This is a genomic window from Pigmentiphaga daeguensis (assembly GCF_039523035.1).
In the GTDB taxonomy this organism is placed as follows: domain Bacteria; phylum Pseudomonadota; class Gammaproteobacteria; order Burkholderiales; family Burkholderiaceae_B; genus Pigmentiphaga; species Pigmentiphaga daeguensis.
In genome coordinates this window covers 1-111,623 of the sequence record NZ_BAAAEN010000005.1, presented here as the reverse complement: position 1 = coordinate 111,623, position 111,623 = coordinate 1, and the positions used below count along the sequence as shown (strand labels likewise).

General features: G+C 67.0%; 112 protein-coding genes, 4 tRNA genes and 1 pseudogene (1 of these 117 running past the window's edge). 55 read left to right on the top strand and 62 right to left on the bottom strand.

The annotated features are described in order from the left end of the window. Positions 1-1,181, bottom strand: the 5' portion of a protein-coding gene (locus ABD104_RS08845) for a glucan biosynthesis protein G (RefSeq protein WP_343927438.1). 352 nt of this gene lie to the left of the window's left edge; only the first 1,181 of its 1,533 coding nucleotides appear in the window; it begins with the start codon at positions 1,179-1,181; the stop codon falls past the left edge of the window. Positions 1,182-1,519: 338 nt separating this feature from the next. On the opposite strand from ABD104_RS08845, the gene bglX reads away from it, so the two are divergent. Further along, a complete protein-coding gene (bglX, locus tag ABD104_RS08840; RefSeq protein WP_425543321.1) occupies positions 1,520-3,925 on the top strand; it encodes a beta-glucosidase BglX in 2,406 nt (801 codons plus the stop codon). A 33-nt stretch (positions 3,926-3,958) separates the two neighbouring features. On the opposite strand, the gene ABD104_RS08835 is transcribed toward bglX, so the two are convergent. Together ABD104_RS08835 and ABD104_RS08830 are read right to left on the bottom strand one after the other, a co-directional pair. Beyond that, entirely contained in the window at positions 3,959-4,924 is a 966-nt protein-coding gene (locus tag ABD104_RS08835; RefSeq protein WP_343927392.1) for a Bug family tripartite tricarboxylate transporter substrate binding protein, read from the bottom strand. 56 nt (positions 4,925-4,980) lie between these two features. Next, complete coding sequence (locus ABD104_RS08830) at positions 4,981-5,769, bottom strand: RraA family protein (protein ID WP_087838314.1); 789 nt, start codon at positions 5,767-5,769, stop codon at positions 4,981-4,983. 143 nt (positions 5,770-5,912) lie between these two features. Here ABD104_RS08830 and ABD104_RS08825 point away from each other — a divergent pair, with 143 nt between their 5' ends. Then, positions 5,913-6,782, top strand: a complete 870-nt coding sequence (locus ABD104_RS08825) for an IclR family transcriptional regulator (protein ID WP_343927391.1) — start codon at positions 5,913-5,915, stop codon at positions 6,780-6,782. A 108-nt stretch (positions 6,783-6,890) separates the two neighbouring features. Here ABD104_RS08825 and rpsQ read toward each other — a convergent pair whose 3' ends face one another. From rpsQ to rpsL, 15 genes are all read right to left on the bottom strand, one after another. After that, the gene (gene rpsQ / locus ABD104_RS08820) at positions 6,891-7,154 is read right to left on the bottom strand and encodes a 30S ribosomal protein S17 (protein WP_087838316.1); all 264 of its coding nucleotides are present in this window, start codon (positions 7,152-7,154) and stop codon (positions 6,891-6,893) included. A gap of 2 nt (positions 7,155-7,156) precedes the next feature. Further along, positions 7,157-7,348, bottom strand: a complete 192-nt coding sequence (rpmC, locus tag ABD104_RS08815) for a 50S ribosomal protein L29 (protein WP_087838317.1) — start codon at positions 7,346-7,348, stop codon at positions 7,157-7,159. 10 nt (positions 7,349-7,358) lie between these two features. Beyond that, a complete protein-coding gene (rplP, locus tag ABD104_RS08810) occupies positions 7,359-7,775 on the bottom strand; it encodes a 50S ribosomal protein L16 (protein WP_087780002.1) in 417 nt (138 codons plus the stop codon). A gap of 2 nt (positions 7,776-7,777) precedes the next feature. Continuing rightward, positions 7,778-8,632: a 30S ribosomal protein S3 gene (gene rpsC, locus ABD104_RS08805; RefSeq protein WP_087838318.1), complete on the bottom strand. Its 855-nt coding sequence runs from the start codon at positions 8,630-8,632 to the stop codon at positions 7,778-7,780. 9 nt (positions 8,633-8,641) lie between these two features. Next, entirely contained in the window at positions 8,642-8,971 is a 330-nt protein-coding gene (gene rplV / locus ABD104_RS08800) for a 50S ribosomal protein L22 (RefSeq protein WP_087838319.1), read from the bottom strand. 5 nt (positions 8,972-8,976) lie between these two features. Further along, positions 8,977-9,252 carry a 30S ribosomal protein S19 gene (gene rpsS / locus ABD104_RS08795; protein ID WP_087838320.1) on the bottom strand — a complete coding sequence of 92 codons (276 nt, stop codon included), beginning with the start codon at positions 9,250-9,252 and terminating at the stop codon, positions 8,977-8,979. Positions 9,253-9,264: 12 nt separating this feature from the next. After that, the gene (gene rplB, locus ABD104_RS08790; RefSeq protein ID WP_087838321.1) at positions 9,265-10,092 is read right to left on the bottom strand and encodes a 50S ribosomal protein L2; all 828 of its coding nucleotides are present in this window, start codon (positions 10,090-10,092) and stop codon (positions 9,265-9,267) included. Beyond that, a complete protein-coding gene (gene rplW / locus ABD104_RS08785; RefSeq protein WP_087779997.1) occupies positions 10,093-10,392 on the bottom strand; it encodes a 50S ribosomal protein L23 in 300 nt (99 codons plus the stop codon). After that, a complete protein-coding gene (gene rplD, locus ABD104_RS08780) occupies positions 10,389-11,012 on the bottom strand; it encodes a 50S ribosomal protein L4 (protein WP_087838322.1) in 624 nt (207 codons plus the stop codon). Before rplD ends, rplW begins: the two co-directional genes overlap by 4 nt. A gap of 2 nt (positions 11,013-11,014) precedes the next feature. Beyond that, complete coding sequence (rplC, locus tag ABD104_RS08775; protein WP_087838323.1) at positions 11,015-11,707, bottom strand: 50S ribosomal protein L3; 693 nt, start codon at positions 11,705-11,707, stop codon at positions 11,015-11,017. Between the two features lie 258 nt (positions 11,708-11,965). Next, positions 11,966-12,277, bottom strand: coding sequence for a 30S ribosomal protein S10 (gene rpsJ, locus ABD104_RS08770; protein ID WP_087779994.1), 312 nt, complete (start codon positions 12,275-12,277; stop codon positions 11,966-11,968). Between the two features lie 139 nt (positions 12,278-12,416). Further along, positions 12,417-13,607 carry an elongation factor Tu gene (gene tuf / locus ABD104_RS08765; protein WP_087838324.1) on the bottom strand — a complete coding sequence of 397 codons (1,191 nt, stop codon included), beginning with the start codon at positions 13,605-13,607 and terminating at the stop codon, positions 12,417-12,419. 55 nt (positions 13,608-13,662) lie between these two features. Beyond that, positions 13,663-15,765, bottom strand: a complete 2,103-nt coding sequence (gene fusA / locus ABD104_RS08760; RefSeq protein ID WP_087838325.1) for an elongation factor G — start codon at positions 15,763-15,765, stop codon at positions 13,663-13,665. Between the two features lie 77 nt (positions 15,766-15,842). Continuing rightward, the gene (gene rpsG, locus ABD104_RS08755) at positions 15,843-16,313 is read right to left on the bottom strand and encodes a 30S ribosomal protein S7 (protein ID WP_087838326.1); all 471 of its coding nucleotides are present in this window, start codon (positions 16,311-16,313) and stop codon (positions 15,843-15,845) included. 152 nt (positions 16,314-16,465) lie between these two features. Continuing rightward, positions 16,466-16,843 (bottom strand): 30S ribosomal protein S12, encoded by a 378-nt coding sequence (gene rpsL, locus ABD104_RS08750; RefSeq protein WP_087838327.1) that lies wholly within the window; start codon positions 16,841-16,843, stop codon positions 16,466-16,468. A 430-nt stretch (positions 16,844-17,273) separates the two neighbouring features. Here rpsL and ABD104_RS08745 point away from each other — a divergent pair, with 430 nt between their 5' ends. The 4 genes from ABD104_RS08745 (at position 17,274) to ABD104_RS08730 (ending at position 21,008) form a co-directional block, all read left to right on the top strand. Next, on the top strand, positions 17,274-17,960 hold the full coding sequence (locus ABD104_RS08745; RefSeq protein WP_132980722.1) for a TetR/AcrR family transcriptional regulator: 687 nt from the start codon (positions 17,274-17,276) through the stop codon (positions 17,958-17,960). Positions 17,961-18,077: 117 nt separating this feature from the next. Continuing rightward, entirely contained in the window at positions 18,078-19,121 is a 1,044-nt protein-coding gene (locus ABD104_RS08740) for an aromatic ring-hydroxylating oxygenase subunit alpha (protein WP_165963374.1), read from the top strand. 41 nt (positions 19,122-19,162) lie between these two features. Beyond that, positions 19,163-20,170, top strand: coding sequence for an ABC transporter substrate-binding protein (locus ABD104_RS08735; protein ID WP_343927390.1), 1,008 nt, complete (start codon positions 19,163-19,165; stop codon positions 20,168-20,170). 22 nt (positions 20,171-20,192) lie between these two features. Next, complete coding sequence (locus tag ABD104_RS08730; RefSeq protein ID WP_132980724.1) at positions 20,193-21,008, top strand: TauD/TfdA dioxygenase family protein; 816 nt, start codon at positions 20,193-20,195, stop codon at positions 21,006-21,008. A gap of 26 nt (positions 21,009-21,034) precedes the next feature. Here ABD104_RS08730 and ABD104_RS08725 read toward each other — a convergent pair whose 3' ends face one another. The 6 genes from ABD104_RS08725 to ABD104_RS08700 are packed head-to-tail and all read right to left on the bottom strand — an operon-like array spanning position 21,035 to position 26,932. Continuing rightward, positions 21,035-22,267: an NAD(P)/FAD-dependent oxidoreductase gene (locus ABD104_RS08725; RefSeq protein ID WP_087838331.1), complete on the bottom strand. Its 1,233-nt coding sequence runs from the start codon at positions 22,265-22,267 to the stop codon at positions 21,035-21,037. A gap of 40 nt (positions 22,268-22,307) precedes the next feature. Further along, the gene (locus ABD104_RS08720) at positions 22,308-23,018 is read right to left on the bottom strand and encodes an ABC transporter ATP-binding protein (RefSeq protein ID WP_343927436.1); all 711 of its coding nucleotides are present in this window, start codon (positions 23,016-23,018) and stop codon (positions 22,308-22,310) included. Positions 23,019-23,040: 22 nt separating this feature from the next. Further along, entirely contained in the window at positions 23,041-23,790 is a 750-nt protein-coding gene (locus ABD104_RS08715; RefSeq protein WP_087838333.1) for an ABC transporter ATP-binding protein, read from the bottom strand. Further along, positions 23,783-24,823, bottom strand: a complete 1,041-nt coding sequence (locus ABD104_RS08710; RefSeq protein ID WP_343927389.1) for a branched-chain amino acid ABC transporter permease — start codon at positions 24,821-24,823, stop codon at positions 23,783-23,785. The genes ABD104_RS08715 and ABD104_RS08710 overlap by 8 nt, the downstream gene beginning before the upstream one ends. Further along, the gene (locus tag ABD104_RS08705; RefSeq protein ID WP_087838335.1) at positions 24,820-25,740 is read right to left on the bottom strand and encodes a branched-chain amino acid ABC transporter permease; all 921 of its coding nucleotides are present in this window, start codon (positions 25,738-25,740) and stop codon (positions 24,820-24,822) included. The genes ABD104_RS08710 and ABD104_RS08705 overlap by 4 nt, the downstream gene beginning before the upstream one ends. 10 nt (positions 25,741-25,750) lie before the next feature. After that, positions 25,751-26,932 (bottom strand): ABC transporter substrate-binding protein, encoded by a 1,182-nt coding sequence (locus ABD104_RS08700; RefSeq protein WP_425543325.1) that lies wholly within the window; start codon positions 26,930-26,932, stop codon positions 25,751-25,753. Positions 26,933-27,120: 188 nt separating this feature from the next. Between ABD104_RS08700 and ABD104_RS08695 the strand changes: the two genes are divergently transcribed. The 18 genes from ABD104_RS08695 to ABD104_RS08610 all read left to right on the top strand — a co-directional run bounded on the left by ABD104_RS08695 (position 27,121) and on the right by ABD104_RS08610 (position 44,420). Then, positions 27,121-27,591 carry an RrF2 family transcriptional regulator gene (locus ABD104_RS08695; RefSeq protein WP_087838337.1) on the top strand — a complete coding sequence of 157 codons (471 nt, stop codon included), beginning with the start codon at positions 27,121-27,123 and terminating at the stop codon, positions 27,589-27,591. Positions 27,592-27,729: 138 nt separating this feature from the next. Next, positions 27,730-29,187 (top strand): catalase, encoded by a 1,458-nt coding sequence (locus ABD104_RS08690; RefSeq protein ID WP_343927387.1) that lies wholly within the window; start codon positions 27,730-27,732, stop codon positions 29,185-29,187. A 301-nt stretch (positions 29,188-29,488) separates the two neighbouring features. Continuing rightward, the gene (locus ABD104_RS08685) at positions 29,489-30,472 is read left to right on the top strand and encodes a tripartite tricarboxylate transporter substrate binding protein (RefSeq protein WP_087838339.1); all 984 of its coding nucleotides are present in this window, start codon (positions 29,489-29,491) and stop codon (positions 30,470-30,472) included. A gap of 30 nt (positions 30,473-30,502) precedes the next feature. Next, positions 30,503-31,495, top strand: a complete 993-nt coding sequence (locus tag ABD104_RS08680; RefSeq protein WP_087838340.1) for an ABC transporter substrate-binding protein — start codon at positions 30,503-30,505, stop codon at positions 31,493-31,495. Between the two features lie 7 nt (positions 31,496-31,502). Continuing rightward, positions 31,503-32,366 carry an FAD binding domain-containing protein gene (locus ABD104_RS08675; RefSeq protein ID WP_087838341.1) on the top strand — a complete coding sequence of 288 codons (864 nt, stop codon included), beginning with the start codon at positions 31,503-31,505 and terminating at the stop codon, positions 32,364-32,366. Between the two features lie 8 nt (positions 32,367-32,374). After that, a complete protein-coding gene (locus ABD104_RS08670; protein ID WP_087838342.1) occupies positions 32,375-32,881 on the top strand; it encodes a (2Fe-2S)-binding protein in 507 nt (168 codons plus the stop codon). Next, complete coding sequence (locus tag ABD104_RS08665) at positions 32,871-35,246, top strand: xanthine dehydrogenase family protein molybdopterin-binding subunit (RefSeq protein ID WP_132980725.1); 2,376 nt, start codon at positions 32,871-32,873, stop codon at positions 35,244-35,246. The genes ABD104_RS08670 and ABD104_RS08665 overlap by 11 nt, the downstream gene beginning before the upstream one ends. Positions 35,247-35,263: 17 nt before the next feature. After that, a complete protein-coding gene (locus tag ABD104_RS08660) occupies positions 35,264-36,052 on the top strand; it encodes an SRPBCC family protein (protein WP_343927386.1) in 789 nt (262 codons plus the stop codon). A gap of 61 nt (positions 36,053-36,113) precedes the next feature. Beyond that, positions 36,114-36,422: a non-heme iron oxygenase ferredoxin subunit gene (locus ABD104_RS08655; RefSeq protein WP_087838490.1), complete on the top strand. Its 309-nt coding sequence runs from the start codon at positions 36,114-36,116 to the stop codon at positions 36,420-36,422. Beyond that, positions 36,406-37,683, top strand: a complete 1,278-nt coding sequence (locus tag ABD104_RS08650; RefSeq protein WP_343927385.1) for an NAD(P)/FAD-dependent oxidoreductase — start codon at positions 36,406-36,408, stop codon at positions 37,681-37,683. Before ABD104_RS08655 ends, ABD104_RS08650 begins: the two co-directional genes overlap by 17 nt. Before the next feature lie 21 nt (positions 37,684-37,704). Next, a complete protein-coding gene (locus ABD104_RS08645; RefSeq protein WP_087838346.1) occupies positions 37,705-39,000 on the top strand; it encodes an aromatic ring-hydroxylating dioxygenase subunit alpha in 1,296 nt (431 codons plus the stop codon). A gap of 5 nt (positions 39,001-39,005) precedes the next feature. Next, positions 39,006-39,518: an aromatic-ring-hydroxylating dioxygenase subunit beta gene (locus tag ABD104_RS08640; protein WP_425543324.1), complete on the top strand. Its 513-nt coding sequence runs from the start codon at positions 39,006-39,008 to the stop codon at positions 39,516-39,518. Positions 39,519-39,529: 11 nt separating this feature from the next. After that, positions 39,530-40,492: an amidohydrolase family protein gene (locus ABD104_RS08635; protein ID WP_343927384.1), complete on the top strand. Its 963-nt coding sequence runs from the start codon at positions 39,530-39,532 to the stop codon at positions 40,490-40,492. A gap of 22 nt (positions 40,493-40,514) precedes the next feature. After that, entirely contained in the window at positions 40,515-41,270 is a 756-nt protein-coding gene (locus tag ABD104_RS08630; RefSeq protein ID WP_279814523.1) for a maleate cis-trans isomerase family protein, read from the top strand. Between the two features lie 29 nt (positions 41,271-41,299). Then, positions 41,300-42,127 (top strand): alpha/beta fold hydrolase, encoded by an 828-nt coding sequence (locus ABD104_RS08625; RefSeq protein WP_132980729.1) that lies wholly within the window; start codon positions 41,300-41,302, stop codon positions 42,125-42,127. A gap of 34 nt (positions 42,128-42,161) precedes the next feature. After that, entirely contained in the window at positions 42,162-43,199 is a 1,038-nt protein-coding gene (locus tag ABD104_RS08620) for a 2,5-dihydroxypyridine 5,6-dioxygenase NicX family protein (RefSeq protein ID WP_132980730.1), read from the top strand. 13 nt (positions 43,200-43,212) lie between these two features. Continuing rightward, the gene (locus ABD104_RS08615) at positions 43,213-43,845 is read left to right on the top strand and encodes an isochorismatase family protein (protein WP_087838351.1); all 633 of its coding nucleotides are present in this window, start codon (positions 43,213-43,215) and stop codon (positions 43,843-43,845) included. A gap of 89 nt (positions 43,846-43,934) precedes the next feature. Next, positions 43,935-44,420 carry a MarR family winged helix-turn-helix transcriptional regulator gene (locus ABD104_RS08610; protein WP_087838352.1) on the top strand — a complete coding sequence of 162 codons (486 nt, stop codon included), beginning with the start codon at positions 43,935-43,937 and terminating at the stop codon, positions 44,418-44,420. Here the strand turns inward: ABD104_RS08610 and ABD104_RS08605 are convergent. Genes ABD104_RS08605 through ABD104_RS08595 form a run of 3 tightly spaced genes read right to left on the bottom strand, consistent with a single transcriptional unit; the run spans position 44,393 to position 46,850 of the window. Continuing rightward, the gene (locus ABD104_RS08605) at positions 44,393-45,640 is read right to left on the bottom strand and encodes a LysR substrate-binding domain-containing protein (RefSeq protein ID WP_132980731.1); all 1,248 of its coding nucleotides are present in this window, start codon (positions 45,638-45,640) and stop codon (positions 44,393-44,395) included. The genes ABD104_RS08610 and ABD104_RS08605 overlap by 28 nt on opposite strands. Further along, entirely contained in the window at positions 45,640-46,305 is a 666-nt protein-coding gene (locus ABD104_RS08600) for a cysteine hydrolase family protein (protein ID WP_087838354.1), read from the bottom strand. The genes ABD104_RS08605 and ABD104_RS08600 overlap by 1 nt, the downstream gene beginning before the upstream one ends. Before the next feature lie 11 nt (positions 46,306-46,316). Then, positions 46,317-46,850, bottom strand: a complete 534-nt coding sequence (locus ABD104_RS08595; RefSeq protein ID WP_176400694.1) for a 3-hydroxyanthranilate 3,4-dioxygenase — start codon at positions 46,848-46,850, stop codon at positions 46,317-46,319. A 230-nt stretch (positions 46,851-47,080) separates the two neighbouring features. Between ABD104_RS08595 and ABD104_RS08590 the strand changes: the two genes are divergently transcribed. Continuing rightward, positions 47,081-47,923 carry a Bug family tripartite tricarboxylate transporter substrate binding protein gene (locus ABD104_RS08590; protein WP_279814514.1) on the top strand — a complete coding sequence of 281 codons (843 nt, stop codon included), beginning with the start codon at positions 47,081-47,083 and terminating at the stop codon, positions 47,921-47,923. A gap of 9 nt (positions 47,924-47,932) precedes the next feature. Here ABD104_RS08590 and ABD104_RS08585 read toward each other — a convergent pair whose 3' ends face one another. The 7 genes and pseudogenes from ABD104_RS08585 to ABD104_RS08555 all read right to left on the bottom strand — a co-directional run bounded on the left by ABD104_RS08585 (position 47,933) and on the right by ABD104_RS08555 (position 52,752). Continuing rightward, on the bottom strand, positions 47,933-48,643 hold the full coding sequence (locus ABD104_RS08585) for an isochorismatase family protein (protein ID WP_176400695.1): 711 nt from the start codon (positions 48,641-48,643) through the stop codon (positions 47,933-47,935). A 13-nt stretch (positions 48,644-48,656) separates the two neighbouring features. Then, positions 48,657-49,382 (bottom strand): class II aldolase/adducin family protein, encoded by a 726-nt coding sequence (locus tag ABD104_RS08580; protein WP_343927383.1) that lies wholly within the window; start codon positions 49,380-49,382, stop codon positions 48,657-48,659. A 10-nt stretch (positions 49,383-49,392) separates the two neighbouring features. Then, the gene (locus tag ABD104_RS08575; protein WP_087838359.1) at positions 49,393-50,193 is read right to left on the bottom strand and encodes an ABC transporter permease; all 801 of its coding nucleotides are present in this window, start codon (positions 50,191-50,193) and stop codon (positions 49,393-49,395) included. Beyond that, on the bottom strand, positions 50,186-50,989 hold the full coding sequence (locus ABD104_RS08570; RefSeq protein WP_087838360.1) for an ABC transporter permease: 804 nt from the start codon (positions 50,987-50,989) through the stop codon (positions 50,186-50,188). Before ABD104_RS08570 ends, ABD104_RS08575 begins: the two co-directional genes overlap by 8 nt. After that, positions 50,986-51,708: an ABC transporter ATP-binding protein gene (locus tag ABD104_RS08565; RefSeq protein ID WP_087838361.1), complete on the bottom strand. Its 723-nt coding sequence runs from the start codon at positions 51,706-51,708 to the stop codon at positions 50,986-50,988. The genes ABD104_RS08570 and ABD104_RS08565 overlap by 4 nt, the downstream gene beginning before the upstream one ends. 69 nt (positions 51,709-51,777) lie before the next feature. Further along, positions 51,778-52,407: pseudogene (locus ABD104_RS08560) on the bottom strand (ABC transporter substrate-binding protein); the annotation flags it as partial. A 15-nt stretch (positions 52,408-52,422) separates the two neighbouring features. After that, a complete protein-coding gene (locus ABD104_RS08555; protein ID WP_343927382.1) occupies positions 52,423-52,752 on the bottom strand; it encodes a substrate-binding domain-containing protein in 330 nt (109 codons plus the stop codon). Between the two features lie 143 nt (positions 52,753-52,895). Between ABD104_RS08555 and ABD104_RS08550 the strand changes: the two genes are divergently transcribed. Then, positions 52,896-54,104, top strand: coding sequence for a LysR substrate-binding domain-containing protein (locus ABD104_RS08550; RefSeq protein WP_343927381.1), 1,209 nt, complete (start codon positions 52,896-52,898; stop codon positions 54,102-54,104). 12 nt (positions 54,105-54,116) lie between these two features. On the opposite strand, the gene ABD104_RS08545 is transcribed toward ABD104_RS08550, so the two are convergent. After that, the gene (locus ABD104_RS08545; protein ID WP_343927380.1) at positions 54,117-55,133 is read right to left on the bottom strand and encodes an isopenicillin N synthase family dioxygenase; all 1,017 of its coding nucleotides are present in this window, start codon (positions 55,131-55,133) and stop codon (positions 54,117-54,119) included. A 593-nt stretch (positions 55,134-55,726) separates the two neighbouring features. Between ABD104_RS08545 and ABD104_RS08540 the strand changes: the two genes are divergently transcribed. After that, complete coding sequence (locus ABD104_RS08540) at positions 55,727-56,743, top strand: ABC transporter substrate-binding protein (RefSeq protein ID WP_343927379.1); 1,017 nt, start codon at positions 55,727-55,729, stop codon at positions 56,741-56,743. After that, a complete protein-coding gene (locus tag ABD104_RS08535) occupies positions 56,740-57,249 on the top strand; it encodes a nucleoside deaminase (RefSeq protein ID WP_279814498.1) in 510 nt (169 codons plus the stop codon). The genes ABD104_RS08540 and ABD104_RS08535 overlap by 4 nt, the downstream gene beginning before the upstream one ends. 105 nt (positions 57,250-57,354) lie before the next feature. Here the strand turns inward: ABD104_RS08535 and rpoC are convergent, their stop codons facing one another. The 13 genes from rpoC to ABD104_RS08470 all read right to left on the bottom strand — a co-directional run bounded on the left by rpoC (position 57,355) and on the right by ABD104_RS08470 (position 71,614). Then, complete coding sequence (gene rpoC, locus ABD104_RS08530) at positions 57,355-61,620, bottom strand: DNA-directed RNA polymerase subunit beta' (protein ID WP_243724705.1); 4,266 nt, start codon at positions 61,618-61,620, stop codon at positions 57,355-57,357. A gap of 11 nt (positions 61,621-61,631) precedes the next feature. Next, a complete protein-coding gene (gene rpoB / locus ABD104_RS08525) occupies positions 61,632-65,744 on the bottom strand; it encodes a DNA-directed RNA polymerase subunit beta (protein WP_087838383.1) in 4,113 nt (1,370 codons plus the stop codon). Positions 65,745-66,049: 305 nt separating this feature from the next. Then, on the bottom strand, positions 66,050-66,433 hold the full coding sequence (rplL, locus tag ABD104_RS08520; protein ID WP_087838384.1) for a 50S ribosomal protein L7/L12: 384 nt from the start codon (positions 66,431-66,433) through the stop codon (positions 66,050-66,052). Positions 66,434-66,611: 178 nt separating this feature from the next. Beyond that, positions 66,612-67,133, bottom strand: coding sequence for a 50S ribosomal protein L10 (gene rplJ, locus ABD104_RS08515; protein ID WP_087838385.1), 522 nt, complete (start codon positions 67,131-67,133; stop codon positions 66,612-66,614). 292 nt (positions 67,134-67,425) lie between these two features. Then, positions 67,426-68,130 carry a 50S ribosomal protein L1 gene (rplA, locus tag ABD104_RS08510; RefSeq protein WP_087838386.1) on the bottom strand — a complete coding sequence of 235 codons (705 nt, stop codon included), beginning with the start codon at positions 68,128-68,130 and terminating at the stop codon, positions 67,426-67,428. A 2-nt stretch (positions 68,131-68,132) separates the two neighbouring features. After that, positions 68,133-68,564, bottom strand: coding sequence for a 50S ribosomal protein L11 (rplK, locus tag ABD104_RS08505; RefSeq protein WP_087838387.1), 432 nt, complete (start codon positions 68,562-68,564; stop codon positions 68,133-68,135). Between the two features lie 134 nt (positions 68,565-68,698). Next, the gene (gene nusG, locus ABD104_RS08500; RefSeq protein WP_087838388.1) at positions 68,699-69,232 is read right to left on the bottom strand and encodes a transcription termination/antitermination protein NusG; all 534 of its coding nucleotides are present in this window, start codon (positions 69,230-69,232) and stop codon (positions 68,699-68,701) included. 18 nt (positions 69,233-69,250) lie between these two features. After that, positions 69,251-69,631, bottom strand: a complete 381-nt coding sequence (gene secE / locus ABD104_RS08495) for a preprotein translocase subunit SecE (RefSeq protein WP_087838389.1) — start codon at positions 69,629-69,631, stop codon at positions 69,251-69,253. Between the two features lie 122 nt (positions 69,632-69,753). Continuing rightward, positions 69,754-69,829: transfer RNA gene (locus ABD104_RS08490), tRNA-Trp, on the bottom strand. A gap of 108 nt (positions 69,830-69,937) precedes the next feature. Further along, complete coding sequence (gene tuf, locus ABD104_RS08485) at positions 69,938-71,128, bottom strand: elongation factor Tu (protein ID WP_087838324.1); 1,191 nt, start codon at positions 71,126-71,128, stop codon at positions 69,938-69,940. Positions 71,129-71,180: 52 nt separating this feature from the next. Then, a tRNA-Thr gene (locus tag ABD104_RS08480) sits at positions 71,181-71,255 on the bottom strand. A 70-nt stretch (positions 71,256-71,325) separates the two neighbouring features. After that, positions 71,326-71,399: transfer RNA gene (locus ABD104_RS08475), tRNA-Gly, on the bottom strand. Positions 71,400-71,527: 128 nt separating this feature from the next. Then, a tRNA-Tyr gene (locus ABD104_RS08470) sits at positions 71,528-71,614 on the bottom strand. Positions 71,615-71,758: 144 nt separating this feature from the next. Here ABD104_RS08470 and ABD104_RS08465 point away from each other — a divergent pair. Beyond that, positions 71,759-72,733 carry an NAD(P)H-quinone oxidoreductase gene (locus tag ABD104_RS08465; protein WP_087838390.1) on the top strand — a complete coding sequence of 325 codons (975 nt, stop codon included), beginning with the start codon at positions 71,759-71,761 and terminating at the stop codon, positions 72,731-72,733. Between the two features lie 27 nt (positions 72,734-72,760). Here the strand turns inward: ABD104_RS08465 and ABD104_RS08460 are convergent, their stop codons facing one another. Beyond that, positions 72,761-73,237 (bottom strand): Lrp/AsnC family transcriptional regulator, encoded by a 477-nt coding sequence (locus ABD104_RS08460; RefSeq protein WP_087838391.1) that lies wholly within the window; start codon positions 73,235-73,237, stop codon positions 72,761-72,763. A gap of 153 nt (positions 73,238-73,390) precedes the next feature. Between ABD104_RS08460 and hppD the strand changes: the two genes are divergently transcribed. Beyond that, entirely contained in the window at positions 73,391-74,494 is a 1,104-nt protein-coding gene (gene hppD, locus ABD104_RS08455) for a 4-hydroxyphenylpyruvate dioxygenase (protein ID WP_087838392.1), read from the top strand. A 181-nt stretch (positions 74,495-74,675) separates the two neighbouring features. Here the strand turns inward: hppD and ABD104_RS08450 are convergent, their stop codons facing one another. Then, positions 74,676-75,113, bottom strand: coding sequence for a hypothetical protein (locus ABD104_RS08450; RefSeq protein WP_343927378.1), 438 nt, complete (start codon positions 75,111-75,113; stop codon positions 74,676-74,678). 147 nt (positions 75,114-75,260) lie between these two features. Here ABD104_RS08450 and gspG point away from each other — a divergent pair, with 147 nt between their 5' ends. The 17 genes from gspG (at position 75,261) to ABD104_RS08365 (ending at position 91,040) form a co-directional block, all read left to right on the top strand. Continuing rightward, on the top strand, positions 75,261-75,704 hold the full coding sequence (gene gspG / locus ABD104_RS08445) for a type II secretion system major pseudopilin GspG (protein ID WP_343927377.1): 444 nt from the start codon (positions 75,261-75,263) through the stop codon (positions 75,702-75,704). Next, a complete protein-coding gene (locus ABD104_RS08440; protein ID WP_087838394.1) occupies positions 75,676-76,227 on the top strand; it encodes a prepilin-type N-terminal cleavage/methylation domain-containing protein in 552 nt (183 codons plus the stop codon). Before gspG ends, ABD104_RS08440 begins: the two co-directional genes overlap by 29 nt. Next, entirely contained in the window at positions 76,214-76,585 is a 372-nt protein-coding gene (gspI, locus tag ABD104_RS08435) for a type II secretion system minor pseudopilin GspI (RefSeq protein ID WP_087838395.1), read from the top strand. The genes ABD104_RS08440 and gspI overlap by 14 nt, the downstream gene beginning before the upstream one ends. After that, the gene (locus tag ABD104_RS08430; RefSeq protein ID WP_343927376.1) at positions 76,582-77,196 is read left to right on the top strand and encodes a PulJ/GspJ family protein; all 615 of its coding nucleotides are present in this window, start codon (positions 76,582-76,584) and stop codon (positions 77,194-77,196) included. The genes gspI and ABD104_RS08430 overlap by 4 nt, the downstream gene beginning before the upstream one ends. Before the next feature lie 41 nt (positions 77,197-77,237). Beyond that, a complete protein-coding gene (gspK, locus tag ABD104_RS08425) occupies positions 77,238-78,197 on the top strand; it encodes a type II secretion system minor pseudopilin GspK (RefSeq protein WP_343927375.1) in 960 nt (319 codons plus the stop codon). Continuing rightward, positions 78,194-79,597, top strand: a complete 1,404-nt coding sequence (gspL, locus tag ABD104_RS08420; RefSeq protein ID WP_343927374.1) for a type II secretion system protein GspL — start codon at positions 78,194-78,196, stop codon at positions 79,595-79,597. Before gspK ends, gspL begins: the two co-directional genes overlap by 4 nt. Next, positions 79,594-80,175, top strand: a complete 582-nt coding sequence (gene gspM, locus ABD104_RS08415; protein WP_087838398.1) for a type II secretion system protein GspM — start codon at positions 79,594-79,596, stop codon at positions 80,173-80,175. Before gspL ends, gspM begins: the two co-directional genes overlap by 4 nt. Further along, positions 80,175-80,918, top strand: coding sequence for a type II secretion system protein N (gspN, locus tag ABD104_RS08410; RefSeq protein WP_343927373.1), 744 nt, complete (start codon positions 80,175-80,177; stop codon positions 80,916-80,918). The genes gspM and gspN overlap by 1 nt, the downstream gene beginning before the upstream one ends. 4 nt (positions 80,919-80,922) lie before the next feature. Continuing rightward, on the top strand, positions 80,923-83,427 hold the full coding sequence (gspD, locus tag ABD104_RS08405) for a type II secretion system secretin GspD (protein ID WP_243724516.1): 2,505 nt from the start codon (positions 80,923-80,925) through the stop codon (positions 83,425-83,427). Next, complete coding sequence (gspE, locus tag ABD104_RS08400) at positions 83,424-84,848, top strand: type II secretion system ATPase GspE (RefSeq protein WP_087838400.1); 1,425 nt, start codon at positions 83,424-83,426, stop codon at positions 84,846-84,848. The genes gspD and gspE overlap by 4 nt, the downstream gene beginning before the upstream one ends. A 14-nt stretch (positions 84,849-84,862) precedes the next feature. Next, positions 84,863-86,077 carry a type II secretion system inner membrane protein GspF gene (gene gspF, locus ABD104_RS08395; RefSeq protein WP_087838401.1) on the top strand — a complete coding sequence of 405 codons (1,215 nt, stop codon included), beginning with the start codon at positions 84,863-84,865 and terminating at the stop codon, positions 86,075-86,077. A 51-nt stretch (positions 86,078-86,128) separates the two neighbouring features. Beyond that, positions 86,129-86,665: a MarR family winged helix-turn-helix transcriptional regulator gene (locus ABD104_RS08390; protein ID WP_087838402.1), complete on the top strand. Its 537-nt coding sequence runs from the start codon at positions 86,129-86,131 to the stop codon at positions 86,663-86,665. A gap of 161 nt (positions 86,666-86,826) precedes the next feature. Next, positions 86,827-87,783 carry a fumarylacetoacetate hydrolase family protein gene (locus tag ABD104_RS08385; protein ID WP_087838403.1) on the top strand — a complete coding sequence of 319 codons (957 nt, stop codon included), beginning with the start codon at positions 86,827-86,829 and terminating at the stop codon, positions 87,781-87,783. A gap of 29 nt (positions 87,784-87,812) precedes the next feature. Further along, complete coding sequence (locus ABD104_RS08380; RefSeq protein WP_087838404.1) at positions 87,813-88,340, top strand: VOC family protein; 528 nt, start codon at positions 87,813-87,815, stop codon at positions 88,338-88,340. 43 nt (positions 88,341-88,383) lie between these two features. Next, positions 88,384-89,445 (top strand): amidohydrolase family protein, encoded by a 1,062-nt coding sequence (locus tag ABD104_RS08375; protein WP_343927372.1) that lies wholly within the window; start codon positions 88,384-88,386, stop codon positions 89,443-89,445. Between the two features lies 1 nt (position 89,446). Next, positions 89,447-90,409, top strand: coding sequence for a Bug family tripartite tricarboxylate transporter substrate binding protein (locus ABD104_RS08370; RefSeq protein ID WP_343927371.1), 963 nt, complete (start codon positions 89,447-89,449; stop codon positions 90,407-90,409). Positions 90,410-90,539: 130 nt separating this feature from the next. Beyond that, positions 90,540-91,040 carry a glutathione peroxidase gene (locus ABD104_RS08365; protein ID WP_279814460.1) on the top strand — a complete coding sequence of 167 codons (501 nt, stop codon included), beginning with the start codon at positions 90,540-90,542 and terminating at the stop codon, positions 91,038-91,040. Positions 91,041-91,050: 10 nt separating this feature from the next. On the opposite strand, the gene ABD104_RS08360 is transcribed toward ABD104_RS08365, so the two are convergent. Genes ABD104_RS08360 through ABD104_RS08335 form a run of 6 tightly spaced genes read right to left on the bottom strand, consistent with a single transcriptional unit; the run spans position 91,051 to position 97,082 of the window. Beyond that, positions 91,051-91,980 (bottom strand): LysR family transcriptional regulator, encoded by a 930-nt coding sequence (locus tag ABD104_RS08360; protein WP_338617242.1) that lies wholly within the window; start codon positions 91,978-91,980, stop codon positions 91,051-91,053. A gap of 51 nt (positions 91,981-92,031) precedes the next feature. Further along, on the bottom strand, positions 92,032-92,934 hold the full coding sequence (locus ABD104_RS08355; RefSeq protein WP_087838408.1) for a polysaccharide deacetylase family protein: 903 nt from the start codon (positions 92,932-92,934) through the stop codon (positions 92,032-92,034). Then, entirely contained in the window at positions 92,931-93,638 is a 708-nt protein-coding gene (locus ABD104_RS08350) for an isochorismatase family protein (RefSeq protein WP_343927370.1), read from the bottom strand. Before ABD104_RS08350 ends, ABD104_RS08355 begins: the two co-directional genes overlap by 4 nt. Before the next feature lie 13 nt (positions 93,639-93,651). Further along, positions 93,652-95,274, bottom strand: a complete 1,623-nt coding sequence (locus ABD104_RS08345; protein ID WP_343927369.1) for an FAD-dependent monooxygenase — start codon at positions 95,272-95,274, stop codon at positions 93,652-93,654. A gap of 4 nt (positions 95,275-95,278) precedes the next feature. Continuing rightward, positions 95,279-96,271, bottom strand: a complete 993-nt coding sequence (locus tag ABD104_RS08340; RefSeq protein WP_165963153.1) for a Bug family tripartite tricarboxylate transporter substrate binding protein — start codon at positions 96,269-96,271, stop codon at positions 95,279-95,281. 43 nt (positions 96,272-96,314) lie between these two features. Next, on the bottom strand, positions 96,315-97,082 hold the full coding sequence (locus ABD104_RS08335) for a maleate cis-trans isomerase family protein (RefSeq protein ID WP_087838412.1): 768 nt from the start codon (positions 97,080-97,082) through the stop codon (positions 96,315-96,317). Positions 97,083-97,240: 158 nt separating this feature from the next. Here ABD104_RS08335 and ABD104_RS08330 point away from each other — a divergent pair, with 158 nt between their 5' ends. Then, positions 97,241-97,618 (top strand): RidA family protein, encoded by a 378-nt coding sequence (locus tag ABD104_RS08330; RefSeq protein WP_087779920.1) that lies wholly within the window; start codon positions 97,241-97,243, stop codon positions 97,616-97,618. 6 nt (positions 97,619-97,624) lie between these two features. Here ABD104_RS08330 and ABD104_RS08325 read toward each other — a convergent pair whose 3' ends face one another. After that, complete coding sequence (locus ABD104_RS08325; protein WP_087838498.1) at positions 97,625-98,098, bottom strand: Lrp/AsnC family transcriptional regulator; 474 nt, start codon at positions 98,096-98,098, stop codon at positions 97,625-97,627. 161 nt (positions 98,099-98,259) lie between these two features. On the opposite strand from ABD104_RS08325, the gene kynB reads away from it, so the two are divergent. From kynB to ABD104_RS08310, 3 genes are all read left to right on the top strand, one after another. Continuing rightward, entirely contained in the window at positions 98,260-98,886 is a 627-nt protein-coding gene (gene kynB / locus ABD104_RS08320) for an arylformamidase (protein WP_176400701.1), read from the top strand. Between the two features lie 45 nt (positions 98,887-98,931). Beyond that, positions 98,932-99,786 carry a tryptophan 2,3-dioxygenase gene (gene kynA, locus ABD104_RS08315; RefSeq protein ID WP_343927368.1) on the top strand — a complete coding sequence of 285 codons (855 nt, stop codon included), beginning with the start codon at positions 98,932-98,934 and terminating at the stop codon, positions 99,784-99,786. 140 nt (positions 99,787-99,926) lie between these two features. Further along, a complete protein-coding gene (locus ABD104_RS08310) occupies positions 99,927-101,117 on the top strand; it encodes an amino acid aminotransferase (protein ID WP_087838415.1) in 1,191 nt (396 codons plus the stop codon). Between the two features lie 23 nt (positions 101,118-101,140). Here ABD104_RS08310 and ABD104_RS08305 read toward each other — a convergent pair whose 3' ends face one another. Then, positions 101,141-102,145 (bottom strand): Bug family tripartite tricarboxylate transporter substrate binding protein, encoded by a 1,005-nt coding sequence (locus ABD104_RS08305; protein WP_343927367.1) that lies wholly within the window; start codon positions 102,143-102,145, stop codon positions 101,141-101,143. Between the two features lie 36 nt (positions 102,146-102,181). Continuing rightward, positions 102,182-102,997 carry an alpha/beta fold hydrolase gene (locus ABD104_RS08300; protein ID WP_343927366.1) on the bottom strand — a complete coding sequence of 272 codons (816 nt, stop codon included), beginning with the start codon at positions 102,995-102,997 and terminating at the stop codon, positions 102,182-102,184. 123 nt (positions 102,998-103,120) lie between these two features. On the opposite strand from ABD104_RS08300, the gene ABD104_RS08295 reads away from it, so the two are divergent. Further along, entirely contained in the window at positions 103,121-104,026 is a 906-nt protein-coding gene (locus ABD104_RS08295) for a LysR family transcriptional regulator (protein ID WP_343927365.1), read from the top strand. Positions 104,027-104,033: 7 nt separating this feature from the next. On the opposite strand, the gene ABD104_RS08290 is transcribed toward ABD104_RS08295, so the two are convergent. The 3 genes from ABD104_RS08290 to ABD104_RS08280 are packed head-to-tail and all read right to left on the bottom strand — an operon-like array spanning position 104,034 to position 108,185. Further along, on the bottom strand, positions 104,034-105,353 hold the full coding sequence (locus ABD104_RS08290) for a protoporphyrinogen/coproporphyrinogen oxidase (RefSeq protein WP_343927364.1): 1,320 nt from the start codon (positions 105,351-105,353) through the stop codon (positions 104,034-104,036). After that, on the bottom strand, positions 105,350-107,002 hold the full coding sequence (locus ABD104_RS08285) for a thiamine pyrophosphate-dependent enzyme (protein WP_343927363.1): 1,653 nt from the start codon (positions 107,000-107,002) through the stop codon (positions 105,350-105,352). Before ABD104_RS08285 ends, ABD104_RS08290 begins: the two co-directional genes overlap by 4 nt. Positions 107,003-107,048: 46 nt before the next feature. After that, positions 107,049-108,185: a porin gene (locus ABD104_RS08280; protein WP_343927362.1), complete on the bottom strand. Its 1,137-nt coding sequence runs from the start codon at positions 108,183-108,185 to the stop codon at positions 107,049-107,051. A 397-nt stretch (positions 108,186-108,582) separates the two neighbouring features. Here ABD104_RS08280 and ABD104_RS08275 point away from each other — a divergent pair, with 397 nt between their 5' ends. Genes ABD104_RS08275 through ABD104_RS08265 form a run of 3 tightly spaced genes read left to right on the top strand, consistent with a single transcriptional unit; the run spans position 108,583 to position 111,294 of the window. After that, complete coding sequence (locus ABD104_RS08275) at positions 108,583-109,572, top strand: ABC transporter substrate-binding protein (protein WP_343927361.1); 990 nt, start codon at positions 108,583-108,585, stop codon at positions 109,570-109,572. A gap of 29 nt (positions 109,573-109,601) precedes the next feature. Then, positions 109,602-110,378: an ABC transporter ATP-binding protein gene (locus tag ABD104_RS08270; RefSeq protein ID WP_343927434.1), complete on the top strand. Its 777-nt coding sequence runs from the start codon at positions 109,602-109,604 to the stop codon at positions 110,376-110,378. A 4-nt stretch (positions 110,379-110,382) separates the two neighbouring features. Then, positions 110,383-111,294: an ABC transporter permease gene (locus ABD104_RS08265; RefSeq protein ID WP_087779911.1), complete on the top strand. Its 912-nt coding sequence runs from the start codon at positions 110,383-110,385 to the stop codon at positions 111,292-111,294. Positions 111,295-111,623: the final 329 nt, after the last annotated feature.

The window sequence follows — 111,623 nt, the reverse complement described above, 5'->3', positions numbered from 1 at the left end:
AGCGCGGGTTCGTTCATCGTCCAATGGATGCGGTAGTCGTGGCGCATGGGCTGGCCCTTGGGCGGCACCACGTCCGGCGTCCAGAACGCGACGATGTTGTCATTGGTCTCGTCCGCCGTCGGGATCTCGACCAGCTCCACCTTGCCCGGCCCCCAGTTGCCCTTGGGCTCGATCCACGCGCTGGGGCGCAGGTCGTAGCGGTCGGCCAGGTCCTCGTAGCGGGAGAACTCGTGCCCCCGCTGCAGCAGGCCGAACCCCTTGGGATCGGTCACCTGGAATGAGCTGACCGACAGCGTGCGCGGGTTGTTCAGGGGCCGCCACAGCCATTCCCCGCTGCCGGTGTGGATGGCCAGGCCGTTGGAATCATGCAGCGCCGGACGGAAGTTGTTGCCCCGCACGCCCTGGTTCGGCCCGTACAGGAACATGCTCGTCAGCGGCGCAACGCCCAGTTTGTTGATCTGGCCGCGCAGGAACACGCGCGACTCGACGTCCAGCACGGCGTCCTCGCCCGGCCGCAGCACGAAGCGGTAGGCGCCGGTGGCGCGCGGCGAATCCATCAAGGCGTAGATCACCAGGAAGCGGTCCTGGGGCTTGGGCCGTTCGATCCAGAACTCGCGAAAGCGCGGGAACTCCTCGGCCATGCCGTCCTTCCACGCGGTGTCCAGGGCCAGGCCCCGCGCCGACAGGCCGTAAACCTGGCCCTTGCCGATCACGCGGAAATAGCTCGCGCCCAGCATGCTCATGATTTCGTCGTGCACGCCATCGCGATTGATGGGATAGAGCACGCGAAAGCCCGCGTAGCCCAGGTTGCGCGTCGTGTTCGCATCGAAGGACATGCCGCCGAAGTCGAACTTGGCGGGGTCGTACTTGATCTCGTGGACCTGGCCGTCGACCACCTCGTTGATGCCGACCGGCGTGGAGAAATGCATGCCCTGGTGGTAGAACGCCAGCCTGAACGGCGTATCGCGGTCGTGCCACTCGAACTGGTCGCGGCGTGGCTGGATGCGCAGGTAATCGGCGAACTGCATCTTGCTGAAGGCCGGCGGCAGGTTGCTGACCGGGGCCTGGTAGGCCCGGTCGGCAAGCGTCCTGGCCCGCGCCGTCACGTCGTCGAGCGTAAAGGCGCTTGCCGTGGCCGCGCCCAGCAAGGACAACAAGACCGTGGCGATCCCGAGCGACACAGGCGCGAACCTGTTGCGCGCGAAGCTGGCTACGTCTGCAAAACCCACTAGTTTCTCCCTGGAACGATGTGGACGGTGGAACCCCGAGTCGGGTTACGACCGCCGCAAGGCACGATGATTCCTCGATCCGGGGGCCCCGGACCGTCGCGGTTGTAACAAGCCGTCTGGCGCGCCAACGCCCGCGCGCCCTGCCGCCACGCGGCCCGGGCGAAACGGAAAGTATCACAGCCGGACGCCGCGCCAGGGCGCACGAGGGCAGAATCGCGCCGTGCACCCGTACAATCGGGCGACCTTCCGCGGCGCCGCGTCCCGCGTCGCCGCTCCCCAGGCCCGCCCCCATGGAGGACGACCACTTGGCGCCAAGTTCATCCCATCGATTCCGCCTTCTCCCCCATCCTCCCCTGGCCCGCCCTTCGCGCGGGACGGCCGGCGCCGCTGGCCGGTCGGTGGCGAAGCGGCTCGCCCTGGGCCTGTGCGCCTTCCTGCTCGCTTCCGGCGGCGCCCGCGCCGCGGCCAACCCCGCGCTGCTGAACGACAAGGATGCCTTCATCGCCGACCTGATGTCGCAGATGACGCTGGACGAGAAGATCGGCCAGCTGCGCCTGATCAGCATCGGCCCGGACATGCCGCGCGAGAAGATCGCCAAGGAGATCGCGGCCGGCCGCATAGGCGGCACGTTCAACTCGGTCATCCATGTCGACAACCGCATGATGCAGGATGCCGCCGCCAGGAAGAGCCGCCTCCGCATCCCGCTGTTCTTCGCCTATGACGTCGTGCACGGCCACCGGACCATCTTCCCCATCGGCCTGGGCCTGGCGTCGAGCTGGGACATGGGCGCGATCGAACGCGCCGCGCGCGTGTCCGCCATCGAGGCCGCCGCCGACAGCCTGGACATGACCTTCGCCCCCATGGTGGACATCGCGCGCGATCCGCGCTGGGGCCGCACCTCGGAAGGGTTCGGCGAAGACCCCTATCTGGTTTCGCGCATCGCGCGGGCCACCGTCAAGGGCTACCAGGGCCCGTCACCGGCGCGGGCCGACAGCATCATGGCCAGCGTCAAGCATTTCGCGCTGTACGGCGCGGTCGAAGGCGGCCGCGACTACAACGTCGTCGACATGAGCCCCCTGCGCATGTACCAGGACTACCTGCCCCCTTACCGCGCGGCCATCGACGCCGGGGCTGGCGGCGTGATGGTGGCGCTGAACTCCATCAACGGCATCCCCGCCAGCGCCAACACCTGGCTGCTGCAGGACCTGCTGCGCAAGGACTGGGGGTTCCGGGGCATCGCCATCAGCGACCATGGCGCCATCACCGAGCTGGTCCGCCACGGCGTGGCGCGCGACGACCGCGAGGCCGCGCGGCTTGCCATCAAGGCGGGCGTGGACATGAGCATGGCCGACACGCTGTACCTGCAGGAGCTGCCCGGCCTGGTCAAGTCGGGCGAAGTCACCGTCGCGGAGATCGACCGCTCGGTGCGCAACGTACTGGGCGCCAAGTACGACATGGGCTTGTTCCACGACCCCTACCTGCGCATCGGCGCCGCGGCCGACGATCCGCCCGACCTTTATGCCGAAAGCCGCATGCACCGCGCCGACGCGCGCGAGCTGGCGCGCAAGTCGCTGGTCCTGCTGGAGAACCGCAACCAGACCCTTCCCCTGGCCAGGACGGCCACCGTCGCGCTGGTCGGTCCGCTGGCCGATTCGCCGCTGGACATGATGGGCAGCTGGTCGGCGGCCGGCAAGAGCGAATCCTCGATCACGCTGCGGCAAGGCATGGAAGAAGCCATGCGCGGCCAGGGCCGCCTGCTCTACGCGCGAGGGGCCAACGTCACCGATGATGCGCGCATCGTCGACTACCTGAACTTCCTGAACTGGGACAACAAGGAAGTCTTCCAGGACCCGCGGCCGCCCGCCGACATGATCGCCGAAGCCGTCGGCATCGCCAGGCAGGCCGACGTCATCGTCGCCGCGGTGGGCGAATCGCGCGGCATGTCGCATGAATCCTCCAGCCGCACCCGGCTGGACATTCCCGCCAGCCAGCGCGCGCTGCTGCATGCGCTCAAGGCCACGGGCAAGCCGCTGGTCCTGGTGCTGATGAACGGCCGGCCGCTGGACCTGCAATGGGAGAGCGCCAACGCCGATGCCCTGCTCGAGACCTGGTACAGCGGCACCGAGGGCGGCCATGCGATCGCCGACGTCGTGTTCGGCGACTACAACCCCGCCGGCAAGCTGCCCATCTCCTTCCCCCGCTCGATCGGCCAGATTCCGACCTACTACAACCATCCCCGCGTGGGCCGGCCCTTCGTCGAAGGCAAGCCGGGCAACTACACCTCGCAGTACTTCGAGGAAAAGAACGGGCCGCTTTATCCGTTCGGGTACGGCTTGAGCTATACCGGCTTCAGCCTATCGGACGTCGTGCTGGACAGCGCCACGATGGCCCGGGGCGGCAAGCTCGGGGCCCAGGTCAACCTGAAGAACACCGGCACGCGGCGCGGCGAGACGGTGGTGCAGCTATACATCCACGATGCCGCCGCCTCGGTCGTGCGGCCGGTGAAGGAGTTGCGGGGCTTCCAGCGCATCGCGCTGGAACCGGGCGAGACACGCACCGTGCGCTTCGAGATCGACGAGAACGACCTGAAGTTCTTCGATGCCCGCCTCCAGCACGTGGCGGAACCCGGAGACTTCGAGGTCCAGATCGGGCTGGATTCCCAGGACGTCAAGCGCGCCAGCTTCACGCTGCGCTGACCGCGGCGGGCCGCCCGCCGGGGCGGCCCGCTGCTAGTCGGGCTTGATCTGGTGGGCGTCGATAACCTGCTTCCACTTGGCGCGCTCCTTCGCGGCATAGGCGCCGAAGGCGTCGCCCGACAGCTCCAGCGGCGCGCCGCCCAGGGCCTTGATCCGCTCGTCTACCTCCGGATCCTTCAGCGCCGCGGCGACGGCCGCGGCCAGCCGGTCCACCACCGGTCGCGGCGTGGCAGCCGGCGCGAACAGGCCGAACCAGCCGGTGGCCTCGAAACCCGCGATGCCGCTCTCGGCCACGGTCGGCACATCGGGCACCAGGCTGCTGCGCGTGGCACCCGTGACCGCGAGCGGCTTGAGCCGGCCGCCCTGGATCATGGGCAACAAGGTATTGATGTCGCCTGACATGAATTGCACCACCCCGCTGGCGACGTCGTTCATCGCCGGCGAAGCGCCCTTGTAGGGAATGTGGACCATCTCCACCTTCGCCATCGTCTTGAACAGTTCCCCTACCAGGTGGTTGGTGGTGCCCGTGCCGGGAGAAGCGAAATTGATGGCGCCAGGCTTGCGCCGGGCCAGTTCCACCAGCCCCTTCACATCATTGGCCGGCAGGTTGCGGTTCGCCACCAGCATGAACGGCACCGAGGCCACGGCAGCGACCGGCCGCAGGTCCCGGGCAGGGTCGTAAGGGAGCTTGGGATCAAGGCTGGGGCTGATGGCGATCGGGCCATTGCTGCCCAGCAAGAGGGTATAGCCGTCGGCCGGCGCCCGCACCACGGCCAGCGACCCCAGCGCCCCGGCCGCTCCCGGCCGATTCTCGACGATGACCGACTGCCCCAGTTGCTTGCCCAGCGACTGCGCCACGGCGCGCGCCACGGCGTCCGTCCCGCCCGCGGGCGCGAACGGCACCACCAGCTTGACCGGGGCCGAGGGAAAAGGTTGGGCCAGCGCCATGGGCAACGGCGCCGCCAGCAGCAACGACGCAAAAATGCCGAAGCGATGCATGAAAGTCTCCTGATCTTGTCGCGGGACGGCCCGCGCGGCCGTCCCCATGTTCGGTGTCAGTCGTAGCGCTTGCGGAAAAGGGGGCGCAATTCGGAAATGGGCGCCTTGGATACGATCAGTTCCCGCATCTTGTCCTCGGCACCGCCGACCTTCTCGGCCTCGTCGATCAAAGGCTCGATGAACTCGGCCGGGACCACGCAGATGCCTGAATCGTCAGCCACGATGAGGTCACCCGGATAGACCACGATGTCGTGCACGCGCACCGGTCCGTTGATCTCCATGGCCTCCATCCGGAACTTGCCGGTGATGGGGGTCACGCCCGCGGCCCAGACCGGATAGTCGATCTCGCGGATGGCCGGCAGGTCGCGCACCGCGCCGTTGACGATCGCCCCGGCGAACCCGTGGGTCTTGGCCACCAGCGCCGATTGCCCGCCCATGTTCGAGACGTTCAGGTCGCCGCCGAAATCGGCCACCAGCACGTCGCCCGGCTCGGACAAATAGTAGATCTCGCGCGTGGACATCTTGATGGGCTCCTTGTCCAGGTAGCCCTGCGTGGGCGTCTTGCGCTCGGGCATGGAGCGCAGGGTGACGGCATGGCCCACGATCTTTCTGCCGCTTTGCAGCGGCTTGATGTGCGAAGCGGCGACCACCCCGCACACGCCGAAGCCGTCCAGCAGGTCGGACACGGTGGTGGTCAGGTCGGGCAGCGCCAGGTAACGCTCCACGACCGCCCGCGAGACACGGGGAAACTTGATGCGAGTGATACGTTCGACCGGCACTTGCCCCCAGATCCGGCCCTGTTCCCGATATTCCTCGTAGTCCTTCAGCACTTCCTCTCGGCGCATGATGCTTCCTTGGTTGGATAAAATTTTTCCCATATTAGGAGAAATAAATTTTTCCGTCAAAGAGAGAATTTTTATTATTCCCGCGATTACGAAGAAGTGCGATGTTGTGCGATCATAGGAAAATCCTGATCCCGCCGCCGCCGATGCCCGTCCGTTCCCCTTCTCCCGCAGCGCTCCCTCCCATCCCGACCGACGCCACGCCGCCGCCAGCCACAGGCGAAAGCGCGGTCGGCCGGCTGCTGACCATCCTGGATCTCTTCACCGCCGACAACCTGCAGATCCAGGTGGACGTAGTTGCCGCCCGGCTGGGCGTGGGCCGCTCCACCTGTTATCGCTACCTGCAGGAACTGAGCGATCGCGGGCTGCTGGCGCAGCGGGGCAAGGGCCGCTATTCGCTGGGCTCGCGCATCGTCGAACTCGAAAGGCTGCTGCAGCAATCGGATCCGCTGCTCAACGCCGGCAAGTCGGTCATGGCAGGTATGGCGGACATCTGCGACAACCGGGCGCTGTTGCTATGCACCCTGTACAACGATCGCGTCCTGTGTACCCACCAGGTGGGCTCCAGCCACATCATCCACGAAGGGGAGCGCATGCCGCTGTATCGTGGCCGTGGATCCGCCTTCCCCCTGTTCCAGGGCGCCGGCTCGCAAGCCATCCTGGCCAACCTGGCTCCGCATCAGATTCGGGCCCTGTACCTGGCGAAGCAGGCCGAGATCGCCGAGTCGGGACTGGGTCAGGACTGGCAGGAATTCCGCAGCGCCCTCGCGACCATCCGCAAGCAGGGTTACGTGGCTACGGTGGGCAAGCGCAATCCCCGCATCCTGGCACTGGCCGTTCCGGTACGCCATGTCGACGGGCAAGTCATGGGCAGCTTGCTGCTGCTGACCGCCCACACCGAAGCGGAACGCGCCCAGGCTCTGGCTCTCGTTCCCCGCCTGCAGGCGGAAGCGGCGCGGATAGGCGAGTTCGAGCAACGCCTGTCGAGCGGCGACACGGTTCCACCGGCCAACTGAAGACGGGGCTCTGCGCCCGTGCCGGCAGGCACCCAAAACAAAAGGCCGTGGAGTTGCCTCCACGGCCTTGCGCCGGACATCTCGCGATGCCCGTTCAGCCTGCGGGGATCAGATGATCCGCGCGGCTTCGACCAGACGGACCACCGACCAGGCCTTGGTCTTGGAAACCGGACGGGTTTCCGAGATCTCGACCAGATCACCGGTCTTGTACTGGTTGGTTTCGTCGTGAGCGTGGTACTTGGCGGACCGGACGACGATCTTGCCGTACAGCGGGTGCTTGACCCGGCGTTCGACCATCACGGTTACCGTCTTGTCCATCTTGTCGCTGACCACACGACCGGTCAGCGTACGCTTCAGCTTGGTTTCGCTCATGTTTACTTCCCGGCTTTCTCGCGCAGCACGGTACGGACACGCGCGATGTCGCGGCGCACCTTGCCGAGCTGGCTGGTGTTGGAAAGCTGCTGGGTAGCCAGCTGCATGCGCAGACTGAACTGAGCCCTAAGCAGACCCTCGAGCTCCTTGCCGAGCTCGCCGGCGTCCTTCGAACGGAGTTCGCTTGCCTTCATTGCTATCTCCTTACGTTCCGAGATGACGCGTCACGAAGACGGTCGAGATCGGAAGCTTGGCAGCCGCCAGGCGGAACGCCTCGCGCGCCAGTTCTTCGTTGACGCCTTCCATTTCATACAGCACCTTGCCGGGCTGGATCTCGGCGACCCAGTACTCCGGGTTGCCCTTGCCGTTACCCATCCGGACTTCGGCGGGCTTTTGCGAGATCGGCTTGTCCGGGAAGACGCGGATCCAGATACGGCCGCCACGCTTGATGTGGCGGGTGATGGCACGACGGGCCGACTCGATCTGGCGAGCGGTCAGGCGGCCACGACCCGTGGCCTTCAGACCGAATTCGCCGAACGAGACATTGGCGCCGCGCGTGGCCAGGCCGGTATTGCGGCCCTTTTGTTCCTTGCGGTATTTCCTGCGCGATGGCTGCAGCATGCTTATTCTCCGTCTTTGGCAGGCGCGGCCGCGTCAGCAGCCGGCTTGCGCGGCGCACGCCGGGCACCACCCTCGGGCGCGGCAGCAGCAGCTGCCTCGCCTTCGGGCCGGCGGCCGCCGCGACCACGACCAGCGCCGGGGCGGTTGCCCGGACGGTCGTTACGCGGGCCGCGGCGCGGCTTGCGCTCTTCGTCCTTGGTTGCTTCAGGGGCGGCGGCCAGCTCGGCCGAGCCCAGCGTGTCGCCCTTGTAGACCCACACCTTGATGCCGATCAGACCATAGGTCGTACCGGCTTCGGACGTGCCGTAGTCGATGTTGGCGCGCAGGGTGTGCAGCGGCACACGGCCTTCGCGGTACCATTCGGTACGGGCGATCTCGATGCCGTTCAGGCGACCGGCGCTCATGATCTTGATGCCCTGGGCACCCAGGCGCATGGCGTTCTGCATGGCGCGCTTCATCGCCCGGCGGAACATGATGCGCTTTTCGAGCTGCTGGGCGATCGAGTCGGCGATCAGCTGGGCGTCGATTTCCGGCTTGCGGATCTCTTCGATGTTGACGTGCACGGGCACGCCCATCAGACGCTGCAGATCGGCCTTCAGGATCTCGATGTCCTCGCCCTTCTTGCCGATCACGACGCCCGGACGAGCCGAGTAGACCGTGACGCGCGCGTTCTTGGCAGGACGCTCGATGACCACGCGACCCACGGAAGCGCCTTTCAGCTTCTTCTTCAGGTACTCGCGGACCTTGATGTCTTCCGCCAGCATGCCGGCGTAGGCGCTACCGCTGGCGTACCAGCGGGAGGACCAGTTACGGCTGACCGAGAGACGGAACCCGGTCGGGTGAATTTTCTGTCCCATCGTGGCTCCTTAGCTGCCGACCTTGACCACGATGTGGCAAGTCTGCTTCTCGATCTTGACGCCGCGGCCTTTGGCGCGGGCGTCGAAACGCTTGAGCGACGCACCCTTGTCGACGTAGATGGTTTTCACCTTCAGTTCGTCGATGTCGGCACCGTCGTTGTGCTCGGCATTCGCGATGGCGGATTCGACCGCCTTCTTGATGATGCCGGCGGACTTCTTGGGCGTGAACGTAAGAATGTTGATGGCCTGGGCCACCGACTTGCCGCGGATCATATCCGCGACCAGACGGGCCTTCTGGGCCGACACGCGTACGCCACGAACAATCGCAGTGGTTTCCATCGCGCTTACCTCTTGGCCTTCTTGTCCGCAGCGTGACCCTTGAACGTACGGGTCAGCGCGAACTCGCCGAGTTTGTGACCGACCATGTTCTCGTTGACATACACGGGAACATGCTGGCGACCATTGTGAACCGCGATCGTCAGACCGATGAACTCGGGCAGGATCGTGGAACGACGCGACCAGGTCTTGATCGGGCGCTTGTCTTTGCCGGCCGTGGCCGACTCAACCTTCTTCAGAAGGTGCAGGTCGACAAACGGGCCTTTTTTAATCGAACGTGACATGGCTCGCCTCGCTTACTTCTTCTTGCGCCGCTGGACGATCATATTGTTCGTCCGCTTGTTGCGGCGGGTCTTGAAACCCTTGGACGGAGTGCCCCAGGGGCTGACCGGCTCACGGGCTTCGCCAGTACGGCCTTCACCACCACCGTGCGGGTGGTCGATCGGGTTCATGGCAACACCGCGAACGGTGGGGCGAATGCCGCGCCAACGAGTGGCACCGGCCTTGCCGATCTGGCGCAGGCCATGCTCTTCGTTGCTGACTTCGCCGATGGTCGCACGGCACTCGATGTGCACCTTGCGGACTTCGCCCGAACGCAGGCGAACCTGGGCATAGGTACCTTCACGAGCCAGCAGCACGGCCGATCCGCCTGCCGAACGCACCATCTGGGCGCCCTTGCCGGGGATCATTTCCACGCAGTGGATGGTGCTACCGACCGGGATGTTGCGGATCGGCAGGGCATTGCCAGCGCGGATGGGCGCTTCGCTACCGGACACCAGCGTGGCGCCGACTTCAAGACCGCGCGGGGCGATGATGTAGCGACGTTCGCCGTCGGCATAGCACAACAGAGCGATGTGCGCCGTACGGTTGGGGTCGTATTCGATGCGCTCGACCTTGGCCGGGATGCCGTCCTTGGTGCGCTTGAAATCGACCACACGATAATGTTGCTTGTGACCACCGCCGCGATGACGCGTGGTGATATGGCCATTGTTGTTGCGGCCGGCATTCTGCATCTGCTTTTCAAGCAGACTGTCGAGCGGGCGACCTTTGTGCAGGTGGGGGTGAACCACCTTCACCATCGCGCGGCGACCGGCGGAAGTCGGCTTCAGCTTGACGAGGGGCATTTACTTCACCTCCTGCGCAAAGTCGATTTCCTGACCCGGCTTCAGCGACACGTACGCCTTGCGCTCGTTGCGGCGGCGACCGATGAAGCGGCCAAAGCGCTTGACTTTGCCCTTGGTATTGAGAACCTGCACGGACTCGACCTGCACCTTGAAGAGCAGTTCGACGGCAGCCTTGATTTCCGGCTTGGTGGCGTCTTGCAGGACGCGGAAAGCCACTTGCTGGTTCTTGTCGGCGATGAACGTGCTCTTTTCAGAGACGATCGGAGCCAGCAGAACCTGGAGCAGACGGTCGTTGCTCATCCCAGCATCTCCTCGAGCTGAGCGATCGCGGGCTTGGTGATCAACACTTTGTTGTAGTGGATCAGCGACAGCGGATCGGCATAACGGGACTCGACCACCGCCACGTGCGGCAGGTTGCGCGTGGCCAGATAGAGGTTTTCGTCAACCGTATCGGTAATGATGAGGACCGAGTTCAAGCCCAGGCTCTTGAGCTTGTCGGCGGCCACCTTGGTCTTGGGCGAATCGACCACGAAGTTCTCGACGATCGCGATCCGGTCTTCGCGGGCCAGTTGCGACAGAATCGACCGCACACCGGCGCGGTACATCTTCTTGTTCACTTTCTGGCTGAAGTTTTCTTCAGGCGAATTCGGGAAAATGCGACCACCCCCACGCCACAGCGGCGACGAGGTCATACCGGCGCGAGCGCGGCCGGTACCCTTCTGGCGCCAGGGCTTCTTGGTGGAGTGCTTGACTTCCGTGCGGTCCTTCTGGGCGCGGTTTCCGCTGCGGGCGTTGGCCTGGTAGGCGACAACGACCTGGTGCACCAGCGCTTCGTTGAATTCGCGGCCGAAGACCGTATCGGGGGCGCTGACGGTCGCAGCGACCTGGCCCTGGTCATTCAGGAGCTTGAGATCTGCCATGTTCAGGCTCCTTTCACAGCGGGACGAACGACGATGTTCGCGCCGGCATGGCCCGGGACGGCGCCCCGGACCAGCAGCAGGCCGCGCTCGGCGTCCACGCGGATCACGTCGAGGTTCTGCACGGTGCGGGTGACGTCGCCATAGTGGCCGGCCATCTTCTTGCCCGGGAACACGCGGCCCGGATCCTGCGCCATACCGATGGAGCCGGCCGAGTTGTGCGACACCGAGTTACCGTGCGAAGCGCGGTTCGACGAGAAGTTGTGACGCTTGATCGCGCCCGAGAAGCCCTTACCGATGGTCGTACCCGTCACGTCGACCTTCTGGCCGACCGTGAAGACGGATTCCACGGTGATGACTGCGCCCGGAGCGAACTCGGCCGCTTTGGCCGGATCAAGGCGGAATTCTTTGAGCACGCTGCCCGCTTCGGCACCCGCTTTCGCGAAATGGCCGGTAAGAGGCTTGGTGACGCGCGAAGCACGGCGCGTACCGAACGTGACCTGAACGGCGGCGTAACCGTCCGTTTGCGGGGATTTGACCTGGGTCACACGGTTGTTCGACACGTCCAGCACGGTCACGGGGATGGACTCGCCATCGTCCGTGAAAATGCGGGTCATGCCAACCTTGCGACCCACCAGGCCGAGCCGGAATGCGGCTGGCGTGGAGGCCGTCGATTGGGTCGACATCGTTTTCTCCATTCCCGACTACGATTGGCCGGGGCTAAAAATGGCGTCGCACCGAAGTGCGGCACCGGACAGCAACGCCAAGGGCGCTGCGCCTACATTGATGCGATAGTGATTGCTGGCGGCACGACCCGGGAAAAATGCCGGGGAAACCCCGCCGGATCAATACGTGCCAAAAATACGTGCCAAAAGCCCATGGACTCACCCACGGGCTAGCCGGCTAGTATAGCCTGCGCCCGGCGGCCTTTTCAAGCCCCGGGCGCAAATACCACGTCACTGCAAAGCGATTTCCACATCCACGCCAGCCGGCAGGTCCAGGCGCATCAGCGCGTCCACGGTCTTGTCGGTGGGATCCACGATGTCCATCAGGCGCTGATGGGTGCGGATCTCGAACTGGTCGCGCGACGTCTTGTTGACGTGCGGCGAACGCAGCAGATCGTAGCGGCGGATACGGGTCGGCAGGGGAACCGGACCACGAACCACGGCACCCGTGCGCTTGGCGGTTTCGACGATCTCAGCGGCCGACTGGTCGATGAGCTTGTAATCGAACGCCTTGAGGCGGATGCGAATCTTCTGCTTTTTCATGAAACTGTCCTAAAGAGCGAGGTTGGACCCCCCCTACGCGCTTACGCGCGCCCCCCCAGGGGGGCGACGCTGGCGGACCGGCAGAGCCGGATCCGCGGCGTCCTGGGTGGGGCCGTTTTTTTAAGGGAGACCCTTAAAATCAAGCAATAATTTTAGCGACGACGCCGGCGCCGACGGTACGGCCGCCTTCACGGATGGCGAAGCGCAGGCCTTCTTCCATGGCGATCGGCGCCAGCAGCTTGACCGTGATCGACACGTTGTCGCCCGGCAGCACCATCTCCTTGTCCTTGGGCAGCTCGATCGTGCCCGTCACGTCCGTCGTACGGAAGTAGAACTGGGGACGATAGCCGTTGAAGAACGGCGTATGACGGCCGCCCTCTTCCTTCGACAGCACGTACACCTCGGCCGAGAACTCCGTGTGCGGCGTGATCGAACCCGGCTTGGCCAGAACCTGGCCACGCTCGACGTCTTCACGCTTGGTGCCGCGCAGCAGAATACCCACGTTGTCACCGGCCTGGCCCTGGTCCAGCAGCTTGCGGAACATTTCCACGCCCGTGCACGTCGTCTTGACCGTGTCCTTGATACCGACGATCTCGATTTCCTCGCCGACCTTGATCACGCCACGCTCGATACGCCCCGTCACCACCGTGCCACGACCCGAGATCGAGAACACGTCTTCCACCGGCATCAGGAACGCTCCGTCGACCGCACGCTCGGGCGTCGGGATGTACGAGTCCAGCGCCGCCGCCAGTTGCAGGATCGCCTGCTCGCCCAGCTCGCCCTTGTCGCCTTCCAGCGCCATGCGGGCCGAGCCCTTCACGATCGGCGTATCGTCGCCCGGGAAGTCGTACTTCGACAGCAGTTCCCGGACTTCCATTTCCACCAGCTCCAGCAGCTCGGCGTCGTCAACCAGGTCCGCCTTGTTCAGGAACACGATGATGTACGGCACGCCAACCTGCCGCGACAGCAGGATGTGCTCGCGCGTCTGCGGCATCGGGCCGTCAGCGGCCGACACCACCAGGATCGCGCCGTCCATCTGCGCCGCGCCCGTGATCATGTTCTTCACGTAGTCCGCGTGACCCGGGCAGTCAACGTGCGCGTAGTGACGGGTCTCCGTCTCGTATTCCACGTGCGCCGTGTTGATCGTGATCCCACGCGCCTTCTCTTCCGGCGCCGCGTCGATCTGGTCGTACGCCTTGGCCTCGCCGCCGAACTGCTTCGACAGCACCGTCGTGATCGCCGCCGTCAGCGTCGTCTTGCCGTGGTCAACGTGACCGATCGTGCCCACGTTCACGTGCGGCTTGGTACGCTCAAACTTGCCTTTTGCCATGTTCTCTCTTCCTGCAGTTTGCCTGGAGATTTAACGATTACTTGCCTGTCGCCAATTACTTGGCGCGGGCGCTGATGATTGCGTCGGCGACGTTCTTCGGCGCTTCCGCGTAGTGCTTGAACTCCATCGTGTACGTCGCGCGACCCTGGGTCGCGGAACGCAGCGCGGTGGAATAACCGAACATCTCGGCCAGGGGAACCTCGGCCTTGATGATCTTGCCGCCGCCGACCATGTCGTCCATGCCCTGGACCATGCCGCGCCGCGAGGACAGGTCGCCCATCACGGTACCGGCGTAGTCTTCCGGCGTCTCGACTTCCACGGCCATCATGGGCTCGAGCAGCACAGGGTTGGCCTTGCGCATGCCTTCCTTGAAGGCCATCGAGGCGGCCATCTTGAACGCGTTTTCGTTCGAGTCCACGTCGTGGTACGAACCGAAGAACAGCGTCACCTTGACGTCCACCACCGGATAGCCGGCCATCACGCCAGCCTGCAGGGTGTCGATACAACCCTTTTCCACGGCCGGAATGAATTCACGGGGCACCACGCCGCCCTTGATGGCGTCGACGAACTCGAAGCCCTTGCCGGCTTCCTGGGGCTCGACCTTCAGCACCACGTGACCGTACTGGCCGCGGCCGCCCGACTGCTTGACGAACTTGCCTTCGGACTCTTCGCAGGTCTTGCGGATGGTTTCGCGGTAGGCCACCTGGGGCTTGCCCACGTTGGCTTCCACGCCGAATTCGCGCTTCATGCGGTCGACCAGGATTTCCAGGTGGAGCTCGCCCATGCCCGAAATGATGGTCTGGCCCGACTCTTCGTCGGTACGCACGCGGAACGACGGATCCTCGGCGGCCAGGCGGTTCAGGGCGATGCCCATCTTCTCCTGGTCGGCCTTGGTCTTGGGTTCGACGGCCTGCGCGATCACGGGCTCGGGGAACTCCATCTTTTCCAGCGTGACGATCGATTCCGGATCGCACAGCGTTTCGCCGGTCGTGACGTCCTTCAGGCCCACGGCCGCGGCGATGTCGCCCGCCAGAACTTCCTTGATTTCCTCACGCTGGTTGGCGTGCATCTGCAGGATACGGCCGACGCGCTCTTTCTTGCCCTTGATCGCGTTGTAGACGGTGTCGCCGGAAGCCAGCACGCCCGAGTACACGCGGATGAAGGTCAGCTGGCCGACGAACGGGTCCGTCATCAGCTTGAACGCCAGCGCCGAGAACTTTTCCTTGTCGTCGGCCTTGCGGACCACGGGCTGGTCGTTCTCGTCGGTGCCGTCGACCGGGGGGATGTCGATCGGCGAAGGCAGGTAGTCGATGACCGCGTCCAGCATGGCCTGCACGCCCTTGTTCTTGAAGGCGGTGCCGCACAGCATGGGCTGGATCTCGCCGGCGATGGTGCGCTGGCGGATGGCGGACTTGATCTCGGCTTCCGACAGTTCGCCGGATTCCAGATACTTGTTCATCAGCTCTTCGGACGACTCGGCGGCCGCCTCGACCAGCTTCTCGTGCCATTCGTTGCAGGTGTCGACCAGCTCGGCGGGGATGTCGCCGTATTCGAACTTGGTGCCCTGGCTGGCGTCATCCCACAGGATGGCCTTCATCTTGACCAGGTCGACCACGCCCTTGAACGAGTCCTCGGCGCCGATCGGCACTTGCAGCGGGATCGGGTTGGCCTTCAGGCGCAGACGCATCTGCTCGTAGACCTTGAAGAAGTTCGCGCCGGTACGGTCCATCTTGTTGACGAACGCGAGACGGGGCACGCCGTACTTGTTGGCCTGGCGCCAGACGGTTTCCGACTGGGGCTGCACGCCGCCCACGGCGCAATACACCATGCAGGCGCCGTCCAGCACGCGCATGGAGCGCTCGACTTCAATCGTGAAGTCCACGTGCCCCGGGGTGTCGATGATGTTGAAGCGATGCTCGGGATAGTTGCCCGCCATGCCCTTCCAGAAGCAGGTGGTGGCAGCCGAGGTGATCGTGATGCCGCGTTCCTGCTCCTGCTCCATCCAGTCCATCGTGGCGGCGCCGTCGTGCACTTCGCCGAGCTTGTGGTTGACGCCCGTATAGAACAGGATACGTTCGGTGGTGGTGGTCTTCCCTGCGTCGATGTGCGCAGAGATGCCGATGTTGCGGTAGCGCTCGATCGGGGTCTTGCGGGCCATGATCGGATTTCCTTGGTGACTGGACTGGTTGGCCCGCGGCGATCGGCCGCGGGCCTTTGAGAAACGAAGAGTGCTGCTTACCAGCGGAAGTGGCTGAATGCCTTGTTGGCCTCGGCCATCTTGTGCGTGTCGTCGCGCTTCTTGACCGCGCCGCCGCGGCCCTCGGACGCATCCATCAGCTCGCCGGCCAGGCGCAGGTCCATGGACTTCTCGCCACGCTTCTTGGCGGCCTCGCGAACCCAACGCATGGCCAAGGCCAGGCGGCGCACGGGGCGCACTTCAACCGGCACTTGGTAGTTGGCGCCGCCAACCCGGCGGCTCTTGACCTCGACGATGGGCTTGACGTTGCCGATCGCCTGACCGAACACCTCGATGGGGTCCTTGCCGGTCTTGGTCTGGATTTGTTCGAGGGCGCCGTAAACGATCCGCTCTGCGACGGCCTTCTTGCCGGAGAGCATGACGACGTTCATGAATTTGGCGAGTTCAACGCTGCCGAACTTGGGATCGGGCAGGATTTCACGCTTGGGTACTTCGCGACGACGAGGCATTTCTACTTCCTATGTCTTCAGTTGAACCGCGGGGTTTCGCCTGCGGCCGTGGCCTGTCACGTTGGGCTTGCGCCCCGACGGGCCCCTTACTCGTGCCGCTCCTGCAATCCAGGATGCGGCGACGCAACGGGTAAAGCTGCGAGACCTGGGGATCAGGCCTTCTTGGGGCGCTTGGCGCCGTACTTCGAGCGGGCCTGCTTGCGATCCTTCACGCCTTGCAGGTCCAGCGAGCCGCGGACGATGTGGTAGCGCACACCCGGGAGATCCTTCACCCGGCCGCCACGCACCAGAACCACCGAGTGCTCCTGCAGGTTGTGGCCTTCGCCGCCGATGTACGAAATGACTTCGTAACCGTTGGTCAGGCGCACCTTCGCAACCTTACGCAGAGCCGAGTTCGGCTTCTTGGGGGTCGTGGTGTAGACACGGGTGCAGACGCCGCGACGCTGCGGGCTGCATTCAAGAGCGGGCGACTTGCTCTTGGCGTGGCTGGATTCGCGCGGCTTGCGCACGAGTTGGCTGATAGTTGGCATAAGCCCTCTTCCGTAACCTTTTGGGGTCTTTTGGTTAGGTCTGGGGCCTACGTCACAAGGCCCAGACATCTACAACAAGCCATCCGGCAGCGCGGCCCCGAGCAGGAAGCCGCAACCGGGGCGAACCGGAAGAGGAACATGCACGGGCCGCACGATCGTGCGGCATGAAAACCTGCTGGGGGAGGAACGCCGCGACGCGGCTCTTGAGAAAGGCAGTGTTTGCGAGACATCCGGGCAATTTGTACCAGCCGGATATTGCAATTCTGCACATCAAAGAACGCGCGGCCCGGGCGAGCCGACTCCAGAGAGCTTGCCATAATAGCGTGCACGGCGCGAGACTGTCAACGACAGATCCGCTCGGGCGTACCGTGGCGGGCACACCGGCGGGCCGACTAGAATGGCGCGTCGCCACCAGCAGCCGGCCCGCCCCATGCCCCGAACCAAGAAAGACGCCCCCGCTCCGCGCGGCGCCGGCCGGCCGGTCGACAGCCAGTCGGTAGGCCGGGATCGTATCATCGACTGCACCGTGGACCTGCTCGGGCGCCGCACCCCGGAAGAACTCACCATCCTCGAGATCGCCGCCGAAGCGGGCGTGAACCGGGCGCTGGTGCGCTACTACTTCGGCGATCTGCGGGGTTTGCTGCACGAGGTGACCGAGTTCCTGATGCGCCAGCTGCAGGACCGCATGGAGCGGGCGCTGCGGCAGCCGGGCTCCCTGCGGGAGCAACTCAAGGCGCGCCTGACGCTGCGTCTCGAGTTCATGCGGCAGCATCCCCATTTCGAGCGGCTGGCGCTGGCCGAGATCTACCATGCGCCCAGGACCGGGAACGAGGCCGGCGCGCCCACCCCCATCCAGCGCGTGACCGCGCGGGGGCTGGAGATCACCGCCATGCTCTTTCCGGAGGGCGTGCCGCCCGCCGTCGATCCGCGCTTCGTGCATCTAATATTGATAGGCGTGCCGGCCTTCGTCTCGACGGCGCAGCCGCTCATCGAGACGTTGTTCGGCACCGGCCCCCAGGCCGAGACGATGATGGACGCCTACGTCGACTTCGTCGCCCGCATGCTGGAGGACCAGATCCGGCCGGACGGCGGCGGACGCCTCCCCTCGCCCACCTAGGGATTCCCCTGTCCGGTCCGGCGTTGACGCGCCCTCCCGGCCGCCTTATCCTGACTTTAATTACCATTTATGGTAATTATTGCCGGACCGAAGCGATGCATGCCCGGGGAGACAGCCTTGGAATATCTGCGCAATGCCTGGTATGCCGCCGCGGCCGAGGCCGAAATCACCCGGACGCCCCTGCGCCGGATGCTCCTGGACACGCCCGTCGTGCTGTTCCGCAGCCTGGACGGCAACCCCGTCGCCCTGCAGGATCGCTGCGCGCACCGCTTCGCGCCGCTGTCCCGGGGCACCCTGCTCGGCGACGAACTGCAGTGCGGCTACCACGGCCTGCGCTATGACCGCGGCGGCCGTTGCGTGCACAACCCGCACGGCCCCCGGATCCCCGCCCATGCCGACATACGCGCCTATCCTCTCGCATCGCGCTACGGCTTCATCTGGCTGTGGCCGGGCGATCCGGCGCTCGCCGACGCCGCGTTGCTGCCGGACCTTTCCCCGTTCGACCCGCGTCCGGGATATCGGACCCAATGGGGCTACCTGCGCATCGATGCGCATTACCAGCTCGTCATCGACAACCTGCTGGACCTCAGCCACGTCGAGTACCTGCACCCCGCCTTTGCCAGCGGCGGCGCCATCGGCAACACCCGCCACGAAGTCATCGAGGCGGACGGCGTGGTGCACGCGAATCGCTGGAAACCGGGCTGCACCGTGAGCCCGCTGCTGGGCCGGTGCTGGGGCAGGCCCGATGCCATCGGCGACGCGCGGTCGTGCATACGCTGGCACCCTCCCTGCACCCTGTTCCTGGACGTCGGCGCCACCGAGACCGGCGCCGACCCCGGCGACGGAGTGACCTTGTCGTTCCTGCATCTGCCGACACCGGAAAGCGGCACCCGGACACACTACTTCTGGGCGGCGACGCGCAGCCACTCCCCGGACGACGACGAACTGACCGGCTGGATACAGGCGACCACCGAGCGCGCCTTCATGCTGGAAGACGAGCCGATGATCGAAGCGCAGCAGGACAACCTCGGGCCGGGCGCCGACATGGCGTCGCTGCATCCCGTCTACCTTGCTCCCGACCTGGCGCCGGTCAAGGCGCGCCGGATTCTCGCGCGTCTGATCGAAGCCGAACGCGGCGCCCAGCCGGCAGGCATCCGGTAGCGCCGCGCCACCCCTGGTAACCATGTGAAGGAGTACCCGTCATGCTTCGTCCTCGCTCATCGATGCTGCGCGCCGCCGGGGCACTGGCCTGTTGCTGGGCGCTGGCCGGGACCGGCGCCCAGGCAGCGGCCACGCCCGAAGAGATCACGGTGCTGACGCCCGCTCCCCCCACCCTGCCCGGGTTCGCTCCCTGGATATTGGCGCAGGTCCGCGGCTACTACCGGGACCGGGGCCTGAAGGTCAACCTGATGGCGGCCAACGGCGGCGGGGTCCAGGTGGCCAAGCAGGTGGGCGCGGGCATCGCGCTGGCCGGCAGCTCGGTGGGCGACGCGCCGCTGTTTCTGCGGCCCAACGGCATTCCCATCAAGGTGGTGGCCGTGCTGGGCGGCCACTCCCTGATGCAGGTCGTGGTCCACGACGACGACGCCCGCATCAAGACGCCGGCGGACCTGCGCGGCAAGACGGTCACGGTCGGCTCGTATACCGACTCGATCTATTACAGCTTCCTGGGCATGCTCAAGCACTATGGCGTGGACAAGAAGGCCGTGAACATCCAGGCCGCCGGCCCGACCGGCGTCTGGAAACTGTTCGCCACCCGCGAGGCCGACGCCATGGTCGCCACGCCCGACTGGGCCCTGGCGGCGGTCAACGCGGGCGCCAAGGTGCGCGTGTTCTACGGCGACCAGGTATTCCCCGGCCTTCCCCAGGCCATCGTGGCCTCGGACGAAACGATACGCACCCGGCCCGACCTGGTCGAGAAAGTGGTCGGCGCCACCCTGCGCGCCATGCGCGAGATCATGCAGGACCCCGCCGCCGCCGTGGACGACTTCGTCGCCGCCGTACCCGCCTACCAGGACAAGCGCGACTATGTCGCGCAGATCATCGGCGCCTATGCCCGCGACGTCTATCCCGGGCAGGCCGTGCCCGGCAAGATGGACCCCGCCCTGCTGCAGCGGCTGCAGGACTTCTACGTCAAGGAAGGCTTGCTGGCCAGGCGCGCACCGCTGGAAGACTTCTATACCGACCGCTTCGTCGGCAAGGCGCCCTAGCGCCGCATCGTCCGGAGACATCATGCTGATCCGCCCCCTTACGCCGGCCATAGGTTCGGAAGTGCTGGACATAGACCTTGCCGACGCGACCCAGGTCACCCGCCATGCCGACCGGCTGCGCGCCCTCCTGGCCGAGCGCCAGGTCATCTTCTTCCGCGAGCAGCGGCTCTCGCCCGATGCCCAGGTGTTCTTCTCGCAGGTGTTCGGCGACGTCGAACCGGTGTCATCGACCTTTCCGTCGCACCCCGCCAATCCCTACGTGGAAATGCTCGTCACCCGCGGCAAGGAGACCGGCACCGATATCTGGCACGCCGATCTGACCTGGCAGCCTCGCCCGCCGGTGGCCGCCTGCCTGTATGCGGTCGAGGTGCCCGAGGTGGGCGGAGACACCATGTGGGCCAGCATGACGGCCGCGCACGATTCCCTGGACGAAGGACTGCGGCGCTACCTGGCCGGCATGACCGCCGTCCACCATTGGGAAGCTCCCGCCCTGGTGAACAACCTCAAGCGCCAGCCCGACGGCGACGAGAAGTACCACGCCATGCGCCGCCGCTACCCCCCTGTGGACCAGCCCGTCTTCCTGCCCCATCCCGCCACGGGCAAGCGCGTGGTTTTCGTCAACAGCCTGTACACGACGCGAATCAACCAGATGGGGCACGACGACGGCGCGCACATGCTGTCCTTCCTGGCCGGCCTGGCCCGCGTGCCGGAATGGCAGGTGCGGTTCAACTGGCGCAAGGGCTCGGTGGCCGTGTGGGACAACCTGGCCACCCAGCACTATGCGATCAACGACTACTACCCCTCGCCGCGGACCATGCACCGCGTGTCCATCCGCTAGCATCCCGCGGCCCGGCATGCGCAGGCTCAGTTCCGACCCCGCACTTCCGGCGGCTCCTGCACCTCGGGAGTGGCCGCGGCCAGGATTTCCGAGCGGTTTCCGCTTCGGGGCGGATAGATGCGCTCGCGATTGATGGTCCGTTTGGTCGCCTTGGCCGCATCCTTCGTCGAGATGACCCGGCGGTCCCAGCCTCCGGTATAGACGGCGCCCCACTCGCCCAGGTCCAGCACGGTCACGTACCAGTCGATGTGCAAGGGCAACATGGGTTCGCCAAGCAGATCCGCCGCAACGTTGTAGCCCGCGTAGCGGCCCATCGGCCGGCCATGCTGGCAGGACATGACCGAGGCATGTTCGCCGTCCAGCACCGCCCGGGCCGCATCGCCTGCGGCGAAGACGTGCGGCATTCCCCGCACGCGCATGAACTCGTCCACCTCCAGGCGACCGAGCCTGTCCCTTGCCGCCGGCAAAGCGCCGCCCAGGTCGCTGGCGCGCATACCGGCGCACCAGACGACAGTCGACGCCTCGATCCGCTGCCCACCGGCCAGCGTCGCGCCATGCGCATCCAGCGAGGCGATGGATACGCTCGTGTGCATCTCCACGCCCAGGGAGGCCAGCGCCTCGACGATGACAGGCCGCGCCTCGTCGCCCATGTCCGGGCCGATGAGCGGGCTGGCATCGGCCAAGACGACCCGAGGTGCCGGCCGGTCGTGCGCCAGGGCCGACAGTTTCGCCAGCCTGGCCGGCAATTCGGATGCCAGTTCGATTCCGGTCAGCCCCGCCCCCACGACCAGCACATGCAGCCGGTCCGCGTCGCGGCCGTCCTGCGCCAGCGCGCGTAGGTGCGCATCGAGCCGCTTGGCGCCATGGTAGGTATCGATATCGAAGGAATGCTCAACCAGGCCGGGAATAGATGGCCGCTGCACGCTGCTGCCCAACGCGTAGACGAGGCGGTCGTAGCGAACCGTGAAGACACCTGCGCTCGTGCGCACATCGACCACACGGCGCTCGGTATCGACGCCTGTGACCACGCCCCGGAGGTGCTCCACGCCTATCGGATCCAGTACCAGGGAGAACGGCACGATGGTGGCATCGAGGTCCTCTTCGTAATTGCGGACGCGAATACTGTGAAAATCGTGCTGGTCGATCAGAGTCACGCGCACGGCATCCGGGCCGACGCCGTGCTCCTCCAGTTTCCTGGCGGCTCCAATCGCACTCCACAGGCCGGCGAAGCCGCCGCCCAATACCACGATGCGTTTCATCTAGACAGCTCCTTTGCTTCAAACATGACAGTCCGGCGCGCTACATGCCGATGTAGTCGCGCACCAGTTCGGGTCGGTCCCGCAAGGCTTGTGAGGAGCCTCGCCACACGACGGCGCCCTTCTCGAGGATGTAATGGCGGTCCGCCACCCGCATCAGCGGCCCCAGGTTCTTGTCGATCACCAGCAGCGCCAGCCCGCGCCGCTTGAGCAGTTCGATGCAGCGCCAGATGTCGCCTCGGACCAGCGGCGCCAGCCCTTCGGTGGCTTCGTCCAGGATCAGCAGTTCCGGGGCTGTCATCAACGCGCGGCCGATGGCGAGCATCTGCTGTTCGCCGCCGGAGAGGTGGCATCCCAGGTGATGCTCCCGCTCGCGCAGGCGGGGAAACATGCCGTAGATATCGTCCAGGGACCAGCCGGCATCCCGCATCGCCGGCGCCCGGGCCGTGGCGAGCAGGTTCTCGCGTACCGTCAGGTTGGGAAAGATGCGCCGGCCCTCCGGTACCAGCCCCAGACCGGCCCGTGCTCTCTGGTGCGCGGCCAGCGGCCGCAAGCTGCGGCCCCGCCATCGGACGTCGCCTCCCCGCAGGCGCAACAACCCCATGATGGACTTGACGGTAGTGGACTTGCCCATGCCATTGCGGCCTAGCAAGGCGACGCACTCACCGGCGTGGATCTCGAGGTCTATGCCGAACAAAACCTGGCTGGCCTCATAAGCCGCCTCGACACCGCGCAGGCTGAGCAACGGCGCCACACCCTCATTCGTCCCGGCGCGTTCAGTCATTCCCGTCTCCCAGGTACGCGGCACGCACCTCGTCGTTGCCGCGTATTTCCCGCGGCGTGCCGCAGGCGATCACACGGCCGTACGACAACACAGTGATACGGTCGGCCAGCGCGAAAACCGCATCCATGTCGTGCTCGACCAGGACGATGCTGTAGGCACCCTTGAGCTCGCGCAACATGTCGACCAGCCCGGCCGATTCCTGGCGGCTCATGCCCGCCATCGGCTCGTCCAGCAGCAGCACCTCGGGGCGCATCGCGAGTGCCATCGCGATCTCCAGCTGGCGCATCTCGCCGTGGGCCAGCGCACCAGCCGACCGGCCAGCCGCGTACGCCAGCCCGACCCGGCCCAGCGCCACCCGGGCCGGCCCGACCAGGCCCGCATCCCGGCGCGCCGGCCGCCAGAAGCGGAAACTGTGTCCCTGCCCGGCCTGGACCGCCAGCATGACGTTTTCCAGCACGGAGAATTCCCGGAACACCGAAGTGATCTGATAGGAACGCCCGACGCCGCCCAGGGCCCGCTGATGGACCGGTGCCCGCGTGATGTCGCGCCCCTTCAGCGAGATCATGCCTGCGTCCGGCGCGATTTCGCCGGCCAGTTGATGGATGAACGTGGTCTTGCCCGCGCCGTTGGGGCCGATGATGGCATGCAGTTCTCCCCGCTCCAGGGTCATGCAAAGCTCGTCGGTCACCTTCAGCGCCCCGTAGCGCTTGACCAGCCGGTGCGCCGCCAGGATCTCAGCCATCGGTGTCCTCCCGGCCCGCCAGGGCGCCGTACAGCCCGCGCCGCGCGAACAGCACCACGGCCACCACGAATACGCCGAACACGCCCAGCCAGTGCGTACGGATCAGGTCTGCCGCGCCCGCCGGCAGGTCGAGCGGCATGCCCGAGAGAAACTCCTCCAGCAGCACGAAGGCCGCCGCCCCCACGATCGGCCCCAGCAGCGTTGCCATGCCGCCCAGCACGCACATCAGTACCAGATCTCCCGAAAGAGTCCAGCTCATGTACGAAGGCGATGCGAAGCGGGCCAGGTTGGCCAGCAGCACCCCGGCCATCACCACGATCATCGCCGACAGCACGTAGGCGGCAAGCCGGTAGCGCAGCAAGGGAAATCCCAGGGCTCGCATGCGGCGCGGATTCTGGCGGCTGCCGCGCAGCACCAAGCCGAAGCGCGAATCAGTCAGCCGCTTGCACAGGGCGCAGATGATCGCCAGCACGGCCAGCACCAGCAGGTAGAACTGGTAGGGATCGTCCAGCGACAGGCCAGGCACGCGGCTGTGCGACGCGATGGTCAACCCGTCGTCGCCGCCGTACTGCTTGAGGCTGATCGCCAGGAAATAGAACATCTGGGCGAAAGCCAGCGTGATCATGATGAACGCCATGCCGCTCGTCTTCAGGCAAACGAGTCCCACGATCAGCGCCACGGCCGCGCCGGCGGCCAACGCCACCGCCAGGTGGACAAGACCCGAGTCAACGCCGTGGGCCGACAGGATGCCCACCGAGTAGGCACCAATGCCCAGATACATCGCATGGCCCAGGCTAACCATGCCGCCGTACCCGAGTACCAGGTTCAGGCCCACGGCCGCCAGCCCGAGGATCATGATGCGCGCGACCAGGCCGAGCCAGAACGGCTGGCCCAGCAGATGGGCGGCCGCCGGCACCGCGCACAGCGCCAGGAAGATCGCGGCGGCCGGAGCGGCACGGCGGAAGGCCTTCCCGCGGGCCCCGGCGCTCGCACCGTAGGGTGGCGTGTCCTTGGCGTACAGGGTCGAGTTCATGCATGCCTCACTGGGAAGAGTCCGTGCGGACGCATGGCCAGGACCAGCGCCATCAGCAGATAGATCAGCATGGAAGCGACCGCCGGTCCCGCAGCCTGGGCGAAGACCTTGCCCACCAAGGCATCGAAAACCGCCGGCAGGAAGGCGCGCCCCAGCGTGTCGATCAGGCCAACCAGCAGCGCACCGTAGAAGGCCCCGCGTATGGAGCCGATGCCACCGGTCACGATGACCACCAGCGTCAGCACCAGCACGGGCTCGCCCATGCCGGGCTGCACCGACAGGATGGGCCCGGCCATCACGCCAGCCAGCCCCGCAAGACCGGCTCCCAATCCAAAGATCAACGCATTGAGCAGGCGGATGTTGACTCCCATCGCGCCAACCATTTCCGCATCGGCCGCGCCGGCGCGTATCAGCATGCCCACGCGCGTCCGGTTGATCAGGACATAGAGCCCGAGACCCGCCACGAGCCCGACCGCGATGATGGCGAACCGGTATGCGGGATACGGGAAGCCGAACAGCTCGACTGTTCCGGACAGCGCCGGCGGCACGTTGATGTAGACCGGAGCCGGCCCCCAGAAGAAGCGCACGATCTCGTTGAACACCAGGATCAGGCCGAAGGTGGCCAGCACCTGGTCCAGATGGTCGCGCGTGTACAAGCCGGCCAGCACCATGCGGTCGACGGCCAGGCCGATCAGCATGGTAGCCGGCACGGCCAGCAGCAGCGCAAGCAGGAAGGAATCGGACGCGCCCAGCATGACCGCCGCCAGATAGGCGCCCATCATGTAGAGCGATCCATGCGCGAGGTTGACGAAGTTCATGATCCCGAACACCAGCGTCAGGCCGGCCGACATCAGAAACAGCAGGATGCCGAACTGCAGGCCATTCAGCACCTGGGTGGCGATGAGTTGAGCGTTCATGGCACGGGCTTCATTCCATCGGGCATTCGGCGTGATAGGCGTCGCGATGATTCTTCAGCGGGGTCGCGATGGTCTTGAGCGTGACGCGGCCGCGCGCATCCTTCACCACTTCGAACACGTGCATGTCTTGGACGGGAAAGTTGTTGTTGCCAAACTTGAACGGACCGCGCACCGACGGAAATTCGGCCTGCCTGAGCGCCGCCATGAAGGCGCTCTTGTCCTCGACGCGGCCGCCCACCTTCCTCAACGCCGAATCCAGCAATTGCGCGCCGTCGTAGCTCTGCGCCGCGTAGTGGGAAGGAATGCGGCCGTACTTCTTCTCGAATCCGGCAACGAAGACGCGGTTGGCCTCGTTGTCCAGGTCCGGCCCCCAGGCGGTGCCGGTGATCACCCCCAGGGCGCTTTCGCGCTGGGCAGGAAGATTGATGGCGTCGGTGGTGGACGCGGACAGCACCGGTATCCGACCCAGCAGGCCCGCCTGCTGGTACTGGCGCAGGAAGTTCACGCCCAGCCCGCCCGGATAAAAGACGAACACGGCATCGGGCTTCCTGGCCGCGATCTGCGTCAGCTCGGCCGAGAAATCCTGCTGGCTGAGCGGGGTATAGACCTCGTCCAGCAGCGGCTCCTTGTAGTAGCGCTTGAAGCCGGTCACGAAATCGAAGCCCGACTGGTAGTTGGGCACCATGGTGATGATCCGCTTGTAGCCCTTGGACGCGGCATAGTGGCCCACGACCTCGGCCTGCTGGTCGTTCTGCCAGGACGTGCTGAAGAAATAGGGCGAGCACGCCTTGCCTGCCAGTTGGCTAGGCCCGGCATTGGTGCCAATCAGGAAGACCTTTTTCTGGGTGATGCGCGGATGCACGGCCAGCATGACATTCGAGAATGTCACGCCGACGATGATGGGCACGTCGTTGCGGCCCGTCAGGCTTTCGGTCAGTTGCACGCCCACCTCGGGCTTGAGCTGACTGTCGGCCTTGATCACGCTGATATCCCGGCCGCCCAGCTTGCCGCCGTTGCGGTCCAGATAGAGCATGAAGCCGTCGTACATGTCCTGTCCCAGCGCCGCTTGCGGACCGGACAGTTCGGCCATGAAGCCGATCTTCAGCTTCTCCTGACCGGCCGCATGCGCGGCCGGCAGGGTCGCCAGGGTCACGCAGGTCCCCAGGCAGGCGCCCATCAGGCGATGATGCATTTTCATGATGTCTCCTTCCGCCCGCCTTGTCGCGAACGCTGTCGTTACCGGCCGCATCTCGTCGTTCCCGGCTTTATATCTGGATATTCAATGACCAGATTACGAAGCGGATTCTGGGCCCGTTCCAGAAGCTAGTCAATCACAATCTGGATGTGTATAGTCCGGATTATCCATTACGAGGCATAGCCATGAGGATGAGCGAAGGCGTGGAGTGGGGCCTGCATTGCTGCGTGGCCCTGGGCTGGATAGGACAGGATGAAGTGGTCTCCACCGCCAGGCTGGCGGCCAAGTTCGGCCTGCCCGCCGCCTATCTGAACAAGTCGCTGCAAGCGCTCGCGCGGGCCGGCATCCTGGCCTCCTCGGCGGGACCCAAGGGGGGCTTTCGCCTGGCGCGCCCGCCGGCCCGGATCACCCTGCTCGAAGTGGTCGATGCGATCGAGGGCCAGGAGGCGGCCTTCCGTTGCTCCGAGATCCGCCGCAACGGCGAAGGCGCAGCTCCCGCGGCCGAATGCCGCCGGCCCTGCGCGATCGCCTCGGCCATGCGCGATGCCGAGGCCGCCTGGCGCAAGGAACTGTCGCGCCAGACGATCGCCATGATCATGGACAAGGCACCCCGGACGGCGGCGGAACGCACGGTTCGCTGGCACGCGTACGCCTGATGTAACGTCTTGATACACAAGGTCGAGCTGGCTTTGCGCGCCCCGTCACGACTTCTTGGCTAGGATGGACCATCGTAGGGCAAAGACCACAAGCGTCTTTGGACACGACACACCAACCCAGCCCCTCAGGAGCCCACGATGAGCGACAAGACTTCCCTCCCCGGCCACAGCACCACCGGCGCCGGGGCCCCCGCGCCCAGCGACCGCAACTCGCTGACTGTCGGCAGCGACGGCCCCCTGGTCCTGCACGATGTGCATTTCCTCGAACAGATGGCGCACTTCAACCGGGAAAAAGTCCCCGAGCGCCAGCCCCACGCCAAGGGCTCGGGCGCCTTCGGCGTGTTCGAGACCACCGAGGACGTCTCCCGCTACACCAAGGCGGCCTTGTTCCAGAAAGGCTGCAGGACGGAGATGCTGGCCCGGTTCTCGACGGTAGCCGGCGAGTCCGGCAGCCCCGACACCTGGCGCGACGTGCGCGGTTTCTCGCTGAAGTTCTACACCACCGAGGGCAACTACGACCTGGTCGGCAACAACACGCCCGTGTTCTTCGTGCGCGATCCGATGAAGTTCCCCCACTTCATCCGCAGCCAGAAGCGTCTGCCCGATTCCGGCCTGCGCGACGCCCACATGCAGTGGGACTTCTGGACGAACAATCCGGAAAGCGCGCACCAGGTCACCTACCTGATGGGCGACCGCGGCATCCCGCAGTCCTGGCGCCACATGAACGGCTTCGGGTCGCACACCTACATGTGGGTGAACGCGGCGGGCGAGAAATTCTGGGTGAAGTACCACTTCCACAACCAGCAGGGCGAGAAGAACCTGACCAACGAGGAAGCCGCCCGCATCGCCGGCCAGGACGCCGACTACCACCGGCGCGACCTGTTCGAGGCGATCGCGCGCGGGGACCATCCCAAGTGGGTGATGTCGGTGCAGGTCATGCCGTACGCCCAGGCCAAGACCTACCGCTTCAATCCCTTCGACCTGACCAAGGTGTGGCCGCACAAGGACTACCCGCTGATCAAGGTCGGCGTGATGACCCTGAACCGCAACCCGGCCAATTTCTTCGCCGAGATCGAACAGGCCGCCTTCTCCCCCGGCAACACCGTGCCGGGCATCGGCCTGTCGCCCGACAAGATGCTGCTGGGCCGCGCCTTCGCCTACAACGATGCGCACCGCGCCCGCATCGGCACGAACTTCCACCAGTTGCCCGTGAACCGTCCGAAGGTGCCGGTCAACACCTACATGTTCGACGGCAACATGACCTATGAACATGCGGGCAATGCCGCCACCTACGCGCCCAACAGCCAGGGGCGCGCCTGGGCCGACGGCGGCGCGGCGCCGGAGGAAAGCTGGGAGGTCGACACCAGCCTGGTGCGCGAGGCCTACAAGCTGCGCAAGGACGACGACGACTTCGGCCAGGCCGGCACGCTGGTGCGCGACGTATTCGATGATGCCCAGCGCCAGCGACTGGTCGATACCGTGGTGGGCACGCTGAAGTCCGGCGTGCGCGCGCCGGTGCTCGAGCGGGTGTTCGACTACTGGAAGAAGGTCGACGCCGACATCGGCCGCCGCATCGAGGCCCAGTACAAGGCCTAGGTACCCGGGCCGGGCCCCGCCTCCCGGCCTGGTCCCGTCCGGCGGCGCTTTTCGCGCGCCGCCGGCCCCTCCCCCCTTTCCCGCCATCTGGCCCGGAACTTGCAAGCAGACAGGCCGATGACCGGCCGGCGCACTCATCCGGGGCACGCATTCCTCGCCATTAGGTGATTCCCCCAATGAGCGGCCGGCCAAATACTCAGTACAGTGAGCATATTGTTCAGCCTACTGAGTATTTTGGTGCATCACGGCACACATCCAGTGCGCCCTACTGATCCGATCAACCGACCCCTGCGAGTTCCCCATGCTGACCAAGATGCCCTTCCACCTGCTGTGCTCCCTGGCCCTCGCCGCCCTCCTGCCCGTGGCGAAGGCAGAGGTCAAGGCAGCCCCCACCTTCCCCGTCAAGACGGTCGAGATCACCGTGCCCTACGCCGTGGGCGGCGGGGTCGACATGCTGGCCCGGCTCATCGGCGACCAGCTCGGCAAGCTGGGCCAGCCCGTCATCGTCGACAACAAGGCCGGCGCCGGCAGCACCGTGGGTACCCGCATCGTCGCGGGCAAGCCCAAGGACGGCCACTCCCTGCTGATGATGAACGACGCCTATTCCCTGGCGCCCGCCATCTACAAGAACCTGGGCTACGACCCCAAGAAGGATCTGGCGGCGGTGATCAATGTCGCCTACGCTCCCATGCTGGTGGTCGTGCCGGCGTCCTCCCGCTTCAAGACCCTGGCCGACGTGGTGGCGGCGGGCCGCCAGCCGGGTTCCAAGCTGTCGTACGGCTCCTGCGGCGCCGGCACCGACCCGCACCTGGCGGGCGAGATGATGAACATCGAATTCAAGATGAGCAACGTGCACGTTCCGTACAAAGGCTGTGGCCCCGCCCTGGTCGACGTCCTGGGCGGCCAGGTGGACCTGGCGGTGGTCACCATCTCCGGCGCGCTGACCTACATTTCCTCGGGCAAGCTGCGCGCGCTGGCCATCACCTCCAGCGAACGCTCGAAAGCGGTGCCCGACGTGCCCACCGTGGCCGAGAGCGGCGCGCCCGGCTTCAACCTCAGCCAGTGGCAGGGCCTGGCGGTGCCTGGCGGCACGCCGGACAACATCAAGATGGACATCTACAAGACGGTCTCGGCCATCATGAAGACCGACGCCATGCGCAAGCGGCTGGAGGACCTGGGCTACACCACCGCGGACGAAGGCCCCGCCGCGTTCCAGAAGATCGTCAACGACGACATCGACCGTTTCGCCGCGCTGGCCAGGAAGATCGGCCTGAGCGCGGATTGAGGCTTCCCGCATCCACGACAAGGAAAACCGATGAACAAACTGAACATCAGCCTCTCCGTAGGCAACTACGACCGCACCCAGGCCCTGTTCGACGGCCGCGTGGCCATCGAGGGCTGCAACGTGCGCGCCGTGCCGCTGGAGCCGGAAGAGGCCTTCCACCGCGCCTTCCGCTACGAGGAATTCGACGTGACGGAAATCTCGATGAGCAGCCACATGATGACCACGGCCCGCGGCGACAACAAGTACGTCGCGGTACCCGCCTTCCTGTCGCGGGTCTTCCGGCAGTCGGGCATCTACGTGCGCACCGACCGCGGCATCCAGCGTCCGCAGGACCTCAAGGGCAAGACCATAGGCGTGCCCGAGTACCAGATCACCGCGAACGTCTGGATCCGCGGCATCCTCGAGGATGAGTACGGCGTCAAGCCGGCCGACATCAAGTGGCGGCGCGGCGGCGTCGAGGAACCGGGCCGGGGCGAACGCGCGCCCATCGAACTGGATCCGTCCATCGACCTGAAGCAGATTCCCGACGACAAGACGCTGTCGGGCATGCTGGAGTCCGGCGAGATCGACGGCTACATCGGCGCCCGCGCGCCGTCCTGCTTCCTGCGCGGCGCGCCCAACGTGGGCCGCCTGTTCGGCGACTACATCGAGGCCGAGAAGGACTACTTCCGCCGCACCCGTATCTTCCCCATCATGCACATGGTCGGCATACGCAAGTCGCTGGTGGAAGAGAACCCCTGGCTGCCCGTCAGCGTCTACAAGGCCTTCCTGAAGGCCAAGGCCCTGGCCGTCAAGGAGCTGGACGAGATCTGCCACCTGGCCGTCACCCTGCCCTGGATGGTCCACCACCACAACGAGGCCAAGGCGCTGATGGGCGAGGACTACTGGCCTTACGGCCTGCCCGCCAACCACCACGTCATCGAGACCTTCGCTCGCTATCACCACGAGCAGGGCCTGTCGCGCCGGCGGGTCGCGCCCGAGGAGCTGTTCGCCGCCTCGTCCCTCGACCTGTCCAAGATCTGAAGGCGCCATGAAAGCTCCCGCTGTCGACTACGTGGCGCCGCGCAGCCTTGACGAAGCGCTGCAATGCCTGGCCGGCGTTGACAACGCGCGGGTGCTGGCGGGCGGCCAGTCGCTGATGGCCATGCTGAACATGCGGTTCGCGTTCCCGGACTGCCTGGTGGATATCAACCGCATCCCGGAACTGGCCTACCTGCGGGACGAGGGCGACACGATCCGGATCGGCGCCATGACACGACAGCGGGACGTCGAGTTCTCGGACCTGGTCCGCGACCGGCTGCCCATCCTGCGCGAGGCGATCCTGAACGTCGGCCACCGGCAGACGCGCAATCGCGGCACCGTCGGCGGCAGCTTGTGCCAGCTCGACCCCTCGGCCGAGATCCCCACCATCGCCATGGCCCTGGACGCGCAATTGCACGTGGCCAGCGCCGCCGGCACGCGCAGCCTGGCGATGGCGGACTTTCCCGCCGGCTACATGACGCCGGCGCTGGAGGCCGACGAGATGCTGGTGGGCGTGTCGATGCAGCCCTGGGAGCCGGGACACGGCTGGAGCTTCCTGGAGTTCTCCCGGCGGCACGGCGACTTCGCCATCGCATCGGCCGCCGTGCTGCTGCGCTTCGGCCCGGACGCGCGGGTGGACCGCTGCTCCATCACCCTGGGCGGCGTATCGACGGCGCCCGTGCGCATGGGGCAGGCCGAACAGGCGCTGCTGGGCACCAAGGCCGAGGCGGCCGACATCGAACGCGCCGCCGCGCTGTGCGGCGCGGTGGATGCCAGTTCCGACGCCTACGTGCCCGGCTGGTACCGCCAGCGGCTGGCGCGCGTCCTGTCCAGCCGCGCGATCACCCGCGCGCTCGAGCGCGCAACGAGATGAGATTCCCCATGGCAACGACGCAAGATCCCCGCCCCGTGCACCTGTCCGTCAACGGCAAGCCCTGCCAGGGCATGGCCGCGCCGCGCCTGCACCTGGCCGATTTCCTGCGCGGCGAACTGAAGCTGACCGGCACTCACGTCGGCTGCGAGCACGGCGTTTGCGGCGCCTGTACGGTGCTGGTGGACGGTGTCTCGGCGCGCAGTTGCCTGATGCTCGCGGTCCAGGGCGAGGGCTGCGCCATCACCACCGTCGAAGGCCTGGCTGCCGACGAGCACGAGCTCCATCCGCTGCAGCAGGCCTTCCATGAACTGCACGCGCTGCAATGCGGCTTCTGCACGCCCGGCATCCTGATGTCGCTGTCCGAGCTGCTGGCTGCGAACCCCGATCCGGACGAGGACACCGTGCGCGACGTGCTGTCGGGCCACCTGTGCCGTTGCACGGGCTACCAGAACATCGTGGCCGCGGCGCTGCGCGCCGCCCGGCTCCTGCGCGAACGAGACGGCCATGCACGCTGAGCGCCAACTGACCGCCATCCCCGGCATGGGTGCGAGCCCGGGCCGCATCGAGGACGAGACGCTGCTGCGGGGCAAGGCCTGCTTCCTGGACGACGTGCCCGTCCCCGATGCGCTGCATGCCTGCTTCGTGCGCAGTCCGCATGCCCACGCGCGGCTTCGCGGCATCGACGCGGGCCAGGCGCGCGCCCTGCCCGGCGTCGTCGCGGTCTATACCCGCCAGGACCTGTTCGGGCACATCACCTCGTGGCGCATGCCGCTGGGCTTTCCGCTGGCGGCCCTGCCCGAGGACACCACTCCCTTCGCGCTGGCCGGCGACGAGGTCGCCTTCGTGGGCGAGGCCTATGCGGTGGTGGTGGCCCGGACGCGGCACGAGGCCGAGGACGCCGCGGCCGCCGTGCAGGCGGAGTTCGAGGTCCTGCCCGCCGTCGCGGACTGCCGCCAGGCCGTGCGCGGCGATGCTCCCCGGGTGCGTACCGAGCTGGCCAGCAACGTGCTGCAGGACTACACCCTGGCCTACGGCGACTGCGACGCCGCCTTCGCCCGCGCCGACATCGTGCTGGACGACGAATTCCAAGTCCATCGGGGCTGCGGCCATCCCATGGAGGGCCGCGGCGTGGTGGCCGCGCTCGATCCCGCCACCGGCATGCTGACCGTCTGGTCCTCGACCCAGATGGCGCACGAACTGCACTACACCATCGCCCACATGCTGGACCAGCCCGAGGACCAGCTGCGGGTGATCACCCCCGACGTGGGCGGCGGCTTCGGCGCCAAGTTCATGATCTACCCCGAGGAAATCGTGGTGCCCGCCGTCGCCCGCGCGCTGGGCCGACCGGTCAAGTGGGTGGAGGACCGCCGCGAGAACTTCCTGACCACCATCCAGGAACGCGACCAGTTCTGGCGCATCTCGGTGGCCGCCGACCGCGATGGACGCGTGCTGGGCGTGCGCGGCGGCTTCGTCCACGACCACGGCGCCTACACGCCCCAGGGCACCAACGTCCCGTACAACGCCGCCTCGTCCATGACCGGGCCCTACGTCGTGCCCGCCTTCTCGCTGCACGTACAGGTGGCCTACACCAACAAGGTACCGGTCGCCACCATACGCGGCGCCGGCTATCCGCAGGCGGCCTTCGTCATGGAACGCATGATGGACCGCCTGGCATCCGCCGCGGGAATCGACCGGCTCGAATGCCGCCGGCGCAATCTCATCCCCCCGGAAAAGATTCCCTACACCAAGCCGCTCAAGTCGCGCGCCGGCGTGCCGCTGGTCATCGACAGCGGCGACTTCCCGGCCCTGCAAGCCACGGCCGCCCGGGCCATCGACTACGAGGGCTTCGCGCGGCGGCAGGAGGAATCGGCCCGCGCCGGCCTGCTGCGCGGCATCGCGATCGCCAACAGCGTCAAGCCCACCGGGCGCGGCCCCTACGAGAGCGCGCGCGTCCGCGTCCATCCGTCCGGCCGCATCGTCGTCCACACCGGCGCCCTCGCCATGGGCCAGGGCATCAAGACCACGCTGGCGCAATTGTGCGCCGCGCACCTGGGCGTGGAGCCGCAGGCGGTGGAGGTCTCGGCGGGCGATACGGGCCTCTCCGGCTACGGCATGGGCGGCTTCGCCAGCCGCCAGGCCATGATGGCCGGCTCGGCCGTCTCCGAGGCCGCGGCCAAGGTCAGGGACAAGGCGCTGGCCACGGCCGCCGCCGTGCTCGGTGTGAGCGCGGATGAACTGATGCTGAGCCAGGGCGAGGTCCATACGCCGGACTTCGCCAGGCGCGTCCCGCTGGCCCGGCTGGCCATGCTGCTCAAGGGCGTGCCCGGTTATGCGCTGCCGGTCCCCGGCGACCCGGGCCTGGATGCGACCGTGCATTTCCACTGCGATGCGCAGGCCTACGCCGGCTCTTCCCACGCCTGCGAGGTCGAAGTCGATCCGTTGACGGGCGCCATCCACGTGCGGCGCTACGTGGCCGTGCAGGACAGCGGCAATCTGATCAATCCGCAGATCGCGCACGGCCAGGTGCATGGCGGCGTGGTGCACGGCATCGGCAACGCGCTGTTCGAATGGATGGGCTACGACGACAACGCCCAGCCCCTGACCACGACTTTCGCGGAATACCTGTTGCCCACCGCGCCGGAGGTGCCTCCCATCGAGGTCATCTTCCAGCCCTCGCCCACGCGCTTGAACCCGCTGGGAGTCAAGGGCATAGGCGAATGCGCGACGCTGGCGGTTGCCGCCGCCGTGATAGGCGCCGTCGAGCACGCGCTGGACGGCCACGGCGTGCGCATCACCGAATTCCCGCTGACCCCGGTGCGCCTGGCCGAGCTGCTCGATCCGCCGGCCCGGGACACGACGGCACCCAGCGCCAACCCCTGACTCCGATCGCAGACGCCATGGAATTCACCAATCACTTTCACGTCCCCCTGCCGCTGGAAGAAACCTGGAAACTGATGCTGGACGTTCCCCGCATCCTGCCGTGCCTGCCCGGGGCCCGGCTCAAGGAAGCGCTGGGCGACGACAAGTACCTGGGCTCGGTATCGGTCAAGCTGGGCCCCATCAAGCTGGCCTTCGACGGCCAGGCCGAGCTGGTGCGCAAGGACGACGAGCGGCACATCGCCTGGCTGCGCGGTTCCGGCCTCGACCCCAAGGGCCGCGGCTCGGCCCAGTCGGAATTCAGCTTCGCGCTGGTGCCGGCCGCGGGTGGCGGCACCGACGTCACCGTCGCCACCCAGCTGCAACTGTCGGGCGCGGTAGCGCAGTACGGACGCGGCAGCGGCATGATCGCCGAAGTGGCGGGCCACATCCTCAAGCAGTTCGAGCACAACCTGGCTGCATCGCTGCAGGACGACGCCGATGCGGCCGAACCGGCGGCACCCATGCCCGGCACTCCCGCCCAGCCCGCCGCCACGGCGCCGGGCGAAGCGGCCGCGCCCCGGCTGGCCGCGGTTCCGGGCAGCGCGCCCGCTTCGCCCGAAGCCCAGGCCCTGCTGCTGCAGGCGCAGGCCGTGCTGGCCCAGGCGCAGGCCGTGCTGGCGGCCACGCAGCAGGCCCTGAACCAGAACCGGCGCGGCGCGGGCCGAACCGCGCCGCCGCCCCAGGAGCTGAACATGCTCAGCATAGGCATGAAGGCCTTCTGGTCCCAGTTCAAGCAAGGCGTGGGAGGGCTGTTCGGCCGCCGCTAGCCGCGGGCCCCGTGCGCGGGGCCGCACGATGAAGATCAGCATACTGACCAATGGAAACATCATGAACTGGACACGAATCGCCGCGGTGGACGAGGTCGAAGACGACGCCGGCATGCCGTTCAAGCTGGACGGCCGCGAACTCGCCCTGTTCCGCAGCGGCGGCGAATTCTTCGCCGCCGACAACGTCTGCACCCATCAATATGCGCTGCTGACCGACGGCTATGTCGAGGACGGCTGCGTGGAATGCCCGCTGCACCAGGCGCAGTTCGACCTGCGCACCGGCGAGCCGCGCTGTGCGCCGGCCACGCAGCCGATCCGCATCTATCCCGTCAAGGTCGAGGACGAGGCCGTCTATGTCGCCGTCGAATGACGCCTCCGCGCCCCTGGTCATCGTCGGCGCGGGCCAGGCCGGCGCCATGGCGGCGCGTGCCCTGCGCGAGCTCGGCCATGCCGGGAAGGTGGTCCTGATCGGCGACGAGCCCCATGCGCCCTACGAGCGCCCGCCCCTTTCCAAGGCCGTGCTGGCCGACGAACAGCCGCCGGACGTCAACCTGTTGCCCGAGCCCTTCCTGGCCCAGTCCGGCATCGTGCTGCAACCGGGCCGGCGTGTCGTCCGCCTCGATGCCGCGCGGCGCGAACTGCACCTGGACGACGGCGCGGTCCAGGCTTATCGCGCCTGCCTGCTTGCCACCGGCGGCGACGTCCGCGTCTTGCCGGCCCTGCCTCCCGGTACGCCGGGCGTCCACTACCTGCGCACGCTGGACGACGCGCAGCGCCTGCGCGCGGCCCTGCGCACCGCGCGCAGCCTGCTGGTGACAGGCGGCGGCTTCCTGGGACTGGAGATCGCCTCCACCGCCCGTGCGCTGGGCCTGGACGTCACCGTGATGGAACTGGGGCCGGCGCTGCTGGGCCGGGCGATGCCGCCCGAGGTCTCCCGCTGGCTGGCCGCGCGCGCCCGGGCCCACGGCGTACGCCTGCATCTGGGCGCGCAGCCGTCGGGCCTCGTGCCCGTCGCCGGCGGGATCGCCGCCACGCTGGCGGACGCGGGCGTGTTGCGGGCGGACCTGGCGGTGGTCGCCGTGGGCCAGGTACCCAACGTGGCGCTGGCGCGCGAAGCCGGATTGCTGATCGATGCCGGCAACGGCGGCATCCGGGTCGACGAGCGCTGCCGCACCAGCGCCGAAGGGGTCTACGCCGCGGGCGATTGCGCCAGCGGCCGGGATGCCGCCACCGGCACGCACCGCCGCCTGGAATCCTGGCAGAACGCCAACGAACAGGCGCGCATCGCCGCCGCGGCGATGCTGGGCCAGGACGCCGAGCCGCCCCCGCCTCCCTGGTTCTGGACCGATCAGTTCGGCTGCAACATCCAGATGCTGGGCCACGGCGCGCCCGGCCTGGCCTATCGCCTGCGCGGCCAGTTCCCGGAAGGCCGGGACCCGGGCAAGGCCATGCTTTTCGGCATCGAGGGCGGGCGCCTGGTCCATGTCATCGCCATCAACGCCGGCGGCGACCTGCGCGCCTTCCGAAGCGTGCTGGGACGCCCCCTGGCCTGCGCGCCGGAAGCGCTGGCCGATCCCGGCATCCCCGCCAAACAGCTCGCGCGCCTGGCCCTGGGCCCGGCGTCCGCCTAGGGACCAACGAAAGGAAGCACCATGTACAAGAACCAGGAAATCCTCGACTACACGGTCGGCGCGAAGAACCGTCCCGCCGACGACTATGCCTGGCCGGCGGACGACCACCTGATCCCCGACTGGGTCTACACCAGCCAATCGGTGTACGAGCGCGAGATGGAGCGCATCTTCAAGGGCCGTTCGTGGAACTTCGTCGCCCTGGAGGCCGAGATCCCCAATCCGGGCGACTACAAGCGCTCCTACGTCGGTCCCGTGCCGGTCGTGGTCTCGCGCGCCGACGACGGCAGCATCCACGTCTTCGAGAACCGTTGCGCGCACCGGGGCGCGGAATTCTGCCGCAGCAGCCGGGGCCACGCGAAGGAATTCGTCTGCCCCTACCACCAGTGGTCCTACGACCTCAAGGGCAACCTCCAAGGCATTCCCTTCAAGCGCGGCGTGAACAAGCAAGGCGGCATGCCGCGCGAGTTCCGCAACGAGGACCATGGCCTGTTCAAGCTGCGCGTCACGACCCGGCACGGCGTGGTCTTCGCCTCGTACTCGGCCGACGTGGAGCCGCTGGAGGAATACCTGACGCCCGAGATCCTGAAGGACTTCGACGTCGTCTTCCCCGGCAAGCCGCTCAGGATCCTGGGCTATTACAAGAACGAGCTGCCCTGCAACTGGAAGATGTATCACGAGAACCTGAAGGATCCGTACCACGCCACGCTGCTGCACTCGTTCCTGGTGGTGTTCGGCCTGCTGGTGGCAGGCAACGACTCGGCCATGATCGCCGACCCCGTGCACCACCGGCACGGCACCATGGCCTCGGCCAAGAAGGAAGACAAGTACGCCGCCGTCAGCGAGGAAAACAAGAAGGAGATGCGCTCCTTCCACGACGGCATGCGGCTGCAGGACGACCGCTTCCTGGAGTTCGTGAAGGAATTCGACTCGCCCTGGTCGGTGACCATGCAGACCATCTGGCCCAACCTGGTCGTGCAGCGCGAGATGAACACGCTGGGCGTGCGCCAGATCGTGCCCAACGGCCCCCACAGCATGCTGATGATCTGGACCATGTTCGGCTACGAGGACGACACGCCCGAGATGACCCGGCATCGCCTGCGCCAGGGCAACCTGATGGGGCCGGCGGGCTTCCTGGGCCTGGAGGACAACGAGGCCATGAAATTCGTGCAGGAGGGCGTGCGCCGCAGCAGCCTGGACACGAACGTCGTGAAACTGGACGCGGGCAACGTCGGCACGGCCACGTCGCTGATATCGGAAGCCGCCATACGCGGCATGTATCGCTACTACCGCGAAGTCATGGGATGGGAAAAGGCATGATGACATTGCAGCTTTCAGGATATGCGCCCTCGCGGGTGGACGCACGGCGGGCGGCGGAGCTGCGACCGCTGGTCGAGCATTTCAACATCGAGTATTGCGCGGTGCTGGACAGCGGCCACATCGAGGAATGGCCACGCTTCTTCGCCGAGGACTGCATCTACCGGATCACCGCGCGCGAGAACACCGAGCTGGACATGCCGGTAGGGCTGGTCTATGCCGAGGGGCGCCCCATGCTGCACGACCGGGCGGTAGCGATCTCGCGCACGCAGATGTTCGCGCCCCGCACCATGACCCACCTGCTGTCCGCCCCCCGCATCGTCGGCGAGGAAGGACAGGAAATCTGGGCCCAATGCAATTACGTGCTGCTGCAGACCCTGGTGGAGGGGCCCACCACGCTGCACCTGGCCGGCACCTACCACGACCGGTTCGTCCGCGACGGCGACGAACTGCTGCTGCGGGAGAGGCAGGTGATCCACGAATCGTCGGTGATCGCCAACGACCTGGTCTACCCCGTCTAGGAGGAATGGAATTGACTACCCTACGCAAGATCGCGCTGGAAGAACACTTCATGATGCCCGGCTTCGAGACCTACTCGAAGGCATTCCTGAACTTCATCGACCCGGCCACCATGAAGGAACTGGGCCAGCGTCTGGCCGACTTCGACACGCTCAGACTCGATGAAATGGACCGGGCGGGCATCGAGCTGGTCGTGCTGTCCCAGTCCGGACCGGGCGTGCAGGCCGAACTCGACACCACTCTCGCACTGCGCCGGGCGCGCGAGAACAACGACTTCCTGGCCGAGCGGATCGCGCGGCGGCCGGACCGCTATGCGGGCTTCGCCATGCTGCCCATGCACGATCCGCTCGAAGCAGCGCGCGAACTGGAACGCTGCGTGAAGCAGCTGGGATTCAAGGGCTCGCTGGTGAACGGCCACACACTGGGACGCTACTACGAAGGCCGCGAATACGATCCGTTCTGGGAACGGATGCAGGAGCTGGACGTGCCCATGTACCTGCACCCCATCGACCCGTGGAAGCCGCTGCACGCCCTGGACGGCGCGCCGGTGCTGGCCGGCGCCAGCTGGGGCTGGGGCGTCGAGACCGCCAGCCACGCGCTGCGCATGGTGTTCGGCGGCGTGTTCGACCGCTTCCCCCGGCTCAAGGTCATCCTGGGCCACATGGGCGAGGGCCTGCCCTTCCAGCGCTGGCGCTTCGACAGCCGCTTCGCCGCCTACCCCTATGGGGTCAGCCTGCAGCGGCGGCCGTCGGAATACATCGGCACCAACCTGCTCATCACCACCTCGGGCGTGTGCTCGCATCCGACGCTGGTCGGCGCGGTGGGCGAGATGGGCGTGGACGCCGTGATGTTCTCGGTCGACTACCCCTACGAATCGACCGAAGCCGCCGCCCGCTTCATCGACACCGCGCCCCTGGAACCCGCCCAGCTCGAAGCCATCTGCCATGGCAACGCGGCGCGGATCCTGGGCCTGTGAACCGCATCCGACGGAGACTCCCATGACCAAGCCGCTGTTTCGCATCGGGCAGATTGTGCCCAGTTCCAACACCACCATGGAAACGGAGATCCCGGCCATGCTGGCCGCGCGCCAGCAGATCCGGCCGGAGCGCTTCACCTTCCACTCCAGCCGCATGCGCATGAAGCACGTGGTCAAGGAAGAGCTGGCCGCCATGGACGCCGAGTCCGACCGCTGCGCCGTCGAACTGAGCGACGCCCGCGTCGACGTGCTGGGCTATGCCTGCCTGGTCGCCATCATGGCGATGGGGCGCGGCTATCACCGGCAGTCCGAGGCCCGCCTGAAGAACCATACCGCCGCCAACGGCGGCGACGCGCCCGTCATCACCAGCGCGGGCGCGCTGATCGAAGGACTCAAGGTGATCGGCGCCCGGCGCATCGTGGTGGTGGCTCCCTACATGAAGCCGCTGACCGAGCTGGTGGTCGACTACATCCACCACGAGGGCTTCGAAGTCGCCGACTACCGTGCCCTGGAAATCCCCGACAACCTCGAGGTCGGACGCCACGACCCCGAGAACCTGCCGGCCATCGTCGCGCAGATGGACACCAGCCAGGTCGATGCCATCGTGCTGTCGGCCTGCGTCCAGATGCCGTCCCTGCCCGTGGTGGCCAAGGTCGAGGCGCAGACCGGCAAGCCGGTCCTCACGGCCGCCATCGCCACGACCTATGCCATGCTCAAGGCCCTGGACCTCGAACGCGTCGTGCCGGGGGCCGGCGCGCTGCTGTCCGGCGCCTACTGACACGGCCTCTTCCTTCCAGCGAGCCTCTCATGCCCGACAGCCAATTCCTCTACGGCGCCAACGTGCGCGCCAACGGCATCCGCCAGCATTACCTGCGCTACGGCGGCGCCGACGGCGAGCGCGCCTCGCGCGATCCCGTCATCGTCGTCCCCGGCATCACCAGCCCCGCCATCACCTGGGGCTTCGTGGGCGAGCGCCTGGGCCGGCACTTCGACACCTATGTTCTCGATGTGCGCGGCCGCGGCCTGTCCACCGCCGCGCCCGGCCTGGACTATAGCCTCGATGCCCAGGCCGAGGACCTGATCGCGCTGGCCGAGGCGCTGGGCCTGGCGCGCGCCAGCGTGGTGGGCCATTCCATGGGCGCCCGCATCGGCCTGCGCGCCGCGCGCATCGGCATGCCCGCCATGGCCAGGCTGGTGGCGGTCGATCCGCCGGTATCCGGCCCCGGACGCCGCCCCTACCCCGCCAAGCTTCCCTGGTACGTCGATTCGATGAAGGCGGCGCGCGCCGGCATGGACTGGACCGCCATGCGCGAGTTCTGTCCCACCTGGACCGAGGAGCAGCTGCGGCTGCGCGCCGAATGGCTGCACACCTGCGACGAGGAGGCGGTGCTGGCCAGCTTCGAAGGCTTTCACACCGACGACATCCACGCCGATCTTCCCGCGATCCGGCAGCCCGTGCTGCTGATGACCGCCGAGCGTGGCGGCGTGGTCGAGGATGCCGACGTCGCGGAATTCGGGCAGCTGCTGGCCTCGATGCGGGCCGTGCGCGTGCCCGGCGCCGGCCACATGATCCCGTGGGACAACGAGGAAGGCTTCTACCAGGCCTTCGGCACGTTCCTCGGCGTTTCAATCTGAGATCCCTCTCCACCTCCAGACCACAGGCAAGACCATGGCCATCAGCGACTATCCGTTCATCGAAGCCTGGCGCCAGGTGCTGACGCTGTCCCGCCTGGAGGCGGGGCAGACCGTGACCATCCTGACCAGCGCGTCCACCCATCCGCAGACCCTGTCGTGCGCCACCATCGCCGCCCAGTCCCTGGGGGCCATCGTCAACCGGCTGGACCTGCCGCCGGTCAACGGCGAGAAGGCCCTGAGCCGGGACGCGCTGGCCTACCTGGGCACGACGCCCCTGACCGGCAACCACGCCGCCATCGCCGCCCTGAAGGCCAGCGACCTCGTCCTGGACCTGATGACCCTGCTCTTCTCGCCGGAACAGCACGAGATCCTGCAGACCGGCACCAAGATCCTGCTGGCGGTCGAACCGCCCGAAGTCCTGATGCGCATGGTCCCCACCCAGGAGGACAAGACCCGCGTCACCGCGGCGGCCGCGCACATCCAGGCCGCCCGCGAGATGCGCGTGCGCTCGGCCGCCGGCACGGACCTGCGCTGCCCCCTGGGCGAATTCCCCGCCATCAGCGAATACGGTTTCGTCGACGAACCCGGCCGCTGGGACCACTGGCCCAGCGGATTCGCGCTGACCTGGCCCAACGAAGGCGGCGCCAGCGGCCGCATCGTCATCGACCGGGGCGACATCCTGCTGCCCCAGAAATGCTACGTGGACGACCCCATCACGCTCACGGTGGAGAACGGCTACGCGGTGCGCATCGAGGGCGGCCTGTCGGCCAGCCTGCTCGACGACTACATGGCGTCCTTCGACGACCCAGAGGCCTACGCGATCTCGCACATAGGCTGGGGTTTGCAACCGCGCGCCCGCTGGTCCACACTGGGGCTGTACGACCGCGAAGCCACCATAGGCATGGATGCCCGTGCCTTCGAAGGCAACTTCCTGTTCTCTCTCGGCCCCAACAACGAAGCCGGCGGAAGCCGCACCACCGCCTGCCACATCGACATCCCGCTGCGCCGCTGCACCGTCAGCCTGGACGGGCGGGACATGGTCGCGGACGGCAAGGTCCTCGACCAGGCCTAGACACGGAGCCATCATGCACAAGGAAATCTCGACCTACCAGCGCCAGGGATTCGGCGCCGATCTCGAACTGCGCGGACCGGCCGCGCTGCTCATCGTCGATTTCGTCAACGGTTTCGCCGACCCGGCCATGTTCGGCGGCGGCAACATCCGCGAAGCCATCGAGCGCACGACGGTGCTGCTGGCCGAGGCCCGCAGGCTCGGGTGGCCCGTGGCGCACACACGCATCGTGTTCGCCGACGACGACGCCGATGGCAACGTATTCACCGAAAAGGTCCCCGGCCTGCTGAAACTGAAGGAACACGCCCCCGCCAGCGCCATCGTCCCCGAGCTGGCCCCGGCTCCGGGCGAACTCGTGGTGCGCAAGACGCTGCCCTCGGCCTTCTTCGGCACCACGCTGGCCGCATGGCTCGCGCAGCGCGGCGTGCGCACGCTGATCGTGGCCGGCGCGGTCACCAGCGGCTGCGTGCGCGCCAGCGTCGTGGACGCCATGTGCCATGGCCTGCGCCCCGTCGTCGCCTCGGACTGCGTGGGCGATCGGGCGCTCGGCCCGCACGAGGCCAACCTGTTCGACATGCAGCAGAAATACGCCGCCGTCATGCCGCGCGACGAGGTGCTGCAGGCGCTGGGGGCGGCCGCCAGCCGTTGATTCCTGGGCCCGATGGGTGGTCCGCAGTATACTGAGTAAAAATGCGCCGGCCCCGCGCCGGCGCCGGTATACCTGTGAAGCACCCCACAATGACCCAATCCCCCCCCTCGCACCCTTTCGATCCCGCCGAGCAGGTGCTCTGGTCGCGCGCGGGATACCTGGTCCGCCGCCTGAACCAGATCCACTATGCGATGTTCTTCGAGGAATGCAGCAACGAGATCACCCCGGTCCAGTACGGCATCCTGACCGCCCTGTCCCTGCAGCCGGGCAGCGACCAGAAGACGATCGGCCACGAACTCGGGCTGGACCGCACCACCACGGCCGACGTCGTCAAGCGGCTCGAACGCAAGGGCTACCTGACGCGCCGCGTGGATCCCGACGACCGCCGCTCGCGGCAATCCTTCATCACCGAGGAAGGACTGCGCGTCATGGGCCAGTTGCAGGACGGCATGACACGCGCCCAGCAGCGGCTGATCGCCCCGCTCAGCAAGAAAGACCAGGAAACCTTCATGCGCCTGCTTTCCAAGCTGGTGCAGGCCAACAACCACTACGGCCGCGCGGCCGCCGACCTCTGATCCTTTTCCCCTGATTCGTCGCGGCACACCTGACGGATCGCCTCGATCAGCAATTGCGCCCCCGGCGACGAATGCTCCTGCGTGCGACGCAGGATGCCCATGGAACGCTCGGTGCCCACCAGCACCACCGGCAACTCCACCAGGATGCCCGCCCGCAGTTCGTGCGGGAACAACTGGCGCGAAGCCGCCGACAGCATGTCGGTCTCCAGCAGCAGCCCCCGGATCAGGGAAATGTCCGACGACTCCACCGCCACCTGCGGTTCCGGCAACCCATGCTGCGCCAGGCATGCACCCAGCGCCTCGCGCGTAGGCGTGCCCTGCCGGGGCAGCACCCATGCGGCTTCCATCAGGTCGGCCAGGTCCAGGGCCGCCGCGCCGGCCAGCGGATGATCGCGGCGCGCCAGCACCACCATGGGCTCGCGCATCAACTGCTCGACCACCAGCGCGCTTTCCAGCGGTTCCACCGGCAGCGCGCCCACCAGGAAATCCACGTCGCCCAGCCGCAGGCCCGCCACCAGCGTGTCCATGGGCGCCTCCAGCGTGCGCACCTGGAGGCGCGGATGCCGGGCCAGCACACTGCCGATGGCCACCGGCAACACATACGGACGGCTGAACGGCAGCGCCCCGACCACCACCTGTCCTTCGATCACGCCCTTCAGCGCCGAGATCTCGGTGCCGGCCAGGCGCAACTGCGCCAATGCCCGCTTCACATGCGCCAGCAGCAGCTCGCCGCATTCGTTCAATGCGACGCCGGCATGCGCGCGGTCGAACAGAGGCACGCCGACGCTGGCCTCCAGGTCGTACAGCGCCATGCTGGCGGCCGGCTGGGAAACGCCCACCGCCGCCGCCGCCGTGCTGATGTGCTTGCGCTCGGTAAAGGCGAACAACAGTTCCAGGCGCCGCTCGTGCACGGCCAATGAAAAGAACGGCGCGGTGCGCAGACGCGGCGCCGACTCGGGGTAGCGCTCGCACAACGTGTCGCAGGCTTGCTGCAGTTCGGCGAACGCCAACTCGGTCCGTCGGTGCAGCGCCTGGCCGAAGTCGGTCAACAGCCACTGGCGCGCGCTGCGCTCGAACAGCGCGACGCCGAACCAGCCTTCCAGCTCCTGCACCGAACGCGACACGGCCGACTGGGCGCGGCGTAGTTCCTCGCTCGCACGGGCCAGGTTGCCGTGGCGCACGACGGCCAGGAAGGGGCGCAGGTGCTTGGTGTGGAGCATCAAAGGGCCGAAAGGGCGTCGGCAGGGGCGTGCTTGCCGAACAAACGCAGGAGCTCGACCGAGGTCGTGACCTCGCCAAAATTCACCCGGACCGTCGATAACGTGCCCTCGTGGCCAGCCGCGTTACCGCTGCCCACGCAATCCTCCGCCACGACGATGTGATAGCCGAGGAAGAATCCGTGCCTGAGGGTCGAATCGACGCAGACATTGGTGGCCACGCCCGCCATCACCAGCGTCCTGATACCCCGCTCCTGCAACTGCGCGTGCAGCCCGGTCTCGTGGAAACCGCTGAACGTGTGCTTGTCCACGACGATGTCCCCCTCCCGGGGTTGAATGCGGAAGAAGTCGGCGCCCCAGGTTCCCTCCATGCAGCAGCCCTCGGCATCCCGCATGGCGACGTGGGCCTCCGCCAGGTACTTGAAATCGTAGACCGAGCGCAACCATGCGACCGCAGCCCCCGATCGCCTGGCCCCGTCCGCCAATGCGCCGATCCGGTCGGCGATGGCGGCATTCTCGTCCACCCGGATGGGATGGCGGCCGCTTTCAGCCCGGGTGCGCTGCAGGTAGCCGCCCTGGGCGCAGAAATCGTTCTGCATATCGACGATCACTAACGCCGTGTGTCGCGGCTGCGCTTTCTCCGCCAGGGTGCGTAGGATATTGCTCATGGCCCCCCCCTTCAACGGTCCGGCATGATGGTGCCGCACTTCTTGCAGGTGCGGAAATCGAGCGAACCCCAGAAATTGTCGTAGGCCCGCGATACCGGATCGGTACCGTAATCACTGACGATGAAGCGTTCCTCGTGCAGCAGATTGTCGCAAGAAGGGCAGAACCAATGGAAGCGGTCCACTTCGCCAGGCCGGCGCTTGCGCTCGACCACGAGCTGGAACGCATCGGGCGGGAAACGCGGCGAATGCGGCACCATGGGCGGCTGGTAAAGACAATGTCCTTCGGGAACCACCGCGACTTTCTCCACCCCCTCGGGCGTACGATAGTGCAGGTGCAGGTCCCCCTTCAGCGAATACTGCATCTCGTGGCTGGGATTCAGGTGGAACTCGCTGCGGTATTCACGGCCGCGCGCAATGAAGCACAGGCAGTCGTCCTCCTGCCACAACGGATAGGTCCGCCGCTCCTCGTTGTGCCGCAAGTGCTCCATGATTTCCTGCAAATCGATTTGCGGCATGTGCAATTGCAGGCTGGGAAATAGTTTCATCGCTATGTCCTGGTAGTGAATCCCCCCATTCTCGGCTCCCCGCGGGGCTGGCGCCAGCCGGCAATGCTTCTGCCTGGGGCGAAAAAACTTATGCCCGCCCGCCGGCCATCAAAATGCTTCTGCCGGTCCCGAAAGCGCTTATGCCCCATCCCCTCCGGCCTGCGGCAATGGCACAGTGGCGGGGCCACCCGCTGGTGGGGTGGCTTGCTCAACCTTCGGGAATCCGGACCATGAAAACGCCAATCATCCATTCCGTGCTCGCGGCGATCACGCTGGCCCTGTGCGGCGCCGCGCCGACGCACGCCCAGGACTACCCCGCCAAACCCGTGCGGGTGGTCTCCACCTTCCCCGTGGGCAGCGGCCCCGACGTCGCGCTGCGGCTGGTGGCCGACCGGCTGTCGCAGAAATGGGGACAGCCCGTCATGGTCGAGAACAAGCCGGGCGGCAACGGCTTCATCGCCATCGACGCCGCCAAGCGCAGTCCCGCCGACGGCTACACCCTGCTCCAGATGGACAACGCGCAGACCAGCGCCCATCCCTACCTGTTCAAGAAACTGCCCTACGACCTGATGCGCGACTTCGAGCCCATCACGCCCATGCTGCGCAACTACTTCTTCGTAGTGGTACCGGTGGACAGCCCCTTCCGCGGCACCGGCGACCTGCTCCAGGCGGCGCGCGCCAAACCCGGCTCGGTCACCTACGGTTCGTGGTTCGGCGGCAGCGCCGGCCCCCTGCAGCGCGCCGGCAAGGTCCGCTACCTGGCCGTCTCGGCGCCCCGGCGGCTGGCGGGCTTCCCGGACGTCCCCACCATCGCGGAATCCGGCGGACCGGCGGACTTCGACCTGGCGGGATCGGTCGCGCTGCTGGCGCCCAAGGGCACGCCCGCGGCGGTCGCCGACAAGATCCAGCGCGACGTGGCGCAGGTATTGCGCGACCCGGAGGTCCTCAAGCGCTACGACGCGATGTTCTACGAGCCCTACGTGCTGGAACGCGCCGAGTACGTGAAGGAGCTGGCCGACGAGACCCGGCGGTTCGGGCAGGTGCTCAAGCGCTTGAATATCGCGCTGGATTGAAACGCCCGGTCAGGCCGACGCGCCGAAGTGCCCCAGGATGTCCGCCGTATCCAGCACGTCGGCATACTTCGCATGCATGTCCAGCAGGCTCATCGCATGGCTGGATTGCAGGCGGTCGAAGCAGGCGTCGGCAGCCACGGCGATGCGGTAGTTGGCGCTGAAGCCATCCACCACGGTGGCACGCACGCAGCCCGAGGTGCTGCCGCCCGCCACCACCAGCGAATCCGCACCCAGCAGGGTCAGGTAGGACTGCAGCGGCGTCGAGAAGAACGCCGACGGCTTCTGCTTGCCGATGACGAGGTCGCTGGGCTGCGGAGCGATTTCCTCGACGATCTCGTCATGATGCCGATCGGATTGGGACACCGGAGCCTCTTGCGGCCGCGATCGTGCATGCTTCCACAGCCACGAACCCATGTCCCATTTGTCGTCCCGGTACGCGCCCCGCGTGTAGATGACGGGCCGCTGCTGCGCGCGAAAGGCGGCCAGCAGTTCGCGGATGCGGTCGATGGCGTCCCAGCTTGCCTCGCCGCAAGAGTTGGGCCAGCGGCGAACGGAGTCGGTGATGGGTTCGCGCCGGTCGCCGCAAAAACCATAGGTGGCGTCGACGATCACCAGGGCCGGGCACGCGCCGAATCCCATGCGGGCGCCGTAGCCGGACAGCTCGATGATCTCACGGTCGCGCGGCGTCAGGTACGAATACAGCGATTCGAGCGTGGCCATGTCCAGGGCCTCCTCAGGCGAACAGCGCGGCATCGCCGCGGGCCTTTTCCTGCCACGCGAGCTTGCGGACGAAGTAGTTCCAGGAATGCTCGATGTGGACGGGCGTCATGATCTGTTCGCGCCGGCGCCGCCGCACGGGCGGCATGGGGAAGGTCGCTTCGGCGCGCATCTGCGAACCCAGCACGTGGATGCGCGCGGCGCGCTCCAGGAAGACCCCCACGCAGACGGCATGGGCGATGGACGTGCCGCAAAAGGTGACGCCGTGATTGGCCATCAGCACGGCGAAATGCGGTCCCAGGGTGCGGGCCAGCGCGGCGCCCTCTTCCTCGGTCTTGAGCAGCGCGGCCTCGTCCCGGTGGCAGGGCAGTTCGTCGAAGTAGTCGGCATCCAGCGTGAACGGCGCCAGCGCGGTGCCGAACGACGACAGGATGCTGGCGTGGAAGGGATGGGTATGGGCGACGACGTTGACGTCGGGCCGCGCCTTCAGGATCTCGGAATGGATGGGCCACTCAGAATGGCGCCCCCCTTCCCCTTCCAGCTTGGCGCCATCGTGGCCGACCAGCACGAAGTCGGCGGCGGACAGGATCTCGCCCAGGCCGCGCGCGTTGCGCTTGAGCCAGAAGCCGCGCCCTTGCGGATCGCGCAGCGACAGGTGGCCCAGGGTCATGTCGCCATGGCCTTCCATTTCCAGGACGCGGCAGGCCGTCGCCAGTTGTTCCAGTTGTTCGTCGATAGACATCGTGGGAGCCTCAATGGGAAGGACGGGAACTCCGGGCCGCGCCGTCGGGCTCCCAGAAGATGATCCTGCCGCGCACGGCGACGAGCAGACGGTCGAGGGTGAAGCCGATCAGCGCCACGGCGATCACGCCGGCGTAGGACTCGGCATACATGAAGGAAGCCGACGCGTAGGCGATGTAGTAGCCCAGCCCGGTGCTGTCGCCGATCATTTCGGTGATGATCACGACCACCATGGACAGGGGCAGCGCGACCCGTATGCCCGACATGATGGCGGGCAGCGCCGCCGGCAGTAGCACGCGCAGGAAGATGCGCACGGACCCGGCCCCCATGTTGCGGGCGCTCCAGACCAGGCGCGGCGCCACGGCGCGGATGCCGAAATAGGTGTTGACCGCGATGGGGAAGGTGCACTCCAGCGCGATCAGCGCGATCTTCGACGGCGAGCCGAAGCCCAGCAGCAGGATGAAGACCGGGTACAACGCGATCTTGGGAACCGGGTAGCCGAACGAGAAGATGGGTTCCACCATCCATTCGAACCAGCGGCTGCGGGCCATGAGCACCCCCAGCAGTACGCCGATGACGATGGCCAGGCCGAAGCCGCTCAGGGCGCGCGAGAACGAGATGGAGGCGTGATAGACCAGGTCGCCGTTGGCCAGCCCTTCCACGAAGGCCCGGCCCACCTTCACGATGGAAGGCATCAGCCGCGGCGACACCCATCCCGAACGGGACAACAGCTCCCAGGCCACGGCCAGGACCGACAGCGGATACAGCGGCGCCATGGCTTGCCGGGCGAAAGCGCGCAGACGCTCAACCATCGCGGGCCTCCCCGGGATACTTGTCCGCCAGCAGGCGGCGGCGGATGGCCAGCAGGATGCGGTCGCTGGCGAAGCCCATCAGGCCGATGGCCAGGATGGCCGTGTACATCCAGTCATAGCGCATGGCCTCCTCGGCGCGCACGACCATGTCGCCCAGGCCGTCGTGCGACCCCACCATCTCGGCGGCGAACAGCACGATGAACGAAAGCGCGAGCCCGGAGCGCAGGCCGGTGAAGATCTGCGGCAGCGCGGCCGGGAAGATGACGCGCCTGAAGATGTAGGCAGGTCCCGCCCCCATGTTGCGCGCCGCCCAGATCAGGGATACGGGGGTGGCGCGCGCGCCGTACAAGGTGTTGATGAAAGTCGGAAAGAAGACCGCCAACGTGATGAGGGCGATTTTCGAGACATCGCCGAAGCCCAGCCAGGTGATGATGACCGGCAGCAGCGCCACCTTGGGCACCGGATACAGCGTGGAGACGAGCGGATCGAAGAAGGCGCGCGCCTGCTGCCACACCGCGCTCAGGAGTCCGATCGCAACCCCCAGCGCGGCCCCCATGAAAAAGCCGCTGTAGGAGCGCACGCCGGACGCCATCGCGTCGCGGATGAGCTCGCCGCTTGCCAGCAGTTCCCAGGTCGTCGCGGCGATGTCGGTCGGCGCCACGACGTAGCGGGGCGCGCCCGGCTGGCCTGCCGCCAGTTGCATGGCAACCAGCAGCGCCACCGGCAGGGACCAGCCCGCGAGCCAGCGCAGCGCGCGGTTCGAACCGCCCGCCGCGGTGGAGCGTATCGCGCTCATGAGCCTTCCCGGGCGCGCAGGACCTCGTCGCGCAGCATGTCCCAGATCCTGGCGTGGTAGTCCATGAACTCGGGCGACTTGCGGATGGAGGCGTCGCGCGGGCGCGGCAGCTCGACGCGCAGGTCGGCCTTGATGCGTCCCGGGCGCGCCGTGAAGACGATGATCCGGTCGCTCAGGTAGATGGCCTCTTCGATGTCGTGCGTGACGAACAGCACGGTGCGGCGGTCCTGCTGCCAGATGTCGGTCAGCTCTTCCTGCATGAGTTCGCGCGTCTGCGCGTCCAGGGCGCCGAACGGCTCGTCCATCAGCAGCATCTTGGGTTCGTAGGCCAGCGTGCGCGCCAGGGCCACGCGCTGCCGCATGCCGCCCGACAGTTCGCCCGGATACGCGTTCTCGAACCTGGCGAGCCCGACCATGGCGATGTACTTGCGCGCGATCTCCAGGCGCCGCGCCTTGGGCAGGCCCTGCACTTCCAGCGACCAGGCCACGTTGCCCAGCACCGTGCGCCAGGGAAAGAGCGCATAGTCCTGGAACAGCATGCCCCGGTCGGGCCCCGGCTCCGAGACCGGGCGCCCGGCCAGGCTGATCGTGCCGCTGGTGCGCGGCTCGAAGCCGCCCACCATGTGCAGGAAGGTGCTCTTGCCGCAGCCCGACGGCCCGACGATACTGACGAATTCGCCCTCGGCGATGGACAGGTCGAAATCCTCCAGCGCGGTCACGGCCTGGCCGTTGCGCAGGAAGCGCTTGCCGACGCCCCCGGGCCTGCAGGTAGTGGGTCGCGTCGGCGTTCATTTCGGCAGATAGCTCATATCCACGACCTTGGCGGGATCCAGGTCGTCCATGTAGCCGAAGTCCTTCAGTTCCTTCACCATCCTGCGCATGGAATCCATGTCGACCTTGCCGTCCAGCGGGTGCAGGTACTTGCGCATGCCCAGCGACACGTCCAACGGAATGTTGACGAACTTCGCATCGATCAGTTGCTGGTGGCTTTCGCGCGGACGGTTGACGTAGAAGTCGGTAGCCTTGACCAGATCGGCCAGGAACGCGCGCAGCGCGGCGGGATGCTTGGCGGCGAACTCCTCCTTGACCAGCAGCAGCATCAGGTCTTCCTGCTGCCCGATGCCGTCGGTGGACGTGAATACCGTGCGCATGCCGCCACGCTTTTCCTCGAAGGCGGCGAAAGGCTGCGGAAAGGCGCCGATGTCCAGCTTGCCGGCCCGCACCGCCTCGCCCTGGCTGGGGAAGGGAAGAGCCACCCACTTGACGTCGCGCTGCGGATTCAGGCCATGCTTCTTGAGCGCCAGCCGGGCCCAGATCTCCGCCGACGAGCGGGCGCCATTGATCCCGATGGTCTTGCCCTTGAGGTCGGCGATCGTCTTGATGGGCGAACCGTCGAGCACCATGTACCGGGTGGCGAAGCCTTGCGCGCCGCCCTAGCGGGACAGCGACGCGACGATCTTGAACTTGATGCCCTGGGCCGCGGCCATCATGACGCTGTGCGCCGATCCGGTGGCGACGTCCAGCTCGCCAGCTTCGAATGCTTGAAAACGCTTATCGGTGCCCCGGAACAAGCTGTACTCGAGCTTGTAGTCGCGGTTCTGTCCGGGAGTGACGGCGGGCGATGCCTTCATCGTCCACAGCGGTTCCTCGGCGGATGAGCCATGGCCCACGCGGATGGGGACGACCTCCGCCTGGCTGGCTGGAGAAGCCAGAAAAAACAAGGATAAAGCGGCACAGCAGAGCGTCTTCACCATGGAATTCATGATGCGGTCCTCCCTAGGATGGTCACGGCTTCGTCATGCCGGATTGTAGGTTCTTGCCTCGGGCGAAACGATCGAGTTATTCTTGCTCAGCCAGCAATTTTTCTTATCGGATGGGTTTTTAGGCGATGCTGGAACGGAACCGCATGCGGCACCTTCGGGCGCTCATCGCCGTGGTCGAGGCGGGCAGCATCGCGCATGCCGCCCAGCGATTGCTGCGCACGCCCTCGGCGGTGGCGAGCTCCATCCGCCAGCTCGAAACGAGCTTCGAGGCCACGCTGTTCGAACGCCAGGCCTCGGGCATGGCGCCCACGCCGTTCGGCGACGCCGCCTACCGCCGCGCCCTGCGCATCGACGCCGAACTGCGCCAGGCCTGCGCCGAACTTTCTCCCTACGGCGTCTCCGCTGGCGCGCCGCTGTTTGCCATGCTGGTGGGTGAGCGTCAGTTGACGGCGCTGGTCCGCCTGCGCGAAATGGGGCACATGCCCAGCGTCGCGGCGGTCATGGGCTTGACCCAGCCCGCGGTCAGCGCCCTGCTCAGGCAGGCGGAGGCGTCGCTGGACCTGCCCCTGTTCCGCCGCACGGCCAAGGGCATGGCCGTGACCGAGGCCGGCGAGCTGCTGCTGTTTCGCGTGCGGCGGGTGCTGGCGGAGCTGCGCCACCTCGAAGCAGACATCGCGCAGCAGCGAGGCGAGATCAGCGGCCGCGTCATGTTCGCCGCCCTCCCCTCGCTGCGCACGCGTGTGCTGCCCCAGGCCATCGCGGCGCTGGTGGGGCGGCATCCCAACGTGCAGATCTCCATGGTGGACGGTCCGTTCGAGATCCTCTTCGCCGGCGTGCACTCGGGCGAGATCGATTTCATCCTGACCGGTCTCAATGCCAACTACTCGCATCGGGACTTCCTCATCCGGGTGATCGGCAGCGACCGCCTGGTCGCCGTGGTCAGGGCCGGACATCCCCTGTGCGCCAGGAAGCGGGTCGAGATCACCGATCTCGTCCGCCATCCGTGGATACTGCGCGACCGGGGAGCACCCACGCGCGAACTCCTGAACGACCTGTTTCGCGACCTGGGCATCGCGCCTCCGCACGTCGCCGTGCAGGCGGGCGACCTGGACTTGCTGCGCGGCCTGCTCCAGCACAGCGACATGGTCTCGGTGGTGTCGCCCGAGTACCTCTCCTACGAGATCGCCTCGGGCGCCGTCAAGGTCCTGGAGGTAGAACTGCCCCCCACCGGCCGGGACATCGGGTTCCTCCTGCGGCGCGACGCCCAGCCCTCGCTGCTGTGCGAGAAACTGATGCAATACATCGAGAAGGCCGCGGCGGGTACCCTGGCGCCCACGCTCGCCGCGGCCTGACCGCCGCGTCCATCAGTACCGGTTCGAGAAATTCGCCGATATCCGCTGCTTCAGGTATTCCGCCGCGGTGATCGCCGGATACTTGCGCCCGGGCCCTTCGATCACCACGTCCTCGTTGGCCTGGCAGAAGAACGCGAGGCTGTAGCGGGCCCCCTGGTACTCGTGCGGCTGCGGATTGCGCACGCGGTGGAAGTTCGACGGCAGCGCATCGTCGCTCCAGCGCATCAGCATGTCGCCGATATTGCAGGTGATGACCCCCTCGACCGGCTCGACCGGTGTCCAGGCGCGGCTCTCGGCGTCCTTGCCCGGCAGCACTTGCAAGCCCGCCTGGCCCGCGCGCTGGAACAACAGCGTCAGGCAGTCGTAGTCGGTGTGGGCGCCGGCGCGCCACAGGCCCAGCTCGTCCTTGAGCGCGGGGTCGATGGCGAAGTAGTGCAGCATGCGCAAGGTGCTCTGGTAGGTTGCGGGAGCCGGATCGTGGGCGCGGGTGAAGAAGTCGGGCGCAAAACCCAGCTTCAGCGCAAAGCAGGACAGCAGCCGCATCCCGACCTCCCAGCACTGGCGCTCGAACCGCAAGGTGGCCTCCTCGAAGCCGGGCAGCTCGTCCTCGGTCGGCCACAATCCGTCCATGCGCGGACGCGTCACCTGGTAGGACTCCTTCTGGTCCGGCGTACGGGTGGACGGCCGGATCTGGGCCTTGTGCTCCCAGCCGGCGTTGCGGGTCAACGGCCATTGCGCCTTGGTCTCGCGCGGCAGGGCGAAGAAGCGCTCGGCGCGCACGAACGCGGCCTCGATATCGGACAGCGGGATGCCATGGTTCTTGACCTGGAAGAAACCGATCTCGGTCGCGGCGCGCCAGATCTCGTCGGCGATCTCGGCGTGCCGGCGGTCGAAATCGGCCACGTCGATGATGCGGATCTCGCGCTGGGTTTCCTGCCCCATGCCCCCCATGCGGGATTCCTTTTCGAGCTCTCCCAGCCCATAGCCGGAGGGAACCTGGAGGGACGGCGTGGCACTCGTGGTTTTCATGATGACTTCCTCGTCGAAGAACAAGGGACATCGACCACTACCGGGCATCGAGCGGGGCGGTCGTGTCGCGCTTGAAGGTTGACATGGCCGCCCCGCGGGAGCGTACCCCGCGGCGCGGCCTCTTCAAGAGCAATGACCCGCCAATCGGGCCGGACGGCGCCGGGCGATTGCGCTGAACGCTTCTACTCTTTCGACCCGCAGTCATGCAAGAACCGCTCCAGGCGCATCGGCTCGTGCCCTCCTGGCGTGCCGTGCCGCTCCGCCGCCGCGTTCACCAACTTTGTGCAGCGGGCGCCGCACCGGCGGGCCTTTTGCACCAATCGAAGACAGCGGCACGGGGACGGCGCGGCGAAGCGTCGCGCGCCGGAAGCATTGTCGCTTGCCGGCCTTCCCCGGGGAAAGGCGCACGGGTGTTCCGGAGCCCGAAACGCCGGCAAACCCCGATGGCACACCCCTTGCTTGATCGATCGCAGAGTAGAAGCGTTCAGCGTCGGCCATGCGCCGGCGCCCGGAAATTGCTCGAGTCGCGCCGGACAGGCTTGCCGCAGGCATGTCCGGGAATTCTCCATTCCACGACACGGGACCTCCATCAGATGAACCGCCGCCAGTTCCTCGCCACGCTGTCCGCTTCCGCCCTCGCCGGGGCACATGTCCGCCCGGTTCTCGCCCAGCCGCGCTCCCTCACTCCGATCAAGTTCACCCTCGACTTCCGCGTCACCAGCCAGACCTCGCCCTTCTTCCTGGCGCTGGCCAAGGGCTATTACAAAGAGGCCGGGCTGGACGTGAGCATCGACGTCGGGTCCGGCTCGGTCGCCTCGATCACGCGCGTCGCCAGCGGGGCCTATGACCTCGGCCTGGGGGACATCAGCTCGCTGGTCGAGTTTCACGCGCAAAGCGTCGGCGCGCCCGTCCAGGCGGTGTACCAGTATTACAACCGGGCGCCCTTCGTCATCATCGGCCGCAAGGACCGCGGCATCACGACCGACTTCGCCAGCCTGCGCGGCAAGCGCGTCGCGGCCGCGGCCGTGGAGGCGACGCGCCGCTGCTGGCCGATGGCGGCGCGTCAGCTCGGCGTCTCCCCGGACCTGTTCCAGTGGATCACGACCGACTTCAGTACCCGCGACAATGTCATGGTCCGCGGCGATGTCGACGCGGCCACCTACTTCCACGATTCGGCGGTCTCGCTGTTCGCCCGCATGCCGCCCCAGGAACTCGCGGTGCTCGAGTATGCGCGCACCGGCCTTGCCCTGTACGGCAACGCGGTACTGGCCAGCCGCCGGCTCATCGCCGAGAAACCGGCGGCGGTCAAGGCCTTCCTGGCGGCCACCAACCGGGCCCTGGTCGATCCGGAACCCGCGCTGGCCGCGATCAAGGCGCGCGAGGCCATCATCGACCTGAAGGTCGAACGCGAACGCTGGCACATCACTCGCCGCTATCTCGCCACCGACGACACCCGCGCCGACGGCCTGGGCAGCGTCCGGGCCGACATCCTGCGGCGCCAGATCGACGAAGTCGCCGCCGTTTTCGATCTGCCCGCCCGGCCCCCCATCGGCCAGATCTTCGACGACAGCCTCCTGCCTCCCGCCGCCCAGCGCAAGGTGCCCGCATGACGGCGCAGCCCCTTCCCGGCGAGCAGCCCGTGGACGAAGGCGACGGACGATACCTGCGCCGGGCCATCGAGCTCGCCAACCTGGCCCGCTCGCGCGGCAACCGCCCCTTCGGCTCGGTCATCGTCGGCGCGGACGGCACCGTGCTGGCCGAGGCCTGGAACCGCAACGGCGAGACGGGCGATTGCACCGCCCATGCGGAAACCGAGGCCATCCGCCTCGCCAGCCCCCGCCACACGCGCGAGGAACTGGCGGGCGCCACCCTGTATGCCTCGGGCGAACCCTGCGTGATGTGCGCCGGAGCGATCTACTGGTCCAACATTCGCCGGGTGGTCTTCGGCATCGACGCCGTGCGTCTGCGCGCGTTCCGGGGCGCGCGCCTGGACCAGCGGGACGCGGAGCTGTCCTGCCGCGACGTGTTCGACGCCTCGCCGGTGCCGATCGCGTGCATCGGCCCGGCGCTGCTGGACGAGGCGGCCGCCTCGCACGAAGGAGGCTGGAAAACCTGAGCCGCACGGGCGTTTGCCCATGAAAAAAGGCCTGGATCCGATATCGGATCCAGGCCCTGGATACTTCCGAGGGCGAGAGCCGGAAGGCCCCCGCCCGTGCCAAGCTTACTCCTGGCTGCCGCCTTCGGCCGGCTCGTCGCCCGAAGGCTCCGAGGTCGTCACGCTTTCGGCCGGCGTATTGAAGATCTCGCTCTCGTCGAAGGTGTTGCCCACGTCGGCGAATACCACTTCGCGCTCGGCGGCCTCCTGGGCTTCCTTCTCCTTGCGGGCGGCATGGTAGGCCATGCCGGTACCCGCGGGGATCAGGCGACCCACGATGACGTTTTCCTTCAAGCCGCGCAGGTCGTCGCGCTTGCCCATGATGGCGGCTTCGGTCAGGACACGCGTGGTTTCCTGGAACGAAGCGGCCGAGATGAACGAGTCGGTCGACAGCGAGGCCTTCGTGATACCCAGCAGCACGTTCTCGTACGTGGCCGGACGCTGGTTGTCGGCGTTGACGCGATCGTTCTCGTTCAGCATCTCGGCGCGCTCGACCTGCTCGCCCGGGATGAACGAGGTATCGCCCGGATCGACGATGTTCACGCGGCGCAGCATCTGGCGCACGATCACTTCGATGTGCTTGTCGTTGATCTTCACGCCTTGCAGGCGGTAGACGTCCTGCACTTCGTCGACGATGTAGATCGCCAGCTTCTCGATGCCTTGCAGGCGCAGGATGTCGTGGGGATCGGCCGGGCCGTCCACGATCATTTCGCCCTTGTTCACCACCTGGCCGTCGTGCACCAGCACCTGCTTTTCCTTCGGAATCAGGAACTCGTGGCTGACGCCGTCCAGGTCGGTGATGACCAGGCGCTGCTTGCCCTTGGTGTCCTTGCCGAACGAAACCGTGCCGGTGACGTCGGCGAGCATGCCGGCGTCCTTGGGCGAACGGGCTTCGAACAGCTCGGCCACGCGCGGCAGACCCCCGGTAATGTCGCGGGTCTTCTGCGATTCCTGCGGAATACGCGCCAGCACTTCGCCCACGCCGACCTGCTGGCCGTCGCGCACGGTGATCAGCGCGCCCACCGGGAAGGAGATGCTGACCGAGTGGTCGGTACCGGCAATCTTGACTTCCTCGTTGGAGGCATCGAGCAGCTTGACCTGCGGACGAACGGTCTGCTTGGCGCTGCCGCGCGTCTTGGGCGTGATCGCGACCAGGGTCGACAGGCCGGTGACTTCGTCGAGCTGACGGGCCACCGTGACGCCTTCTTCCACGTTCTCGAACTTGATCGTGCCACCGTACTCGGTGATGATCGGACGAGTCAGCGGATCCCACGTGGCCAGCTGCGCGCCGGCCTTGACCGTCGCGCCGTCGCCGTGCAGCAGGATGGCGCCGTACGGCACCTTGTGGCGCTCGCGCTCGCGGCCGTTGTCGTCGACGATCAGGATTTCGCCCGAACGCGAGATGGCGACCTGCTCGCCCTTGCCGTTGGTCACATAGCGCATGGCGCTGGTGAAGCGCACCGTGCCGTTGGACTTGGTTTCCACGCCGGAGGCCAGCGCCGCGCGCGAGGCCGCGCCACCGATGTGGAACGTACGCATCGTCAGCTGCGTACCGGGTTCGCCGATGGACTGGGCGGCGATCACGCCGACCGCCTCGCCGACGTTGACCAGCGAACCGCGGCCCAGGTCGCGGCCGTAGCACGCGGCGCACAGGCCGTGACGGGTTTCGCAGGTCAGGGCCGAGCGGACCTTCACTTCGTCGATGCCCAGGCGCTCGATCGCGTCCACCGCGTCTTCGTCCAGCAGCGTGCCGGCCTCGAACACGGTTTCCTGCGTGTCGGGATCGACCACGTCGGCGGCCGCGGTACGGCCGAGGATACGGTCGCGCAGCGGCTCGATCACTTCACCGCCCTCGACCAGCGCCTTCATGGCGAAGCCGAAGGTCGTGCCGCAATCGTCCTCGGTGATGACCAGGTCCTGCGTCACGTCCACCAGGCGGCGGGTCAGGTAACCCGAGTTCGCCGTCTTCAGCGCCGTGTCGGCCAGGCCTTTACGCGCGCCGTGGGTCGAGATGAAGTACTGCAGAACGTTCAGGCCTTCGCGGAAGTTCGCGGTAATGGGCGTCTCGATGATGGAGCCGTCGGGCTTGGCCATCAGGCCCCGCATGCCGGCCAGCTGGCGGATCTGGGCCGCGGAACCGCGGGCGCCGGAGTCGGCCATCATGTAGATCGAGTTGAACGACTCCTGGCGGGTGGCGTTGCCGTGGCGGTCAACGACGGGCTCGGTCGAGAGCTGTTCCATCATCGCCTTGCCCACGCGGTCACCGGCCTTGCCCCAGATGTCCACCACGTTGTTGTAGCGTTCCTGGGAGGTCACCAGACCCGACGAGTACTGCTTGTCGATTTCCTTGACCTCCTTGCTGGCCTCGGCAAGGATGCCTTCCTTGGCGGACGGGATCAGCATGTCGTCCATGCAGATCGAGATGCCGCCGCGGGTGGCCAGGCGGAAGCCCGACTGCATCAGCTGGTCGGCGAAGATCACCGTGTCGCGCAAGCCGCAGCGGCGGAACGACTGGTTGATCAGGCGCGAGATCTCCTTCTTCTTCAGGGGCTTGTTCAGCACCGAGAAGGGCAGGCCCTTGGGCAGGATTTCCGACAGGATGGCGCGGCCGACGGTCGTCTCGAAACGGCGCAGCACGGGCTGGAATTCGCCGTTCTCGTCACGCTCGTACTCGTTCAGGCGCACGGTGATGCGCGACTGGAGCTCGACCACCTTGTTTTCGTAGGCGCGCATCACTTCGGACACGTCCATGAAATGCAGGCCTTCGCCGGCGCCGTTCACGCGCTCGCGGGTGGCGTAGTACAGGCCCAGCACGATGTCCTGCGAAGGAACGATCGAGGGCTCGCCGTTGGCCGGGAACAGCACGTTGTTGGAGGCCAGCATCAGCGTGCGGGCTTCCAGCTGGGCTTCCAGCGACAGCGGAACGTGGACGGCCATCTGGTCGCCGTCGAAGTCGGCGTTGAACGCCGCGCAGACCAGCGGGTGCAGCTGGATGGCCTTGCCTTCGATCAGCACCGGCTCGAACGCCTGGATGCCCAGGCGGTGCAGCGTCGGGGCGCGGTTCAGCATGACCGGGTGCTCGCGGATCACCTCTTCGAGGATGTCCCACACCACCGGTTCCTGCGTTTCCACCAGCTTCTTGGCCGCCTTGATGGTCGTGGCCAGGCCCATCATTTCCAGGCGGTTGAAGATGAAGGGCTTGAACAGCTCCAGCGCCATCAGCTTGGGCAGGCCGCACTGGTGCAGCTTGAGCTGCGGACCCACCACGATCACCGAACGGCCCGAGTAGTCGACGCGCTTGCCCAGCAGGTTCTGGCGGAAGCGGCCGCTCTTGCCCTTGATCATGTCGGCCAGCGACTTGAGCGGACGCTTGTTGGCGCCAGTCATGGCCTTGCCGCGGCGGCCGTTGTCCAGCAGCGAGTCGACGGCTTCCTGCAGCATGCGCTTTTCGTTGCGCACGATGATTTCAGGGGCTTTCAGCTCGAGCAGGCGCTTCAGGCGGTTGTTGCGGTTGATGACCCGGCGGTACAGGTCGTTCAGGTCGGACGTGGCGAAGCGGCCGCCGTCCAGCGGCACCAGCGGGCGCAGCTCGGGCGGCAGCACGGGCAGCACTTCCAGGATCATCCAGTCGGGCTTGATGCCGGACTTCTGGAAGCCTTCCAGCACCTTCAGGCGCTTGGAGATCTTCTTGATCTTGGCATCCGAGCTGGTGGCCTGGAGGTCGGCGCGCAGCGTCTCGATCTCACGGTTGATGTCGATCGTGCGCAGCAGTTCGCGCACGGCCTCGGCACCCATCACCGCACGGAAATCGTCACCGTACTCTTCGGTCTTGGCCAGGAAGTCGTCTTCCGACATGATCTGGGCGCGCTTGAGCGGCGTCATGCCCGGATCGATGACGCAGTAGGCTTCGAAGTACAGCACGCGCTCGATGTCGCGCAGCGTCATGTCCAGCACCATGCCCAGGCGCGACGGCAGCGACTTCAGGAACCAGATGTGAGCGACCGGGCTGGCCAGCTCGATATGGCCCATGCGCTCGCGGCGAACCTTGGCCAGCGTGACTTCCACGCCGCACTTCTCGCAGATCACGCCACGGTGCTTGAGGCGCTTGTACTTGCCGCACAGGCACTCGTAGTCCTTGATCGGCCCGAAGATCTTGGCGCAGAACAGCCCGTCGCGTTCGGGCTTGAACGTGCGATAGTTGATCGTCTCCGGCTTCTTGACTTCGCCGAACGACCACGACCGGATCTTCTCCGGCGACGCGATGCCAATGCGAATGGCGTCGAACTGTTCTTCCTGCGTAACCTGCTTGAACAGATCCAATAGCGCTTTCATGGCGACTCCTATCAGTTACGCTCGAGATCCATGTCGATCCCGAGCGACCGGATTTCCTTGACCAGCACGTTGAACGACTCGGGCATGCCGGCGTCGATCACGTGGTCGCCCTTGACGATGTTCTCGTACACCTTGGTACGGCCGTTCACGTCGTCGGACTTCACGGTCAGCATTTCTTGCAGCACATACGAGGCGCCGTAGGCTTCCAGCGCCCACACTTCCATTTCCCCGAAACGCTGGCCGCCGAACTGGGCCTTGCCGCCCAGCGGCTGCTGGGTCACCAGCGAGTACGGGCCGGTCGAACGGGCGTGCATCTTGTCGTCGACCAGGTGGTGCAGCTTCAGCATGTGCATGTAGCCGACCGTGACCGGACGCTCGAACATCTCGCCGGTGCGGCCGTCGTACAGGTAGGCCTGGGTCTTGGAGTTGGTCAGCTTGAGGCTCTCGGCCAGCTCGTCCGGATAGGCCAGGTCGAGCATCGCGCGGATGTCGCTTTCCGAGGCGCCGTCGAACACCGGCGTGGCGAACGGCACGCCGTTACGCAGGTTCTGCGCCAGCTCGATCACCGCGTCGTCATCCAGCTCTTCCAGGCGGGCGGCCGTGCCGGTGGTGTTGTAGACCTTGCCGATGAACTCGCGCACCTTGGCCACTTCGACCTTGCGCGCTTCGGACAGCATCTCGTTGAAGCGCTGGCCCAGGCCCTTGGCGGCCCAGCCCAGGTGCACTTCCAGAACCTGGCCCACGTTCATCCGCGAAGGCACGCCCAGCGGGTTCAGCACGATGTCGACGGGGGTGCCGTCGGCCATGTGCGGCATGTCTTCCACCGGAGTGATCTTCGAGACCACGCCCTTGTTGCCGTGGCGGCCGGCCATCTTGTCGCCGGGCTGCAGGCGGCGCTTGACGGCCAGGTACACCTTGACCATCTTGAGCACGCCCGGGGGCAGCTCGTCGCCCTGGGTCAGCTTCTTGCGCTTCTCTTCGAAGGCGAGATCGAACTGGTGGCGTTTCTGTTCGATCGACTCCTTGGCCTGCTCGAGCGCGGTGGCCGCGGCTTCGTCGGCCAGGCGGATGTCGAACCACTGCCAGCGGTCCAGCTCGGCCAGGTAGGACTTGGCGATGGCCGCGCCCTTGGCCAGCTTGCGCGGGCCGCCGTTGACGACCTTGCCGACCAGCGACTTCTCGATACGGTCGAAGGTATCGTTTTCCACGATACGCAGCTGGTCGTTCAGGTCCTGGCGATAGCGCTTGAGCTCATCGTCGATGATGGACTGGGCACGCTTGTCGCGCACGATGCCTTCGCGCGTGAACACCTGCACGTCGATGACGGTGCCGACCATGCCCGAGGGCACGCGCAGCGAGGTGTCCTTCACGTCCGAGGCCTTCTCGCCGAAGATCGCGCGCAGCAGCTTCTCTTCCGGGGTCAGCTGGGTTTCGCCCTTGGGCGTGACCTTGCCGACCAGCACGTCGCCCGCCTCGACCTCGGCGCCGATGTAGACGATGCCCGATTCGTCCAGGCGGTTCAGCTGGCCTTCCGAGAGGTTGCTGATGTCGCGCGTGATTTCTTCCGAACCCAGCTTGGTGTCGCGGGCGACGACCGTCAGTTCCTCGATGTGGATGGAGGTGTAGCGGTCGTTGGCCACCACGCGCTCCGACATCAGGATCGAGTCCTCGAAGTTGTAGCCGTTCCAGGGCATGAACGCGACCAGCATGTTCTGGCCCAGGGCCAGCTCGCCCAGGTCGCTGGAAGCGCCGTCGGCCAGCACGTCGCCCTTGGCGATGATGTCGCCACGGCGCACGATGGGGCGCTGGTTGATGTTGGTGTTCTGGTTGGAACGGGTGTACTTGATCAGGTTGTAGATGTCGACGCCCACTTCGCCGGCGACGTTTTCCTCGTCGTTGACGCGGATCACGATGCGCTCGGCGTCGACGTAGTCGACCAGGCCGCCGCGCAGCGCCTGCACGGTGGTGCCGGAGTCGACCGCCACGGTGCGCTCGATGCCGGTGCCCACCACGGGCTTCTCGGGACGCAGGCAGGGCACGGCCTGGCGCTGCATGTTCGAGCCCATCAGCGCGCGGTTCGCGTCGTCATGCTCGAGGAACGGGATCAGCGAGGCGGCCACGGACACGATCTGCGACGGCGCCACGTCCATGTAGTGGACGTTCTCGGCGGCGGTCAGCATCGTTTCGCCGGCTTGGCGGCAGGCCACCAGATCGTCCACGAAGTGGCCTTCGTCGTCCAGCGTGGCGTTCGCCTGGGCGATCACGTAGCGGCTTTCCTCGATGGCCGACAGGTACTCGATCTGGTCGCTGACCTTGCCGTCCACGACCTTGCGGTACGGCGTCTCCAGGAAGCCGTACTCGTTCAGGCGGGCATACAGGGCCATCGAGTTGATCAGGCCGATGTTCGGACCTTCGGGCGTCTCGATCGGGCAGACGCGGCCGTAGTGGGTCGGGTGCACGTCGCGCACCTCGAAGCCGGCGCGCTCGCGCGTCAGGCCGCCGGGGCCCAGGGCCGAGACGCGGCGCTTGTGCGTGATCTCGGACAGCGGGTTGGTCTGGTCCATGAACTGCGACAGCTGGCTCGAACCGAAGAACTCCTTGATGGCGGCCGAGATCGGCTTGGAGTTGATCAGGTCGTGCGGCATCAGGTTCTCGGCCTCGGCCTGGCCCAGGCGCTCCTTGACGGCGCGCTCGACGCGCACCAGGCCGGCGCGGAACTGGTTCTCGGCCAGTTCGCCCACGCAGCGCACGCGGCGGTTGCCCAGGTGATCGATGTCGTCGATCTCGCCGCGGCCGTTGCGCAGCTCGACCAGCACCTTGATGGTGTCGAGGATGTCCTCGTTGCTGAGCGTCATCGCGCCCGTGATGTCGTTGCCGCGCCCCAGGCGGCTGTTGACCTTCATGCGGCCCACGCGCGACAGATCGTAGGTTTCCTCGCTGAAGAACAGGCGCTGGAACAGGGCTTCGACGGCTTCCTCGGTGGGAGGCTCGCCGGGGCGCATCATGCGATAGATCGCCACGCGCGCGGCGGTCTGGTCGGTGGTCTCGTCCACGCGCAGCGTCTGCGAGATGTACGGGCCCTGGTCCAGGTCGTTCGTGTAGAGCGTCTGGATCTCGCGCACGTTGTTCTCGCGCAGCTTGTTCAGCAGCGACTCGGTCAGCTCTTCGTTGGCGTGCGCCACGATCTCGCCGGTTTCCGGATCGACGACGTTGCGGGCCAGCGCGCGGCCCAGCAGGAAGTCTTCCGGCACCGAGATGCGCTTCGTGTCCGCGGCCACCAGGTCGCGGATGTGCTTGGCGTTGATGCGCTTGTCCTTGGCGACGATGACGTTGCCGGACTTGTCATTGATGTCGAAGCGCGCGACCTCGCCCTTCCAGCGCTCGGGCACGAACTCCATCAGCCCGCCCTCGCTCGCCAGCTCGAAGCTGTCGAACGAGAAGAAGTGCGCCAGGATGCTCTCGGGTGTCATGCCGATGGCCTTGAGCAGGATGGTCACGGGCATCTTGCGGCGGCGGTCGACGCGGAAGAACAGGATGTCCTTGGGGTCGAACTCGAAGTCCAGCCACGAGCCACGGTAGGGAATCACGCGGGCCGAGAACAACAGCTTGCCGGAACTGTGGGTCTTGCCGCGGTCGTGCTCGAAGAACACGCCGGGCGAACGGTGCAGCTGCGAGACGATGACCCGCTCGGTACCGTTGATGACGAACGATCCGGTGGAAGTCATGAGCGGGATCTCGCCCATGTAGACTTCCTGTTCCTTCACTTCCTTGACGGTGGGTTTGCTGGCCTCGCGATCGAGCAGGACCAGGCGCACCTTGGCGCGCAGGGGCGATGCGAAAGTCAGCCCACGCTGCTGGCATTCGCGCACGTCGAAGGCGGGTTCGCCCAGCACGTAGCTGACGAATTCCAGCCTGGCCATCTGGTTATGGCTGACGATGGGGAAGATCGAGGAGAATGCGGCTTGCAGGCCTTCTTCCTTGCGCTGCAGAGGTGCGGTATCCGACTGCAGGAAGGTACGATAGGACTCGAGCTGAGTTGCCAGCAGGAAAGGAACGGTTTGCACGTCCTCGCGCTTGGCGAAGCTCTTGCGGATGCGCTTCTTTTCGGTGAACGAGTAGGGCATGAGCACTCCGACTCAGGTTGCACGAACCACGGGTAATGGTCCTAAAATACGACTTCGAAATCTCAACGGGGCTACCCGCCGGCTGGGCCGGTACCCCTCTTCCGGGCTCCCCCGGTACGGGTTTCGGGTCCGCGGGCGGCATCATCCCCACCCACGCACCGGAAATCCGTTCGACGATCCGTGCGCGCAAAGCCACGCGAACCGGCGTTACTGCCACGGAAAACAGGCTTTAAAAGCCCATTTCCAAAAACGCAAAAACCCGGAGGCCGTTTTTCAGCGGCCACCGGGTACCGGCAAGGATCGAATTACTTGACTTCGACCTTGGCACCGGCTTCTTCGAGCTTCTTCTTGGCGGCTTCGGCATCGGCCTTGGCAACGCCTTCCTTGACGGGCTTCGGAGCGCCGTCGACCAGGTCCTTGGCTTCCTTCAGGCCCAGGCCGGTCAGCTCGCGCACGGCCTTGATGACGTTGACCTTGTTGGCGCCGACTTCGGCCAGGATCACGTTGAACTCGGTCTGCTCTTCAGCAGCGGCGGCAGCGCCACCGGCAGCGGCGGGAGCGGCGACAGCCACAGCGGCGGCAGCAGCCGACACGCCGAACTTCTCTTCCAGGTCCTTGATCAGTTCCGACAGTTCCAGGACGGTCAGGCCGGCGATGGCGTCGATGATTTCAGCTTTGCTAAGTGCCATTTTGTTTAAAACTCCAATGAATTTGATACCAGGTATTGGGTGTCGCTTCGTGTCACGAGATTCCGGGGGACGTTGACCAGAGCTATCTCAAGCCATACATCCCGTTGTGGTTCCGGCCGGCCCTTCGGGCCTTAACTTGCCGCTGCGCGTCAAGTTAGCCTTCACCGCAAGCAAGCGGCTACGCCGCTTGCTTGTCGCGCACGGCCGCGAGGCCACGCACGAACTTGGTCGGAACTTCGTTGAGCGTACGCACAAACTGTGCAACGGGCGCCTGGATGGTGCCCAGCAGCTTCGCCAGCAACTCTTCGCGCGAGGGCAGCGAGGCCAGAGCCTTGACGCCTTCGACGGACATGACGCCGTTCGGCAGGGCACCGCCCTTCAGAACGAGCTTGTCGTTGGTTTTGGCAAAGTCGGACAGGACCTTGGCGGCCGCGACCGGATCGGCGCTGATGGCGTACATCAGCGGACCGGTCAACTGCGACGACAGTCCCTCGAAGGGGGTGCCGGTCACAGCGCGGCGAGCCAGCGTGTTCTTCAGAACACGCAGGTAAACGCCCGATTCACGTGCTTGCTTGCGCAGTACGGTGACGGAAGCGACGTCCAGACCACGATACTCGGCGATAACGATCGATTGAGCCTTGGCGACTTGGGCCGAGATCTCTTCGACGACCACCGTTTTCTCTTGACGATTGAGACTCACGGTTTGAACACTCCATCATAAGACGCTCGGGATACCACCCCTTGCGTCAACCGAATGCGGCGAACCTGGTCGACTTCTTTGGATAAAGAATTCTTCCTGGGAGCGCCGTCTGCGCTGGATCCGTGCTTGGGCGGACAGCATTCCATGCCTGCCCGCGAGTCGCGGTTTTAAGATCCCCCGGGTACCTGGCAAGCCAGGGATTCCGGTTTCACTCCAGCGGTCTTTGACAGCAGCACCGCGCGTCCGGCTTGCGCCTCGCGCACGATGCAGCCCAAAGTCTGTTGCCCTGCGATTACTGCTGGCTGGCCGTCAGAGAGGCCTGGTCCACGCGGACACCGCCACCCATGGTGGACGACACCGCCAGCTTGCGCAGGTAAATACCCTTGGCCGTCGTCGGACGGGCCTTGTTCAGTGCATCGACCAGCGCCAGCAGGTTGCTCTGCAGCTGTTCGACGTTGAACGAGGCACGGCCGATGGTGGCGTGAATGATCCCGGCCTTGTCGGTACGGTACTGGACCTGACCGGCCTTGGCGTTCTTGACGGCGGTGGCGACGTCGGGCGTCACGGTGCCGACCTTGGGGTTCGGCATCAGGCCGCGCGGACCCAGGATCTGGCCCAGCGCGCCGACGACACGCATCGTGTCGGGCGAGGCGATGACCACGTCGAAGTCGATCTGGCCGCCCTTGATGCGCTCGGCCAGGTCTTCCATGCCGACGATGTCGGCGCCAGCGGCCTTGGCGGCCTCGGCCTTGTCGCCCTGGGCGAACACGGCCACGCGCACCGACTTGCCGGTACCGGCGGGCAGGACCACCGAGCCACGAACCAGCTGGTCGGACTTCTTGGCGTCGATGCCCAGTTGCACGGCCAGGTCGATGGACTCATCGAACTTGGCGGTCGCGGTTTCCTTCACCAGCGCCAGCGCTTCGGCGACGGGATACAGCTTGCTGCGATCGATCTTGGCGCGCAGCGCGGCTACACGTTTGGACAAGCGTGCCATGATTACAGACCCTCCACCGTGATGCCCATGCTACGGGCGCTGCCAGCGATCGTGCGAACCGCGGCGTCCATGTCGGCAGCCGTCAGATCGGCTTGCTTGGTCTTGACGATTTCCTCGACCTGGGCGCGCGTCAGCGTGCCGACCTTGTCGGTATGGGGCTTGGGCGAACCCTTCTGGATGCCGGCAGCCTTCTTGATGAGGATGGTCGCCGGGGGCGACTTCATCACGAAGGTGAAGCTCTTGTCGGCAAAGGCGGTGATCACCACGGGAATCGGCAGACCGGGCTCCATGCCCTGGGTCTTGGCGTTGAACGCCTTGCAGAATTCCATGATGTTCAGGCCGCGCTGACCCAGCGCCGGACCGATCGGGGGGGACGGATTGGCTTTACCAGCTGGCACTTGCAGCTTGATGAAGCCGACGATTTTCTTCGCCATGCTTGACTCCTTGCGGGTACTTGCGCAGGCCGTTCAGGCCTGCTCCCCGGGGTTGACGGTCGGGGTTGTCCGCGGCGCGAACGCCGCGAGCCGGATGGCGCTGACCGTAGCGCCCCATCCGGCCATATATCTGGTCAGGACTTCTCGACCTGGCTGAAATCGAGCTCCACCGGGGTCGATCGGCCGAAGATCGTGACCGACACGCGCAGCTTGCTCTTTTCGTAGTTCACGTCTTCCACGTTGCCGTTGAAGTCGGTGAACGGACCTTCCTTGATGCGGACCATTTCGCCCACCTCGAAGAGGATCTTGGGACGCGGCTTCTCCACACCCTCTTCCATCTGCGACAGGATCTCGTCGACCTCGCGCTGGGGGATGGGCGTGGGACGGTTGCCCGACCCACCCACGAAACCGGTCACCTTGTTGGTGTTCTTCACCAGGTGCCAGGTCTCGTCGGTCAGATCCATCTCGACCAGCACGTAGCCGGGGAAGAAACGCCGCTCGGTAATGGACTTCTGGCCACCCTTGACCTCGATGACCTCTTCCGTGGGCACCAGGATGCGACCGAAGGAGGTCTGCAGCGCGGCCCGCTCGATGCGTTCCGTCAGCGCCTTCTGGACGCTTTTTTCCATGCCGGAATAGACATGGACAACGTACCAACGTTTGCTCATCGTCTCGTTTCCGCCGTGTTATTTCCAACCAAGAATGAGGTCGTACAGCACCCATTCGATGGTCTTGTCTGTGACCCACAGGAACAACGCCATGACCACCACGAACGCGAACACCGCAACGGTGGTCTGGATGGTTTCCTTGCGGGACGGCCATACGACCTTGCGCGTTTCCTGGACCGAATCCTGGCCGAAAGCGACCAGGCGCCGCCCGGGCTCGCTGAACCAGCCGATCACGAGGGCAACGACCACGCCGGCGACGATGGCGCCCACCCGGGCGATCGTGGGGCTGCCTGCCAAGGCGTAGAACCCCACCAGCCCAGCGACGAACGCCGCGATGGCCAGGCCCAGCTTGATGCGGTCGGCAGTGCTAGTTACGGTTTCTACGTTTGGATTCGACATCTTTTCGTCCGGGCAGCGCCAGACCTGCTGGCGGTGACGGTGCTTGCAAAACACCCGGGGCAGAAGCCGCGCCGGGCTTTCTGTCGGAAGCCGCGGCTAGACCCCGCAGGCTCCGGGAGAAGTGGCAGGGGAAGAGGGAATCGAACCCACAACCTTCGGTTTTGGAGACCGACGCTCTGCCAATTGAGCTATTCCCCTATGGATGAAGCCCCCCCGAATTCTTTAGGGAGGGCTTTCAAACTTTTACCGCCAACTACTGTACTTTCGCACTACGTCTTGTCCCGCGCCAGGCGCGGGACAAGGGTCTTAAGCAATGATCTTGGCGACGACGCCGGCGCCGACGGTACGACCGCCTTCACGGATGGCGAAGCGCAGGCCTTCTTCCATGGCGATCGGCGCCAGCAGCTTGACCGTGATCGACACGTTGTCGCCCGGCAGCACCATCTCCTTGTCCTTGGGCAGCTCGATCGTGCCCGTCACGTCCGTCGTACGGAAGTAGAACTGGGGACGATAGCCGTTGAAGAACGGCGTATGACGGCCGCCCTCTTCCTTCGACAGCACGTACACCTCGGCCGAGAACTCCGTGTGCGGCGTGATCGAACCCGGCTTGGCCAGAACCTGGCCACGCTCGACGTCTTCACGCTTGGTGCCGCGCAGCAGAATACCCACGTTGTCACCGGCCTGGCCCTGGTCCAGCAGCTTGCGGAACATTTCCACGCCCGTGCACGTCGTCTTGACCGTGTCCTTGATACCGACGATCTCGATTTCCTCGCCGACCTTGATCACGCCACGCTCGATACGCCCCGTCACCACCGTGCCACGACCCGAGATCGAGAACACGTCTTCCACCGGCATCAGGAACGCTCCGTCGACCGCACGCTCGGGCGTCGGGATGTACGAGTCCAGCGCCGCCGCCAGTTGCAGGATCGCCTGCTCGCCCAGCTCGCCCTTGTCGCCTTCCAGCGCCATGCGGGCCGAGCCCTTCACGATCGGCGTATCGTCGCCCGGGAAGTCGTACTTCGACAGCAGTTCCCGGACTTCCATTTCCACCAGCTCCAGCAGCTCGGCGTCGTCAACCAGGTCCGCCTTGTTCAGGAACACGATGATGTACGGCACGCCAACCTGCCGCGACAGCAGGATGTGCTCGCGCGTCTGCGGCATCGGGCCGTCAGCGGCCGACACCACCAGGATCGCGCCGTCCATCTGCGCCGCGCCCGTGATCATGTTCTTCACGTAGTCCGCGTGACCCGGGCAGTCAACGTGCGCGTAGTGACGGGTCTCCGTCTCGTATTCCACGTGCGCCGTGTTGATCGTGATCCCACGCGCCTTCTCTTCCGGCGCCGCGTCGATCTGGTCGTACGCCTTGGCCTCGCCGCCGAACTGCTTCGACAGCACCGTCGTGATCGCCGCCGTCAGCGTCGTCTTGCCGTGGTCAACGTGACCGATCGTGCCCACGTTCACGTGCGGCTTGGTACGCTCAAACTTGCCTTTTGCCATGGCTGACTCCCGCCTCTGGATGCCTGCTATAACGGATGGAACCGAAAAAAACTGGTGCCCATGACGCGGATCGAACGCGTGACCTCTCCCTTACCAAGGGAGTGCTCTACCACTGAGCCACATGGGCGAATTCTGTACTGCAATCACCGGACCGTCCGGCAACTCACCGGAAACCCGGGCGCCTGCGACGACCTCGTTGGAGCGGGTGAAGGGAATCGAACCCTCGTCGTAAGCTTGGAAGGCTTCTGCTCTACCATTGAGCTACACCCGCCTACCTGGTACTGCTACTGCCGCGGACCCCACCGCCGCCAAACCTTCCGGCCAAAATTTTGACCAGCCGCTTGAGTTACAGCACGCTTCAAGCCACTGGCCACGAATTTCACCGAAAAGCAAAGCCGTTGGTGGAGGGGATTGGATTCGAACCAATGTAGGCGCAAGGCCAACAGATTTACAGTCTGCCCCCTTTAACCACTCGGGCACCCCTCCGCCGGGGAACGAAAGATTATGAAGGAGTCTGAATCGAATGTCAATTCACGCTCCCGGCCTATCCGTATCCGTCCCCAGGGCAGTTCGCTAATATAGACGAAAACGCCACCGCGCCCGACGCGCCCACCCCTTCGAGATACTCCCATGCACCAGGAAGCCATCGTCATCAGCCGCGCCGGCGGCCCCGAAGTCCTCGTTTCCGAGAATCGCCCCGTTCCCGCCCCCGGCCCGGACGACGTGCTCATCCAGGTAAGCTGGGCCGGCGTCAACCGGCACGATTGCGGCCAGCGCTCCCGCGGCCCCAACGACCATGAGTCGGACGTTCCCGGCTTGGAGGTGGCCGGCCGGGTGCATGCCGTGGGCGCCAACGTCCGCGACCTCGCTCCAGGCACCCCGGTCTGCGCCCTGGTGGACGGCGGCGGCTACGCGCAATACGCCTTGGCCCACCGCGCCCTGGTGCTGCCCGTGCCGGACTCGCTCACGCTCGAGCAGGCCGCCTGCCTGCCCGAGGCGGCCTTCACCGTCTGGTACAACTTCTTTTCAGTGGCCGCCATGCAACCCGGCGAAACGGCGCTCATCCACGGCGGGACCAGCGGCATCGGCGTATTCGCCATCCAGTTGCTGCGCGCGCTGGGCCACCCGGTCTACGCCACCAGCGGCAGCGACGAGAAATCGGCTTTCGCGCAGTCCCTGGGCGCCAGCCGGGTGTTCAACTACCGTACCGAAGCCTTCGCCGAGATCATGGCCCGCGAGGGCCTGGCCGCGGACGTGGTGCTGGACATGTCGGGCGGGCGGCACACCGAACAGAACCTGGCCGCGCTGGCCTACGGCGGCCGCATCGTGCACCTATCGGGCGGCTCGGGCGCGCCGCTCCAGGCCTCCCTGCGCGCCATCATGCAGAAAGAGGCACGCATCACCGGCTCGATGATGCGCCCGCTGCCGCTGGACCGGAAGATGCGGGTGGCCGAGGCCCTGCGCACCCGGGTCTGGCCGCTGCTGGGCAAGGAGATCCGGCCCGTGATCCAGCGCACCTACCCGCTGTCGCAGGCCGCCCAGGCCCATCGCGACATGGAAACGGGCGACCACATCGGCAAGCTGCTGCTGGAAGTGCGGGCCTGATGCGGGCGCGGCTGCCCTCGCGCCGCCCTACAGGTCCAGGGCGACCGCTTCCTTGATGGTGGACAACGCGAAACTGGAGCGGATGTCCACGACGGACGGATGCTTCATCAGCGTATCCATCGCGAATTTCGAAAAATGCGCCAGGTCCCGCACCTGGACGCGCACCAGATAATCCATGTCGCCCGTCATCGCGTAGCAGGCCACGACCTCGGGCCAGGCCTGCACGTCGCGGGCGAACTGCTCGATGGGCGCGTGGCCGCCGTTGACGTGCTTCTGCAGGCGCACGCTGACGTAGGCCAGGAGACCCAGCCCTACCTTTTCCGGATCTACCACCGCCATGTACTGGCGGATCACCCCCCGCTCTTCCAGGCGCCGGACCCGCCGCAGGCAAGGGCTGGGCGACAAGGCCACGCGTTCGGCCAGTTCCTGGTTCGTCAGGCGTCCATCGCGCTGCAATTCCACCAGGATCCGCCGGTCCGTCCGATCCAATTCAATTTCCGCCATCTTCCGCCCCGATTCCCTATATTTCTTTTATTTTATTGCTCAGAACACCTTTATTCGAGCAATCTTTGGAATCATTCGCCTCGCGATCATTCCTACAATGCCGTCTGGGATTCCTTTCGATCAGAGGCGCGCGGCGCCACAGCGGAGACAGCCATGACCACCCCCTTCCAGCCCTGGGACAACCCCATGGGTACCGCCGGATTCGAATTCGTCGAATACGCCGCTCCGGATCCCGCCGCCCTGGGCAAGGTGTTCGAAGGCCTGGGCTTCAAGGCGATCGCTCGCCACCGCCACAAGAACGTGCTGCTTTACCGCCAGGGCGGCATCAATTTCATCGTCAACGCCGAACCCGACTCGTTCGCGCAGCGCTTCGCTCGCCTGCACGGCCCTTCGATCTGCGCGATCGCCTTCCGGGTGAACGACGCGGCGGCGGCCTACAAGCGCGCGCTGGAGCTGGGCGCCTGGGGCTTCGACGGGCACAGCGGCCCCATGGAGCTGAACATCCCGGCCATCAAGGGCATCGGCGACTCGCTGATCTATTTCGTTGACCGGTGGCGCGGCAAGAACGGCCGCAACGGCGGGATCGGCGACATCGACATCTACGACGTGGACTTCGAGCCGCTGGAGCCGGCGCGAGCCAGCGAGGACGCGGGCCACCGCGGCGCCGGCCTGACCCTGATCGACCACCTGACGCACAACGTGCACCGGGGCCGCATGAGCGAGTGGGCGGATTTCTACGAACGGCTGTTCAATTTCCGCGAGATCCGCTACTTCGACATCGAGGGCAAGGTCACGGGCGTCAAGTCCAAGGCCATGACCTCGCCCTGCGGACGCATCCGCATTCCCATCAACGAGGAAGGCAACGACGAGAAGGGCCAGATCCAGGAATACCTGGACCTCTACCACGGCGAGGGCATCCAGCATATCGCGCTGGGCACGGACGACATCTACGCCACCGTCGAGGCGCTGCGGGCCTCGGGCGTGGTCTTCCTGGACACGCCGGACACGTACTATGAACTGCTGGACAAGCGCCTGCCGGGCCACGGCGAAGACGTCGCGCGGCTGGCGAAGAACCGCATCCTGCTGGACGGCGCGCCCGGCGGCGGCCTGCTGCTGCAGATCTTCACGCAGACCGTGATCGGCCCGATCTTCTTCGAGATCATCCAGCGCAAGGGCGACGAAGGCTTCGGCGAAGGCAACTTCAAGGCCTTGTTCGAATCGATCGAGCTGGATCAGATGCGGCGCGGGGTGTTATAGCCCCCCCTACGCGCTGACGCGCGCCCCCAGGGGCGATGCGGGTGGACCGGCGGAGCCGGATCCACCGCATCCTGGGTCTAGTCCTTTTATCTTAGGGTGTGGCGGCTGCGCTTCGCTGGCTGCCAACTGTTCGGCATGCCGAGAGGTGGGCCGGAAACTTGCGTTTTGCCGACCGGCCGTCTCAAGGCCGGGCGGAGCCTACCGTCCGGATGCCGTCCACGGGGGGGAGCTTGGTGGCCTGGACTTCGACGCGCTCGCCGCCCTGGTCCAGCACCACGCCGCCGCCCAGGACCTCGGCCAGCGTGACGCCTTCGGCCAGTTGGGTGCCGACCGCGTAGGCGCGGGCGGGGCGGCCGTCTATGGCCAGGACCGCGGAGCCGCGGGGGCCGGCGGCGATGAGGCCCGCCACCACCACCTGGATCTTCGCCCCGGCCCCGGTGCCGAACCAGCCGGCCACCGGGCCGGTGTCGGCCTGCAGGGCGCCGTCGCTTACCGCGGTGGGCGGGGCGGGCGGGGGGGAAGGCGCCAGCAGGATGGCTCCCCACACGCCTATGCCCGCCGCGAGCGCCAGCAGCGCGACGAAGGTGCTCGATCGGGGGAGACTGGGGATTACCCGCATCACTGACTCCGGCAGGGGCCGCCTTGGCGCGGCCAGTCAAAACGGTCCATTTTGCGGGGGGAATGTGACAGGGATACCCGCATCATGAATTGTCATCTAAAGCAGCGATAATAGGTGCCGCAAAAATTACGACACGGAGTTTACGCTGTGACACGGTCACGCTCTATCTGCGCCCGGCGCCAGGCCGGCTTTACCCTGATCGAGATCATGGTCGTCGTGGTCATTCTGGGCATCCTGGCGGCGCTGGTCGTGCCGCGGGTGCTCGATCGGCCCGACCAGGCCCGGGCGGTTGCCGCCCGGCAGGACATTTCCGGCATCATGCAGGCGCTGAAGCTGTACCGCCTGGACAACGGCCGCTACCCCACGACCGAACAAGGCCTGCGTGCCCTGGTCGAACGGCCCGCGACCGGACAGGTGCCTCCGAACTGGAAGCAGTACCTCGACCGCCTGCCCGCCGATCCCTGGGGCAATCCGTACCAATACCTGAACCCGGGCGTACACGGCGCCGACGTCGACGTGTTTTCGCTGGGCGCCGACGGCCAGCCCGGCGGCGAAAACGCCAATGCCGACGTCGGTTCCTGGGACCTCTGATCCCCGGCGCCGCCCCGCTGCCCGCGGCGTCGGCGCAGGCCCCCGGCGCGCCCGGGGGTTCACGCTGATCGAATTGATGGTCGTGGTCGTGATCGTCGGCATCGCCGCCGCGGCCGTGACCATCCGGGCCTTTCCCGACCGCCGCAAGCTGCTCCGGGACGACGCCGAACGGCTGGCCCAGCTGTTCTCGGTGGCCCAGGGCGAGGTCCGCGCCGACGGTCGCCGCATCACCTGGCAGGCGGACGAGCAAGGCTACCGCTTCGTCCGCCGCGCCCGCGCGCTGACGCCGGGCGCGGTCACGGCCGCGGGCACCTCCTCCACCACGCTGGACACCTTCGGCCGCGACGAACTGCTGCGGCCACGACGCTGGGCCGACGGTCCGGTCACCGTGCAGGTCGAGCCGCCCGGCCCGCCCGTATTCACGTCGGAGTGGATTCCGGGTCCGCTCATCGTCAGGCTGCGCAATGCCGACGCGATCGTGACCATCCTGCGCGACGAGGCGGGACGCTATGCGGTCCAGTGAAGCCGGCTTCACCCTGGTCGAAGTGCTGGTCGCCCTGGCCATCGTGGGCGTGGCGCTGGCCGCGTCGGTACGGGCGGTCGGCCTGATCGCGCAGAACAATGCCGCGCTGCGCGCCAAGTCGCTGGCGCTGGTCGAGGCCGAGAACCAGTTGGCCGAGCTGCGCCTGGCCCGCCTCATGCCCAGCCCCGGACGCCAGCTGGTCAACTGCCCGCAGGGCGGCCAGGCCATGCAGTGCGAACAGGTATTCACCAATTCGGACAACACCAACATCCGCCAGGTGATGATCCGCGTCCATCCCGAAGGCGATCCCGACCGCGTGCTGGCGCAGGTCAACGGCTTCCTGAGCGCGCTGCCATGACCCGACGCGCGCAGGCCGGCTTCACGCTGATCGAGGTCCTCGTCGCCATTTCCCTGATGGCGGTGGTGGCCATCATCTCGTGGCGCGGGCTGGAGAACGTCAGCGCCCTGCAGCGACGGCTGGCGGGAGATGCCGACGAGGTCGAGAGCGTCACGCGCATGCTGGGCCAGATGGAGCGCGACCTGGCGATGCGCGCGCCGGACGCGCTGCTGGACACCGGCACCGCCACGGCCACCGGCGCGCGCCTGCCGCAAAGCCTGCGCATCACGATCAAGGAAACGCCCGACGCCTCGGCCACGCTGGAGATCATCCGCGCCGACGCCGCCGATCCGGCCGGCTGGCAGCGCGTCGTCTGGTTCCTGGACGGCACGGTGCTGCGCCGCGCGGCCGGCGCCTCGGCCCGCCTCTATCCCCTGCCCGCGGCGGGCGGCGGCGCGGCGATCCTGGGCGGCGTGACGCGTTTCGCCATACGCGCCTGGGTACCCGGCCAGGGCTGGATCAATACCCCCTTTCCCGCCACCGGCACCCCGTTCACCGGCCTGGAGCTGTCGGCCGAACGCCGGACCGGCGAACGCGTGGAACGCTATCGCCGCGTGGTGGTGCTCGAATGACGCGGCGGCCCGACCCTCGCGCCAGGCGCCGGCAGCGCGGCATGGCGGTAATCAGCGCGCTGCTGATCGTGGCCGCCGTGGCCGTGCTGGTAACCGGCCTTTTCCAGCGCCAGGCGGCGTCGGTGCGGGCGGTCGAGAACGAACAGGCCCGCATCCAGGCCCGCTGGCTGTTGCTGGGCGGCCTGGACTGGGCACGGCTGGTCCTGCGCGAGGACGCCCGCCGCAACAACACCACGCGCCTGGGCGAGCTGTGGGCCACGCCCGTGGCCGATACCCGCATCACCCGCCCCGGGGACGACCGGGTGGCCCTGTTCTCCGGCCGCATCGAGGATGAACAGGGCAAGTACAACCTGCGCAACCTGGCCAAGGCCGGCGTGCCGCAGCCCATCGAGATCGCGGCCCTGGACCGGCTGTGCGCGATGCTGGGCCTGCCCGGCAGCCTGGCGCCGCGGATCGCCGTGCGGATCGCCAGCGCGCAGGCGGTGCCGGGCACTTCCGGGGAAACGGGTACGGGAACAGGAACGGGTACGGGCAGCGGCACGGGAACCGGCCAGAACGGGGAAGCAAGCCAGGGCCGCGGCCCTTCCGCCCCGATGATACGGACAGTGGACGACCTGGAAGGCATCACCGACGTGGACGAAAAGACCATCGAAGCCCTGCGCCCCTACGTCACGGTGCTGCCCGAAACCACCGCGGTCAATGCCAACACGGCCCCCGCCGAGGTGCTGGCGGCGGTGGTGCCGGGCCTGTCGCTGGCGCAGGCCCGCGCGCTGACCGAGCAGCGCAACGCCGGCACCTGGTTCAACGACCGTGCCGATTTCGGCAACCGCCTGGCCAATCCTGACATTACTATCAGCGACTCGCAGATCGTCACCGCCAGCAAGTGGTTCATGGTTTCCGGCACCGTGACGCTGGAGCGCGCTGCCGTCACAATGCAGGCGCTCGTCTCGCGGGCCAATGCCAATTCACCCACCGTGGTCTGGAAGAGGGAGACCAATTGAAGACAACGTTGCGGCTAGAGCTGCCCGCCCTATCCCTGCTGCATGCCGACTCGCGGGTGGCGTTCGCGCTGCTGGACCGGCAGCATGCCGTCCAGCGGACGGGCGAACTGCCGCTGGCCGAACTGGCCGCGGCCGTGCCGCCCAGCCGCGTCGAGGGCATCCTGCACCCGGCCGACAGTGTGCTGACCACCGTCACGGTGCCGCCCCTGCCCACGCACCGGCTGCAGGCCGCCGTCGCCGGAGCGGTCGAGCCCATGCTGCTGGGCGACATCGAAGGCCTGGCGGTCGCCCACGGCGCCCGCGCCGGCGATGGCTCCGTCTCCGTGGCCTGGGCGGCCCGCGAGCCGCTTGCGCGCGCCCTGCGGCTGCTGGCCGACAGCGGCCTGCCCGCCGACGCCCTGGTGCCGGCTCCGCTGGCCCTGCCGCTGACCGACACGGGCTGGACCGTGCTGGTGCGCGACGACCACGTGGTGGTGCGCACCGGTCCCCAGGCCGGCCAGGTCTGGGCCATCGACCCGTTCGCGACGACCGATGCCGATCCGGCGGTGGCGGCGCTGCTGCCCGCGCTCGAGCAGGATGCGCCCGGTGTCGTCGGCTGGATCGACCCGCAGCCCGCGGGCTGGCCCGAACTCTCGGCGACCGAGCGGCGCGCGTTGCCCACCGGGGCGCGCTGGCAGGGCGTGCTTCCGGGGTGGTCGCTGGCCCTGGCCGACCTGCAACCCCATCGCTCCGGCCGTTCGCCGTGGCGCCAGCCGGCCGCCTGGGCGGCCGGCGCGGCCGCCGTGTGGCTCGTGGGCCTGAACATCCACGCCTGGCAACTGGGCCGCGAGGAAGTCGCCCTGCGCCAGCGCATGGCCACCCAGGTCAAGACGGCGTTCCCGGACATTCCCGTGGTGCTGGATCCGCTGCGCCAGGCCGAACAGCGGCGCGATGCGTTGCGAGCCGCGGGCGGCGAATTCGGCTCATCCGATTTCCTGCCGCTGGCGCTGGCGACCACGCAACTGCTGCCGGCCGCCACGAACAACGTCGTCGCGCTGCGCTACACCCAGGGCGAACTGAAGCTGGAGCTGGTGGACGACGGCATAGGCATGGTCGCCAAGGCCGGCGCCGCGCCGCCACCGGCGCCAACGCAGCAGCAACAGGCCACGCATGGCCTGCGGCGCCTCATGCAGCGCCGGGAACAGGCCGCCACGCCCGCGCCCACGGCAGCGCCCGTGGCGAGCCGGATGGAAATCGATCCGGCCATCCTGCAGCGCGCCGAGGGCCTGGGCCTGCAGGTCACGCACGACGACGGCGTCTGGACCATCCGCTCCGCCGCCAGCGCGGGCCAGGACGGGGGCACGCGCCCGGCGCCCCAGGGCGGCGGCGTGCGCATTCAACAGGACAACCCGCGACGATGAATCTCCCCGCTTTCAAACTTTCCATGCCGCCGGCGCTGGCCCGGCTGGGCGAAGACGCCGGACGGCGCTGGGCCCGGCTCGCACCGCGCGAGCGCCGCCTGCTGAGCATCGCCGGCGCGGTGGCCGGCATCGCCCTGGTGTTCCTGCTGTTCATCGAACCCGCCTGGACCCGCGCCAACCGACTGGAAGCGCAATTGCCGCTGCTGCGCACGCAGGCGGCCCGCGTCGACGCGCTGACGACCGAGGCGCGCAGCCTGCAGCGGGTGACCAGCGGCCGGATGACGGCCGACGAAACCCGCCAGGCCCTGGCCCAGAGCCTGGAGCGCGCCGGCATCGCCGCCGAGGTCGCTCCCGCCGACGCACCGGCGGGCACCAGCGGCGATGCCTGGCAGGTCACCGTCGACCGGGTGCAGGCCGCGGGCCTGATGCAGTGGCTGGCCTCGGTGCCCGGCCGCACCCGCCTCCAACTGGCGCAAGCCGATCTCGAACGCCCCACGGACGATAACGGACGCCTGCTGACGGGCAAGGCGTCGGGCGTCCTGGTCTTCACCCCGGCCACGGCCGGACAGGGCCGCTGATGCGCACCTGGCTCAAGATCCTCCTGTGCGTCCTGGTGGCCCTGGCCGCCGCCCTGGCGGTACTGCCGGCCCGCTGGCTGATCGCGATCCTGCCCGCCCAATGGCCGGTGGCGGTGGTCGACGCCTCGGGCACCATCTGGCGCGGCAGCGCGCTGCTTGCCCTCGGTTTCCCCGAGGCCCGCAGCACCCTGCCCACGCCCGTCGAATGGAAGACGACATGGGACGGCGGCCCGGCGGTCGAGATCCGCCATCCCTGGCTGGACGGCCCGCTGGGGCTGCGCCTGCAGACCAACGGCTTCCTGCTGTCGGGCCGCACGCTGAAGCTCCCCGCCTCGACGCTGGCGCAGCTGGGCGCGCCCTTCAACACCCTGCGCCCCACCGGCGACCTGCGGCTCAAGTGGCCGTCCCTGCGGCTCAACGGCGGCATTCCGCCCGGCGAGCTCCTGGACGCCGAGTGGAGCGACGCCGGTACCGCGCTGTCGCTGCTGCGGCCCATCGGCCACTATCGCGCGCGCCTGACCGGAGAAGCCGGCGGCGCCGTCGCGCTCGCGCTGTCCACGATGTCCGGCCCCCTGACCATGGAAGGGTCCGGACGCTGGGCCGCGCGTACCGGCTTCCGCTTCAACGGGGTCGCCCGCCCCGCCCCCAATGCCTCGCCCGAGGCCCGCGCCGCGCTGCAAAGCACGCTATCGGCGCTGGGTCGCCGCTCGGGCGACGATTCCATCCTGCAAATCGGCCGCTAACATCATGCCTATGCTCAACCAAGCCCCTTTCCGCAACCGACCGGCCCCGGCACCCTTCGCCCGGACGCTGGCCGCGGCGGTCTCCTCGGCCATGCTGGCGCTGGCCGTACCGCCGGCCGGAGCGGCCGCCGCCGCAGGCCCCGCCAATGCCTCGGCGGCCGACGGCGTGGTGCTCAACTTCGTCAACACCGAGCTGGAAGCGGTGGTACGCGCGCTGGGGCAGTTCACCGGCAAGACCTTCCTGGTCGATCCGCGGGTGAAGGGCCAGCTGACACTGGTTTCCGAGAACCCCGTCAACCGCGACACGGCCTATCGCATGCTGCTGGGCGCGCTGCGCATGCAGGGCTTCGCGGTGGTGGAAGTGGATGGCGTCAGCAAGGTGGTTCCGGAAGCCGACGCCAAGCTGCAGGGCAGTCCCGTCACCAGCGGCGCCGGCGCCAACAGCGGCCAGCTCGTCACGCAGGTGTTCAAGCTCAACTACGAAAGCGCGACCAATCTCGTGCCCGTGCTGCGGCCCATGATCGCGCCGAACAACCCGATCAACGCCTACCCGGGCAACAACACGCTGGTCATCACCGACTACGCCGACAACCTCAAGCGCATCGCCAACGTCATCGCCAGCGTCGATACGCCCTCGGCCATCGCCACGGACCTGATCGAGATCAAGTACGGCATCGCCACCGACGTGGCCGCGCTGGTCACCAAGCTGCTCGACCCGGGTACCGGCGGCGACGCCACGCAGCGGATCACCGCGGTGGCGGACCCGCGCACGAACAGTGTGCTGCTGCGGGCCAGCAGCCCGGCGCGCAACAAGCTCGCGCGCGACCTGATCGCCAAGCTGGACAACCCAGCCGCCCGTGCCACGAACATGCACGTCGTCTACCTGCGCAACGCCGAAGCGGTCAAGCTGGCCGAAGTGCTGCGCGGCGTGCTGACCGGGCAGTCGGGCACCGGCACGATGGGCGGTACCGGCAGCCTGGGCGGCGGGATGAGCGGCGGCCTCGGCACGGGCCTGGGCGGCTCGACCGGCCTCTCGGGCAACAACACCTCGTCCCTCGGCAATAATTCCAATACCTCGGGCACGTCCGGCGCCCTGGGCGGCGCGACCGGGCTGGGCGGCTCCAGCACCCTGGGCAGCGGCACGACCCAGGCCGGCTCGACCGTGTTCACGGGCGGCGGCGCGACGGTGCAGGCCGACGCCACCACCAACACGCTCATCATCACCGCGCCCGAGCCGCTTTACCGCAGCCTGCGCGAGATCGTCGACCAGCTCGACGTGCGCCGCGCGCAGATCTTCGTCGAAAGCCTGATCGTCGAAGTCTCGGCCGAGACCGCCGCCGAGTTCGGCATCCAGTGGCTGACCGGGCTGGGCAACCTGAACGCGGGCAACGGCACCGCCGTGGTGGGCGGCACCAGCTTCGGCGGCACGGGTTCGAACATCATCGGCGCGGCACAGAACATAGGCTCCATCGGCAAGGGCCTGAGCATCGGCATCGCCAAGGGCTCGGTCAACATCCCGGGCATCGGCCAGGTCACCAACCTGGGCTTCCTGGCCCGTGCCCTGGAAACCCAGGCCGGCGGCAACATCCTCTCCACGCCCAATCTGCTGACCCTGGACAACGAACAGGCCAGCATCATCATCGGCCAGAACGTGCCCTTCATCACCGGCCAGTACGCGCAGACCGGCAGCACGTCCACCGTCAGCCCCTTCCAGACCATCGAGCGCAAGGACGTGGGCCTGACGCTCAAGGTCAAGCCGCAGGTATCCGAAGGCGGCACGGTGAAGATGACCATCTACCAGGAAGTCAGCAGCGTCGACGAGAGCAAGTCCAACAGCGCGGGCATCATCACCAACAAGCGCGCCATCGAATCCAACGTGCTGGTGGACGACGGCCAGATCATCGTCATCGGCGGCCTGATCCAGGACCAGGTCACCGGCAGCGTGGAAAAGGTGCCGGGGCTGGGCGACATTCCCGTGCTGGGCAACCTCTTCCGCTACGACAACCGCAAGCGCACCAAGACCAACCTCATGGTGTTCCTGCGGCCCTACGTGGTGCGCGAAGGCGGCTCGCAAAGCAGCCTGATGATCGACCGCTACGAATACATGCGCGCGCAGCAGGCCCAGGCGCAGCCCGGCTCGCACTGGCTGCTGCCCGACATGCAGGCGCCCCAGCTGCCGCCGCGCGTGCCGGGCGTGGGCGATCCGGTCCAGAGCGGCCGCGCCGGGGCGGGCAACGTGCCCCCCACGACCATTCCGCGCGACGTCTCCGCCCTGCAATCGACCGACCCGACCATCGTGCTCCAGGTATTCGGCGCGCCCTCGGAAAGCGAAGCCCAGCTGGCGGCGCGCCGGGTGGCCGACGCCGGCATGAGCGCCTACGTGGTCCACGACGACGCGCAGCGCTGGGACGTGCGCATGCGCGTGGCGCGCGACCGCGTCACGGTGGACACGACACTGGCGGCCCTGCGCGACCTGGGCTATGCCGCCGAGATCGTGACGCGGCCATGAATCCGCTGCCTTATTCGTGGGCCCGCGCCCAGCGGGCACTGCTCAGCATGCGGCCCGACGGCAACCTGCTGACGGTCAGCCCGCGCACGCCGGCCTGGGCCATCGCCGAGGTCCAGCGCCGCCATGGCGCGGTGCGCATCGCGCGGATTTCCGACGCCGAACTGGAAACCCGCCTGACCGCGGCCTACGCCGACACCGGCGACGCCGCCGCGGTGGTGGGCGCGGCCGAGAACGAGATCGACCTGGCGCGCCTGATGCAGGATATCCCCGAAGTGGAAGACCTGCTCGAAACCCAGGACGACGCGCCCGTCATCCGGATGATCAACGCGCTGTTCACCCAGGCCGCGCGCGACGGAGCGAGCGATATCCATATCGAGCCCTTCGAGACCCACTCGGTGGTGCGCTACCGCGTGGACGGGACGCTGCGCGACGTGGTCAGCCCGCGCAAGGCGCTGCACGCGGCATTGATCTCGCGCATCAAGATCATGGCCAACCTCGACATCTCGGAAAAGCGCCTGCCGCAGGATGGCCGCATCGCGCTGCGCGTGGGGGGCCGTCCCATCGACGTGCGGGTATCCACGCTGCCCACCGGGCACGGCGAACGCGCGGTGCTGCGCCTGCTGGACAAGGAAGCGGGCCGGCTCGAGCTGTCGCGCCTGGGCATGGACGCCGGATTGCTGCAACAGCTGGACCGGCTCATCCACCAGCCCCACGGCATCGTCCTGGTCACCGGCCCTACCGGCAGCGGCAAGACCACCACGCTGTACGCCGCGCTGGGCCGGCTCGATGCCTCCACCACCAACATCCTGACGGTGGAAGATCCGATCGAGTACGACCTGCCCGGCATCAGCCAGACCCAGGTCAACTCCAAGATCAGCATGAGCTTCGCGCTCGCGCTGCGCGCCATCCTGCGCCAGGATCCGGACGTGATCATGATCGGCGAGATCCGCGACCTGGAAACCGCGCAGATCGCGGTACAGGCCTCGCTGACCGGCCACCTGGTGCTGGCGACGCTGCACACCAACGACTCCGTGTCCGCGGTGACCCGCCTGACCGACATGGGCGTGGAACCCTTCCTGCTGTCGTCCTCGCTGCTGGGCGTGCTGGCACAGCGCCTCGTGCGGCGCCTGTGCCCCGACTGCAAGGCGCCGCACACCGAGCCGGACGGCCGCACGGTGTACCGGCCGGTGGGCTGCGCCACGTGCAGCCATACCGGCTACGTCGGCCGCACCGGCATCCACGAGCTCTACACCGTGGACGACACGCAGCGGCAACTGATCCATGAAGGCGCGGGCGAGCAGGAACTGCGCAGTGCCGCCCAGGCGGCCGGCATGCGCACCATGCGGCAAGACGGCGAGCGCTGGATCGATTCGGGCACGACCTCGCCTGAAGAAGTGGTGCGGGTAACACGGGATGTGTAGGAGGAAGGGCTGACATGCCTTCGTATCGCTTCGAAGCCGCCGACGCACTGGGCAAGCTCGACCGTGGGATGATCGACGCCGACAGCCCGCGCGCGGCGCGCGCCCAGTTGCGGGCGCGGGGGCTGACGCCCCTGGCCGTGGAGGAGGCCGGCGCTCAGCGCAGCAGCGGCGCAAGCCGCGGCTGGTTCGGCCCCCGCATGTCCGACTCGGAACTGGCCTGGGCGACGCGGCAACTGGCCAGCCTGCTGGCGGCCCGCCTGCCGCTGGACGCGGCGCTGACCGCGACGGCCGAACAATCCGAGAAAAAGCACGTATCCGAGGTCCTGGCCGCCGTGCGCGCCGACGTGCGGGCGGGCCACCGGCTGGCCGACGCGCTGGCCACCCGGCCGCGCGATTTTCCCGACATCTACCGCGCCCTGGTGGCGGCGGGCGAGGAGTCCGGCGACCTGGCGCACGTCATGGAGAAGCTGGCCGACTACATCGAGGAACGCAACGCCCTGCGCATCAAGGTCCTGACCGCCTTCATCTATCCCGCGGTGGTCGCCCTGGTATCGGTCGGCATCGTCATCTTCCTGCTGGGCTACGTCGTGCCGCAGGTCGTCAGCGCCTTTTCGCAGGCACGCCAGGAACTGCCCATGCTGACCCGCGTCATGCTGAGCCTGAGCGACTTCGTCCGCAGCTGGGGATGGCTGGTCGCCCTGGTCCTTGCCGCCGCGCTGACCGGCTGGCGCATGATGTTGCGCGCGCCCGCCACGCGACTGGCCTGGCACACCCGGTTGCTGAAGATGCCGCTGGCCGGCCGCTTCATCCTGGGCCTGGACGCCGCCCGCTTCGCCTCCACCCTGGCCATCCTGACCGGCAGCGGGGTACCGCTGCTGCGGGCGCTGGACGCGTCGCGCCAGACGCTGGGCAACGACCGCCTGCGGGCCAGCGTGGACGACGCCACGTCTCGCGTGCGCGAGGGCGTATCGCTGGCCTCGGCGCTGCAGGTACAGAAGACCTTTCCGCCCCTGCTGGTGCACCTGACCGCCAGCGGCGAGAAGACCGGCACCCTGCCCGAGCTGCTCGAACGCGCGGCGCAGACGCTGTCGCGCGAGGTCGAGCGCCGCGCCATGGCGTTGACGGCACTGCTCGAACCGCTGATGATCCTGCTGATGGGCGGCTTCGTGCTGCTGATCGTACTGGCGGTGTTGATGCCCATCATCGAAATCAACCAGCTCGTGCGCTAGCGCACGTTGCACCGGCGGCGCCAGCGCCGCCGGGTTCGCCGCATCCGACTCATGAAGAAACCCGCCGGCCATTCCAACGACCACCTCGAGAATTCGTTGGGATACCTGCTGCACCGCGCGGCCCACATCATCGCCGCCACCTTCGGCGACGAACTGAAGGCGGACGACATCCCGCTGTCCGTCTGGCGCGTGCTGGCCACGCTGAACGACCGCGACCACCAGTCGCTGAGCGAACTCGCCAGCCATACCGGCGCCGAACTGTCCTACCTGTCGCGCACCGTGGCGCAGGCCGAAGAGCGCGGCTTCGTCATGCGCTCGGCGCAACCGGGCGACAAGCGCGCGACCAGCGTCTCCATTACCCCCGCGGGACGGGCCATCGTCCGCAAATTCTCTCCGTTGACGCAGACCCTGCAAAAGCAGTGGCTGGCCGACATACCCGACGCCGACGTGGAAGCCACCTTCCGGACGTTGCGCGCCGTGTACCGGAACGCGGTCGCCGGCGCTTCGCCCTCTTCTCCGGTCAACCGCAAGATCACGGTGGCCCGCAGGGTCAACAAGCGCGCGACGCTCAAGGCCGACTCGCACTGACCCGCCTTTTCCCCCGGGGAATTCCCTAGGATCTTCGTCGCGCCAAAAAGGTTGTTTAAACTACCATTTAGTGATCCAATGCTTCGCATGCGCTGCGTGGGCATGACTCGTGTCGAGAACTGCTCCGTGGTTCCGATGCCATTGCTTGCCCGAGGTCCACCATGAAGCTCGTCACGATCGACGCGACCCCCGGCGGGATTGCCGGCGCCCTGCTGGAATCCGGCGAGATCCTGCACCTTGGCCGCGCGGCGGCCCCCGGCACGATAGAGGCCTGGCTGCCCGCAAGCGTGCGCGGCATCCTGCAGGCGGGCCCGGAAGGGCTGGAAGCCGTGCGCCGCCTGGTCCGCCGCGCGGAAGGGCTGGGCGCTAGCGAACGGGACCGGCTACGCAGCACGGGAGCCCTGACCGATGCATCGGCGACCCCGCTGCTGGCTCCGGTGCCTGATCCCCGTTTGATCCTTGCGGCGGGCCGCGCCTACGGCGCCCACGTCCGCGAGATGGGGGGCGGCCCGCCGCCCCATCCGACCGCCTTCCTCAAGAGTCCTGACAGCGTGGCCGGCCCCGGCGCCCGCATTCCCATCCCCGCCGGCATCGAACAGGTCGACTACGAAGGCGAACTGGCCGTCGTCTTCGGCCGCGCCTGCCACCGCGTGCGGCCGGCACAGGCGCTCGACCACGTCGCGGGTTACATGGCGGCCAACGACGTCTCGGCGCGCGACTGGATGCCGGGCGTCCAGGCCGCCCGCACCCCGGTCGAAGGACGCCAGAGCTGGGAACTCAACATCATGGGCAAGCAGTTCCCCTGCTTCACTCCCATGGGGCCGGTGCTGGCCACGAGCGACGCAGTCGGCGATCCGTCGTCGTTGCAGCTCGTCACCCGGCTCAACGGCCGCGTCATGCAATCGACCAGCGTCGGCGACCTGATCCATCCCATCGCCGAGACCATCGCCTACTTCTCGCAGTGGTACCGGTTCCAGCCCGGCGACGTGCTGCTGACCGGCACCCCGGCCGGCGTCGGCTTCGGCCGCGACCCGCAGGTCTTCATGCACCCGGGCGACCAGGTCGAGGTCGAGATCGCCGGCATCGGCACTTTGCGCAACGACATCGCGGCCGCCTGACGCATCCGCGACAAGAGAGGAGACCAGACATGAACATCGAAAGCATCGTCCCGGCGCCGGCCCATGCCGGGTCGGTCGTCAGGCCCTATGTGCTGTCCCATGGCACCCTGGAGTGCTATGACATCGAGAAATCCAGGCGCTTCTATGAAGAATTCCTGGGACTCGAATGCGTGCACCATGCCTCGCGCGGACTGTCCATCCGCTGCGGCCTGAAGTTCCACATCGTCTGCCTGGAAGTGGGAGAACGCCTGAAGCCCGTCAGCGTCTTCAACCACTGGGGCCTGGACGTCGCCACCCCGGCGCAAGTCGACGCTGCCTGGGAAGCCGCCAGGGCGCTCCAGGAAAAGTACGAGATCCGGCAGGTCCTGTCGGTCAAGAGCCAGCACGGCGTGTACTCGTTCTACCTGGAAGACCTCGACCATAACTGGTGGGAGATCCAGCATTACGACGGCTTCCAGCACGACGACGTCTTCGCCGCGGGCGATCGCCACAGCATGGCCGACCGCCCTTCCCAACGCCGGCTGCGCCAGGGCATCGACGCCACGCGCACGGACTGAGCGCCGGCCAGTTCCTCCAACGACAATCACCAGCGAGACACCGATGAACGACGACCTGCCCGTGCTCGACGCATTCACCCATCTCATGCCTCCCGCCTACCTGCGCGAGGTGGAGCGGCTTTCGACCAACCGCGACATCGCCAAGCGCCTGGGCACCGTGCCCATGCTCCATGACGTGCCCCGCCGCATCGAGATGATGAAGGGCTTCGGCGACTACCGGCAGGTGATCTCGCTGTCCCAACCTTCGGCCGACAACGTCCTGGGGCCGGAGGCCTCGCCCGCCCTCGCCCGGCTGGGCAACGACGGCCTGGCCGAGATCGTCGACCGCCACCGCTCCTACTTCCCGGCCTTCGTCGCGAGCCTGCCCTTGAACGACATCGAGGCGGCGCTGGAAGAATTCGACCGCGCCGTGCTCGAGCTGGGCGCCGCCGGTATCCAGATCGAGACCAACATACACGGCGCGCCGCTGGACCATCCGAGCTTCCTGCCCCTGTTCGAGCGCGCCGTCCACCACGACGTGCCGATCTGGATGCATCCCCACCGCGGCGCCGGCTACGCGGACTATCCGACGGAAGGCAAATCCCGCTTCGAGATCTGGCAGGTGCTGGGCTGGCCCTACGAAACCAGCGTGGCGATGGCGCGTCTGGTGTTCTCGGGGCTGATGACGCGCCTGCCCACGCTGAAGATCATCACTCATCACCTGGGCGGCATGATTCCCTACTTCGAAGGCCGCGTCGGCACGCTATGGGACCAGATCGGCGTGCGCACCGCGGACGAGGACCTCGGCTACATCAAGGACATGCTCGGCGATCGCCCCGTCGACTGTTTCCGCCGGTTCTACGGCGACACGGCCGTGGGCGGCTCGGCCTCCTCCATACGCTGCGGACTGGACTTCTTCGGCAACGACCATGTGGTGTTCGCCAGCGACTGCCCGTTCGATCCCGAAGGAGGCCCGGGCTTCATCCGCGACACACTGCGCGCCATCCGGTCCCTGGCGCTGCCCGCCGACGCCCATCGCAAGATCTGCCATGACAACATCGCCGGGCTGATAGGCCTCGCGCCCGAGACCGCGCCCGCGGCAGCCACCAGCGTCCAGGAGGCCTGACATGAAACGCTTCGGAATCATGCTCACCGCCGTGCTGGCCGCCTTGACGGGTGGCGCGGGCGCGCAGACCTTTCCCACGCGACCCGTCACCGTCGTCGTACCCTATACCCCCGGCGCCGGAGGGGATTTCGTCGCCCGCAAGCTGGCCCCGGAAATGGCGCGTGTCCTGGGCCAGCCCGTGGTGGTCGAGAACCGCGTCGGCGCAAGCGGCACCATTGGAACGTCCGGCGTGGCGAAGGCGCCTCCCGATGGGCACACCCTGCTCTCGACCGCCGACACCATCACCATGCTTCCGTACCTGTACAAAAGCGTCACCTTCTCGCCTTCAAAGGACTTCGCGCCGGTGGCCATGGTCGCGACCGGCACGTGGGCGCTGGCCGTCACGCCTTCGCTACCCGCGCACTCGCTGGCCGAACTCGTCGAACTGGCCAAGAAGCGTCCCGGCGGACTGTCCTATGCCTCGCCCGGGCTCGGGACGCCACACTACTTCCTGATGGAACTGTTCAAGCAGACCGCCAGGATCGACATGCTGCACGTCCCCTACAAGGGCATGTCGGGACTCGTCACCGACCTGATCGGCGGACAGGTGCAGGCCGCGCTGCTGTCCCTGAACGTGGCGCTGCCCCACGTGGCGGCGGGCAAGCTGCGGCTCGTCGCCGTCATCGCCGACCACCGCTCGCCGCTGGCGCCCGCCATACCCACCTTGCAGGAAGCCGGCTACGCCAACTTCCCGTTCGCGCCCTGGATAGGCCTGCTCGCTCCCGCCGGCACTCCACGGCCCGTCGTCGAGCGTCTGCACCGCGCCGTCGGGCAGGCCCTCGCCTCGGCAGAAATCCGCGAATCGCTGCACCAGCAGGGGCTGGAAGTCGCCCTGAGTTCCCCCGAAGAACTGGGCACGCGCATCCGCGCCGACATGGAACGGTGGAAGGCATTGGTCGAACGCTCCGGCGTCGAGCCCGAATGAGCGCGCGACCCGGCGAAGGGCAGCGCTTCCGGCGGAGTTGACGGCGGGGCGGCAGGCGCCTGATGATGCGCGGTGAAACGGCGCGCCGCCCCAACCGGGCGCGCCCCCGCCACTCACCCAGGGACACGCCATGACGACCATCTACGATTTTTCCGCCACGGACATCGAAGGCCGCGACGTACCGCTCGAGCGCTTTCGCGGCAAGGTGCTGCTGGTGGTGAACGTGGCCTCGCAATGCGGATTCACCCCCCAGTACGCGGGCCTGGAAGCCATGTACCGCGCCTACCGCGAACGCGGCCTGGAAATCCTGGGCTTCCCCTGCGACCAGTTCGGCCACCAGGAGCCGGGCAGCAACGAGAGCATCCGGGACTTCTGCAAGCTCAACTACGACGTGACCTTCCCGATGTTCGCCAAGATCGACGTCAATGGCGACGGGGCCCATCCGCTCTACCGCTGGCTGAAAAGCGCCAAGCCCGGCCTGCTGGGCACCGGCGCCATCAAGTGGAACTTCACCAAGTTCCTGGTCGATCGAACCGGCGTGCCCATCGCCCGCTACGCGCCCACGGACAAGCCGGAATCGATCGGACCGGATGTCGAGGCGGCGCTGGGCTCCGGTCCGGCTTCGTCCTGACCGGCCACGATCAATCCCGCGCCTCGGCGTCCCTGCCTGGAATCTCCACCCCCGGGATACCCGCCAGGATCTCCGACAGGATATCGATGAACCCGTGAACCGGTGCGGAGAGCGTCTTGTGGCGCTGCCAGGCCACGACCACCTTGCGCCTGATGACCGGCTCGACCAGGGCCACGCTGCGCAGGGCTCCCCCGAACAACTCCGACGACAAGGCCATGGGCGGAATGATGGACAGCCACCCCGGCCTGAGCGTGACGTGCAACAGGCTCTGCAAGGAGTCGATTTCCAATTGCGGCCGCAAGACCAGTCCTTGCAGGCCGAACTGGGCGTCGATCAGGTTGCGCATGGACTTGTAGCGCGACGGCAGCACCAGCTGGAACCCGGCCAATTCATTTCCCCGCACGTGGTCCCGGTCCGCGAGGGTACTCCGATGACCGACCACCACCAGGGCTTCGGTGGAAATATCCCGGGTCTGCATGTTGAGCAGGTCCTGCGTCGTGCTGAGCAGCGCGCACTCCAGGTCGCCGGAGATCAGCCAACTGATCAGGTCGCTGCGGTAGCCGTCGCGGGACAAGAATTCGACCGCCGGATGGCGCTCGCGGAACGCCTCCAGCGCCCGCGCCATCACGAACTGGTGAAACGACGCCTGGGCGCCGATCCGGATCTTGCCGCTGAACCGGTCCGCGCCGCTCGCCAATACCGCTCCCGCGCGTTCGAGTTCCGTCAGCACGCGGATGCAATGCCGGTAGAACTCGTGCGCCAGGGGATAGGGCGTCACGCCATGCGGGTCCCGGCTGAACAGTTGCACATCGTGATGTGCCTCCAGCCGCTTGATCTGCTGGCTGATCGCGGGCTGGACGACGTGCAGCCGGCGGGCTGCGCGCGTGATGCTGCCCTCTTCATAAAGCGCGACGAAGCAGCGTATCTGGCGTATGTCCATGCTGGGCACCCGGACAGGGAGTGATGCGCGCTTGGGGCCCGGGCATCCCGTTCAGCGGCTGGGAACGACACCCGGCGGCAGGCTCGCGACGTGCTCGGCGATCGCTCCGGGCGTCGTCAGCCATACCCGGTGGCGCTGCGAGGCGATATGGGACAGGATCCGCCGCAATTGCCTGATGCGATGGGGCTGTCCGGTCAGGAACGTATGCAGCGACAGGCAATATACCATCGGGTATTGCGCCGATTCCTGGAGCTGTTCGTCGAACGCATCGATGGCCATGCGCGTGAACTCCTCGTCGCTCGCTCCCCGGTTCACGTAGGCGGGCAGATCGTTGAGTTCCATCGACGGATAGGGCACCGCGAGAATGGGTCCATGCTTGGTGCGGAACCACATGGGCTGGTCGTCGAACCACCAGTCGAGCATGTATTTCCATCCCAATTCCTTGAGCAGTTCCGGCGTGTTCGGGCTCTGCGAGATGAACGGTCCCAGCCATCCGGCCGGCGCCTTGCCCTCATGCCGCTCGAACAGCGACTTGACCTCGCCCAGCATGGTCCGCTCGGCGTCCGGCGCCATGTCGGCCTGGCGCTCGGAGTTCGTGCGCCCGTGTCCGACCATCTCGTCGCCACGCTGCCGGCATGCCTCCAGTACCTCCGGGCAGACGTCGTAGACCGATCCGTTGGCCAGCACCGCCAAGGGAAATCCGAACGACTCGAATTCCCGCAGGATGCGCCACACCCCCACGCGATTGCCGTAGTCGCGATAAGCGTATCCGCGGTGGTAGGGAGCGGATGGCATGGAGGTGAAATCGTTGCCGGGATTGCGCCCGAACTCGAAGCCCTCGATGTTGAGGGCGAAATAGACCGCCAGCCGCTTCCCCTCCGGCCAGTCGTAGACCGGCCGGGTGACGATGGCGCTGTAATCGTAGCGATCGTTGCCGTGTTCGAATTTCTTCACTTCCCATCCTCCTCTGCCACCGCCGGCGCCAAGCCTTCGAGCGCCGCCAGCAGTGTCCTGGTATCCATCACGTCCGCGTACTTCTCCGCCATGTCGTAAAGATTGACGGCATGCGAGGCCTGGTTCCGGTCGTAAACCGCGTCCGAAGGCACGGCGACTCGATAGTTGTAGGAAAACGCGTCCACCACGCTGCTGCGCACGCAGCCCGACGTCGCGCAACCCGTCACCACCAGGGTGTCGGCACCGGTATTGACCAGGTAGCTGGCCAGCGGAGTGCCGAAGAACGCACTGGGATGTTTCTTGGGCAGCAACACGTCGCCCGGACGAGGCGCGATGGACGCCACGAACTCGTAGCCCTTGGCCGGGATCTGCATCATGGTCGGCACCTTCTCCGTCAGCCGGCCCTGGTCGAAGCCGAACTTGGGCGCGACGTGGGGATACAGCACCGGCCAGTTCCTCGCGCGAAACAGCGCCAGCAATTCGGCGATGTGCTCGATGGCCCGCCACGCCGTATTACCGCAGGAAGTGGCGAACTCCTGCACGGCCTGCTCGAACGGCATCGGCCTCGTCCCGGCCGTGCGGTATTGCACGTCGATGATCAACAGCGCCGGCCGTCGGCCCAGGCCCGACGGCCGGCCAAACCCGGCCAAGCGGGAAGCGGCCCGGTCTCGTTCGGGGATGAGCTGGTCCCATATTTCCGACATGTCGCTTTCCTCCTCAACGCGCACCGCGCACGATATCGACGATCCGGGCCGCGTCGCGGGCCTCGGCACCTCGCCACGCCACGTGGCCATCGGGGCGCACCAGCACCAAGGGCGCGCCATACGCCCGGGCCGCTTGCCCGGATTCGATCCGGTGCACCGCCAGCGGCATCCCCCTGCGATCCGCTTCGCGCACGAACCGGGCCGCCTCGGCCATGGCCCCGTCGCCGAATGCCAGCAGCGTGAATCCCCTGCCAAAAAGATCGAGTGTCGACCGCCCCGGTTCAAGCCAGGCGTGCGGCGCGCGCGCCCCCGGGCGTGCGGTCTGCTCGTAGCGCGAGTATTCGTCGGGAACCGGCGGCGTGCCGTCCGCCACGCACAGCGGCGATTCGTCGTAGCGGTATCCCATCTGCAACCCCCACGACTGCCACTCGTACTGCGTGGCGCGCTTCATCTGCTCGCCGATCTCGCGGCGCGCCGCCTCCGCCTGCGCCGTGTCCTCCAGCAGGTACTCGCAGCGGGGCGGCGACACCCAGGTCTTGTAGTTGTGGGTCGAGTAGGCGGCATTGCGCACCGCTACCGGCTGGCGCTCCTGCGTGTAGGCCGGCAGCAGGGCCGGCCCGCCCCACCCCTCGATCATCGCCTGCAGCTTCCACCCCAGGTCCGCCACGTCGCCCAGGCCCGTGTTCATGCCCATGCCACCGGTGGGCGACATCGTGTGCACGGCATCGCCGGCCAGCAGCACCCGTCCCCGCCCGTAGCTCCCGGCCACCAGTTCGGCCCGCTTCCACGGCAGGATGGACACCACCTCGAACGCGATCCGGTCCGTACCCAGCGCGCGCTGCACCCAGGCTCTGGCATCGAAGGCTTCCATGTCGAACTTCGCCGCCGTGCCATACACGGTCAGCCGCCACACATCGCGCCCATCGATCACCGTGACGTTGCCCCAGGTTCCCTCCGGCCCGATCAACAGGAACCGCTCGGCGGCCTGCTTGCCGCACTGCTCCAGCAGCCCCGGGCAGGAGAACAGCACGCTCATCGAATAGTTCAGGTGGCCCCGGCCTTCCATCTCGATGCCGAGACCGGTCCGGATCGTGCTGCCCGCGCCATCGCATCCGACCAGATAGTCGGCCCGGATAGCCAGGGGCGCGTTCCGGCGCAGGTCCGTGGCGCGGATCAGGACGTGTTCCGCATCCTGCTCGAAGCCGTCGACCCGCGTCTCGACCCGGATCGTGCCGCGGCCGCTGTCCCACAGCGCCCTCTTCAAGACCGGATCGAGCCAGTGCTGCGGGCAGCGTTGCTTCTTCTCCGGCGACCACTCGGGCAGCGGCATGGCTGCCAGCGCGGGATACTCGTCCCTGGCCAGCGTATGGCCGGCCAGGCTGGTGCAGAACTCGATGGAAAGCGCGAAATCGCCGGGAAACCCGCTTTCCCGGACAGCTTGCGCGATTCCCCAGCGCCGGAAGAGCTCCATGGTCCGCACGGAAACGAACCCCGCTCGCGGATGGGTCACGTGCCCGTCTTCCTTTTCCAGCACCATCGCGTCGATACCCCGCCACGCGAGATCCAACGCCAGGGACAAGCCCACCGGACCGGCACCGACGATCGCCACCGGGGTGGACAACACTTCTTCAGTCATACAGTCACTCCACCGAGACCTTTGCATCCGTCACCACCTGCTTCCACTTCCTGCCTTCGGCTACCACCGCCGCCGAAAACTGGTCCGGCGTCTCGTCCACGGGCATATAGCCGAGCCTGGCGATTTCCGCCCGCACCGACGGCTGCTGACTGGCGTGGCGGAACGCAGTATTCAACTTGGCCAGCACACCCGCGGGAATCCCCTTGGGGGCCACCAGCCCGAACCATTCGAGCGACTCGAACCCGGGATATCCGCTCTCGGCAAAAGTCGGCAGATCGGGAACCAGCGGATTGCGCTCCAGGCTGGAAATGGCGATGGGGCGCAAGCCCCCGTCCTGCATGTGAGGCAGCATGTGTCCCAGCGCGATGAACGCCATGTCCAGGTGATCGCCGGTCAGGTCCGTCAGCACTTGCGCGTTGCCCTTGTAGGGGATATGGATCATGTCGATTCCGGCGCGCGCCTTGAACAGCTCGCCGGTCAGGTGGATGATCGATCCCACGCCCGCGGAGCCGAAGCTCAGCCTGCCCGGCCTGGCCTTGGCCAATGCCACGACGTCCGCGACCGTCCGCACGGGCAGCTTGCTGTTGACCGCCAATACCAATGGCCCGCGCACGGCCCGGCTGACCGGCTGGAAAGAAGCAAGCGGGTCGTAGGGCAGCGAGGCATACAGCGATGGCGCGACCGCCAGTGTGCTGGTGCCGCCCCACAGCAGCGTGTAGCCGTCGGCCGCCGCGCGGGCCGCCTGACCACCTCCCAAGGTGCCGCCAGCGCCCGGCCGGTTGTCCACCACGACGGTCTGGCCCAGCTCCGGGGCAATGGCCCGCGCGAAAATGCGGGCGGTGACATCGGTGGGCCCGCCCGCCGCGAACGGCACGATCAGCGTGACGGGACGGCTGGGATAGTCAGCCGCCCAGGCCGTGGACAACACCGCCGCGGACAGTGCCCAGGCCAGCACGATACGGGCGTGACGTCGCCACGCTTGTCTGGAAGCGTTCATGTGATTCTCCTGAAATTGCGCGGTCGCCGCCGCGCCGTGAAAACTAGACGGGAATCCGGCCTGCCCATCCGCCATAGAGCGGCTCGCCCACACGCTCCGGGGCCAGGTAGGCCTCGCCGCCGGCCTCCCTCACCATGGCCCAGGCCAGGCACAGGTTGGAAGACACGACAGGCTTGCCTGTCGTGGACGAGACTTCGACCAGGGCCCTGAGCGTCGGCATGCCGGTCCCCGTGAACATGATGGCGTCGGCATCCTGCCAGCGCAGCCGGCTGAACGAAGACATCACCAGGGGAGTCGTGATGCCGTAGATATCGCGCGTGTCGCTGGTGTCCAGCGACACCGAGGCACAATCGACGACGTCCAGGCCCACGGCTTCCCAATAGCGTTTGCTGGCCTCGACCAGGAACGGCGGATAAGGCGCGAAAAGGGCGACCCGCCTTGCGCCGAGGTGATCCAGGGCCCGCCGCAGCGCCTGCGCCGAGGAAATGACGGGATAGCCGAAGCGCGCCGACGCAGCATCCAGCGCCCGCCGCTCCTCATCCGCGCCCACCAAATACGAGCTACCGGTGCAGGCATAGCCCAGCACATCCAGCCTGGCGCTGTCGTAGCTCTCCAGGCTGGACGGCAGATTGATCAGGTAATCGATCAGCCGCTGGCGCGAATCCGTGCGGCTGCCTTGCAGACGAGTGACAAGCATCGAGAATCCGGCAGGCAGCAGGGCCGCCAGTTCGGGCTCGACCACGGGGTTCGCCTGCGGAACCGCCACGCCCAGCACCGCACCATTGCCATACTCGCGTACCACGTCGCTCATGACATTCCTTCGTTCCAGAGTCGAAGAAATTATCTGCAGGCGACGCCATCGGGACAATTAACTTTGGTTGATGGGGGGTATCACGCAGCACCCCACCCTGGGCAAGCCTCCCGTTTCATGGGAGCATCTGCGCTTTCCGTCAGAAAGCGAGCAACAGCATGAAAGAAGTCATCGACGTCGGCCTGCCCGATGTGGGCCAGCCTTTTTCCTGGGCGGTGCGCAGCGGCGGGATCCTGTTCACCTCGCAAGGTCCGGTGCGCAAGGACGGCAGCATCGACACCGGCCCGATCGAGGACCAGGCCCGCCTGACCTTCCGCAACCTGCAATCGGCGGTCGAGGCCGCGGGCGGCACGCTGGACGATGTCACGCAGGTGCTGATCTACATGACCGACGTCAACGACATGAAGGCCATCGACGCGGTCTACCGCGAGTTCTTCACCGCGCCCTACCCCAGCCGCTCCAGCGCGGCCGTCGCCGCCCTGGTCGTGCCGGGCATGAAGGTGGAGATCGTGGCGTTCGGGGTGGTCAACAAGTAGCGGGGATCACTCCCGGTCCAGCACCTCGAAGGGCGAGGCCGAGCGCTTGATGTAGCCCAGCACGATGTTGGACTCGATGTCGCGCACGCCGGGCGCGCGATACAGGCGGTTGACGATGAAGTCGGAGTAGTGGCTGACGTCCCGCGCCCTGACCACCAGCATGTAGTTGGCCCCGCCCGTGACGATGCGGGCGGACAGCACCTCCGGCCAGTCCTTGATGGCGGCCACGAAGGCTTCGTGCCATCCCTCCACCTCGTGACGCATGGACACGTGCACCACGGCCTCGACTTCCAGGCCCAGCTTGGCGTAGTCCAGCACGCAGCTGTAGCCCTGGATGATGCCCGCTTCCTCCAGCAGTTTCACGCGCCGCAGGCAGGCCGATGGCGACAGCGAGACCTGGGCCGCCAGGTCCTGGTTGCTGATGCGGCCGTCGCGTTGCAGGCACTCGACGATGCGCATGTCGAGGCGGTCCAATTTTATTCGCATTAGATTTCAACTTTCTTTTCGAATTTCGAATTTTATTTGAATTCAGCCTTGCACGGCCGTCGAAAATGCCAGCACATTCGACGGCCGCTTCGATAAGATTCCGCTTGAACACACGGCGTTGCGGCCCGCGCACGCCGCCCCCTAGCCGCGACGCCATGCCCCTGATAGACATCAGCCCCCCGCTTTCCCCCGCGACCCCGGTCTGGCCGGGCGACACGCCGTTCCAGCAGGCCGAGGTCTGGCGCATGGAAGGCGCCTGTCCGGTCAACGTGGGACGCGTCACGCTGTCGCCGCACACCGGCGCCCATGCCGACGCGCCGCTGCACTACGCGCGCGATGGCGTGCCCATCGGCGCCGTGCCGCTCGATACCTACCTCGGCCCTGCCCGTGTCATCCACTGCCTGGGCGCCGGTCCGCTGGTGGAACCACGCCACATCGAACACGCGCTGGCCGATGTGCCGCCGCGTGTCCTGCTGCGCACCTACGCCCGCAATCCGGTCGAGCGCTGGGACAGCGGCTTTTGCGCGATCGCGCCTGCCGCCATCGCGCTGCTTGCGCGGCATGGCGTGCGGCTGGTCGGCATCGACACCCCCTCGATCGACCCGCAGGAATCCAAGACCATGGACGCGCACCGCGCGGTGCATGCCGCGGGCATGGCCATCCTCGAGGGCCTGGTGCTGGACCAGGCGCCCGAGGGCGACTACGAATTGATTGCCCTGCCGCTGCGCTTCGCCACGCTGGACGCGAGTCCCGTGCGCGCGGTGCTGCGGCCGCTGCGCTGATCCTCCCATCCCGTTTCAACGACCCATCGTCCAGGACGTTCCTCCATGACTGCCTCCCGGCAAGACACCGACGCATCCCCCGCCTCGTGGCACAACGCGCAGATGGATTTCTCCAAATCCATGAGCTATGGCGATTACCTCGGCCTAGACCAGTTGCTGGGCGCCCAGCATCCGCTGTCGCCCGACCACAACGAGATGCTGTTCATCATCCAGCACCAGACCAGCGAACTTTGGATGAAGCTGATGCTGCACGAGCTGTTCGCGGCCCGCGCCTGCATCCAGCGCAGCGAGGTGGAGCCGGCCCTGAAGATGCTGGCGCGCGTCTCGCGCATCATGGAGCAGCTGGTCCATGCCTGGACGGTGCTGTCGACGATGACGCCGTCGGAATACAGCAAGTTCCGCCAGTACCTGGGCAGCTCGTCCGGCTTCCAGTCGTTCCAGTACCGGCAGATCGAGTTCGTGCTGGGCAACAAGAATGCCGCGATGGTGGCGCCGCATGCGCATCACCCCGAGCGCAAGGCACTGGTGGAAGCGGCGCTGGAAGCCCCCTCGCTGTACGACGAGGCGCTGATGCTGATGGCGCGGCGCGGCTTCGCCATCGCGCCGGAGCGCCTCGCGCGGGACTGGACCCTGCCCACGCAATACGACGCCTCGGTCGAGGCGGCCTGGCTGAAGGTCTACGCCGATCCGGATGCCTGCTGGGACCTGTATGCGCTGGCGGAGAAACTCGTGGACCTGGAGGATGCCTTCCGCCAATGGCGCTTCCGCCACGTGACGACGGTGGAGCGCGTGATCGGCTTCAAGCGCGGGACCGGCGGCACGGCCGGGGTCAGCTACCTGCGCAAGATGCTGGAGGTCGTGCTGTTCCCCGAGCTCTGGCAGATGAGAACGAATTTGTAACCCCCCCTACGCGCTGACGCGCGCCCCCCAGGGGGCGGCACTGGCGGACCGGCGGAGCCGGATCCGCTGTGCCCTGGGTAGAGCGGCGCTTGAAAGGCGCCGCTCTATAATCGATCGATAGTTCCAAGGAAAATCGTTCCATGTTCGAGCACGTTCCCCGCTATGCCGGCGATCCCATCCTGTCGCTGGTGCAGACCTTCCTGAAAGACCCGCGCGAGCACAAGGTCAATCTCAGCATCGGCTTCTACTACGACGGCGCCGGCAAGGTGCCCGTGCTCGGCAGCGTGAGCCAGGCCCGCGACCGCATCGACACCTCGGTGCCTGCGGTCTACCTGCCGATGGAAGGCGATGCCCAGTACCGCAAGGCGATCCAGGAAACCGTGCTGGGCGCCGGCCACCGCGCCGTGGCCGAGGGCCGGGTGGCGACCATCCATACCCTGGGCGGCTCGGGTGCGCTCAAGGTAGGCGCCGATTTCCTGAAGGCGCATTTCCCGGGCAGCGAGATCTGGATCAGCGATCCCACCTGGGAGAACCACTACAACATCCTGGGCGGCGCGGGTTTCCCCATGCATGCCTTCCCGTACTACGACGCGGCCACCAACGGCATCCGCTTCGACGAGATGCTGGCCACGTTCGAAAAGCTGCCCGAGCGCAGCATCGTGCTGCTCCAGCCCTGCTGCCATAACCCGACGGGTATCGACCCGTCGCGCGAGCAGTGGCTCAAGATCATCGACGTGCTGGTCGCCCGCAACGCCATCCCGTTCTTCGACATGGCCTACCAGGGCTTCGGCGATGGGCTGGAAGAGGATGCCTGGGTCGTGCGCGAAGTGGCCAACCGCGGCATCGCCATGCTGGTGGGCAACTCGTTCTCGAAGAACATGTCGCTGTACGGCGAACGCGTGGGCGGACTCTCGGTGGTCTGCCCCACCGCCGACGAGGCCAGCCGCGTGCTGGGCCAGCTCCAGGCCACGGTGCGCAAGAACTACTCCAGCCCCGCGCTGTTCGGCAGCCGGGTGGTCAGCACCCTGCTGAACGACCCTGCGCTGCGCGAGGAATGGAAGGGCGAAGTGGCGCAGATGCGCACGCGCATCCATGCCATGCGCAAGGGCCTGCGCGACCGGCTGCACGCCCTGCGTCCGGACCTGGACGTGGATTACTTCGTCAACCAGCGCGGCATGTTCAGCTACACCGGACTGAACCCGGCGCAGGTCGATCGGCTGCGCGACGAGTTCGGCGTCTACCTGATCCAGTCCGGCCGCATGTGCGTGGCCGGACTGTTCGAGGCCAACCTGGACTACGTGGCCGCGTCCATGGCCAAAGTGCTGGCCTGATCCGGGCCGAAGCGACATCCGGCTCAATCGAGCCGGATGTTCGCCTTGTCGATCACCTGGCGATACAGGCCGCGCTCTTCCTTGACCTGCCCTGCCAACGCCGCGGCATCGACAGCGGGCACGTCAAACCCGCGCTCGTTCAGTTGCCTGACGAAAGCCGGATCGCGCAGGATGTGGTTCAGGTGCGCATCCAGTCTGGCCCTGGCCTGGGTATCCATGCCCGCGGGCGCAAGCAGGCCAACCCAGCTGTCCACCGCCGCCAGTGCCGGATAGCCGCGCTCGGCGAAGGTGGGGATGTCGGGCAGCAGCGGGCTACGCTGGCGGCCGGTAACGGCCAGCGCGCGCAGCTTGCCCGCCTGCACCTGGGGAGCGACATTGGTGACGGTATCGAAGGTGGCCGTAATATTGCCGCCCAGCAAGCTGCTCATGGCCGGTGCCGCTCCCTGGTAGGGAACGTGCAGCATGGCGATGCCCGCCGATTGATTGAGCAGTTCGCCCAGCAGATGGGTGATGTTGCCATTGCCGAACGAACCGTAAGAGACGCTGCCGGGCGTCCTCCGGGCCTTGTCCACCAGCGCCGCCAGGTCGTTCAGGCCACTGCCGCTGCTCGTGGAAAACACCATCTGGTTGGTGCCCACCAGCGCCACCGCCTCCAGGCGCTTCACGTCGAACGGTAGCTTGGCATAGAGCTGCGGAATGATGGTCAGCGTGGAATTGGGCGCCAGCATCAGCGTGTAGCCATCCGGCTGGGCTCCGGCCAAGGCGGTGGCGGCGATGATCGTGGCAGCCCCGGGCTTGTTCTCGACCACCATGGGCTGGCCGGTGCGCTCGGAGAAATCCTTGGCGAGGATGCGCCCGACCAGGTCCATGGCGCCGCCGGGCGGATAGGGCACCAGCAGCTTGACCGGCCGCTCCGGATATCCGGCCTGCGCATGCGCCACTGAAGGCACGGCGGCAACCAGCCAAAGCATGGCCAGGGCCGCGAGCAATGACGATGTTCCTGCCAGAAGCGTTCTTGCGATGAACATGGGGGTACTCCAGGTCCGGGGTGGAAAGACGGAGATTCAGGCGAAGTGCGCGCGCCCGGCCACGGCACCCAGGAACGCGCGCAGGCGGGCGTTGAAGGCCGGAGCCCGCTCGATGTTCAGGAAATGGCCGCAGTCCTCGAAGATGTCCAACTCGCTGCCGGCGATGGCACGAGCCATGGCCTGCATCTGTCCGACCGGCGCCAGCTGGTCCTGCCTTCCGCCCAGTACCAGCGTGGGCACGCGAATGTCGCCAAGCGCCAGGTAGGGCTGCAAACGCGTGCGCACCGGCACGATCTGCCGGTATTGGTCCAGCCGCAGGCGCAGCAGGCTGTCGCGCAACAGGGCCACGACGTCGGGCGCGGTGGCGGGCCCCATCAGCTTGGGGAGCAGGCTGTCGGCCAACGCTTGCTGGGGCCGCTCGGACTCCAGCGGCACCAGGCGGTCGCGCGCGAACTGTTCGCCATCGGCCACAGGCGCGTCGGCCGGCCGGCAGGCCGCGAGCACCAGGGCGCTGACCCGCTCCGGGGCGCGCGCATAGACGGATTGGATCACCAAGCCGCCCATGGACAGCCCCACCAGCGGCGCGCGCGCCAGTCCCAGCCTGTCCATGACTGCCAGCACGTCGGTGGCGAAGTCGTGGAAATCCAGCTTGCCGGGAATGTCGTCGCTATGGCCGTAGCCGCGCAGGTCCAGCGCCACGGCGTGGTGGTCGCGGCCGAAGTGCTCCAGCTGATCGCGCCAATTGTCCAAGTTGCCCCCGACACCGTGCACGAACACGATGGGCTCGCCCCGGCCGTGCGATTCGTAGGCGATGCGAGGCGAGCCGGAGGTGAGCTGATATCCTTGATGCATGGGTGTCGCCGCCCTCGAAAAGATAGGAAATCTTTGGTGGAAGCCCATTCTATGCATGCCTTGAAGCGGCATGCTAGATGGCTTTGGGCTACCTCGGACATAACCAATGGATATGAGCCGCGTATGGATGCCAAGCTGCAGCACTTTCTTGCGGTGTACGAGCACCGGTCGCTGGGCAAGGCGGGCCGGGCGCTCGGCATGTCGCAGCCCGCCCTGAGCAAGAGCCTGCGCCAATTGGAACAGTCGCTGGGCATGACGCTGTTCACCCGCCATGCCTGGGGCGTAGCGCCGACGGTGTACGCACACACGCTGCTGCCCTACGTGCGGGCGATCGACATGCAATTCGCCGCCGCCCAGGAAGAACTGGAGGCGCTCAAGAACGCGCACATCGGCGTCGTGCGCGTGGGCAGCGGCGCCGGGGCATCGGCTTCGCTGCTGCCGCGCACGCTGCTCAGGCTGTACGGCGAGCGCCCCGGCATGCAGGTCTTCGTGGAGGAAGGGCTGTACCACCCGCTGGTGATGGGCGTGCGCGAAGGGCGCCTGGACATGGCCGTGACCATGCTGACCAACCTGGAGCTGCCGGCAGCGCTCGGCCATTGCCGGCTGATGGCCGATCCCTTCCATGTCGCGCTGGCGCACGACCATCCCCTGCGCGGAATGCCGGGGCGGTCATGCCTGCCGCGCCTGCGGGACTATCCCTGGGTGCTGCCGCCGCAGAACGGCGTGCTGCGGCCACTTCTGGTCGCGCTGTTCAAGCAGCTGGAGCTGCCCGCGCCCACGGCCACCGTGCAAGGGGTCTCGATTCCGTGCTCCGCGGAACTGCTGCGCAAGGGCCGCTTCCTGACGCTGCTGCCCGAATCCGTGCTGCGCCACTATCCGGACCTGGCGGTGCTGCCCCTGCCCGAACTATGCCTGCAACGCGACCTGGTCGCGATCTGGAACCAGGAGATCCCGACAACGCCGGCGGCCGAGTATTTCCTGGCCCTGTTGCGCGACGAAGCGGGCCGGGCGCCCGCCAGCGCGGGCTAGCCGCGCCTTATCGCCAATGCCGCGCGATGGCGGCCGCCGCCTCGGCGCCGCTGCGGCAGGCGCCATTCACCAGCGATTGCGCCAGGTAGTCGCCACAGTAATAGACGCCGCGACGCTCGGCGCCCTGCCAGGCCAGGAACCGCGCGACCTTGCGGCCATATCCCGGATAGAAGACGGGCAGCTTGCAAGCGATCCACTGGTTGTATCGGTAGACCAGGCGCCGATCGAAGCCTGGTATGCGGGCGCGTATCTCGGCGCGCAAGAGACGGTCGACATCGTCGGTGCAACCCTGCTCCTGGGCCTCCCGCACGGCTTCCGGCGTCAACTGGCAATAGAGGATGGACTTGGCCTCGCCGGCATCGGCGGGCGCCGCCATCTGCTGCCAGGTCGCGATGCGGGTCGACCGGCTGCGCAGCGAGAACTCGAGGGCGGGCGCAAGCTCGCCGCGCAGCGCATAGTGGACGATACCCAGGCTGTTGTAGCGCACGGCGTCCAGCAGCGCGCGCTCCTCGTCCGATTGCCCGGAAACCAGCTTTCCCGCGTATTGCCCTTGGGTCGCGCAGACGACGATATCCGCCGCGGCCTCGAATTCGCCGGCGCCCTGGCGATACCTGACGACGGAAGCCGCCGGGGCCGCGCGCATGATGCCGGTCACCCGGGCTCCGTACTCGATGGCGAGCTTCTCGGCCAGCGCGGCGGTCAGCCGTCCCATGCCTCCCCGCGGCACGTGGACCGTATCGAGGCCCAACAGGCTGGGGGTGGTGCTCAGGTAGAACGAGGCGGAGATGTCCTCCGGATTCCAGCTGCGCGTCCCCCGGAACACGGGCTCGACCAGGCGCTCCAGCACGCGCCGACCGGCCACCTTCCGGATGTAGTCCGCAAGCGTTACGTCGTCGTAGGCCAGCGCCGACGCCGCATGATCGGGATCGGTGCGTCCGCGCAGCCAGGCCAGGTGCAGCCCCGAGCGCAGCAGCCCCGCCCGGTCGCGCCACCCCAGTCCGGGCGTGCGCAGTGCCGCGAAGCCCGGCATCAGGTCTATCCGGTATGTCGCGTCGTCCGTGCGGCAATCCGCACCGAGATTCCTGAGCGGGACCAGGGTATCGCGCAAGCCCAGCTCGTCGATCAGGGCCTGCAGTTCACTGCCGAAGGGATAGAGCAGCCGGGCGCCCGTGTTGTACGGAATCGGCCCCGCCCGACCCTGCGCCACACGCCCGCCGGGCTGGTCGTCCGCCTCGAGCACCTTTACCTGGAAGCCCCGCTGCTGCAGGCGGAAAGCGGCGGTCAGGCCGGCGATGCCGGCGCCCACGACGATGACGGACCGGCTCATTGCGGCTTCCCCACGGTGGCGGGCAGGACCAGTTCCAGCAGGGACGGCCCCGCCGCATCCAGCGCCCGCTCGAGCGCCGGCAGGAAGGCGCCGGTCTCTTCGATGCGCTCGGCATGCGCGCCGAACGCCCGCGCATAGTCGGCGAAGGACGGATTGTGCAGGTCGGTCCCCACCGCACGGCCGAACAGCCGCAACTGGCTGCCGCGTATGGCGCCGTACCCGCCGTTGTTCACAACGACGATCAAGATCCGCAGGCCGTGCTGCACGGCAGTGGCCAGCTCCTCGGCATGCATGAGGAAACAGCCGTCGCCGGCCACCGCCACCACGGGGCGCGCGGCATCGGCCAGGGCCGCGCCGATGGCCGCCGGCAATCCGTACCCCATCGCGCCGCTCTTCGGTCCGAGCATGCGCCCTCCGCGCCGCAAGGCGAAGTAGCGATGCAGCCAGACGGCATAGGCGCCGGCGCCCACCGTCACCACGGCCTGCGCCGGCAGCCGTTCGCGCAATTGCTCGAACACCTTGCGCAGATCGACCGGGGCGTCGCAGGCGCCGCTGCCCACGAAGCGCTCCCTGGCCGCGCGCATGCCCGCCAGCCAGCCCTCGTCCGGCCTGGCCTGCACGGGCAGGGCCTGCAGGGCGGCCGCGAATTCGCAGGGATCCGCCTGGATCGCCAGGTCGGCCTGGTACACCCGGTTCAATTCGCCGGCCTCGGCATGCACGTGCACCAGCGCCTGACGTGGCCGGGGCGCGTCGAGCAGCCTGAATCCCCCGAAGCCGCCGGCGCCGAACGTGTTGATCTCGCCCAGGCGCACGTTCACGGCCAGCACGAGATCCGCCTGGGCGATCCCTTCGGCCAGCACCGGATCGATGCCTATGCCGGTCTCGCCGGCGAAGTGGGGATCGGCATGATCGACCAGGTCGCCCCGCCGATAGGCCGTCGCCACCGGCCAGCCGCAACGGGCGGCAAACGCGGCCATCCGGTCGAGCGCCGCGGCGTCCCAGCCGCTGCCTCCCAGCAGCAGCAAGGGCTTGCGCGCACCGGCGCACAAGCCCTGCAGCCGGGCCATGTCGTCCGCCGGCGGCGCCGGGCGCACGGGCCGAGAGGGCTGAAGGTCCGCCACGCACGCGTTCTCGTGCATGACGTTCTCGGGCACCACCACGACGACCGGGCCTTGGCGGCCCGACATCGCCGCCTGCCACGCCCGGGCCAGGACTTCCGGCACCCGCGCCGCCTCCCCCACCTGCAGCACGCTCTTGACCACCGGCCGGAACACTTCGCCCAGGTCCGGCCCGCCCAGCGGGTCGCGTCCCGCCTGCCCGGCGGCGGCCTGGCCGACGATGAGGAGCAGGGGCGCGGCATCGGTCTCGGCCGTATGCAAGGCCAGCAGCGTATTGAGCGCCCCCGGCGCCCTGGCAGCCAGGCATACCCCCGGCTGGCCCGTCACCTGGCCCAGCGCCTGGGCGGCATAGGCCATGCCTCCTTCGTGGCGGAAGCTGGTGAGCCGGATGTCTGCATGGCGCGCCGCGAGGGCATCGACCATCTCGAGGATGCCTTCGCCGGGTATGTGGAAGACGTGGCGCACGCCAAAGCCATGGAGTGTGTCGGCCAGGATGTCGGCGCCGGTGCGGGAGGAAGTCGGAAGGGTCATGAGCGGAAAAGCGCCCGCGAGGCGGGCGCACTGCGGCGGGACGGGTTCAGAACAAGTGGAAGATGCCAGCCAGCAGCATCGTCTGGTTGCGGGTGCTCGAAGCGCCCGAGGTGCTGCCGAACAGGATGTAGGCATTCTCGGCGTCGCCGGCGGCGCGCTGGTGGATCGCCGCCAGTTGCAGGATGGTGCGCTTGGAGAGGAAGTAGTTGGTCATCAGGTTGATCTGGTGATACTTGGGCTCGAAACCGGTCGCGTCGACCTTGCCGAAGGTATAGGTATAGCCCGCGCCGAGCTGCCAGCTGGGATTGACGGAATAGGTAAGGTTCACGTCGACGTTCTGGTATTTGACGTCGGTCACGGGCAGGCCCGCCACCGTCCCGCCCATCCGGTCGAAGCGGCTCTGGGTATAGGCGGCAGCGTACTTGAAATCGCCCGCCTGGTACTCGGCCGCGACGCCGAAGGTAGTCATCGACTGCGGGCTGATGGTGGCGGCGCTGCGCTGCGAGCTGGGAGTCAGGGCGGGGAACAGGATGGTGTTCCAGTTGCCTTCGGACACGGCGCTGGCCGGATTGTTGACCCGCATGTAGGCCGCGGCGACCGAGAAGTCGCCGGACTTGTACTTCAGGCCTATGCTGTGGGCGCTGTTCTGCTTGCCCGATCCGGCCACTTCCCCGAAGCTGTAGACGGCGCCGGCCTGGAAGCCGTTGATCACGGGCGACACGTACTTTACCGAGTTGTTCAGCCGGAACTGGAAGTTCAGGTTGTCGACATCGCCCGGGTGCGCCATGTATCCGTTCCACTTGCCGGTGGGCACATAGGGAGCGAGGAACGAGGCCACCATGTCGTACTGGCGCCCGAAGGTCACCGTACCGAGCGCGTTGTCGTTCAGCCCCACGTAAGCCTGGCGGCCGAACAGCCGGCCGCCCTGGCGCGAGGTGCCCGTGCTCATGTCGAAGCCGCTCTCCAGCGTGAACAATGCCGAGCGGCCGGAGCCCAGGTCCTCGGTCCCCCGCGCCCCCCAGCGCGAAGGGCCCGTCGCCAGGCCCGTCACGCTATGGCCGGCGCTGTTGTTCACGTAGCGCAGGCCGCTATACAGGAAACCGTAAAGCGTCACGTTGGACTGCGCATGCGCAATCCCTGCCCATGCGACCGCCGCGGCCGCCCCGACCAACCATTTCTTCATGCTTTTCTCCGCGCCAAGCGGCCCCGTGTTCTCGATGAATTGAAGGAGAGGTTCTTGCGAACCGCCGGAAGGCGCACAGACTCGCCTTCCCGCCGGGCAGACTATGGAGGTTGCACCGGCCGAACAAGAGCGCGGGCGCACACGGTGCGGATTTCCTAGCATTCCGGGTTGCATCGCCACAATTTGCCGCGCGGGCCCGGCCCGCCGCCGGGCCGGGCCATGCGCCGCATGCGCCATCTAGGAAATGAGCAAGAACATCTAGGCGATCGGGACTCGTCCCTTTACGCATGGGGACGGCACGTTGTTCGATGCTAAAAATTCGCCATTCCAAGGCTCTCTTCCCTCAACAGCGCCCGTGCCGGCGACCGCCGCGGGGGCCTCCACCGAGTCCATCGCCATGCTCCAACACCGCCTCCTTTCCCCGCGCGCCGCCGTCCTCCACGCGGCCGCGGCAGCCATGCTCGCCTACTCCTGCGCAGCCATGTCGGAAACCGTGATTGGCATCGCCAACCTCGGTCCCCACCCGTCCATCGCGCAGACCATCGAGGGCTTCAAGGAAGAGATGGCCAAGCGCGGCTACGTGGAAGGCAAGAACGCCAGCTATGTCTATAGCGACGCGAACTTCACCCAGGCGCTGATGCCCCAGATGTTCACGCAGATATCGTCGCGGTCGCCCGACCTGATCCTGACCATCACCACTTCGGTTTCGCAGACGGCGCTCTCGGCGGTGGTCAACCGCAAGACGCCCATGGTGTTCGCCATGGTGACCGATCCCGTCAAGGCAGGCCTCGTGCCGAACTGGCAGCAAGGCGGGACGCGCTTTACCGGCGCCTCGGACATGCAGGACTTCGATGCCGCGCTCGCCTTCGGCAAGAAACTCTTTCCCAAGGCCACGTCGTTCGGCACGCTCTACAACCCCGGCGAGGTCAACGACGTGGTCACCACCCAGAAACTGGAAGAGGCGGCCAAGCGCGCGGGCTTGAAGTTCGTGCCGGTCAGCGTCGATGCCGTGGGCGACATTCCGCAGCGCGCGCAGCTGCTGCGAGGCGTGGGTTTTGCCTACGTCACCGGCTCGAACCTGGTGCAGTCGGCCATCCCCGCCGTGGCGGCCGCGGCCAAGCAGCTCAAGTTCCCGATCCTGAGCTCGGAAACCGAATTCGTGAAAAGCGGCATGGCCGCCGCCAACTACGCCGTGTCGCTGAAATCGATAGGCACCAACGCGGCCGTGCTGGCCGACCGCGTGCTCAAGGGCACGCCCACCTCGCAGCTTCCCGCCGCGCGTCCCGGACCGGACGACTACGTGGTCACCATCAACAAGGCCAAGTTCAAGGAACTGGGCCTTGCCATCCCCGCTTCGTTCGACAACTGCGCATGCTTCGTCGAATGAACGTGCTTCCGTACCAGGGCTTCATCCCCATGCTAAACGTCCATCAACTGCAGAAAATCTTCCATGCGGGTACGCCGGACGAGCGCGTCGCCATCGACGGCGTCTCGCTCACGCTGCGGCGCGGCGACTTCGCCGTCGTGGTCGGCGGCAACGGCGCCGGCAAATCGACACTGCTGAACATGCTCGCCGGCGAGGTCCTGCCGGACGCGGGCTTCATCCGCATCGACGACCAGGAAATCACGCGCCTGCCCACCTACAAGCGGGCGAAGTACATTTCCCGCGTGTTCCAGGATCCCTCGGTGGGCACCGCCGCGGCGCTGAGCATCGAGGAGAACCTCGCCGTCGCCGCGCGCCGCGGCGCCAAGCGCACCTTCGGCCGCGGCCTGACCACGGCGATGATGGCCGAGTTCCGCGCGCGGCTGGAGACCTTCGGCCTGGGCCTGGAAAACCGCATGAAAGCCCAGGCCGGCCTGCTCTCGGGCGGCCAGCGCCAGGCCCTGTCGCTGCTGATGGCGGTGCTGCGCGAACCCCAATTGCTGCTGCTGGACGAACATACCGCCGCGCTCGACCCGAAGACGGCCGAGAAAGTGATGCAGGTGACCTCGCGCGTGGTGGCCGAGACCGGGCTGACCACGCTCATGGTGACGCACAACATGAGCCATGCCATTACCTACGGCGACCGACTCATCATGATGCAGCAGGGCCGCATCATCGCCGACCTCACCGGCGAACAGAAACGCGGCATGACCGTCGAGCGCCTGGTGGCCGCTTTCGACGACGAATCCCATCTTCTCGCAGCGGCATAACCCTATGAATTTCCTCTCGACGTTTCTGAACCTCGTTCCCATGGGGATGATGCAGGGCCTCATCTACGCCTTGATCGCCATCGCCGTGATGATTCCCTTCCGCATCCTGAGCTTTGCGGACATGACCGGCGAAGGCACGCTGGCCTTCGGCGCCTGCGTGACCGCCAAGTGCCTGGTGATCGGGCTCGAACCGGTCTCGGCGCTGCTGATCGGCGCACTCGCGGGTTTCCTCGGCGGCAGTGCCACTGCCTACATCCACGAGAAGGTCAAGATCAACACGCTGCTGTGCGGCATCCTGGTCCTGTCCATGCTGTACTCGATCGACATCCGCGTCATGGGCCAGCCCAATACGGCGCTGTTCAACTTCCCCAACCTGTTCGCCTACCTGCCCGGCGACGACGGCAGCCTGACCAACCGCATCGTGTTCCTGGCGGCGGTCGACGTCGTGCTCATCGGCCTGATTTTCTGGTTCCTTGGCACACAGCACGGCATGGCCATGCGCGCGCTCGGCTCCAGCCAGGCCATGGCACGGGCGCAGGGCATCAACGTGAAGGCCTATACGTTGGTTGGCCTTGGCCTGGCCAATCTCATCGCCGCGCTGGGCGGCGGGCTGCTGGCGCAGAACCAGGGCTTTGCCGACGTCAATATGGGATTCGGCACGCTCATCAATGGACTGGCGTCGCTGCTGCTGGGCGAGGCGATCATCGGCAATCGCACCATTTTCCGCCAGGTCGCGGCGCCGGTGCTCGGGTCGGTGGTGTATTTCCAGCTGATCTCGCTGGTCCTGGCCTTTGGTTTCCAGCCCTCGGACCTGAAGATGGTGACGGCCCTCTTCGTGCTCGTGACGCTGATCAGCCTGGTGCGGCGCAAGCCCGGGCGCAGCCCGTCGCGGGCGATTCGGGCCAGCAGCGCCTGATGAGATGCGGGGCGGCCGGCGCTTAGCTGAATCGACATTGATAGCATGCAGATGGCTTAGTCTTCAATTGCTGGAGAGTTGAGTTCTTGATCCGTCCTTGGCCGGTGGGGCGGGGCGGCCCGCTCTCGGGGCGCAGCGAAGCCGGTCCCGGCTCCGCCGGGACTTCCCGGAGTTGGCGCGGTCGGCGGGGCGGGCGTGAACTCGCGCGGGGACAGTCCCCCGGACTGTCCCTAGTCGGACCTGATTTATTCATTTTCGCAGACGAAGCCGCTGCTGACCGACCCCAGGCCGCTGGGAGCCGCCAAGATCATCGCCTGCCGAACACCGAT

Coding starts and splice junctions, on each gene's coding strand:
- fusA (WP_087838325.1), bottom strand. CDS start 15,765: ATGGCCCGCAAGACCCCGATCGAGCGCTACCGCAACATCGGCATCTCT.
- ABD104_RS08665 (WP_132980725.1), top strand. CDS start 32,871: ATGCACGCTGAGCGCCAACTGACCGCCATCCCCGGCATGGGTGCGAGC.
- ABD104_RS08615 (WP_087838351.1), top strand. CDS start 43,213: ATGCACAAGGAAATCTCGACCTACCAGCGCCAGGGATTCGGCGCCGAT.
- rplC (WP_087838323.1), bottom strand. CDS start 11,707: ATGGAGAAAACGATGTCGACCCAATCGACGGCCTCCACGCCAGCCGCA.
- gspD (WP_243724516.1), top strand. CDS start 80,923: ATGCCTATGCTCAACCAAGCCCCTTTCCGCAACCGACCGGCCCCGGCA.
- ABD104_RS08700 (WP_425543325.1), bottom strand. CDS start 26,932: ATGCATCATCGCCTGATGGGCGCCTGCCTGGGGACCTGCGTGACCCTG.
- ABD104_RS08745 (WP_132980722.1), top strand. CDS start 17,274: ATGCCCCGAACCAAGAAAGACGCCCCCGCTCCGCGCGGCGCCGGCCGG.
- ABD104_RS08680 (WP_087838340.1), top strand. CDS start 30,503: ATGAACAAACTGAACATCAGCCTCTCCGTAGGCAACTACGACCGCACC.
- ABD104_RS08630 (WP_279814523.1), top strand. CDS start 40,515: ATGACCAAGCCGCTGTTTCGCATCGGGCAGATTGTGCCCAGTTCCAAC.
- ABD104_RS08375 (WP_343927372.1), top strand. CDS start 88,384: ATGAACGACGACCTGCCCGTGCTCGACGCATTCACCCATCTCATGCCT.
- ABD104_RS08385 (WP_087838403.1), top strand. CDS start 86,827: ATGAAGCTCGTCACGATCGACGCGACCCCCGGCGGGATTGCCGGCGCC.
- hppD (WP_087838392.1), top strand. CDS start 73,391: ATGACCACCCCCTTCCAGCCCTGGGACAACCCCATGGGTACCGCCGGA.
- rpmC (WP_087838317.1), bottom strand. CDS start 7,348: ATGAAGGCAAGCGAACTCCGTTCGAAGGACGCCGGCGAGCTCGGCAAG.
- ABD104_RS08625 (WP_132980729.1), top strand. CDS start 41,300: ATGCCCGACAGCCAATTCCTCTACGGCGCCAACGTGCGCGCCAACGGC.
- ABD104_RS08310 (WP_087838415.1), top strand. CDS start 99,927: ATGTTCGAGCACGTTCCCCGCTATGCCGGCGATCCCATCCTGTCGCTG.
- ABD104_RS08285 (WP_343927363.1), bottom strand. CDS start 107,002: ATGACCCTTCCGACTTCCTCCCGCACCGGCGCCGACATCCTGGCCGAC.
- ABD104_RS08695 (WP_087838337.1), top strand. CDS start 27,121: ATGAGGATGAGCGAAGGCGTGGAGTGGGGCCTGCATTGCTGCGTGGCC.
- rplV (WP_087838319.1), bottom strand. CDS start 8,971: ATGGAAACCACTGCGATTGTTCGTGGCGTACGCGTGTCGGCCCAGAAG.
- ABD104_RS08290 (WP_343927364.1), bottom strand. CDS start 105,353: ATGAGCCGGTCCGTCATCGTCGTGGGCGCCGGCATCGCCGGCCTGACC.
- tuf (WP_087838324.1), bottom strand. CDS start 71,128: ATGGCAAAAGGCAAGTTTGAGCGTACCAAGCCGCACGTGAACGTGGGC.
- ABD104_RS08675 (WP_087838341.1), top strand. CDS start 31,503: ATGAAAGCTCCCGCTGTCGACTACGTGGCGCCGCGCAGCCTTGACGAA.
- ABD104_RS08710 (WP_343927389.1), bottom strand. CDS start 24,823: ATGAACTCGACCCTGTACGCCAAGGACACGCCACCCTACGGTGCGAGC.
- ABD104_RS08295 (WP_343927365.1), top strand. CDS start 103,121: ATGGATGCCAAGCTGCAGCACTTTCTTGCGGTGTACGAGCACCGGTCG.
- gspN (WP_343927373.1), top strand. CDS start 80,175: ATGCGCACCTGGCTCAAGATCCTCCTGTGCGTCCTGGTGGCCCTGGCC.
- ABD104_RS08345 (WP_343927369.1), bottom strand. CDS start 95,274: ATGACTGAAGAAGTGTTGTCCACCCCGGTGGCGATCGTCGGTGCCGGT.
- ABD104_RS08330 (WP_087779920.1), top strand. CDS start 97,241: ATGAAAGAAGTCATCGACGTCGGCCTGCCCGATGTGGGCCAGCCTTTT.
- ABD104_RS08365 (WP_279814460.1), top strand. CDS start 90,540: ATGACGACCATCTACGATTTTTCCGCCACGGACATCGAAGGCCGCGAC.
- ABD104_RS08835 (WP_343927392.1), bottom strand. CDS start 4,924: ATGCATCGCTTCGGCATTTTTGCGTCGTTGCTGCTGGCGGCGCCGTTG.
- ABD104_RS08670 (WP_087838342.1), top strand. CDS start 32,375: ATGGCAACGACGCAAGATCCCCGCCCCGTGCACCTGTCCGTCAACGGC.
- ABD104_RS08825 (WP_343927391.1), top strand. CDS start 5,913: ATGCCCGTCCGTTCCCCTTCTCCCGCAGCGCTCCCTCCCATCCCGACC.
- ABD104_RS08450 (WP_343927378.1), bottom strand. CDS start 75,113: ATGCGGGTAATCCCCAGTCTCCCCCGATCGAGCACCTTCGTCGCGCTG.
- kynB (WP_176400701.1), top strand. CDS start 98,260: ATGCCCCTGATAGACATCAGCCCCCCGCTTTCCCCCGCGACCCCGGTC.
- kynA (WP_343927368.1), top strand. CDS start 98,932: ATGACTGCCTCCCGGCAAGACACCGACGCATCCCCCGCCTCGTGGCAC.
- ABD104_RS08430 (WP_343927376.1), top strand. CDS start 76,582: ATGACCCGACGCGCGCAGGCCGGCTTCACGCTGATCGAGGTCCTCGTC.
- ABD104_RS08390 (WP_087838402.1), top strand. CDS start 86,129: ATGAAGAAACCCGCCGGCCATTCCAACGACCACCTCGAGAATTCGTTG.
- ABD104_RS08440 (WP_087838394.1), top strand. CDS start 75,676: ATGCCGACGTCGGTTCCTGGGACCTCTGATCCCCGGCGCCGCCCCGCT.
- ABD104_RS08340 (WP_165963153.1), bottom strand. CDS start 96,271: ATGAACGCTTCCAGACAAGCGTGGCGACGTCACGCCCGTATCGTGCTG.
- rplD (WP_087838322.1), bottom strand. CDS start 11,012: ATGGCAGATCTCAAGCTCCTGAATGACCAGGGCCAGGTCGCTGCGACC.
- rpoB (WP_087838383.1), bottom strand. CDS start 65,744: ATGCCCTACTCGTTCACCGAAAAGAAGCGCATCCGCAAGAGCTTCGCC.
- ABD104_RS08380 (WP_087838404.1), top strand. CDS start 87,813: ATGAACATCGAAAGCATCGTCCCGGCGCCGGCCCATGCCGGGTCGGTC.
- ABD104_RS08460 (WP_087838391.1), bottom strand. CDS start 73,237: ATGGCGGAAATTGAATTGGATCGGACGGACCGGCGGATCCTGGTGGAA.
- ABD104_RS08370 (WP_343927371.1), top strand. CDS start 89,447: ATGAAACGCTTCGGAATCATGCTCACCGCCGTGCTGGCCGCCTTGACG.
- rplW (WP_087779997.1), bottom strand. CDS start 10,392: ATGAGCAACGACCGTCTGCTCCAGGTTCTGCTGGCTCCGATCGTCTCT.
- rplB (WP_087838321.1), bottom strand. CDS start 10,092: ATGCCCCTCGTCAAGCTGAAGCCGACTTCCGCCGGTCGCCGCGCGATG.
- ABD104_RS08280 (WP_343927362.1), bottom strand. CDS start 108,185: ATGAAGAAATGGTTGGTCGGGGCGGCCGCGGCGGTCGCATGGGCAGGG.
- gspM (WP_087838398.1), top strand. CDS start 79,594: ATGAATCTCCCCGCTTTCAAACTTTCCATGCCGCCGGCGCTGGCCCGG.
- rpsC (WP_087838318.1), bottom strand. CDS start 8,632: ATGGGACAGAAAATTCACCCGACCGGGTTCCGTCTCTCGGTCAGCCGT.
- rpsS (WP_087838320.1), bottom strand. CDS start 9,252: ATGTCACGTTCGATTAAAAAAGGCCCGTTTGTCGACCTGCACCTTCTG.
- ABD104_RS08550 (WP_343927381.1), top strand. CDS start 52,896: ATGCGGCACCTTCGGGCGCTCATCGCCGTGGTCGAGGCGGGCAGCATC.
- ABD104_RS08735 (WP_343927390.1), top strand. CDS start 19,163: ATGCTTCGTCCTCGCTCATCGATGCTGCGCGCCGCCGGGGCACTGGCC.
- ABD104_RS08660 (WP_343927386.1), top strand. CDS start 35,264: ATGGAATTCACCAATCACTTTCACGTCCCCCTGCCGCTGGAAGAAACC.
- ABD104_RS08300 (WP_343927366.1), bottom strand. CDS start 102,997: ATGCATCAAGGATATCAGCTCACCTCCGGCTCGCCTCGCATCGCCTAC.
- ABD104_RS08540 (WP_343927379.1), top strand. CDS start 55,727: ATGAACCGCCGCCAGTTCCTCGCCACGCTGTCCGCTTCCGCCCTCGCC.
- ABD104_RS08690 (WP_343927387.1), top strand. CDS start 27,730: ATGAGCGACAAGACTTCCCTCCCCGGCCACAGCACCACCGGCGCCGGG.
- ABD104_RS08335 (WP_087838412.1), bottom strand. CDS start 97,082: ATGAGCGACGTGGTACGCGAGTATGGCAATGGTGCGGTGCTGGGCGTG.
- ABD104_RS08730 (WP_132980724.1), top strand. CDS start 20,193: ATGCTGATCCGCCCCCTTACGCCGGCCATAGGTTCGGAAGTGCTGGAC.
- rplP (WP_087780002.1), bottom strand. CDS start 7,775: ATGCTGCAGCCATCGCGCAGGAAATACCGCAAGGAACAAAAGGGCCGC.
- gspE (WP_087838400.1), top strand. CDS start 83,424: ATGAATCCGCTGCCTTATTCGTGGGCCCGCGCCCAGCGGGCACTGCTC.
- ABD104_RS08275 (WP_343927361.1), top strand. CDS start 108,583: ATGCTCCAACACCGCCTCCTTTCCCCGCGCGCCGCCGTCCTCCACGCG.
- rpsQ (WP_087838316.1), bottom strand. CDS start 7,154: ATGAGCGAAACCAAGCTGAAGCGTACGCTGACCGGTCGTGTGGTCAGC.
- ABD104_RS08360 (WP_338617242.1), bottom strand. CDS start 91,980: ATGGACATACGCCAGATACGCTGCTTCGTCGCGCTTTATGAAGAGGGC.
- ABD104_RS08830 (WP_087838314.1), bottom strand. CDS start 5,769: ATGCGCCGAGAGGAAGTGCTGAAGGACTACGAGGAATATCGGGAACAG.
- ABD104_RS08610 (WP_087838352.1), top strand. CDS start 43,935: ATGACCCAATCCCCCCCCTCGCACCCTTTCGATCCCGCCGAGCAGGTG.
- ABD104_RS08705 (WP_087838335.1), bottom strand. CDS start 25,740: ATGAACGCTCAACTCATCGCCACCCAGGTGCTGAATGGCCTGCAGTTC.
- ABD104_RS08655 (WP_087838490.1), top strand. CDS start 36,114: ATGAACTGGACACGAATCGCCGCGGTGGACGAGGTCGAAGACGACGCC.
- gspF (WP_087838401.1), top strand. CDS start 84,863: ATGCCTTCGTATCGCTTCGAAGCCGCCGACGCACTGGGCAAGCTCGAC.
- ABD104_RS08645 (WP_087838346.1), top strand. CDS start 37,705: ATGTACAAGAACCAGGAAATCCTCGACTACACGGTCGGCGCGAAGAAC.
- ABD104_RS08585 (WP_176400695.1), bottom strand. CDS start 48,643: ATGGCCACGCTCGAATCGCTGTATTCGTACCTGACGCCGCGCGACCGT.
- rpoC (WP_243724705.1), bottom strand. CDS start 61,620: ATGAAAGCGCTATTGGATCTGTTCAAGCAGGTTACGCAGGAAGAACAG.
- tuf (WP_087838324.1), bottom strand. CDS start 13,607: ATGGCAAAAGGCAAGTTTGAGCGTACCAAGCCGCACGTGAACGTGGGC.
- ABD104_RS08465 (WP_087838390.1), top strand. CDS start 71,759: ATGCACCAGGAAGCCATCGTCATCAGCCGCGCCGGCGGCCCCGAAGTC.
- rpsG (WP_087838326.1), bottom strand. CDS start 16,313: ATGCCTCGTCGTCGCGAAGTACCCAAGCGTGAAATCCTGCCCGATCCC.
- gspI (WP_087838395.1), top strand. CDS start 76,214: ATGCGGTCCAGTGAAGCCGGCTTCACCCTGGTCGAAGTGCTGGTCGCC.
- ABD104_RS08590 (WP_279814514.1), top strand. CDS start 47,081: ATGAAAACGCCAATCATCCATTCCGTGCTCGCGGCGATCACGCTGGCC.
- bglX (WP_425543321.1), top strand. CDS start 1,520: ATGGAGGACGACCACTTGGCGCCAAGTTCATCCCATCGATTCCGCCTT.
- ABD104_RS08715 (WP_087838333.1), bottom strand. CDS start 23,790: ATGGCTGAGATCCTGGCGGCGCACCGGCTGGTCAAGCGCTACGGGGCG.
- ABD104_RS08725 (WP_087838331.1), bottom strand. CDS start 22,267: ATGAAACGCATCGTGGTATTGGGCGGCGGCTTCGCCGGCCTGTGGAGT.
- ABD104_RS08620 (WP_132980730.1), top strand. CDS start 42,162: ATGGCCATCAGCGACTATCCGTTCATCGAAGCCTGGCGCCAGGTGCTG.
- rpsJ (WP_087779994.1), bottom strand. CDS start 12,277: ATGAAAAAGCAGAAGATTCGCATCCGCCTCAAGGCGTTCGATTACAAG.
- ABD104_RS08600 (WP_087838354.1), bottom strand. CDS start 46,305: ATGAGCAATATCCTACGCACCCTGGCGGAGAAAGCGCAGCCGCGACAC.
- ABD104_RS08350 (WP_343927370.1), bottom strand. CDS start 93,638: ATGTCGGAAATATGGGACCAGCTCATCCCCGAACGAGACCGGGCCGCT.
- nusG (WP_087838388.1), bottom strand. CDS start 69,232: ATGAGCAAACGTTGGTACGTTGTCCATGTCTATTCCGGCATGGAAAAA.
- ABD104_RS08650 (WP_343927385.1), top strand. CDS start 36,406: ATGTCGCCGTCGAATGACGCCTCCGCGCCCCTGGTCATCGTCGGCGCG.
- ABD104_RS08575 (WP_087838359.1), bottom strand. CDS start 50,193: ATGGTTGAGCGTCTGCGCGCTTTCGCCCGGCAAGCCATGGCGCCGCTG.
- ABD104_RS08305 (WP_343927367.1), bottom strand. CDS start 102,145: ATGTTCATCGCAAGAACGCTTCTGGCAGGAACATCGTCATTGCTCGCG.
- ABD104_RS08685 (WP_087838339.1), top strand. CDS start 29,489: ATGCTGACCAAGATGCCCTTCCACCTGCTGTGCTCCCTGGCCCTCGCC.
- gspK (WP_343927375.1), top strand. CDS start 77,238: ATGGCGGTAATCAGCGCGCTGCTGATCGTGGCCGCCGTGGCCGTGCTG.
- ABD104_RS08595 (WP_176400694.1), bottom strand. CDS start 46,850: ATGAAACTATTTCCCAGCCTGCAATTGCACATGCCGCAAATCGATTTG.
- ABD104_RS08555 (WP_343927382.1), bottom strand. CDS start 52,752: ATGAATTCCATGGTGAAGACGCTCTGCTGTGCCGCTTTATCCTTGTTT.
- ABD104_RS08545 (WP_343927380.1), bottom strand. CDS start 55,133: ATGAAAACCACGAGTGCCACGCCGTCCCTCCAGGTTCCCTCCGGCTAT.
- rplK (WP_087838387.1), bottom strand. CDS start 68,564: ATGGCGAAGAAAATCGTCGGCTTCATCAAGCTGCAAGTGCCAGCTGGT.
- ABD104_RS08570 (WP_087838360.1), bottom strand. CDS start 50,989: ATGAGCGCGATACGCTCCACCGCGGCGGGCGGTTCGAACCGCGCGCTG.
- rplL (WP_087838384.1), bottom strand. CDS start 66,433: ATGGCACTTAGCAAAGCTGAAATCATCGACGCCATCGCCGGCCTGACC.
- ABD104_RS08605 (WP_132980731.1), bottom strand. CDS start 45,640: ATGCTCCACACCAAGCACCTGCGCCCCTTCCTGGCCGTCGTGCGCCAC.
- rpsL (WP_087838327.1), bottom strand. CDS start 16,843: ATGCCAACTATCAGCCAACTCGTGCGCAAGCCGCGCGAATCCAGCCAC.
- ABD104_RS08580 (WP_343927383.1), bottom strand. CDS start 49,382: ATGTCTATCGACGAACAACTGGAACAACTGGCGACGGCCTGCCGCGTC.
- ABD104_RS08270 (WP_343927434.1), top strand. CDS start 109,602: ATGCTAAACGTCCATCAACTGCAGAAAATCTTCCATGCGGGTACGCCG.
- ABD104_RS08265 (WP_087779911.1), top strand. CDS start 110,383: ATGAATTTCCTCTCGACGTTTCTGAACCTCGTTCCCATGGGGATGATG.
- secE (WP_087838389.1), bottom strand. CDS start 69,631: ATGTCGAATCCAAACGTAGAAACCGTAACTAGCACTGCCGACCGCATC.
- ABD104_RS08535 (WP_279814498.1), top strand. CDS start 56,740: ATGACGGCGCAGCCCCTTCCCGGCGAGCAGCCCGTGGACGAAGGCGAC.
- rplA (WP_087838386.1), bottom strand. CDS start 68,130: ATGGCACGCTTGTCCAAACGTGTAGCCGCGCTGCGCGCCAAGATCGAT.